This is a genomic window from Mesorhizobium sp. B2-5-3 (assembly GCF_006441005.1).
In the GTDB taxonomy this organism is placed as follows: domain Bacteria; phylum Pseudomonadota; class Alphaproteobacteria; order Rhizobiales; family Rhizobiaceae; genus Mesorhizobium.
The window spans coordinates 1-111,083 of the sequence record NZ_VFUS01000017.1 but is presented as its reverse complement, the minus strand read 5'-3'; the positions used below and the strand labels follow the sequence as shown (position 1 = coordinate 111,083).

Here is a 111,083-nt window from a genome sequence, read left to right as displayed (position 1 = left end):
CTCGTGCCTTGTTGATGGGTTTCAGCAGGTAGGTCAGGATCGTCTTGCGGCCGGTCTTGATGTCGACGGAGCAGATCATGCCCGGGATGATCGAATAGGTCTTGCCATCCCGCGTCAGCGTCGACCTGTCGGTCGCGACGCGCACCTGATAATAGGGCTCGCCTGTCTTCTGGTCGACGAGACTGTCGGCGGTGATGTTCGAGACCTTGCCCTCGATGCCGCCGAAGATCGAGAAATCATAGGCGGTGACCTTGATCAGCGCCTCCTGATCCGGCCGGATGAAGGCAACGTCGCGGGGCGAAACCCGCGCTTCGACCAGCAAGGTCTCCGAAGTCGGAACGATGCCGGCCACGACCGCGCCGGGCTGCACGAAGGCGCCAACCGTATTGATGTCAAGCGTGTTGACGATACCGTCGACTGGAGAACGGATGTCGGTGCGGGCCACCTTGTCGGTCGCGCCGCGTATGGTTTCATCGACCACCGAGAGATCGGCCAGCGCCTGCGTCAGGTCGCTCAGCGCTTCCTGTTGCAGCTGCAGACCGAGCTCATCGACCTGAAGCTGGGCCTCGGTGATGGCCGATTTGGCTTTCTTGGTGGTTTCTCCAGCAAGCGTCAGCTGCCCGTTGAGCTCTGTCTGCTCGCGTTCAACCCGGAGTTGCTCGGTTCGCGCCATCAGGCCTTTCTTGACCATGGCTTCGACCAGCTTTGCCTCCTGGTCGCTGACGACCAGATTCTTCGTGAGGCGATCGGAATTGGCCGTCGCCTCGTCCAATTCCTTCTCGCGCTGATCGAGGCGCGACTTGAGAACCGACAGCTTGACTTCGAAGTTGTCGCGGCGGGCGACGAGCAGCTTCTGCTCGTTGTCGCAGATTTCCGGGGCGACCTTCTGGATTTCGGCCGGACATGGAAATTCGCCTTGCAGATCGCCGCTCTGCTCGAACTTCAGCCGTGCAATGCGGGTCTGTAATGCCCGTGCCTTGGCCTGTTGCTCGCCAAGGCTGGAGGTGTTGAACGTATTGTCGAGGCGGATGATGAGGTCGTTCTTCTTCACGACCTGCCCGATCTTGACGGCAATTTCCTGGACGACGCCCGGCTCGCTGGCCTGGATGATCTGCGTTTTGGAAGCAGGTATGACCTTGCCGTCGCCGCGTGCGATTTCATCCACCTCGGCAAAGGACGCCCAAGCAACGGAAGACACGAAGAGTGCACCTATGATAAATATGGACGCCGACGCAAAGAGCGGCGGCCGGTCTTCCCTTGCAAGCATTTCCCACGGCCCCAACGCATTGAATACTTTGATAGTTTTCGTTCTTCAGGTGCTTTTTTTCTGCAGCGCCTGTATCACTTGGTCCTTTGGTCCATCGGCAACGATCCTGCCTTGCTCGATGACGATAAGCCGGTCGGCAAGTTCGAGCATGCTGAAGCGGTGTGTCGAGACGATCAGCGTGGTGTTTCGATCGAAAGCCACTTTGAGCTGCTTGATCAGTTGACGCTCGGAAGCCAGATCCATCGAGCCGGACGGCTCGTCCAGGAAGACGACTTTCGGTTTCGTCAGCAACAGCCGGGCGATCGCCATCGTCTGTCTCTGGCCGCCCGAGAGATTGGTGCCGCGCTCGCCGACATTCATGTCATAGCCGCGCGGGTGACGGGAGACGAAATCGTCGACGCCGGCGGCCTTGGCCGCTTCGACGATCTGCTCATCGGTCGCCTCCGGGCAGGCCATCAAAAGATTTTCCTTGATGGTGCCTGAGAACAGATCGTTCGCCTGCGCGACGATGCCGACGGCGGCGCGAACCTCGGAGGGGTGGTATTGGCGGATGTCGATGCCGTCCAGCAGCAGTTCGCCGGAACTCGGCAAGAAAAGCCTGCCGATCAGCCGCCCCATCGTCGTCTTTCCCGATCCTATGCGGCCGATGATGCCGATCCGCTCCCCCGGCTTCACGGAGAAATTCAGGCCGGTCAGGACTTCATTCTCGGAGCCGGGATAGGTAAAGCCGACGTTCCGGAACACCATGGCGCCGTTGCGGATGGGCCGGTTGACGAAGCCCACAGTGTCCGGACGATCCTCCGGCTGAGCCATGATCGAATTGACCATCCGCAAAGAGAGCATGGCCTGGCGCAATCTGGACAAGGTGATGGCGATCTGCCCGAGCGGGGCCACAGCCCGGCTGGCCAGCATGACGGTGCCGATGATGGCTCCGGTGGAGACATGTCCTTCGGAGAAGGCGTAGGCGCCGGCCACCACCAGCGCGACGGTGACCAGCTGCTGGATGGCCTGCGTTATATTGCCGGCGGCGGCCGAAAGCTGCTTGATCTTCTCGGAGGTGTTGGAGGCGTTTTTGGAATGCTCTCCCCATTTTCGCAACAGGTAGGCTTCGGCGCGCAGCGACTTGATCGTCTCCAGCGTGGAAATGGATTCGACCAGCAGCGCCTGGCGCTGCGAGGCCTCGTTCATGGAGGCCGCCACACGCTTGCCGATGCGCCGCTGCGTGACCAGTCCGACGATCACCGACGCGACGAAGGCCAGCGCGGGTATCATGACCAGCCAGCCGCCTATCGCATAGATGACGAGGAGAAAAACAAACACGAAAGCCGTGTCGATGAACACGCTGATGGTGTTGGACGTGAAGAATTCGCGCACGAATTCATATTGGGTCACGCGATTTGCGTATTCGCCCGTCGAGCCCGGCCGTGCCGCCAGAGACGAGTTCAGCACCTTCTCGAACAGCATGTATGAAATGCGCAGATCCGCCTTGCGCCCGGCATAGTCGATGAGCGATGCCCGGGAGGTCTTTAGCAGCAGGTCGAACAGGATGACCGCGCCGATGCCGATGGCCAGCACCCAGAGCGTCGATATCGCTTTGTTCGGCAGGATCCTGTCGTACACGTTCATGGTGAAGATCGGCGAGGCGATGGCGAGCAGATTGATGAACACCGCCGACAGGACAACCTTCGAATAGGTGCGCCAGAACGGCCCCATCGTTCCCGTCAGCCAATGTCGCCGCTCGATTTTCGGCGCCGAGCCGACGCTCATGGCCTCCGTCGCGTTGGCGTAGGTGATCGAGAAGGACGCACCGCCGCTGATATAGCTGTTGGCCAGCTCCGACCGGCTGATCCTGGTGCGCCCGTCCTCCTGGGGAGCTGTAAAATATTCCCCGGCTTCACCATCGGCCAGCAGCGCGACAGGCAGCTGGCTGACGCGAAAGACGATCGCGGGGAGGTCGATGCGCCCCCGAACAAAGTCGCGCTGGCTGAATTCGGTGATTTCAAGGCCGACGCGCTCGGCAAGATGCCGGATTGCGTCGATGTCGATGCGCGTTTCCGCCAGCGGCACGCCGGCAAAGAGCACGGTTTCGGCGCTGGGGCGGCCGAGATATGCGGCGACGGCCGAAAAGCAGGCCTTGAAAGCCTCTTTCGGTGACAGGATGTTGGGTTGCTGGTTCACGATCCGCCCGCGGGGACTCTCGATCGATCCTTAGGCCCGCCTATTTTTTCCTGACCGGTGCCAGAATATCGAACGGCACGTCATTTTTCTGTTCCGAAGGCGTGCGCGCATAGGTCTCGGTGTCGGCTATTTCCGGTGCGGCGAACTCGGTTCGCGCGTAAGCCGTGGCCTGTTTTGGCGGGTGGATATCCATCGTTTTCAACAACTGCCCGGTCGCCGCCAGAAGCCGATATTGCGCGAAAAGGGATGCGTAGGACGCGGTGTCGGCCAGTGTCGCGGTGTTGAACCGCGTGTTCTGCGCATCGAGCACGTCGAGCAACGAGCGCTGACCGACCTTGAACTGTTCGCGATAGGACGCGACCAGCTTTTCGTTGGAGGCTGCTTGAAGCTTCAGGGTCTTGGCCAGATCGGCCTGCCGGAAGCGACGATCCCATGACGTGCGAACGGCTTCCTCGATCTCTCGCAGAACCTGGTGCATCGCGAGCCGCTGCTCGCTGGTGCGGCGGATCTGCTCCTGCTCATTGGCCTTGTCGATGCCGCCCCGATAGAGATTCCAGCGCAACACCAGACGTGCCTGCAGATCGGATGCGTCTCCATTGTCGCCGTCAATGTCGTAGCCGGCCCGGGCAGAGCCTTCGGCAATGATCGAGGGACCATATTTCGCCCGCGCCGCGTCCACCAGCGAGGCCGCCGCGGCAATATCGCTGTTGGCCATGTGGACGCGCGGGTTACTCTCGCGCGCAAGGCCCAGTGCATCATCCAGCGACCTTGGCAGCGTGCCGGACACGTCGGCCGGCCTCGCTGCATTGGTCAGCGGCTTGCCGACAGTCTTGAAAAACCGTATCCGCGCGGCCTCCAGTTCCTCCGACGCTTCCTGCATGCGGGCCTTGGCCGCGAACAGCCGCTCCTCGGCCTGTTGCCGGTCGGCTTCGTTCAACCCGCCGCCGGCAATGCCTTCCTGGATGTCGTGGAGGATTGCTTGATGGAAGCCCAGGTTTTTCTTTGCCTCGGCAACAATCGAAGCCTGGAGCATGTATTCGAGGTAGTCCTGGACAACAGAGAGACCGATGAATTCCGACCGTTCCAGCACCCGAAACGACGCGCCATCGACGCGGGAGGCCTGGCGGTTCAATTCTGCGCGCCTTGCGCCGCTGTCATAGAGCGTCTGCGAAACGGTCAGGTCGGTTTCTGCCGGATAAAGCGCGTCGTCCTCTATCGAGAGTGCGCGCCGTGACGAATTGTCGAGACGGCGAGCGCCAGCCGACGCCTGCAGGTCGACGCTGGGCAAATAGAGGCCCTTTGCCTGACGCAATTCGAACTCGATCGCTTCGCGATTTTCTATGGCCTGGCCGATCTCCGGATTGGATTCGACCGCTACCGCCACCGCCTCCTTGAGCGTGAGGGCGTTCGCCCCCCCGCAAGTCAGCATCGTAGCCGCCATCAAAAGACCAAGGCGCTTGCCTATGGCCGACATGCCAGTTCTGTTCATTTAGCCCACCCGTTTCCCCAACGCCTTCCTCAAGGCGCTTAAGCGGGCCAACCCCAGGCCCACCATTGCCGAATTACCCGATATATTCAGAAAATACGTGAGCGAATATTAATTTAGGCGACTCTAAATGGGTTTTCCCAGTCATGAGCAGTGACATGTAGCAAAAATAACACATAACAGCGGGGCCGATGGGGATGGGAAAATGCCGATCGGCTGCAACGAAAAAATGCCTTGGTTGGAGCGGTGAGGGCACTTTTTGAAAAAACCGCGCAATGGTTCCCAATAGTTGGACACGCTTGCCCGGGCCGAGACGGTGGCGCTGTTGCCGAACGGGGATGCCGGACGCGGACTATAAAACGGATGAAGCCTCCGATAAGTGCCGATAACGCGTCAATGGAGTGCTGCCCATCCAGTCACAAGGATAAGGGCAAGCGTAACCAGCGCTCCCGAAACGTACAGAACCGTCCTGACACTGCCTCCCTTTGCGGCGTTTCCGCCACGTAGGTAGATTCCCAGATGAATCACGCGTATCGCCAGGTGCAGCCCCACAAGCGTCGCCAAAGTGGTCGGTCCAACACCAACCATCATCGCCAGCACCGCGGGCACGACAAAGGGCGCCAGTGCCTCAACCGAGTTCATGTGGACGCGGTCGATCCTGTAGAGCGGGTTGTGGTCGTCCGCGGGGACTACCGGTCCTGAAAGTACCCCTGCAAATCCCTTGGACGAACCGGAATAGACTGCCAACACCACAGACAGCAAACAAAGCGTAAGCACGCCGAGGATGCTTAACCAATAGACTTCCATATTGTCTCTGCTCCTGGAATCTCAGTGGGCGATACGGTGCTTGCGAGTCATACCCCATGAACTGCAACGCGGTTGTCAGGCTGTCCGATGGTTGAACAAGTCGTGGAACCGTTGCAGGTAGAGCGGCCAGCCCTGATCGCTATCAACTGCACCCCTCACGCCTACCCAGCCTTCCCCATGGCGCTCGAAATGCCGGTGCTCGATCTCAACTCGGGTTCTGTTCTCGGTCTCGGCCGTGAACCGGACCTCCCATTCGCTCGTCTTGTTCGGGTCGGTCTCGATCTGCCACCGAGGGCTGATGTCCCAGCTCAGAACCAGCCGGCTGGGCGGATCGTAGGCCAACACACGAGCCCAGCGGCACTCGCTGCCATCCACACCTCGGTCGTAAATGTGCCCTCCGACCCGGGGTTCGAAGATCGTTTCTGCGATCGGAACGGCAAGAAGATTGTGCTCTCGAGGTTTGAATCTCCCGAAATCCTCGGTGAAAACCTTGAAGGCACGCGCAATGGATGCCTCGACAACGACGAAATGCCTTACGGGCGCGAGTGCAGGGTCCTTACTCATGCTTGGTCCTTTTTTGGATACTCGACGGCTAATTTGTAGCCCGCCAGGGTCTTGCTCCAGAACTGGTCGATTTCCGCGCGCAGGCCTGCCAGCCCATCCTGATCGATACGGTATATGCGTTCTTTGCCCGAGCGCGTGTCGGCCACAAGCCCGGCAGCCTTGAGTATCTTCAAGTGCTGAGAGACGGCCGGCCGGGTTACAGGCAGGGCACGAGCAAGTCCGCTGACCGAACAGGGCTGTTCGACCAGCAGTTCGAAGATCGTGCGCCTTGTCGGATCTCCGAGCGCTGTCCAGTAGTTCGCGTTAGTGGCCACTAACGCGAACTTAAATCGATGGCCGCGACCTGTCAATATCGGGAGGTCAACGATGCGTCGTCCAAGCCTCCGTCCGGCTCCGCGGGATTAAAGGAAACCATTCAGCGACCTGCGCTGTCTCGTGGCGTGAATCATGCGGCCGTCGCAGGGAGTGCCAGTTGCGCTTTGACGGTATCGGCATACCGAATTGCATTTTTTGAATTGGTCTTTGCCGACCTGCCTTGGCATTTATCGAGCAGTCAGTTGATGCTGGGATCGAGGATGGCCAAAGTGGCGCAAGTCTATTGCAATCGGCGTTACATGCCCGAAGACGAGGCGCGCATCGGTCTCTTCGATCGGGGGTTCCTCTTTGCAGACGCGGTCTACGAGGTGACCGCCGTGATGGGCGGCAGGCTGATAGACAATGATTTCCATCTCAATCGTCTCCAGCGGTCGCTTGCCGAGATATGTATTCCCATGCCCGTGACGCTGCCTGAGATAGAAGCCATTCAATTGGAACTGATCTCGCTCAACGGATTGGATGAAGGAACGGTCTATCTCCAGATTTCGCGCGGCGAAGCCAAGCGCAATTTCCTGTTTCCCGATGATCTTGAGCCGACCATGGTCGCCTTCACAAGCGCCCGCAAACTCGTAGGAACCAAGGCTCAGGCCGAAGGCGTCGCCGTCGACCTGGCGCCTGATCCGCGCTGGGCACGGCGCGACATAAAGACCGTCATGCTGCTGGGGCAGGTTCTGGCAAAGCATGCTGCAAGCGAGAAAGGCTTCGATGATGTCTGGTTTGTCGAGGGTGGACAGGTGACCGAGGGCGCATCGGCGACGGCTTTCATCGTTACGCACGACGGCCGTGTCATTACTCGCGCCAATTCTCAAGCCATCCTGCCCGGCTGTACGCGGCGAGCAGTGGCGCGTCTATGTGAAGACCAGGGCATTTTGTTTGAAGAGCGTGCGTTCTCGCCAGAGGAGGCGTTTTCGGCGGCGGAAGCGTTCCTGACCTCCGCCTCGAGCCTGGTCACCCCCGTCATCCGTATTGCCGGCCACAGGATCGGAAACGGCCAACCTGGTCCATTGACACGCCGCCTGCAGGAAATTTACGTCCAGACAGCTTTTGCAGAGATGAACGGGCATGCGGCCGGAAGAGCGGCCCTTGCTTGATGAGTGGGATGTGAAAATGGGCGCGGCACGGCGTTTAGGCCTTGGCATGGGGCGGCTGCCGCCCGGCCCGAACAATGCGATCACGGACGTGCCGGGTGTCCTGGTCGGCCACAAGACGATCATCGCCGACGGGCTGGCGACAGGCGTCACCGCCGTCCTGCCCCATGGCGGCGACCTGTTCAGATCCAAGGTCAGGGCGGCGGTCGATATCATCAACGGTTTCGGCAAGTCCGTCGGGCTCATGCAATTGTCCGAACTGTGCACGATCGAAACGCCGATCCTTCTGACCAACACGTTCTCGGTCGCACCATGTGCGGAGGCGCTGATCAAGCGTGCCATTGCCGCCAACCCGGAGATCGGGCGCAAGACCAGCACGGTCAACCCCGTCGTTTGCGAATGCAACGACGGCGGCATCAATGATATTCAGGCAATGGCGGTCACCCGGCATGACGCCGAAGCGGCGCTGGATGCCGCGAGCGCCGGTCCGGTCGAACAGGGCAGCATCGGCGCCGGCACCGGAATGACGTCGTTTGGCTTCAAGGCGGGTATCGGCAGCGCGTCCAGGTCTGTCGAGATCGGGTCTCGCGCCTTCACGCTTGGCGCTCTGGTGTTGTCCAACTTCGGCAGGGCAGGGGATCTTGTCCTCCCGGATGGCCGCAGAGCCGATCCCAGAGGGCTCGGCGAGCCTGAAAGCGGGTCGATCATCATCATTCTCGGCACGGATATTCCTCTTGACGACCGGCAATTGAACCGTGCCGCCAGCCGGGCCGGCGCCGGCATTGCCCGCCTCGGTTCGTATTGGGGACACGGCAGTGGCGATATCGCCATCGCCTTCACGACCGCCGATCCTCTGCCGCACGTCTCGCCTTCACCGTTCATTTCGATTTCGCGTGTCGATGACAGATACATCGACCTCGTTTTCGAAGCGGTTGTGGAAACCACGGTCGAGGCCGTTCTGAACGCCCTGTGCGCCGCGCAAGGCGTGGTTGGACGAAATAGACGCAGGATTCCGGCGTTGACCGACTGGCTGAAGGAGCCCCTTTGAGCATGAAGATTTTCATTTCGGCCGATATCGAAGGCACCGCGGGCATTCAATCCTGGGACGAGGCGGAAAGAACGCATGCCGACCACAGGGAATTCCGCGAACTGATGACCGGGGAGGTCCTGGCCGCCTGCGAAGGAGCGCGAGCCGCTGGCGCCACCGAAATCATGATCAAGGATGCGCATGACAGCGGGCGCAACCTTATTCTCGAACGCATGCCGCCTTTTGCGCGCATCGTGAGGGGCTGGTCGGGACATCCGGACGCAATGATGTTCGGGATCGATGAAAGCTTCGATGCCGCGCTCTATACCGGCTACCATTCCAAGGCCGGCGTCGAGGACAACCCGCTTGCACACACATCGACATTGCGAATATCGCGGCTGATCCTGAATGGCGAAACAGCGTCCGAATTCACATTGAATGCGTTGTGCGCCGCGCGCTATGGCGTGCGCTCGGTATTTCTTTCCGGCGACGAAGGCATTTGCGCCGACGCCAGAGCCCTCGTCCCGGGGATAGCCACTGTCGAAACCCTCAAAGGCATCGGCGCGGCCACCATCTCCCTGGCGCCTGCGGCGGCGCGCGGCGCAATATGCGAGGGCGTTGAAAGGGCGTTGCGCGACAGGGCGCGGCAAGCTTTGCCGTCAATGCCGGAAAGGGTCGAGATCATCATCGAATTCAGCAACCCCGTCGATGCCTATCGCGCCTCCTGGTATCCCGGAGTGCGCCGGCACGGGCCACGTGCCGTCGCCTTTGCATCGAACGACTATTTCGAGGTGCTGCGCGCCTTCCGCTTCATGAAGAGCTGAAGGTCGCCGTGCCCGCGGCTGGCGCGGCGGGCTTCAACGTTTGCGCCAGCGCCTTGGATGATTGCCAAAGAGCCTCTACCATGGTGCTTCGCGTCTTCTCCGAGCTGCGATACAATCGTATCTCGAGATCGAGCGTCCATGTGCTGTCATTCGAACAGATGACAAGGGCTCCATTGGAGATGTCGTTCTCGACGAGGCTTTCTGGCAGCCAGCAGATGCCCGCGCCGGTCAGCGCAAGTTCCTTGAGTCCGGCGCTTATTGTGCTTTCATGCACTGTCTGACGCCGGAACGGCGAGTGCTTCGAGAACAGTTTTCCGAGGGCGACACCAAAGAAAGAGCTGTAACCATAGCCCAGATAGGGCAAAGCTCGCTTTGCCGTTTCCGGACTGTCCAGAATGCCCGCCGCGGGCACGGTCGACTTGTCGAAGCGCAGTTCCGGCGCCGCGACCGGGATGAGCCGATCCGATCCGATAGCCAGATGAGAAAACTTGTCGCGATCCAGGTGAAACGGCACTTCACGGTGCGCATAGGTCAGGAAGAAGTCGGTTTCGCCATCGGTCAGTGCAGCCAGGTTCGCCTCGATGCCACCCCTGTCAGCCATGAAGGATGTGCCGAAGGTGCGAGTGTTCCGCTGTACCTCCCGCAGCCAAACCGGAAAGAACGTGATGGTCAATGTGTGAAGGGCCGCAAAGCGTACAAGCCCCTGTTCCGCAGGCGGGCGCAGAGACTCGCGCACCGAATAGAACATCCTGATGGCGTCTTGCGCCATCGGAAGAAAATTGCGTCCGGCCGATGTCAGTTCGGCCGGCATGGTGGCACGACTGATGAGCGGTGCTCCGAGCCACGTCTCAAGCTGCTTGATGCGCCGACTGAAGGCCGACTGGGTGACATTGCGGATTTCGGCTGCCCGCGAAAAGCTCGAGGTTTCTGCAAGCGTCACGAAATCTTCGAGCCATTTGATTTCCACGCGGCCTCTCCTCCACTGCGTTCGAGCATTGATCCAGCCGCAATGGGAGCATATTTCATTATAATTGCAATGTTATGCAAATTTTGCATGCTTGATTGCGAAAACCGAATTGGCCTTGTGATCGCCGACGCCCCAACGTCTGCAAAACGAAAAAGCTGGCAACTGGAGCCGGTGGCAGGGGAACGTGACGTCGAGCGCGGGAGAAGAATCTGACCGCACACGAAACGGAATGCCACTCAAAGTCAAATCTATGTCGGCGACGTCCGTGAACGCCGGGGGAGAAGAAAAGGCAGCATGAATTCGCAGAACCAAGCCGATCTCGTTTTGCATGGCGGCAAGATTTGGACCGGTTACGGAAATCCGATCGCGGAGGCGATTGCGGTCTTGGGCAACCAGGTCGTGGCCAGTGGCTCCAACGCCGATATCAAGCCCCTGATCGGAAAGGGCACGAGGGTCGTGGATCTGGCCGGGCGCTTCGCAATGCCCGGTCTGAACGATGCGCACCTGCATCTGATCTCGACGGGGCTCCTGCGTGGCAAGGTCGATGCGACGCCGGATGCCGCGCCGACCCGCGACGCGCTGATGGCTGCGCTGCGGGCACGGGCCGCCGAAACGCCTAAAGGCGCATGGGTGACCGCGCGCGGTTTTGACCAGACCCGCTATCCCGACGCACTGATGCCCACCGTGAAGGAGCTGGACGCCGCCCTACCCGATCATCCCGTTTCGGTCACGCGCGCCTGCGGCCATGTCACTGTCGTGAATTCGCTGGCGCTGGCGCTGGCGGGAATCGATGTCGACACGCCAGATCCGGATGGTGGCCTCATCGGGCGCGAGGCCGGGCAACTGACCGGAATGCTGGCTGAGAACGCCCAGACCCTCGTCTACGACGTCCAGCCGACACCCTCTTTCGCCGAGATACTCGATGCTATCGAAGCGGGGGGCCGTGACCTTCTGCGGTTCGGCATAACGTCCTGCATGGACGCGGCCACTGGCCAGATCGACGGTATGACCGAGATCGAGGCTTATCATGAGGCCGAGCGCAGCGGCCGGCTCCCGGTACGGGTCTGGGCAACACTTCTGGGCGACCCCGGTTCGTCCATCGTCGAGCCTTGCCATGCCGCGGGTCTCGTTACCGGGGTCGGCAGCGACATGTTCCGCATAGGCGGCGTAAAGATATTCACGGACGGCTCGGCCGGCGGACGCACGGCCTGGATGCGCCAGCCATATATTGACCAGCCTGACAATTTCGGTGTCCGGATGCTGCCAGACGCTCAATTGTTCGAACTGGTCGACCGCTACACCGCAATGGGCTACACCATGGTCTGCCATGGCATTGGCGATGCCGCCATCGACCAGCTCGTGCGCGCTTATGAACGTGTGCGCGCCGCCAGGCCGGATCACAAGCACCGGCACCGGATCGAGCATTGCGGCTATGCCGATGATGCCATCAATCAGCGGATGTTGAAGGCAGGCATCCTGCCTGCGCCGCAGCAGGCCTTCATCTATGATTTCGGCGACGCCTACGTCTCTGTTCTCGGGCCGGAGCGCGGGTTGCGCTCCTATCCGATCGGAACCTGGGATCGCCTCGGCATGAAGCCGTCCACCGGCAGCGACTCGCCGGTCTGTTCGCCCAATCCCTTCCCGGACCTCTACGCCATGCTGACGCGCAAGACGCACAAGGGCACGGTAATGGACGCTTCCGAGATACTGACGCCCGAACAGGCGTTGCGCGCCTATACCGAACATGGTGCCTACTCCCAGGGCGCGGAAATGGTGAAGGGCCGGCTGGAGCCTGGAATGCTCGCGGACATCGCCGTGTTCTCCAACGACCTCCTGACGGCCACACCGGAGACAATCCTGCGTGAAACGCGCTGTGAGATGACAATTCTGGATGGGCGCATCGTCCATGAAGGAAGTTGAGGCGGAATGCCGGCTGGGCCCGTCTCTGACAGGAAATCAACAACGAACCACAGGGAGGAATTGAGGGATGTTGAACAGACTTGGCTTGATCGCGGCGCTTGCGCTTGGGACGGCGACCGCCGCGCTGGCGCAGGACGCCACACCGAAGGATGGGGGGAAATTGGTGTTCACCGCGCCCTATGGCAACTCCATCACATCGCTGGACATCACGGCGACACCGCATACGCAAGACGAGATCGTGGCCAAAGCGATCAACCGCTCCCTCTACAAATGGAACCCGGAAAGCGGCAAGCCTGAGCTCGACCTCGCCGAAACGGTAGAGAAGTCGGCGGATGGCAAGACCTATACCTACAAGCTCCGGGAAGCGACCTTTCACAATGGCGACAAGCTCGACGCCGATGACGTGATCTGGTCCTACAACCGTCTGGCCGATCCCAAGAAGGCCCTGCCGGGCGCCGAGCAGATGTTGCAGATCGCCGGCGTCGCCGAATTTCAGGCAGGCAAGGCCGATCATATTTCCGGGTTGAAGAAGATCGACGACAGGACCATCGAAATCACCTTCATCAACCTGGCCGATCCGGGCTGGAACCTGATGTCCAACTATGCGCCGATCTACTCCAAGGACTATCCGGAGGATCAGCTCGCCTCCAAGCCGAACGGCCTTGGCCCGTTCAAGCTCGCCAATTACGTTGCGGGCTCGAAGGTCGAACTGGAGAAGTTCGACGGCTACTATGAGAAGGGCAAGCCGCATCTCGACAAGCTCGACATCATGCTGATGGGCGAAGCTTCGGCTCGCGACGTCGCCTTCCGCAACGCGGAGATCGATACCAACGTTCTCGGCCCTGTGCAGTATGAGGCCTACAGCCAGGATCCGGCGCTGAAGGATCACATCCTTGAGGTGGCCGAAGTCTACACCCGCAATATCGGCTTCAATCCGAAGGTCGAGGCATTCAAGGACAAGCGCGTCCGGCAGGCGATCAATTATGCGATCAACAAGGACCTGATTGTCGAGAAGCTCTTGAAGAACAAGGCTTATCCCGCGGTCTCCTGGCTGCCGATTTCATCGCCGGCCTTCGACAAGGACGCCAAGCCCTATGCCTATGATCCGGAAAAGGCCAAGGAACTGCTGAAGGAGGCAGGGTTCGAGACCGGTCTGAAGTTCTCGGTCACCGCGACCTCGAACGAAAGCTGGGGCCTGCCGATCGTCGAGGCGATCATCCCGATGCTGGCCAAGGTGGGCGTCACCGTGACGACCGACCCGGTGGAAAGCTCGGTCCTGTCCGACAAGATCCTGTCCGACAATTTTGATGCCTTTATCTGGTCGAACTCGTCGGGCCCGGATCCGCTGAAATATCTGAACTGCTTCTATTCGAAGACATCGCAAACCGCCTGCAACTACGTCAAGTTCAACAATGCCGACTTCGACAAGCTGATCGAGCAGGCAGGCAACGAAACCGATCCGGCCAAACAGAACGATCTTCTGAGGCAAGCCAACAACCTGCTGCAGGACGAGGCTCCGGTCTGGTTCTTCAATTACAACAAGGCCGTCATGGCCTACCAGCCATGGGTCCACGGGCTGAAGCCGAACGGCGCGGAACTGGCTATCCAGGATTACGAGGACATCTGGATCGACGACAGCGCACCCGCATCACGCAAGTAGCGCGATGGCATGGCTGGCGGGCGGGACCGGTTTGTACGGCCCCGCCCACCGCATGGCGCCCACTCCTCGCCCGCCGCATGGCGCCCAGTTGTTGAAAGGCAGGATTCGCGGATGTCGCGCTTCATCTTTCGTCGCACGCTGCAGATGATCCCGACCCTGCTGGCGGTCGTGCTGATCATTTTCGTGATATTCAGCGTCGTCCCCGGCAGCTTCATATCGAGCCTGATGTCGGAGGGGCGCAACGCCACGAATGCCGATGTGATGGCGCATCTGAACGAGCAGTTCGGGCTGGACAAGCCTCTGCCGGTCCGCCTGTGGGACTATCTGTGGGGGCTGGCGCATTTCGACCTTGGAATTTCCTACCGCACCCGCGAACCGGTGTGGAACGTGATCGAGCCGCGGCTCTGGCCTTCGATCAAACTGGCGCTGGCGGCGATGGGCTTTGCCGCGGCAGTCGGTATTCCTCTGGGATTTCTGGCCGCGCTGAAGCCCGGCAGTGTGTTGGACACCGGCACGATGATGCTGGCGGTTTCCGGCCTGTCGGTTCCCGAATTCTGGCTAGGCTTGCTGCTAATGTACGTCTTTGCGCTGCAGCTCGGTCTGCTGCCGAGCTTCGGCTACCAGCCCGGCGGCATCCGCTATATCATATTGCCTGCCATCGCGCTCGGCGTATCGCCGATGGCGCTCTTGGCGCGAACCACCCGCGCTGGCGTTCTGGACGTGATGAACGCGGATTTCGTGCGAACGGCGCGAGCCAAAGGGTTGACCGAACCGCGTCTGGTGCGCAGTCACGTCACCCGCAACGTGCTGGTGTTGATCTTGACCACGCTTGGCCTTCAGATCGGTTCGCTCATGGGGCAGGCGATCGTGATCGAGAAACTGTTTTCCTGGCCAGGGATCGGTTCGCTTCTGGTCGACAGCGTGTCGGCACGCGACATCCCCGTGGTTCAGGGTACGGTCATCGTGATCGTGTTGTGGTTCCTTGTCATCAACATGCTGGTCGATATCGCCTATGCCATGATCGACCCGCGCATCAAGGTGGCCTGATCCATGCGGTTGCGTTTCAATTTCGCCCTTGGCCTGGCGCTGGCGTTGCTCGTGGTCGCCGCAGCCGTCAGCGCCGGCTGGATTGCCCCGTACAACCCGATATTCGACGCCGACCTGATGAATTCTGAAATGCCGCCGAGCTGGGACCATCTTTTGGGCACGGACGGGCAGGGTCGCGACGTCTTTTCCCGTATCCTCTACGGCGCCAGGGTGTCGCTGACCGTCGGCCTCGTTTCGCAGTTGATCAACTCGTGCATCGGTATGGCGCTTGGGGTTTCGGCCGGTTATTTCGGAGGCTGGTGGGACGACCTGGTGAACGGGCTGACTAACGTCATGCTGGCGATCCCATCCCTGGTCTTCGCGCTCGCCATCATGGCGGTGTTGGGACCCGGCTTGCCAAGCCTCCTGATCGCATTGGGCCTGACCAACTGGTCCTGGACCTGCCGCATCGCCCGCAGCTCCACCTTGTCGCTCAAGAATCAAGGGTTCGTGCAGGCCGCCAGGGCGGCCGGCTTCAGCGACGCCAATATCATGCGCACGCAGATACTGCCGAATATCGTCGGTCCGGTGCTGGTCATCGCGACACTTGGCATCGGCGGCGCGGTTCTGGCGGAAGCTGCACTGTCTTTCCTCGGCGTCGGCATCCGGCCGCCGCAGCCGAGCTGGGGCAACATGCTGACCGATGCGCGCGAACTGATCCGCACCGCCCCCTGGGCCTCGCTGTTCCCCGGCCTCGCAATCTTCGCCACGGTCCTTGGCTTCAATCTGCTCGGTGACGGGCTGCGCGACATGCTGGATCCGCATATGAGGATCAGGCAGGCATGAGCGGCATTCTTCCCGACCCTGTTCTGTCCATCCGCGACCTGTGCATCGGCGTCGGCAAGCGGAACGAAATCCTTCACGGCGTGTCTTTCGATATCCTGCCTGGGGAAACTTACGGACTTGTCGGCGAATCCGGTTCGGGCAAAAGCATCACCGGCCTTTCGGTGATGGGGTTGCTGAAGCGCCCGCTGGAGGTGACCGGCGGCTCGATCTTCTTCGGGAGCCAGGACGTGTTGAAGCTTGGCAGCCGCGCCAGGCGCCGTCTGCGCGGCGACCGTATGGCTATGGTGTTTCAAGAGCCCATGACGGCGCTCAATCCGCTGATGGCAATTGGTCGTCAGATCGCGGAAATGTTCGTCGTTCACAGGGGCTTCGGGTGGTCGGATGCGCGCAGGAAAGCCGTCGAGGCGCTGGAAAGCGTTCGGGTGCCGGCGCCCGAGGAACGCGCCCTGTCCTACCCCCATCAACTGTCGGGAGGGATGCGCCAGCGCGTCATGGTTGCCATTGCGCTGGCCTGCCGTCCCGACCTGCTGATTGCGGACGAGCCGACCACCGCACTTGATGTGACGGTCCAGGCAGGCGTCCTGGAATTGCTTGCCGAACTTTGCACGGCTGAAGGAACGGCCGTGCTGCTGGTCAGTCACGATTTGGGCGTGATCGCCAATATGTGCCGGCGCGTCGGGGTCATGGACCGGGGGCGGCTCGTCGAGGAGCAGGACACCAAGGCTTTGTTCGAAAATCCGCTGCATCCCTATACCCGCGGCCTGCTCGCGGCACGCCCTCGCCTGGGGTCGCGAACGCTGGTTGGACGCGCACGCCTGACCGAACTGGACCAGGTCGTGGGCAGCGAGGAGCGTGGACGCGACGCACCGACGCTGACCACGCCGCGCGGCCTTGGTCTGGAGGCGACCGCATGAACCAGCCTCTTCTGGAAATCCGCGACCTCAACGTCCATTTCCCGCTGCCGCGTCGCTCACTGTTGGGGCCAAAGCGGACGCTTCGTGCCGTTCAGAGCGTGAACCTGACCCTGAACGAAGGAGAGTGCCTGTCCATCGTCGGTGAATCCGGCTGCGGAAAATCCACCACCGCGCTGACCGTGATGGGCCTGCAGGAGCCGACTTCGGGAAAGATACTGTTCCAGGGCAAGCCGTTGGCAGGCCCTGGCGCTCCCGCCCGCAAGGAGCGCGCGCGCATCGCTCAGATGGTGTTTCAGGACCCGTATGCGTCGCTGAATCCGCGCCAGACCATCGGTCGCATGCTGTTCTCGCAGCTTTCCCTGCATGGAATCGCCAGGGGAAGCGAGGCCAGCCACCGCGTCGCCGAGATGCTGACCCGCGTCGGCCTGACGCCCGATCACGCCGACCGTTATCCGCATGAATTCTCCGGCGGGCAGCGCCAGCGGATCGGCATCGCGCGGGCGTTGATGCTCGATCCGAAGATCCTGGTGCTGGACGAGCCGGTGTCGGCGTTGGACGTGTCCATCCAGGCGCAGATCATCAACCTGCTGATGGACCTGCAGGAAACGCTGGGCTTGAGCTACATCATGATCTCCCACGATCTGAGCGTGGTCGAGCATGTCAGCGACCGGGTTGCCGTGATGTATTTCGGCCGCGTGGTGGAAGAGGGTGACTGGCATTCGATTTTCAGCCGCCCGACGCATCCCTACACGCGTCGCCTGATCGGTTCGGTTCCCGATCCCGACGCGATCCTGACCGGGGCACGCGCCCTGCCGGATGCTGCCTTCGTCCCAGGCGCCGCCCGCTTTTCGCCCGACATTTCGCGCCGTCCGGACCCCGACGAAGAACCCGAGCCAAGCGAGCTTGTCGAGATCGGCCGCGGTCATCGCGTGCGTCTCGCGCAATAGGAATTGCCCATGACCTTCAGTGTCCTTACCTGCGAATTCATGCACGAGAGCAATACGTTCTCGCGCTTCCGTACCGACTTGCCGCAGTTTCAGGTGGACACGCTTCTCCTTGGCGACGACGCGATCCGCGCCCGGCGCAACGCCAACACCGAACTTGCCGGATTCATGGATGTGGCGGAACCGGCGGGCTGGAACGTGATCCACGCGATTTCGGCACATGCCGTGCCCGGGGGGCGGGTGACGAAAGCTGCCTATGACCACATCGCCGGTATTATCCTGGAGGCAGCGCGTTCGAACAAGGGCCGCCTCGACGGAGTGCTGCTTGGACTTCATGGCTCGATGGTGCCTGAGTTTTGCCCGGACGGGGAAGGGTATCTGCTAGGCCTTCTGCGGGCCGAACTTGGAACGGATATTCCTGTTGCGGTAACGCTCGATCTTCATGCGATGGTGTCCGAAGATATGGTTCGGGACGCGCAGATCCTTGTCTCCTACAAGACCTATCCGCATGTGGACATGCGCGAAATCGGCGCGCATGCCGCCCGTATCCTGGATCGCGCAATGAGGGGTGAAATCGCGCCCCGGACCGTTAGGGCGCATGTGCCGATGCTGGACGAAGCGAATTCAGGCCGCACCGACATTCCCGAGACGCTGGCCCTCTATGACCGCGCCCGCGAGGCCGAGGCCGAGGGCTTGCTCGCGGTTTCCGTCAATGCAGCCTTCACGGGCGCCGACGTGTCCTGCGTCGGTCCTACCGTGCTCGCAACCTATGACAGCCGTGATCCCGGCGCCAAGCCAGCCGCCATGCGTGTGACAGAGGAAATTGCGGACAAGATCTGGCAGGGCCGTACCAGGAAGCGCAATGTTTTCATCGAGGTCGACGAGGCTGCTGCCGAGGCGCATGCCTGGCGCGGCGACAAGCCACTTGTCATCGCCGATTACGCCGACAATCCCGGCGCCGGTTCCTACGGCGACGCGACCGCGCTGTTGAAGGGCCTGCTTGATGCGGGAGTAAAGGGTGCGGTACTCGCGCCGATGATCGATCCTCAAGCGGCAAATGAATTGCACCGTCACCGGCAAGGCGAGACTGTGACGGTGACGATTGGCGGCAGGGGCGACCCCAATTTCGGCGGTGGCCCGCTAACAGTGACGGGTGTGCTGACCAGGCTTTCGGAGGGCAGCTATGTCGGTGACGGACCGATTCAAGGCGGGCTCACCCATAATTTCGGACCCACCGCCGTAATCGATGTCGACGGGATCGAAGTCCTGGTCGTTTCAGAAGCGCAGCAGATGGTCGACCTTCAGCAATTGCGCGCTTTCGGGATAGAACCGACGGCTCGCCGCGTGTTGGTCCTGAAATCGATGCAGCATTTCCGGGCGGCATTCGAGCCGATATCGGGCAAGGTCATCGTCTGCGATGCGGGCGCGCTGGCAACGCCGCGGGCAGAGCGGCGCCCCTATATCCACGCGCCGCGCCCGCTCTGGCCGCTCGACAAGGATTTCGAGCGCTTCGTTCGTCCCTTGGTCGACACATTCTAAATTACCAAAGCGGGCCAGTGCAGACGGCCCCTTCCTGGATGCGAATGCTGACAGCGAGCGCACTCTTCGCAGGCCCTGCGTGGCGACTGCGGTGCGACCGATCATCGACCGTCAAGTCACAGACATCGCCGATACGCTTCAGCTCATCTATTCGCTCCGGCCTGCGGGCCTGCCCGGGCCGTTCTTCGAGGCTCGGAAAACGGCGGCGTCCGCGCTGCATCGTGACGCGCGCCGTCCCGGTGCCAGAAGTCGAGAACGGCTGCGGTAATAGCCTCTGGCGCGTCCTCCTGAACAAGATGCTTCGCATCCGGTACGACAATGAATGGAGCGTTTGGGATGCGCCGCGCGAGTTCTTCACCATCTTTCAACGGGATAAATTCATCCTCGGAGCCCCAAAGAATGCTCACGGGGCAGCGGATTTCACCGTAGCGGTCCTCGACCTCTTCGCTGTACTTGTCGTCCATCTGCGCCACCTGGCGCCAGAACGCCTTCTTGCCCTCCTCGCTAAGCCAAGGCTGGAGGTAAAGCCGCATCTCCTCTTCGCGCAATTTGTGCTTCGCTGCGGCACCGATATACGCGCGCAGGACGGCTTCATGGATATAGGCTGGTAGACCGGCAAAAACGTCTTGGTGCACCTTGGCCGCCTGCACCAGCGCGGATCCCTGCGGGCTGATTGCGACAGGATCGATCAGAATCAGGCTGCTGTAGTCGATGCCGTCCATGAGATGGGCGCGCAGCGCGGCAGACCCGCCAAAGTCATGCGCGACGACGTCCGGGCGCTCTATACCCCAGTGTTTTACCAGCGCCGCGAAAAGTCCATTCTGAAGACCATGCAGGACGTCGGCGTCCGGCTTGTCGGACTGCCCGAAACCCAGCAAATCATAATAGAAAACCCGACGGTGCCGCGCGAGCCACGGTGCAATTCGCCGCCACACCAGCGAGGAAAATGGCGAGCCGTGCAGGAGGATCGCAGCCGGTCCCTCGCCGAGCGTGCCCCAGGCGATCGCATGACCGCGGTAGATGAAGCGTTCAGGCAGAGTCCAGTTCGCAATCATCTCGTCCTCCGTATCCAGAGACTTGTCGAGGAATCCGACAGGAAGCGGGTCGGACCGAAACTCTCAGCCATGGTGCGATGGTGCGAATTCCGGCCCTGGACAATCTCTCGGCGACAGAAACCCAGGTGGTAGCGTCGTCAGGCCAGCCGTGCAGCAGCAAAGCCGCTGTGTCATGCTTCGCGCCTTCCTCCAGAAAGGCGATGTCGAGCATTTGTGGCCGCGGTTGACGGCATGATGAAGCGCGCGTGGGTCTGCATCCCTGCCCAACGAGGACGGCGCGATCGGGTTCCTTGGCATGCGACCATCAGGCCGCTCTTGTCGACCTCCGTCCGAGGCAGCGCGTTCACGGAAAGCCTTCCCCTATCCGAGCCGGACTTGCTTCATGATCCTGTTCCTCAGATGACCCCGCCATTCGCTCGGACGATCTGGCCGTTGATCCAGCCGCTGTCCGGTCCAACCAGCAGGGAGACGACGCGCGCGATGTCGTCGACCTCGCCCAGACGGCCGAGCGGGTTCATCTGTTTGATACGATCGAGCGTAGCCTGATCCTTGCCTTCGAGAAAAAGCTCGGTGGCCACCGGCCCCGGCGCAACCGCGTTGACCGTGATGGCGCGGGATCCCAACTCCTTCGCCAGAATGTGGGTGAGCGCTTCGACCGCGGCCTTGGTGGCCGCATAAACGCCATAGGTCGGCTGGTAGAGTCCGACGACGCTGGTCGAGAAGTTCACGATGCGGCCGCCGTCGCGCAGGCGCCTCGCCGCCTCGCGAAGGCCGTTGAACGTGCCCTTGAGATTGATCGCGATGGTCTGATCGAAGGTCGCATCATCAAATTGAGCGACCGGCGCGAGCTTCATGATGCCGGCATTGTTCACCAGCACGTCGACGCCGCCATGGGCCGCTTCGGCGGAATCGAACATCCGTCTCACAGCTTGCGGGTCGCTGACATCGGCCTGGAAGGAGGTGGCCCGACCGCCGGCCTTTTCGATCTCGTCCACCAGCTTGGCGGCCGCTTTGGTGCTACCTGCATAGTTGACGACGACCGTGAGGCCGTCGCTCGCCAGCCGGCGGGCGATGGCCGCTCCAATGCCACGAGACGCTCCCGTGACGATCGCAACTTTGTTCGTTGAGGTGGTCATTGTCGTTGTTCCTTTGCCGTGTTGTTGCCGATATCAATCCTTCGCTCGATATTCCTGCGGGATCACGAAGACCTCGTCGGCGCGGGCGTAACCGCCGTCCTTGACCTCCTCGATCAGGACCATGGTATGCGGCCGAGCGGCCTCGGAGAAATATTCCACGAGCATCGCCGTGGCCCGATGGACGATCTCTTCTTTCTGGGCCCGGTTCAGCGCCGCCTCGGGGACCTTGAAATTGACGAAGGGCATGATCTTCACTCCTGTCGATCTGATGACTTGAATGGTGTGAAGGTAGCCGTTTTTAAAACCAGCACTAGAAGGCCGATTTCAACATCACCATTTCAAAAACCATAACAATCAACTACGAGATGGTCATGGATCGCATCGACGTCATGCGGCTCTTCGTCAGGATCGTCGAGCGTGGGAGCTTTGCTCAGGCCGCGCGGGACCTGCAGGTTCCGCGGCCCACCGCCACCCATGCGATCCAGCGCCTGGAAGCGGATCTCGGCGTTCGGCTCCTCGAACGAACAACCCGAAATGTGAGGCCGACGCTCGATGGCGCACTCTACCATGAACGCTGCATCCGGCTTCTTGCGGACCTGGATGAGGTGGAGAGCGTCTTCAGGAATGCCGAACCCAAGGGTCCGCTTCGTGTGGATATGCAGGGGACCATCGCGCGGTTTTTCGTCATGCCCGCCTTGCCCGAGTTCATCACGCGCTATCCCGGCATCTCGCTCAGCCTCAGCGAAGGCGACCGGATGGTCGACCTCATCACTGAAGGCGTCGATTGCGTCGTGCGAGCCGGCGAACTGTCCGACTCGTCTCTGATCGGTCGCCGCATAACCGCATTCGAGCAACTCACCCTGGCGAACCCAGCCTATCTTGAACGTCACGGCGTCCCTTCAACACCGGATGATCTCGGCGGCCATCGCATGGTTGCCTATACCGCCTCCGCGACAGGGCAGCCGTACCCGCTGGAATTCTATAAGGACGGCGCGGCAAGGGAGGTTCCACTGCCCTACGATATCGTCGTCCGGGGCGCCGAAATCTACACGGCCTCCGGCGTCGCCGGGCTCGGGTTGATACAGGTCCCGCGTTATCGCGTAGAGCATCAGATCGCCACCGGGCAATTGGTTCCGATACTGGAAGCCTTCCCACCACCGCCGATACCCGTATCCGTGCTCTATCCCCAGAGCCGCCATCTGTCTTCGCGGATCAGGGTGTTCATTGATTGGCTGGCGGAGGTTTTTCGGGCCCCTCGCGGCGTTGCCGGGAGTTCCTCTCAGAAGGGCTCGGTCGAGATATCAAGCTGAGGCAGTTCATCGTTGCACGGAAAGGCGGAACAGGTCCGCCACGCTTCGGCACACCGTCTCATGGCCTGCCCCTTGACACGAATGTGAGATGCCTCTGGTGCCTTCTCAGGCGAAGGCGTCTGGCGAGCAGAAGCGCCAGACCAAGCACAAATACGATGCCGCCCCCCACCAGCCCCTGGGCCGCCAGAACCAGCACCGTCTGCTCTGTCGTCGAGCCTGCCCGCATCTGGCGCACATCGGCTGCCGTGACGCTGACTTGCGGGTTTCCGAAGCGCGCTGTCACATAGTTTGCAAGGGCCGCCACCTGGCCGTCGTCCAGCCAGCCGTCAAAGGCCGCCATCGATTTGCGGCCCGCGACGCCGCCTGCCTTGACGCCTTCAAGGATGGTCATGACGACATTCTCAGGCGAGGTTACGCCGAGAGTGCTGTTGTTGGTCAGTGATGGATAGGTGCCATCCGCCGATCCGCCTCCATTCAGGCCATGACATCCCGAGCAGAGCGACCGGTAGAGATCGTCGCCCACCGCGACCCCGCTGCCCTCCACGCTGGTCTTCGTCCCGGCATCGCGGGCGGCTGCGGGCGGATTGGTCCACGCGAAGCGCGGCCGCTTCTCGTCTCCCGATTGGGCGGGCACGGTCCTGAGATAGGCGACGATGGCATGAATGTCGTCGTCCGAAAGATATTGCAGACTGTTCATGACCGTTTCCGCCATCGGACCGCCCGCATATGCCTTTCCAGGCATGGCGCCGGTCTTGAGAAACCGAAACAGCTCCTCATCGCTCCAGCCGCCTATGCCCGCGATCTTGTCGCTGCTGATGTTGAACGCCTGCCAGATACCGGCGCTGCCGCCGGCAAGCTTGCGATCTTCATCCATGCCGAACGTTGTATTCCTTGGAGTGTGGCAGGCGCCGCAGTGGCCAAGCACCTCCACCAGGTAGGCGCCCCTGTTCCATGCGCCGGTTCGGCTTGGATTTGGTCCGAAGCCGCCGGCGTGGAGGTTGGCAAGTTTCCACAACCAGAGCGTCCAGCGCTGGTTAAATGGAAAGGGCAGTATGTTTGGCGGCGGCGGCTGAGAAATCGGCGCGGTCGTGAGCAGGTAGGCTCGGATCGCGAGCACATCCTCGCGGTTCATCCCGACGAAGCTGTCATATGGCATGGCGGGATAGAGATCGGCCCCGTCGCGTCTGACGCCTTTCTGCACGGCTCGCACGAATTCGTCGGCGGAATAGCGCCCGATGCCTGTGTCGAGGTCCGGTGTGATGTTGGTGGAATAGACATCGCCGAACGGCGTCGGCACCCGATAGCCTCCGGCGAAAGGCCGGCTCGGATTGGACGTGTGGCAGCCGACGCAATCGGCGGCTCGGGCAAGATATTCGCCTTTCTGGATCTCGTTCGCCCGCAGCGGCGTGCCAGGCGCCAGCGACGCCATGACGGCCGCGACTACACGTAGGAGAACGGCGAGGAACGGAACGCTCGCAGCAGGCCACCGCAAACGCTGCCCATGGCGGATGACCGCTCGTCGGCTCCGCTGCACAGTCACAGTTCGCATCCGCTGAAGATCAATCCGGCCGCCATTTGCGCCAGCATGACGAGCGTGAACAGGGCCCCGATGCCTACCGAAGTCCTGGCCAGAAACGCGCGCGTGCGCGCCTTCAGGGGCGGGCTCGTGCCGTGCCCTGGATCATGAACGGCGCGCCATGACGACAGGACGCCCAGCGCCGCGACGGCGGCGCCTGTCAGCGAGAACAGAACAGTGGGCCGAAACCCGGCGTCGCATTGCCAATATGCGATTGAATAGTCGAGCTGCAGCGATATCGCCCACGCCGTTGGTCCGGTGGCCATGCCTGCCCAGGAAACGCCCGTGCGGATCGCCTGCATGTTACATCCTCGGAACCCAGTAAATTACGAGATAGAGCACGACCCATGAGACGACCACGAAGTCCCAGTAGAAGGCATTGTCCGACACGTCGCTGAAGTGGCGTCCGGTGTTGCCTTTCTTGGTGAACATGAGAACCGCGAGCACGATCGTGTCCCCGACATCGGTGAGGAGGTGTGTCGTGTGCAGGCCGAGCAGGAGCCAGACGATCGACCCGTAGGCGTTCTGGTCCCAGGAGATCCGGAGCGCGGGAAATTCCCAGATGCGCACGATCAGGGGAAGAATTCCGGCGATCGACATGACGACGATGCCGATGCGCACCTTCACAAGGTCCTGCCGCCGCGCCCAAAGATCGATCAGACGGTTGGGGACGGCGCTGGCAAGCAGAATGATCAATATTGCCGTGCCCGGCAGGAGATCGGGTGCCGGCGCTCCGATCGGCCAATGCCGCGCCTGCACAGCCAGGTAGAAATAGGTACCGATCGCCAGGGCAAAACCGGTTGCTTCAAGGGCGATGAAGGCCACCGTTCCCCACCAGATCGGGCTTGCCGATCCAAAATCATAGGTGGGCAGGTGGCTGACGTCGACGGTTGGCCGGTGTCTCATTCTTCGTCCTCCGGCTCGCCTTTCGGCCAGAACCAGCAGATAAAGCCGATCGAGACCGGTATCGCGCCCCAGACCACCGCCCATGGCGTGTATATTGAGCCCAGAAACGCGCCACCCACGGCGATGGCCGAGAGCAGCGGCCAGATCGAATTGTCGGCCGATGGCACGCGCAGTTGCGGCACCGCATCGGCGACCGTGCCGGCAAGCACTTCGCGCGCATCGACGCGCAGGCCCTCGACCACCGGGAGTATGTCGGGTTCGGCCCAGAGCGGCTCGCGATGGGTCACCACTGGCAGGCGCGAAAAATCGTAGGAAGCCGGCGGTGACGTCGTTGCCCATTCCAGTGTGCTCGCCCCCCAGGGATTGTCTCCCGCGAGGCGACCGTTGCGAAGGCTGAGCAGCATGTTCAGGACGAGAAGCGCGAAGCCGGCGAACACCACCAGCGACGAGATGCTGATGAACAGGTTCGTGCCGCCCCAGCCGCTCGCCGGCGGATAGGTGTAGACGCGCCGCGGCATGCCTTGCAAGCCAAGGATGTGCATCGGGAAGAAGGTGAGATTGAAGCCGATGAAGACAAGCCAGAAATTCCAGCGGCCGAGCCTCTCGGACAGCATGCGGCCGGTGATCTTGGGAAACCAGTAGTAGACGGCGCCGAGCAGGGGGAAGACGGCGCCTCCGACCAGCACATAGTGGAAATGTGCGACGACGAAATAGGTATCGTGCACCTGCAGGTCGAGCGGCACCGAGGCGACCATGACCCCGGTCAGCCCGCCGATCACGAAGGTGAAGATGAAGCCGAGCACGAAAAGCAGCGGCGTGGCAAAAATCGGCCGGCCGCCCCAGATCGTCGCGATCCAGCAGAAGATCTGGATGCCGCTCGGAATGGCGATCATCATCGAGGAGGCGGTGAAGAAGCTTTCGCCGAGCTGCGGCAGGCCCGTGGCGAACATATGGTGCACCCATAGTCCAAAGGATAGGAAGCCGATCGCAACCAGCGACAGCACGATCCCGAGATAGCCAAAGACCGGACGGCGCACGAAGCTCGGCAGGATAGCCGAGACGAAGCCGGTCGCGGGAATGAAGATGATATAGACCTCCGGGTGGCCGAAGAACCAGAACAGGTGCTGCCAGAGCAGTGCGTCGCCCCCCGCCGCCGGGTCGAAGAACCTGGTGCCGACCAGCCGGTCGAGGATCAGCATGGTGCTCGACACCATCACCGCGGGCATGGCGAACAATATGATGAAAGCCATGACGAGGACTGACCAGACATAGAGCGGGATGCGATCGAGCGACATGCCAGGGGCGCGCTGCTTGAACACAGTCGCGATGATCTCGACGGCGACCGCGAGTGCGGACACTTCGGTGTAGGTCACCATCTGCGCCCAGAAATCGGGGCGCTTGCCGATCCCATATTCAGGTCCGGCGAGCGGCACGTAGGAAAACCAGCCGGCATCCGCGCCGGTGTCGAAAGCGAAGGCGATCCAGATCATCAACCCACCGGAGAGATAGACCCAGTAGCTGAAGGCGTTGAGCCGCGGGAAGGCGACGTTTCGGGTGCCGATCATCAGCGGCACCAGGTAGATGGCGAACGCTTCCATGACCGGTACGGCGAACAGGAACATCATCGTCGTGCCATGCATGGTGAAGAGCTGGTTGTAGAGATCGGGGCCGATATGGCGTGCCTCCGGCGTGGCAAGCTGGAACCGCATGGCAAGTGCCGACAGGCCTGCAAGGGCGAGGAACAGGAAGGCCGTCACCATATAGCGCCGGGCGATCAGCTTGTGGTCGACCGTGACCAGCCAACCATAGAGGCCGTTCGGCGTCCGCCAGGCATGCGCCAGATAGTCGTGCAGTCTTGCCTCGTCGAGCCCGGTGTCGCGGATGCCTTTCAGGGCCGCTTCCTGTTTTCGCCTAGCCGTCTTCCTGGCAACGCCACTCATTCAAGACTTCCAAGATAGGCGACGACCGCACGAAGATCGTCGGCGCTGAGAGCAATGCGCGGCATCTTCGCGCCGGGTTTTATGGATTGCGGATCGGCGATCCACGCGGCGAGCGCGCCGGGTGTCATGGCCAGCGTGTCGGCGGCCAATGCACGCCGGTGTGCGAGATGGGTAAGGTCGGGCCCGACCGCTCCCTTGGCCGGCGTCCCCCTTATCGTGTGGCAGAGCGCGCAACCGGTGGAAAGAAAAGCCCGCTGGCCGCGGCGTTCCTCCTCGCTGGCAGGCGCGATGGCGGCGGCGTCTTGTCTGGACCGCCATGCCTCGAACGCTTCGCGGCTTTCCGCGATGATGGTGACGGCCATGTGAGCATGCTGGTAGCCGCAGAACTCGGCGCACTGGCCGCGATAGATACCAGGCCTGTCGGCAATGAGGGTGATCTCGCTCGGCCGGCCCGGAATGAGGTCCCTTTTACCGGCGAGGCTTGGCACCCAGAAGCTGTGAATGACATCGGTCGAATCGAGTTCCACCTTTACCCGTTCGCCGACGGGAAGATGGATCTCGTTCGCCGTGACAATCATGCGCGACCGATCATCGTTGGGATAGCGTATTTCCCACCACCATTGATGCCCTGTGATGCGGATGGTGAGCGTCTCCTTTCCGCCCAGCGAGGCAATGGATTTGCCGGCGAAGAAGCTCGTTATCGTCAGCGCGGCGAGAACCAGCACGGTCGCCGCGACGGCGCTTCCGACCGCGCGGCTAAACCTGTGCTCCTGATGGCTGTCGATGACCAGCGGCGGGGGTCCTGCTTGTGCCCGGCGCTGATGGAAGAGCGCCATTGCCAGGGCCAGCATGACGAGCAGCCAGGTGATGGTCGCCACCGCGCCAAAAGACCAGATGAGATCGAGAATCGCACGGGCATTCGCACCATGTGCGTGGAGTGCGGATTGCCAGCCGCTGCACCCGCTCAGGACCGGTGCCGAGACCACTGTAGACGCGAGGCCGAGCCATTTCAGGACGCCTGGAAGACGGCTGCCGGACGTGCTTCGAGCTGGACGTGCAAAGGCGGACGCAATGGGCCATTGCCGCCGTTGCCGCAGGCGGATGGACGGGCCCGTGCATCTTGCCATGTGAAATCCCCATGGATGCCAAGGCGATAACGCGAATCGCTGTAAAAGGATGCCTGGCAACGATGGCCGGCTTTTCTCCGCCATGCGATTGGCGCCGGGCCGATGCTTGCGCGCCGGGAGCGCAACCAAATGGCGGATATGTCCGTTTCTCCAGGCAAAGGCGCGGGACGCGCATCGGACGGTTCCACGCCGCGAAAGCTTAGGAACTAGCCATGAGCAACACAGACAAAACGGCCGGCGGAAATCGAAGCGTCGCAGGCAAGGACGATCACAGCCAGGACGCGACGCGCAACGACCGCCGAGGCAGGGAAGAGACGCGGCAGGAACAGGCTGCGGACAGCCATCCGGAAGAGGATCCGGCGGAGGGCTCTCGCCAAACGGTCGAGCACGAGTTGGACAGGCTGGATCGGTCGGGGCGCAGCGCCTCGCAATCCGCGGGCGAGGGCCAGGTGGAACGCGCGCGTGAGGAGCTGCGGAAGCAGGTCAGCGAAGAGACGCAATTACCGGGACGAGGTTCCGCCTGACAGCGGCTGTGGATCGCCCCGCGGTTGGCTTTTTGTTTCGATTCTTCGGTGTCAGACGGCACGCAGGTCGTGTCGGGCCTGCCGCCTTCCGCTTTCCCGGATCCAGAGGGTCGCCATGAGCAGCGCCGCCCCGCCATAGATCAGGCCGGCTAGGGGAAGGTGCGGGTGAAGAGCCTCACCGCACTCTTTTCGACCGTCGGCCCCAGGCATATCCATGTCGATCTTCAAGGCGATGCGGCTCCAGCCGCATCAACGGCCAAGGCGGGCGCTGCGTTTCATTGGCGGTTGGCTTCCACAGGAACAAAAAGCTTGACCGGAGGTTCGAACCTCAATCTCGGCATCGGCACTTGGTCGGAACAATCGACATGATTTTTTCCCGTGTGGCCTCGTTGGACACGCATCTCCCATGAGTGGAGCAGCTGACGATGCCGGCCGAAGCGAGGGAAAGCGAAAAGACGGCGGCATCACACGCGCTCTCGGGCTCGGACTGATCACTGGGGCGGCTGACGACGATTGCTCGGCCATTGGCACCTATGCGAGTGCCGGAGCCCGGTTCGGGCCCGACCTTTTGTGGACGGCTCCTGTCACTCTCCCGATGATGTACATCGTCGTCTATCTCTCGTCCAAACTTGGCCAGGTGTCGGGCCGTGGTCTTTTCAAGGTCATTTCCGATTTCTATCCGCGTTGGCTGCTGTGGTCCGTGCTGGTGGGCGTGCTGATCGGCAACACGATCGAGGCAGCCGCCGACCTTGGCGCGATGTCGGCGGCTGTCGTGCTGTTCGTTCCGCTGCCTTCAAACTCGGTCGTCATCGGTGTCGCGATGATTATTTTTGCCTTGCAGATTTTCGGATCCTACAAGCTAATCCGCAACATATTCCGATGGTTGGCACTGGCCCTGCTCGCCTATGTGGTCTCCGCTGTGCTCGCCAAGCCGGATGTGGTCTCGGTGCTGCGCGGCACCTTGCTGCCGAAAATCGAGTTCAGCCGCGAATATCTGTCCATCATCGTCGCCATCATCGGCACGACGCTGTCCGCCTATCTCTACACCTGGCAGTCCAATCAGGAGGTGGAGGAGGAGATCGCCAAGGGCAGGACGAGCCTCGAAGAGCGCAAGGGAGCCACCGAGGGTGAACTCCGCCGGTCCCGGCGCGATATCCTGATCGGCATGATCTTTTCCAACCTGATCATGTATTTCATCATCCTTTCGACCGGATCGACGCTGTACGAGGCGGGGCATACCCAGATCGAAACGGCAGCGCAGGCGGCCGAAGCGCTGCGGCCGCTTGCGGGCGACGCGGCAGGAATTCTCTTTGCGGCCGGGGTGATCGGCGTCGGCTTCCTGGCGGTGCCGGTCATGACTGCCGGCGCCGCTTTCGATTTCGCGCAGGCCATGGGGTGGAAGAATGGCTTGAACGCCAAGCCCCGGCATGCGCCCAAATTCTACATCGCGACGGGAGTGATCACCCTGGTGGCGGTGGGTCTCAATTTCTTTGGCTTCAACCCGATGAAAGCCTTGGTCTGGTCCGGCATCGTGCAGGGTTTTTCGACGCCACCTCTGCTGCTTCTCATGCTCATCATGACCAACAATCGCAAGATCATGGGCGACAAGGTCAACAGCAGGGCCACCAACATTCTGGGCGGCGTGACGACCATAGCGGTCTTTGCGGCGTCCGCGGGACTGGTGGCGACCTGGTTCATGTAGTTCGCCGGCGCGGAAGGACGTTCAGGCGCAGTGGAACATCCACGGTCAACTCTCGTTGAAATGCGTGTGAGAGAAAGGGCTGTCCATGTCAAAGCTCCAAGCCGCCACTCAAGAGCATTTAGAGCAACTGAGACTCGAGGCTTCGGCTCGTTTCGCCCCGATGATGCTGCATGAGGCATTGTTGCGTCTTTCCCGGGCCTGCGGGGGTGATAGCCTTGCCCGGTTCGAGAAAGCCATGGTCGATCAGATCGAGGCGACCAAGGACGATCGAGCCGATTTCGAGGCAATCAAGGAATTCGCGATCGAACAGCTTTATGCCTGGATCAGGAACGCGAACGAATCGCCGGATAAGAAGCAACCGCTGGAAAAGATAGAGGACCGCAGAACCCCCGGCCGCTCGGAAGAGCCGCAAACGCTGGAGGATCAGCTGCAGGCCGGTCTGGAAGATTCCTTTCCCGCAAGCGACCCGCCAGCGGTGGTGTCCACCTCCATTCCAGGCGGAGCCAAGAAGCTGGTCGGAACCGACGAAGTGCTGAGAAAACAGCGGGAGGCCAAGGAGCAAGACCGCCCCTAGCCCGCACCGACTGGAATCCCGCTGGCCGAACCGCCGCTCACGGACGGGAATCCGTGCCGGTCGATAGCGTCACAGCTTGACGGCCGCTTCCCGGGCCCACAGCCGCAGCTTGCGGCAAGCCTGCACGAATGTGTTGGCGGAGGCTGCGGAGTCCAGCCGCATCAATCCCTCATCGGCATCGGCTGCGACGCCTGCCTTGGCCAGGAGAGGCGCGGCTCCCGGTGTGAAGCCGATGAATTTGCAATGCGCAAAGGCATCCGACACGAAGTCCTTCGCGGCTGCCTCCTTGACCAACAACTCGGCGCCCGGCTCGGACAGGAGCAGTACCACGGCGTCGAACAGGACCGACGGACCGCCGTCGATCATGTGTCTGGCTTCGATGTGGGTGCCGTCTGCGGCCTCGACGCCGCCCACCTTGGGCGCTATCACCTCCATGACCGCGCCTTCCGTTTCGATGGCCGAGCGAAGTTGTTCGAAAAGGGCCGTGTCGGCCCCGTCGCTCAGCAACACGCCGACCTTGCGGCCTTTGAAACTATCGGGACCGTTCTCGATGATACTGAGAGCCGGAGACGGCGGCAGGTCGTCGCGCGGCGGGATGGCGGTCTCGGCGGGGTCGGGCATGTTCCGAATGCCAAGCTTGTCGGCGACTTGAGTCGCCAGCGTTTCGTCTATGTTCAGCAGATGCGCCACCATGCGTTCGCGGATCGCCGGTGCCTGCACCTTGCTCAATTCGAATGTCAGCGCCATGGCGATATGGCGTTGCTCCGGCGCTGTCTGGCTGTTGAAGAATTGCCGCGCCTGGCTGTAGTGGTCGGCGAAGCTCTCCGCCCGCAGACGCACCTTCTGCCCCTCTTCGGCGTCGGCGAAAGAGCGGAAGCCGCGTTGCGGATCCTCGCGGGGACCCGAGCCCCACGAATTCGGCTCATAGTTGGCGCGGCCGACCGGGTTGTGCATGGCCATGTGCCCGTCCTGCTGAAAATGTGCGAAGGGGCATTTCGGAGCGTTGATCGGAATATGGGTGAAGTTCGGGCTGCCCAGCCGCTTCAACTGGGTGTCGAGATAGGAGAAGTTGCGGCCCTGCAGAAGCGGGTCGTTGGAGAAGTCGATCCCGGGCGGCACGTTCTGGGTCATGAATGCAACCTGCTCGGTCTCGGCGAAGAAATTCTCCGGCATGCGGTCGAGCACCAGCCGCCCGACCGGGATTGGCTCGATGATCTCTTCAGGTATGATCTTCGTGGCGTCCAAGATGTCGAAGTCGAAGCTGTCGGCAAAATCCTGGTCGAACAATTGCACCGTCAGCTCCCATTCCGGGAAGTTTCCTGACTGGATCGCTTCCCACAGGTCGCGGCGGTGGAAGTCGGGATCGGCGCCATTGATCTTGACCGCTTCGTTCCAGATCACCGACTGCATGCCGAGTTTCGGCTTCCAGATGAATTTGACGAATGTGGATTCGTCGTCGGCATTGACGAGGCGGAACGTATGGACGCCAAAGCCTTGCATGAAACGGAAGGAGCGCGGTATCGCTCGATCCGACATGATCCACATGACCATGTGCATCGATTCCGGCATCAGGCTGATGAAATCCCAGAAATTGTCATGTGCGGTCTGGGCCTGCGGGAAAGCCCGGTCTGGCTCCTGCTTGGCAGCATGGATGAGGTCCGGAAATTTGATGGCGTCCTGGATGAAGAACACGGGAATATTGTTGCCGACGAGGTCCCAATTGCCTTCTTTGGTGTAGAGCTTGACGGCAAAGCCGCGCACGTCTCGGGCGAGGTCGAACGAGCCCTTGTTGCCGGCGACCGTCGAGAACCGCACGAAGGCAGGCGTCTTTTCGCCGGCGCGCTGGAAAATGTCGGCACGCGTGTATTTGGCCAGCGATTCATAAGTCTCGAAATAGCCATGAGCGCCGTAACCACGGGCATGCACCACCCTTTCCGGGATGCGTTCGTGATCGAAGTGGAAGATCTTGTCGCGAAAGTGGGAGTCCTCGATCAGAGACGGTCCGCGCTCGCCAATCCGCAATGTGTTCTGGTCGTCGGAGACAGGCGTTCCCAGGGCAGTCGTGAGAACAGGCGTGTCGGCTTTCGCGATCTGGTGCAATTCGCCGCCATTTCCGCGCGCGGCATTCTGATCGTGCATAGGCGCCGATTTGGGAACTGAACGGTGTGCGGACTTGGCCATGATTTTTTCCTCGATTGACGCCCGTGGGCTGACTTGGCTCAAGGCGCCGAACTGCCGGTGCATGGCTTTGTTCCCGCACAACGGCGCGTCGCGCCTATCCTAAGCCAGCGCGAACACGCTGGTGGACGGCGCGCAAGGGGGGCGCGGCCGCAGCAGGATCGTTCGGCCGCATCAGAATTTTCTGGAGAGTTGTCTTCAACGCCCGGAACGATACAAACGTCCATGCATTTAGCTGGGGTCTGCATTCATACTTCTTTCTGGGAGCTGGACCATTGTCAGGCGAAGGCTATCTTTTGGCCGACCAGGAAACCCATGAAGTTTCCATCGTTGACCTGATACCCGCGCTACGGGCTTTCGCGCGCACCTTCTGCCGTATCCCCGACGATGCCGACGATCTGGTGCAGGAGACGTTGACGAAGGGCCTTGCCAACATCGACAAGTTCGAACCCGGCACGCGCATGAAGTCGTGGCTCTTCACCATCATGCGCAACACCTACTACACCCGGGTCAAGGTCGCGGCCAGGGAAGCGCCTGGCCTGCTCGACTGCGCGTCCTCGAGGCCGATTTCGGAAGCCACACAGGAATGGACCGTTCAGAGCAAGGAAGTTCACGGCGCCATCCAGAGGCTCCCTGAACACCAGCGCGAGGTGCTGATGCTGATCGGCGTCCTAGGTGTCAGCTATGAGGAGACGGCCGAGATATGTGGCTGTGCGGTGGGAACGGTCAAAAGCCGGCTCAACCGTGCCCGCGCCGCCGTTCTTGAGTTCCTGGGGGAGAGTTCGCTGCAGACGCTGATGGAAAGACGAAATCATCTGTCGGACGGGCAGATCGATATTGATGCCGACAGCCGCAGATAGTCAGTTCTTTATGTCGCGCCGGCGTTTCGCAAGGAGCGCGTTTTGCAGTTCGATCGCCAGTCTGGTCAAGCGATCAGGAACCTTTTCCTGCTCGATCGCGATCAGCAGAGAGGCAATCTCCTGATCCATCGCCATTCCTGCGCGCGGGTCCATTCTATCATCGCTCGAACGAGACATCGTATTCCCTGGCTGGATGGATGGCAGTCCGTCATCCTATTGTGATGACAAGCAACCGCCATTACAAGGAGATGCCCGGTGCCGAAACCGTTGCCGGCAGCCCTTGCACAGGTTTTTCTTCCACTCTCGATTGCCGAGGTCACAGATCCACTGCGGCGCTTTCAGTCCTTCGGCAATCGATTTGCGGCATGATCCTGATATTGATCGGACTTGATCTGATTGCCGTCCAGGCCGCGTTCCTCGCTGTGCTGCTTCTTGTCCCTGTTGGATAAAACGGCATTCTCTTCGATCTTGTCCTTGGCCAGTTCGGTCATTGCTCCGGCGCCGGCCCCTTTGCCGTGGCTGCCACGGCCGATATGTTTCTTGCTGCCGGATGCCATGCTGTCCTCCTTCGAATTGGCGCCGCTCTTCAGCGTCGCTGTGTTCGACGCCCGAACTGGCATTGGCTGGTAATGTTCCGTCACGCCGGCAAGCAGGAAGGCGTCGCCGTCCCACAGCCGAAACGCTTTTTCGCCATCGATGACGACCTGCAATCCGTGACGTTGCGCCAGGTGACGGATATCGGAGCGGTCCAAAAACAGTGATTCGCGATATGAGTAGTTCAGCAAGGCCAGCCTGCCCGGCCTTTTGAGGACGCGCGCAATTTCGCCGAAATGCCGCTCCGCCACGCCGGCTAGCACCAGATAGGGGAAACTGTCGACCGCCAGAACGCAGTCGAAACTCGCGTCGCCGAACTCCGCCAGATCCAGGCCTGAGGTCCGCCGCAACTCTACATTGCCAAGCGCTGCGCATTGCTCACGGGCGATCGATATCATCCTCGACGATATGTCGACACCGACGACCCGCTCACAGGATGCCGACAGCGCGCGTTCGAAACGCCCGATGCCGCAACCGATGTCCAGAATGCTGCGTCCAGCACCGGTGAAGTCTTGCGCTGTCAGCCATGCAACGATTTCGTCGGTCGTGGCTGCCAGCCTTTCCTCATCGCCAAGGGAAGCCAACTGGACACTCGCCACCCGGGAAATCGCTGCCGCGGCATCAAAGCCCGAGGCCAGCCGCGTCACGACATCTGCATCCGTCTCGTCGTCGTCGCGTTCGTGACGAACGGCAGAACCCGTTTTCTGCAACGTGGCAAAAACCTCCGATCCGCGGCGAAGCAGCCCGGCTATCTGCTGGAGCCTTTCCCTGTCTCGAGTATCGACCGGATCGATCTCCGCCACGATCTCCGCCAATTCGACTGCCCCGATGCCTGGGTGGAGATGCAGCGCCAGCCTGGCGATGACGGCCTCGGCACTGACAGCGTCCGCCATACAGTCCTCGACCGCCAGCCTGACCGCTATCCGGCGGCGCACGGATGTTGGTTCCATCGAAACCATGGTCTCATTTCCGCGTCCAAGTCCTTCGCATCGTCCACCTGTCGCCAGCGCCCCAGCCATATTTGTACGGCTCCTGGCCGCGCAGGAAGTCGAACTCGCGCGCACCTTCGCGGATCGATTCGGCGATTGCGTGGCCGACCAGGATCGCGCCTGGACTTTCCTCGGCATAGGCAGGATCGAAACCGCCAAGATAGGCATAGGCACGGCCGCGATGGTGAAATCCGTAGTAGACGCCGATTGGCTTGCCGTCGATGGCGAGCACCCAGCATCGGGTCAGATCTCGAGCGTCGAGCAGGGGAAGCGAGCACCTGTGGAATTGCTCGACGGCGGGGTCGGCCAGCACGCCGCCTCCGTTTCCGGCCCAGCGCGCGCCGTGCAGGCCTATCAGGTGGTCGAGGAACAGTTGAGGATCGCCTCGTGCCGGCGACAACTCGACCCGGCCGCGTCTGGATGCGGCGCGGCGCGCCCGGCGCAACTGGCGTCTGCGCCGGGCAGGGACGCAGCCCGCCAGCGTTTCATCGCCGTCGGTGGCAAGCACCGGACAAACGGCGTGGCCGACCAGTCCATCGGCTTTCAATTCGGGATGTTCGATCGCCAGACCGGCACTGCCTTGCGGCAGATCCGGCAGGATCCACTGCGACCACTCGATCGAGAGTATCTTCTCTGCAAGGGTAGCGGCGACCTGGGCCTCGCTGCCGGGCACACACAGCACGTCCAGATAGTCGCTGAGGGAAATGCCGATCGGAAGCAGTTTCGAGCCTTCCGTGCCATGTTCGAGATAGAGCGGCGCCAGGCCCACCAGATCGTTGCCGCGCCAGATGGCGACCGTCGCCAGCTCCCCCGGAGCGAATGTGCGCCACCACGGCAGCAGCCAGGCGGGACATTGAAAGGGCGTCGCCGACGAACTCTGCTCCCACAGGTTCCACCAGTGCGGCGCCAGTGCATGCAATTGCTCTGGATCGCCGATGATCTCGCTGCGCAGCATCTGCTCTTTCACCGCACCGCGGCGAGACGCCTGCGGTCGGCGCCGAGCCGGGCCAGCGCCAGATAGGCGCTCATGTAGGACGAGACCATGCGCTCGAGCGAAAACCGCCGGCGCGCCTCGCTTCGGCACGTCTCGGCATCAAGGCTGGGTGCCGCGACAATTGCTTGCGCCATCTCGTCGACATTGTTGACGATAAAGCCGGTCTTGCCGTGCTCGACCACTTCGGGAAGCGCACCATTTGGAAAGGCGATCACCGGTGTGCCGCAGGCGAGTGCTTCCATCGCGACCAGCGAACTGGTCTCGGCGGCGAGGCTCGGAACGACCAGGCAGCGTGCTGCATTGAGCAAGCGCCGCTTGGCGATGAAGCCGAGCGGACCGAGGAAGCGGCGCCGACGATCGAGGCGAGGTTCGACCTCATCGCGAAAGTACTGGGTATGCGTCTCGTAAGGATAGACCCGCCCGCCGATGACCAGCGGCACATCAGCCTGCCTGGCGGCATCCAATGCCAGGTGTATGCCCTTTTCCGGGCAGATGCGGCTGAGCACGACGGCGAAGTCGCCCCTGGGCCGCGGCTGGTTCAGCGCGTCGATATCGACACCATTCGGGATCGGGGCAACCAAGCTTGCGTCCGGCGGTGCGGTTCTTTGCTGGGCTGACGAGACGGCGTGAAGCCAGAGATCGTCGCGCCCTGGGCGCAGCGCCCCGGCCGGGTACCAGTCGAGCGGCAGGTGAAGCGTCACCAGGGTCGGACCGTCGGCAGGCAGGTAGGCGTCGAAGTCGATGCCATGCAGGTGAACCACGTCGATCGGCCATTGGGCGCGGGCAGCGGCGATCGCGGCGCGATGGGACTCCTGTGCCCGGTTTTTTGCTGACTGGTCGAGCACGCCGGCTTCGGCGGGCGTTTCCACCAGAATGCCGCTTGCACTGGAACCCTGGCAGCCGATGACGATGGATCGGTGACCGGCGCGGGTCAGGGCCTGATCGAGCATTGACAGCACCTGCTCGGCGCCGCCAACGGCGTTCGGTCCCACCGGCGCGAGAGGATAGGCAACATTGAGCACTGTGAGCGTCATGGCCGGTCGAGCCGGAGCGCCTCGTGAGCACGGGCGCTTGCATGCAGCCAGGTGCCGGGCTCGAAGCCCAGCGGCAGCGATTCATAGTAGAGCCTGCCATCGTTGGGCAGCTTCAGGAAATCATAGGTCGGCGCCAGCCGGAAACGCTCGGTGCGGGTCGAGAACGGCGCCAGCGTCCGCTGCTGCGTCAGGTGGCTGGCCAGCATGCGCTGCTTTTGCTGAAAGGCCGCTTCGGTCAGGCAGACCTCTATGCAATCACTGCCGGTGCCGCTGGCGAAATCCTGAAATACCGGGCCGTCCGGGCCAGCCGAATAAAAGGCCATTTCGATGACGGTGGGCACGGGCCGGCGGTCACGGCGCAGAAGATGGCAGGCCGCGTGAACGGCGAAAGCGGTCGCGTCGTGGTCGGGATGGCCTCCCTCGAAAGGATGTGTGCAGACGAAGCGGATGTCGGGTTCGCAAACAAGGCAGGCGAGTTCCTGCGCGAGCGCCACGAGATTCGCCGCAGCCTCCTTGTCGGGATAGCCAAGAGCGGTCAGGCCCGATGGCGATATGCCGGCCGCGGCCAAGGCTTCCGTCAGTTCCGCACGGCGGGCATCGGCATAGTCCTGCCATGTCTCGAAACCATGCGCTTGCGCGTCGGCAAGATCGCGTGGTGCTCCGTCCGTGACATGGACGATGCGGCATGACCGCAGTCCGGCAAGATGCCCGCCGATGCCGATCGTCTCGTCGTCCGGATGCGCGACGACGACCATGATCGCGGAGCCATGTGCTGCGTCACTGCCCGTCAACAGGGCCGCGAATTCGCCCAGGGTTGCCGACGGTTGATGCATGGGAGCCTCACGCTGCCGAGGCTCGCCGCTTCGACGTGGAAGCCACGCCGGGCGCGTAGCGGCGGATCATGGTTGCACAGAATTCGGCGAATTCCTCCGGCACCAGCGGCGGACTGGTGTGGTGAGGCATCATCCCGCGATGCTCTGGCGTGAAGCAGAAGGTGACGGTCACGTCGAAATCGGCGAGCGCTTCCATCTGTCGGTCGAACCAGTTCAATGCATTCGGCCTGAAACTGTCGGCCCAGGAAAGTCCGGTCCGCATATTGGTGACCCCGAGCCGCTTCATCCAGGCGACGGCGTCGTCCAGCCGCGGGTCCTCGAAATGAAACCACTGCACCAGCCCCATCTCGGGCGTATGGCGCAGGAATTCCTCCAGTGCCGGTTTTGGCGTGCCGTCCTGGCGCAGCAGCCCCATATGGAAGTGACGATAGTAGGAGGAGCCTTCCGCTTCGCGATGGCGCGTTGTTGCTTCCCATTCGCGCGGGAGATCATAAAGGCTGTACCACTGGATGCGCGGAGCGTTGCCGAGCAGCAATTCAGCGGTGCGCCTGAGGCCCCAGACCTGGATCTCGTCGGCGCCGAAGGTCGATACGCCAACTTCGCTGACCCAGATCGGGAGATCGGTGACGGCCGCGATCTCACCGATCTTCTGTGGCCATTCCTGGATCTGCCACAGGTTCCAGTCGAGCGGAAAGCCATGCACCGCGACGGCATCGACGTGGTCCAGCAATCTGAGTTCCTTCATGCGCGTGACGAAGCCGGGGTCGATCGGAGAGATGCCGCCGAGCACCTTGGTCAGGGCCGGGTTCTCGGACGCTATCGCATCCGCCGACAACATTGCCATGGCGGCGAAGCGGCTCCAATCGGGGTCGAGCTCGGGATCCCAATGCGATTTGTTGTTGGGCTCGTTCCAGATCATCGCGGCTTCAATCATGGATCTGTCCTTTCGACGGGTAGACGGCGCCGCCGCCGGCCGGATCGCCGGCGGAACGGCAAAAATAAACCTCCTGCTCGGGGTGCAAAAAAATCTCGAAGCCGGCGCTGCGCAACATCGCTTCGGTGCAGGCGCGGTTGGGAATCCACCAATTGGTCGGATCGTCGGCATATCGATGTTCGATGAAATGCAGTTTCGGAAATTCCGGCCGCTCGAACAGGTCGTGCGTCCAGAAATGATAATTCTGCTCAAGCGCAGGCAGATCGGCGCTGCCGCGTTGCATGGACTGGAAGATCATCAGGTCGCCGGCGACATGCCCGCGGATCAGGTCGAGCGCGAGCAGGGGATGGCGCAGGTGGTAAAGAACCCCCATGAACAGCACGATGTCGAATGTCTCGCGCAGGGCGCCGACGTCATAAACCGAAAGCTTCTGGAACTCGATGTCGCAGTCCGCGATCTCGGCGGCAAAGCGCGCCTGTGCCAGATAGGCCTCGTCGAAATCGATGCCGAGGACGCGACCGGCGCCGCGCCGTTTCATTTCGATGGAATAGAAACCGGCATTGCAGCCGATATCGAGCACGGACTTGCCAGACAGGTCGGCTGGAATGGCATCGGCGAACTTGCGCCATTTGACCAGCGGGTAGTTACCGAGAAAATGATCCGGAGCAGTTTCGACGCCGGCCAAGTCCATGTTGTGGAACCATGGGCCGAGGGCATCGATACGGCGTTGGATTTCAGCATGGGAATGCAGCATGGCTAAGCTCCTTCGCCCGGAACGGCATGCGAATGTGCCGTAGGCGCGATCATCGTGGGCCGGTGCTGTTTGGACGCAGCATCGTCGTCGAGCAGCCGAAGGGCCGCGCGATAACCGTTGAAAGTGCCGACATCGACGTAGGCGGCCCCTGCCTTCACCCCATACGCCTGACCGCCCGCCGTCAGGTAGGCGTTGATCAACGTGCCGATATATTCGTCATAGCAATCCCGCTCGCGCCAGAGTGCCGCGAGCTGGTGCAGGACATGGCCCGGCATCTTGAACGCGCCCCATATCCAGTTCGTCGCCGCGTCCTGCCGCTTGACCTGGATTTCCCGCACCCGGCCCTCCTCGTCGAGAACCACGGCATCGAAGAATTCCGGCCGATCCACCGGGAAGAGCAGGAATGACAGCCGGTCGTCCGGCAGACGGCAGAAGCCGTCTTCGGGAAACCAGATCGTATCGGGAAGCCCGATCAACACCGTCTCGTCCGGTGCGACGAGGGGTGCTGCCCGGAAGATGGCGTCGCAAAGGCCAACGGGGTTGGGTTGTACCACGAACAGAGCGGTCGCCGCTCCGTAGCCCGCGGCATAGTATTCGAGAATGTCGGATTTACCCGATCCGATGATGAAACAGACCTTGTCGACGCCGGCGCGCACCATCCGCCGCACTAGGTACTCGCTTACGGCACATGGGCGCTCTGTCTGTCCATCGATCCGGCTCCCGACCGGCAGCAGCTCTTTCGAGAAGCCGAGCGGTTGAATGCGGCTGCCGCGTCCGGCAGCGGGCACGATGCCCAACATCAGACTGCTTCCTTCATCGGTTCGCCGGCCGACCTCTGCAAGGCTTCGTTCAGGATGCGATCCAGTTCCGCCGCGCGCCGCGTGGATGTGTGTTCGTCCAGAACCCGTTCACGCGCACGGCTTCGAATTGCATCGAGCTCTTGCGATGGCAGTTTGAGCGCCGCGATCACGTCGTCTGTGTCGCACGCCAGCAGGATCTCGCTACCGGGTTCGAAGAAACTGCTGAGGCCCGGCCAGGTGTCGGTGACGATCGGTACGCCGCATGCCGCTGCTTCGAACAGCCGGCCCGAAGGGCACCACCCCTTTTGCGCCATCGCCTCGCGCGTCACATTCAGCGTCAGGCGGGACGACGAAAAGAAGGCTGGATGATCTGCCGGCGGAAGATGCCTGACGAAGAAGATGTTGTCGCTCCACGGGAATTCCTGTGGATATTGTGCACCGCCGATGATGAAGCGGTGGTCAGGCAGGAGTGCGGCCGGACGGACCAGCAGTTTCTCGACGCCGGCCTGGCGATCTGCCGCATAGGTCCCGAGATAGGACAGATCGCCCGCAAATTCCGGCCTAGGTACTGCCGGCCGGTGTTGGTCGGGATCGACATGGCCATAGAGCGGCACCACGTGGCGTGCACCGAGGACCGACTTGAGTGCATCGATTGCCGAGCCGCCCGTGTAACTCAGGACGAGATCGAAATCGGCAAGGCCCTCGGGCCCGAAATAGGGTGGGCGTTCACCTTGATCGAGGCGCGCCAGAGTGACCGGAGTGTCCAAGTCGTAAAAGACGCGCAGCCCGCGGCATGCCTGCTGCGCCAGGCGCGAAGCGTCCACGGCGTCGGGACAGTAGGAGGTAATGATGACGACGTCGGATTGCTTGATCGTCTGCTCCGCGACCCTCCGGATGTCCTCCCAGTCGGGGTAGAGCACGATATTGCCGCCATCCAGTTGATCGAGGTCCCGCGCACCGGCATAGTAGGGGGTGTTGCGCTCGAAAAAGGTGATGGACCAGCCGTGCCGGGCCAGCGCGCGGATCAGGCCACGCCACAGGGTGGCGTGGCCGTTTCCCCATGAAGACGTGACGGTGAGACCGAAAATGACCATCTGCATCCGGCAAGTCCTCGTCAGGCAAGTTCGTTCAGACGGATGAGCTTTGCTCCCCAGTCTCCGAACACGATCGTCGTGATTGAGGCGGGGTCGATATCGAAGCGAAAACTGTCGCCGACGGGCAGACCAAGCACATGGCAGATGGCTGCCTTGATCACGTCGGCATGGCTGATCAGCGCGACGCATTGATTCTGATGCCGCTCGCGAGCCTGATCCATCAGCGAGACGATACGCTGTTGGACATCCAGCATGGTTTCGCCGCTTGGGGTGCTTGCTTCCTGCCGCCGGCTGTTCCACGCCTGCCAGCCGGCATCGCCGTTCAGCTCCTCGAACGTCTTTCCCGACCAGATGCCGAAGTCGATCTCGTCGAGTTCGGCGCAGATCGCGATTTCGCCGACATTACAGGCAGTCGCGATCGGCTTGGCGGTTTCCTGCGTGCGCTCGCGTGGGCTGCACCAGATAGCGGCAATCGGCTCGCGGGCCATGCGGCGGCCAAGATGCGCCGCCTGAGCCCTGCCGGATTCGCCAAGGCGAACTCCGCCCATCCGTCCGGCCAGATAGGAGCCGACATTGTCGTGTGCCGCGTGCCGGATCAGGAAGAAGGTCGTCGTCATTCCGCGGCATCGAGCATAGGCTCGTCCCTGCCTGTGATGAATGCGAGCGTGCGCTGCCGAGCTTCGGCATCGGTGAACTGCTCAGGCGGAGACTTCATGAAATAGCTGCACGGACCGGTCAGCGCGCCGGCGATGCCGCGGTCAAGCGCCAGCTTGGCGCAGCGCACGGCGTCGATGACCACGCCGGCCGAATTGGGCGAATCCCAGACTTCCAGCTTGAGTTCGGCGTTGAGCGGCACTCCACCGAAGGTCGTGCCTTCAACCCGGATGTAGGCCCATTTGCGATCGGTGAGCCATGGCACATGGTCACTGGGGCCGACATGAATGTTGCCCGGCTCCAGGGGAACATCGAACTGGCTGGTCACGGACTGCGTCTTCGAGATCTTCTTCGATTCCAGCCGCTCGCGTTCCAGCATGTTGAGGAAATCGGTGTTGCCGCCGAAGTTCAACTGATAAGTGCGGTCGATGCGGACGCCGCGCTCGCGGAAGAGATTGGCCAGCAACCGATGCACGATTGTCGCGCCGACCTGGCTCTTGATATCGTCGCCGACCAGCGGCAGCCCGCGTTCCTCGAAACGCAGGCGCCATTCGGGCCGTGACGCGATGAAAACCGGTATGCAGTTGACGAAGGCGCAGCCGGCCTCGAGGGCGCATTCGGCATAAAAGCGCGTCGCTTCCTCCGACCCCACCGGCAGGTACGAGACGAGCACATCGGCACCGCTGTTCCGCAGGATTTCGCTGACATTGGCAACCGGCTCCGGCGCTTCCTCGATTTCCGTGCGCAGATATTTGCCGATGCCGTCCAACGTGGGGCCACGCTCCACGCGAACCCCGGTTGCAACCGCATCGGCAAAACGGAACGTGTTGTTCGGGGCGCTGTAGATCGCTTCGGCCACGTCGCACCCGACCTTGCCCTTGGCGACGTCGAACGCACAGACGACCTCGATGTCATCGACGTGGTACCCGCCGAGATCGGCGTGCATCAGCCCGGGGATCGGCTCGTTGCCTTTTGCGTCTCGGTAATAGGAAAGGCCTTGCACCAGGGAGGATGCGCAATTGCCTACACCGACGATACCGACACGAACTTTCTTCGATCCCACGAAACTGCCGTCCTGTGCTGTCCAAGGTAAGTTCCTGGGCCCGAACCGTCAGCTTGCCGGAATGTTCCTTGGCATGTGGAAAAATTGCGCGCGGCAGGATGGATCAAAGCCGCGCATGCCGCGTTGGCGCACGGCGAGCTTGGAATCGGTGGATGATCGTCTACGGCGACCACAAACGAACGGAAGACGCGCGACAGCTTCGCGAGGCTGCAAGCGAAATGGCTGAAAGCCTCGATTGCAGGCCCTGCGGCATTCAACGCCACGCTGCGCTGGTAGGGTTGTTCGTCAAGGTCTCGGAACTGGTCCAGGCACTGGCCGATGTCGAGTTCGAGGCCCGCGGCGGGGACACCCCTTCGCCGAGGCAGCGGCAAGGTGCCAAGCTGCTGGTCGGCCTTGCGGCGGAAGTGGCGAGGTCCTGGCGAAGCGGCTTCACAGTGACCGGCGCCGTCGATCCCATGCTGAGGCATATGCTGGCCGCGCTCGACTGCCGGGGCGAGGTTCTTACCGGCGCGGCCGAGGGATACGCCCATTATGCGCTCTATCCTGAAAGCTATCTCGGCGCGGGGCGGGCATCAGGCCTCGACTCGAATACATGCGTCATCGGCATCCGCAGCATTGGCCTCGGGCTTGCCGCCTTGGTCGCCGCGGCGATCGACGCGCCGGCACCCATCAGCGTGCGCCCGATCGGCCATCCTTTCCGCAGGTATGTCAACGCCGATCCGGAATTGATCGGCGCCTGGAGGGGCAAGCCGTCGGCTTGCTTCGCTGTCGTCGACGAGGGCCCCGGCCTGTCGGGCAGTTCAATGCACGCCGTCGTCGCATGGCTGCGGCGGCTGGGCATCGATAGGGATCGCATTCACCTGTTCCCGAGCCATTCCGGCGGCCCGGGTGCCGAAGCCTCTAAGGAGGTTCGTGAGACATGGTCGGGTTGCCGAAAACATGTGGCGCGGGCCTTCGAACGCACCTTCCCGGGCGGCGCGCAAATGCCGACGCTACGCGATTGGGTGGCGGAGGCTGCCGGCAGCCCGCAATTGGCCCTGACCGAAATATCCGCTGGAGAGTGGCGAAACCTCCACTACGCCGAGGAGAGGCTCTGGCCGCCGAGTCAACGCGGCATCGAGCGGCGAAAATTCCTGGCGTCCGCGGGACGCGATCGGTGGCTCGTCAAATTTGCCGGCCTCGGTCAAACCGGGCAGCGCAAGATGCAAACCGCGGAGATGCTGCACGAAGCCGGCTTCGGACCGCAGATCGTCGGGCTTTGCCACGGTTTTCTGGTTGAACGGTGGATCGAGGGAAAGACAATGGATCAGGCAAGCCTGTCCAGAGACAGGCTTGTCGCGGAGCTCGCACGCTATCTCGCTTGGCGTGCGGCCAATCTCAGAACTCCGGAACTGGGTGCTGGATTGCCGGAACTCGCTGAGATGGCCGTCCACAATGGCGCCGAAGCCCTGGGTGAGCGGCGCGCGGCGGAGCTGCGGAACTGGTTCTCGAAGCGTGCCCCTGCGCAAGCGCTGCCACGGGTCGAGATCGACGGAAGGCTTCACCCGTGGGAGTTTCTCGTTTCTGCCGACGGGATGTTGATCAAGACGGATGCCGTCGATCACTGCCGCGGGCATGATTTGATCGGCTGCCAGCCCATAGAATGGGACATTGCCGGCGCTCGCGTCGAACATGGATTTTCCGACAGCGAGCTAGCGACGTTGGTCCACCGCATGGAAGCCGGGGAGCGGCTCAATATCGATACCGGCCTCATTGACTATCTCGAACCTTGCTACCTGGCGTTTCAATTGGGACTCTGGAACGTTGCTGCCCGATCCGAGCATGGCCCGGAGAAGCCGAGGCTGGTAGCTGCGGCAACGCGGTACAAGAAAGGGCTGCTACGGTTCCTGGAGAGGTCCGGGCCGTGACGATCAGTCCAGTCTTCGCAGCATGTCCGCTTCGCGTTCGAGAATGGTGGCCACTTCCTCGCGCTGCAGATGCGTCATCATCAGGCTGACGCAGCACTCGAGATAGGTGATGGAGGCCCGTCGCAGAAAGGCAGCCGTCTCTCTTTCCGCAATCTGCTCGATATCCTTTGCGGATCGTTTGGGTTGCACAGGTCCGTTCTCCATAGCGGGGTCTCATCGTCAAACCCCGAGCTTGCCAGGATGTTCCGCGCAATCCGCAAAAGTGCGGCAGGAGGCATAAGCGTGCTTGCGCGGTCATGCCGGAGCACGTGGCTGCGGCGGCCTGGCTTCAGGCCGGAAGGTCCTGCAACCTGCCCGATCTTGCGTTTGTCGCAATAGCTGTCATCCGGCCGTCGATCTCGCTGGTTTCGAGATTGGAGAAGTATCCGATCGTCTGCATCAGCCCTTGCCTGAGGGGCACTTTCGGCGTCCAGCCGAGCAGCGCCTTTGCACGCGAGATGTCGGGCTGCCTGCGGCGGGGATCGTCTTGCGGCAAGGGCAGGAATTTCAGATCCGACTTGGTTCCGGTCATGTCTCTCACCATGGATGCCAGTCGCATGATGGTGAATTCTCCGGGATTGCCCAGGTTGACGGGTTTTCCGGGATTGGGATCGAGATCCATCAGGCGTATCATACCGTCGATCAGATCGGAGACGTAGCAGAAGGACCTTGTCTGCAACCCATCGCCGAATATCGTCATCGAGCGCTTCTCAAGCGCCTGCATGATCAGGTTCGAGACGATGCGGCCGTCGGCGGGGTCCATCCTGGGACCGTAGGTATTGAAGATGCGAGCCACGCGAATATCGGCTTTTGCCGCTCTCAAATAATCGAAGCAAAGCGTTTCGGCGGTGCGCTTGCCTTCGTCGTAGCAGGCACGCGGGCCGGTGAAGTTTACATGGCCAACATAGTCTTCCCGTTGCGGATGTTGTTCCGGGTCGCCATAAACTTCGCTTGTCGACGCCTGCAGGAATCGCGCATTGTTGCGAGCGGCGAGTTCGAGCAGGTTGAGCGTTCCGATGACGCAGGTGCGTGTCGTGTGTATCGGATCGGCCTGGTAGCGCGGCGGCGAAGCAGCGCATGCCAGGTTGAAAACGCGATCGACCGGCTCGCCGAGGTTCAGCGGCCGGCAGATATCCTGCTCGATCAGCCGGAAGCGCGGCTGGTCCATGATCGAGACGATGTTGTCCATGCGGCCGGTAAGGAAATTGTCGACGCAGATCACACGCCAGCCGTTGCGGAACAACGTTTCGCAAAGATGCGAGCCGAGGAAACCCGCGCCGCCGGCGACAAGCACTGTCTTCGCCCTTCGCGCTTTTCTTGTTTGCCGCATCGCTGTTTTCTCCTGTCTTTCAGTCATGCTGCGGTTCCGATATCGAGATCGATCATCGCCGCTCTCGGTCGTGTCAGCAGCGACACGAATTCGCGGGCCCTGGCCGCACCGGTATGTGCTGCCAGCACGAGTTCGCGCGCCCGGCCGGCCATGGCGAGCCGGGCGCGCTCGGATTCCCTGAGCAGGATATCGACGATGTCATCCGCCTTGTCGGCCGTGCGGATCGCCGAAGCAGGAAAGAAGCTGTCGAGACCCGGCCAGCGATCGCTGATAATCGGCGTGCCGCAAGCGGCAGCCTCGAAAAGCCGTACGCTGGGCGACCATCCGGCGGCGATCATCGATCTGCGCGTGACGTTCAGCGTGTAGCGCTGGCGGCTATAGAATGCGGCATGGTCGGCCGGCGGCAAATGTTCGATGCGTTCGACATTCTCAGGCCAGACGATGTCGGACGGATATTGCGAGCCGGCGACGACGAAACGGCGCTCCGGCATGCGCCGTGCGGGCTCGAGCAACAGCGCGTTGAGCGTTGCCTGCCGGTCGGTGCTGTAGGTGCCGAGATAACCGAGGTCCCAGCCGACTGGGTCGGCGGTTCGGTGATGCCGTTGCGGATCGACCGAACAGTAGAGCGGTTCGGCACGGCGCGCACCGAAATCCTGCGCCAGTCGGCCAAGCGTCGGCCCGCCGGTGAAGGAGAAATAGACATCGAAATACGGAATCTGCCGCCGACTAAGATAGTCGCATTCATCCGTCGAAAGCTTTGCCAGGGTCACCGGCGTGTCGATGTCATAAAAGCAGAGCGCCCCTTTGCAGAGCGCCACGGCAATGTCGATGACCGCGCGCCCCTCCGGAACGAAGGACCCGACGACCACGACATCGGCCTGTTGCAGGCATCGTGCCCAGTCCTGTTGCAACTCCTGCGTCGTTTCGTAGTAGCGCAGAGTGCAGAAATCGGGATCGCGCAAGTCGCGGTGATTGGCATACCACGGCACGTTGCGCTCCAGGAAGGTCACGCGGTGACCGAGTTCATGCAGGCCTTTCAGCAGGCCTCGAAATGTCGTGGCGTGGCCGTTTCCCCAGGACGAGGAGAGGGACAGGCCGAGAAAGACGATGTTGAGCCGCTTGGTCATTACGCCGCCTCCACGGTCCCGCGCTCGAAGTGCTGCCTCAAGACCGTATCGGTCACGGCCGCTCTCATGGCGTAGGTATGTTCACCGCGGACGCGGCGCAGCGCGGACGCGCCGATCGCCTTTGCCCGATTGGGGGTCAAGGTGCGCATGATTTCGGCGACATCGCCGCCGTCGCGCGCGACCAGGATCTCCTCGCCGGGTTTCAGGAACAGTTCGACGCCCAGCCACGCATCCGTGATGAGGCAGGCACCGGCGCCCGCCGCCTCGAAAACCCGGGTGGCGGGCGAAAAGCCGTTTGCGGCCATGCTGTCGCGGCTGATGTTCAACACGGCCTTCGGGGTGACGTTGAAGGCGTTGTGGTCGCGGGTGCCGACGTGGCCGAGCCAACTGACATTGGCGGGAAGCGGCTTGTCGCCCCAGCCCGATCCGCCAAGCAGGAAACGCTGCTCCTGCAAACGGCTGGCCGGATCGAGAAAAAACGCCTCGACGCGCGCCTCACGGTCCGGCAGCCGGTTTCCGAGGAAAGCGAGGTCGCAAGCAAAACGCGCCTGACTGGCGACTGGATGATGCGTTTCAGGATCGAGCGCATTGTAGATCGGCACGCATTCCTTCGCTCCCATGGCGCGATAGGCCCAGACCACGGGGTCGCCGCCGCCATAGGTCAACACAAGATCGATTTGCCGCAGCGCGGCATGCAGCGGATGGTCCGGTTCATCGCGCAATTGGCCGAGCGTCGCCGGAGCGTCCACGTCCCAGAACACCACGAGCGCGTCACGACGCGCGTGATCGAGCACGGCGCGCAGCAGCGCCTCATCCTCGAAACCGACGCCGCTCGCCTTGACGACGATATCCGCCTCGGCGGCGTGCGCCGCCACCTGCATCAGCGCGTGCCGGGTCGCCTCGTACACGACGACGGCGCACCACTCCGGCGCCTCGATGTCGCGGTTGTTCCGGCGGTCATAGACGTCAGGTTCATAGAAGGTGATTTCGTAGCCGAGTTGGGAAAGCGCCTTGAGCAACCCACGGTAATAGGTAGCGGCGCCGTTCCAGTAGGACGACAACAGGCTCGATCCATAAAAAGCGATCTTCATTCAGCAGCTTCCTTTGCGGCGGTCGGATTGGTGATGTGTTGAGGTCCGCATTCGGCGAGCACGCCGAACAACTCGTCCACGCGGTGCCGGCATGTGTGCCGCAGGCGGATGGTCTCGAGACCAGACGCCGCCAGGGAGGCAGCGAAATCCGCGTCGCCGAGTACGGCCCGGAGGTGTCGCCGCATCTGGGAGCCATTGTCCGCGAACAGGAAATCGACGCCTGGCCTGAACAGTTGCTCGGTGTCGGACCACGGGGCCGAAATCAGCGGAATGCCGCAGGCGAGCGCCTCGAACACGCGGATGGTCGGAATGCCGGGCAGGCCTTCCCGATAGGGGCGGCGCGGAACATGCACCGTGACACGATGCGCTGCGAACGCCTTCGGCACGTCGGCATTGGCGATCCAGCCTTCATGGCGCACGCCGGCGGCTGCGAGATCGGCGAGCGCCTGCCTGGGGTAGCGCACGCCATGAACGGTGGCATCGAGGCCGAGTTCGTGCACCGGCTCGATCAGAAATTCCTTGAGCTCCGCGGTACGCTCGTCGTCGCCCCAGTTTCCAATCCAGATCAGATCGGAGGTCGGGCGGATCTCAGGATGCGGTCTGAACAGGCGGTCGTCAGCCGCCTCGTGCCAGGTGAAGACGCGTTTGCCCCACCCGGCGCGCAGGTAGCTCTCGCGCAACGCTTCGCCAAAGGCGAGAACGCCGTCGTAATGCTCCAGCTGGAGCGCCGAGATCGCCTCGGTCGCCGACACGGCGCGGTGGTGGGTGTCGTGAAACAGGAGGATGAAATTGCCGCCGCTGGCCCTGGCGCGACCAATGCGCGCGACGAGGTCCGGCTCGGTCCATTCATGGACGACCACCACGTCCGCATCGGCGATCCAGGCCTCGTGGTCAAAGCCGGCATCGTAGGTCACCGGCATCAGCTCGGGGAAATCATTCCTGAAGCGCTCGATGGCGAAGGAGCCCTTCTCGGCCAGCAGATTCGAGCGGCTCCAGCCGTCCGCCGGCTCCAGCGCGATCGCCTGATGCTGGCGCGCGACCAGCTCCCGCATGACGCCGCGCAGGAAATGTGCGTTGCCGTGGTTCCAGTCGGAAACGACCGAATGGGTATAAAACAGAAAGCGCATGATCAGCGCTCCGCCATCGCTAGGGCCGCTTTGTCGTAGACGTCGCGCATGGCCGCTGCCTGCCTCGCCAACGAAAACCTGCGGCTCCGGCGCAGGGCTGCCCGTCCGAGCTCCCGCCTGTGCTGCGCATCCGCGGAGAGACGGTTGATGCAGGTGGCGAGATCATGCGGATCGCGCGCGTCGTAGAATAGCGCGGCCCCGTCCCATAACTCGCGGTAGGTGGCGATGTCGGATAGAACCAGCGGCGTCGCCGACATGGCCGCTTCCAGCGTCGCCAGGCCGAACGGCTCGTAGAGCGATGGCGACACGAAGATTCCGGCGCGTGCCATCAGGGAGCGCATCTCGTCATGCGGTAGCGCTCCGAGAGCGACGGCATGGCTGAAGCCGGCGTGCTGGCCGTCCGGACCTAGCGTGGAACCGGCTGCAAAGACGGGCCATTGCGTTATCGACGCGGCCTGGTCGATCACCGTGGCGTTCTTGGCTTCGTCCCACCAGCGGGCGGCGGCGAAGACGAGCGGTTGACGTTTTTCGGCTTTCGCAACCGGGCGGGCGCCGTTGGCGACGACATTGAGACGCGCGATTTGTCCATAGCAGGTTTCGAGCATGCCGGCGTGGCTGTGGCTCGGCGCGATGACGGCGTCGGCCCTGTCGAAGCCGCGCCTGTTGCGCTGCTTCTGCCAGTCCCATGCACTGTCCACCGCCTGTCCCTTGACGGCATGGAACCATGTGACCACGCAGGAATGCGAGACCACCACGACAGGGCAGGGCGCATCGAGCCCCACTGCCTGCGTCGGCGCATTGAGATGAACGAGGTCGATGGCGTGGTCACGAATGGGCGCATGCAGCTCCCCCGGCAACGCATCGAGGTCGCTGGCATTGCGGGTCATCCAATCCGGCGGCGTGTTCAGCCAGGTCAGTGTCGCCAAGGACCGTGCTTCTTCGGCCTGTCGCGTGGATGGTTCCGGACCGAGACCGGCGAGCAAAACGCTGTCCCCGCCGTCCACGAATTCCCGCGCCAGATCAAGCGCGTACCGCCACACGCCGCCCACGGCATCGACCGTCATCAGGATGCGCCGCGAACGCGGGGTCAGTGTCCGCAACATGTCGCCTCCAGTTCCGCCAGCGGACGCGGGCGCTTCTCCTGGATGTCACTGAATTTTTGGAACGAGGCGAGATAGTGTTCATGCGCGCGCTCCCACGCGATGTCATCGGGCTCGCCCCAAAGCTCGCGATAGCTGGGCGAACTCGGGTAGGGATAGAGCGGTACCGGCTCATTGGCCCATACCCCGTTGTCGATCAGGTGGTTTCGCCAGTAGTCGACCAGGGCAGGGTCATCTTCGACCACGCCGATCAGATTGGCCTGGACGAACGGAACATGGCGTCTTGCATCGACGAGCAGCGCGGCGAGTTCCTCCGTGCCCAGGCGGCAGCGCTTGGCCAGCATGGCCCGGCCCTCCACTGTCAGGCTTTCGAGGCCCGCTTCGATTGACACGCAACCGGCCGCGCCAAGCAATTCCAGCAGTTCGGGCTTCCACAGGTCGATGCGGGTCTGTACGCCGAATTTCACGTCACGGTCGACCAGTGCCTCCAGCAAGGCTTTCTGCGGCAGGAAAATCTCGTCGATGAAGTAGATATAGCCGACACCTTGGGCGATCAGCCGGTCTATTTCCGTCACGACCGCCTCGTGATTTCGGCGGCGATAGGCATCGCGGAAATCCATCTTGGCGCAGAAGCTGCAATTGTAAGGGCAGCCGCGCGACGCCTCGACTTCCGCGCCGAACCCCACCTGGTGGTCGTCGAACCTGTGATGGTGGTGCGCGTGCGCGGCGATCCAGTCCGATGGCCATTCGAGCGGCGGATGGTCGATGAACGAACTGGCGTGGACGCCGCCGTTCGAGATCAGCCTTGCTTCGCTAAAGTAGGCGGTTGACGACACCGCACTCCAATCATCGCGCCGTGCAAGGTCGGCCACGACCTCCTCGCATTCGCCGCGCACGATGATGTCGACGCCGAGCTTGCGCAGCGTTGGCGCCGGTGTCGCCGAGCCATGCGGCCCGACCGCGACGGTGCGCCCGCCCCGCCCGGCAAGGCGGTTGAGAAAATCGGCCGGCACGCGCAATTCCGGCGGCGCGCAGCGCCAGAACAGATAGGTCGGCGCGGTGGTGACGACCGTCATTGCCGGCGCGAACTCGGCCACCCGTTCGGAAAGGCTGGAATTGTCAAGCTTCTGAAGCTGTCCGTCCAGCATCAGCACCTCATGGCCAGCCCGTTCGAGCAAGGCTTTCGAGTAGCCGAGTTCCAGGGGTAGATGCGGTTGGCGGCAGCCGAAATAGATGCTGTCGTCGTAGGTCCAGAATGGGTTGACCAACGCGATTTTCATGCGACGTACCTCTCGGCTTCGGCGTGGAGTTCGAGCCGGTGACGCTGCAACCATTCGGCGAGGTCGCGGATGCCTTCTCGCCACGAAACATGCGCCGTCCAGCCAAGCGTGGTTTGCATCTTTCTCGTATCGGCGACGAAGAAGGGCTGGTCGCCCGTCCGCTCTGCCTCATAGCGGATCGACAGTGCTCGATCCGTCAGGCTGCCGATCTCGCTCAACAGCATGCGCAGGCTGAGCGCATTTTTCGGTCCGCCGCCGAGATTGAACGCCTGGCCCGTGATCGTCTCGATCCGGTCGAGCACGGCCCTGTAGGCTGCAACTGCATCGGAGACGTGCAGGATGTCGCGCACCTGCCTGCCGTCGCCGTAAATGGTTATCGGCCGCCCCGAAAGCGCGCAAAGCAGGAAGTGCGCAACCCAGCCCTGGTCCTCCGTTCCGAACTGGCGCGGGCCGTAGATGCAGCTCATCCGCAGGACCGCCGTCGGCAAGCCATAGGACTTGGCGTAGTCGAGCACGTACTGGTCGGCCGCGCCTTTGGAGCAGCCATAGGGCGTGCAAAAGTCCAGGCTGCGGCCCTCGCCGATGCCCTCGGTGCGGATCGCAGGGTCGCAGGGCACATAGCGCTCGCCCTCCGGCCGAACCGCAATGTCGGGGAGGCTGCCGTACACCTTGTTGGTGCTGGCGAAGATCACCGGGGTCCGTTCGCCGCTCTGTCGCGCCGCCTCCAGGACGTTGAAAGTTCCTCTAAGGTTAATGTCGAAATCCTCGCCCGGCCGAACCAGGCTGGTGGTAACGGCGGTCTGCGCGGCCAGGTGGAATATGGCTTTCGACCCAGTGAGGGCCGAAGCCAAGGCGTTGGCGTCGCGCACATCGACGGTTTCCACGGTGAGGCGGCTTCCATGCTTGTGCGACAACCATTCAAGGTTCTGTTCGACACCAGCGCGACTGAGATTGTCGATCACCAGCACCGGCTCGCCGTCCGACAACAGGCTGTCGGCAAGATTGGACCCGATGAAGCCGCTGCCGCCGACGATGGCGACAGGTGCTTCGCGACGGTTGCGCCTACCCGGCTTCATGACACCAGCCCGCGTTCTTCGAGCTCGCGTTTCATGTCGGCGCCCCGATCGATGGCAATCGTGTTGCGCACCCAGGAAACAAAGTCGCCGAGCGAATTCTCCAATTGCCGCCCCGGCTCGAAACCGAGCAATTCACGCGCCTTGGAAATATCGGCGAAGCAGTTGCGAATGTCGCCGGAACGCGCTTTGCCGAGCAGCTCGGGTGAGCGGTCCGGCGTTCCCATGGCCTCGGCCAGCAGGCGCGCGACATCGCGGATCGCATAAGCCCGGCCGCTTCCGATGTTGATGACGTGGCCTTTTGCCTGGCGTTGCTCCAGTGCCAGGCGAAAGGCGCGGGCGACGTCACGTACATGAACGAAATCGCGCTTCTGCTGGCCATCTTCGAAGATCATCGGCCGCTTGCCGTTGGCCAGACGCGAGGCGAAGTTGGCCAGCACGCCGGTATAGGGGTTTGAAAGCGCCTGTCCGGCGCCGAAAACGTTGAACAGGCGCAGCGCCACCGCATCGACGCCATAGGCTTCGCCGAAGATCAGCACGGCGCGTTCCTGGGCATATTTCGTCAATGCATAGATGGAGGCGAGATCGATCGGCTTTTCTTCGTCTGTCGGCAACGGCGAGAGAGGTTCGCCGTCCGCAGACAAGGGATTCCACTGTCCGCCTTTGAGATCGTTGGCCTTGCGCCGGGCGTTGCCGATGCGCCGGCCGTCGGGCGTGGCGTACAGACCTTCGCCGTAGACGCTCATCGAGGACGCGACGACGATCCGCTCGACCGGGTGCTTGATCAACACCTCGAGCAGTGTTGCAGTGCCGAGATCGTTGGCGCCGACGTAGCGGGCGATCTCGTACATGGATTGGCCGACGCCGACTTCCGCAGCCAGGTGAACCACCCCGTCGACGCCGTTCAGCGCCTTGGTGACGGCTTCGCGATCGCGCACGTCGCCCTTGATCAGTTCGGCTCCAGCGGGAAGGTTGACCGCTTCGCCTGCATGCACCTGATCCAGCAATGCATCTAGGATGCAAACCGAATAACCGTGATCGGCGAATTCTTGTGCGACGTGGCGACCAATGAAACCACAGCCCCCTGTGACCAGTATACGTTTCACGACAACTCCTCGGACTGGTGACCTCGGCGTCCCCAACTTCTCGGCAAAAGCTTTGTTCCCTGGGCATCAACAAAGTTCTCCTGGCGGTTTCATTCGACAGCAGGCGCATCGCACCGCGCGACGGGTGCTGGAACATTGCCTGCCGTGTGCTGTTAGGACGCTCAACAGTTGCCGCGGTGCGTGCGCGGCGAGAGAGCAGGTCCAAAGGAGATTTCGATGTCGCAATCGCAGACGACCACCAATCACGAAGAGATTCGCAAATGGGCCGAGGAGCGGAACGGCCGGCCGGCAGTGGTGCGAACCAAGGGCGAGGGCGGCATCCTGCGGATCGATTTCGGCGAGCCCGAGGAGGCATTCGAACCAGTCGAATGGGATGAGTTCTTTCGGATATTCGATGAGAACCGTCTGGCTTTTCTTTACCAGGCCAACACCGGCGGCGGGCAGACCAGCCGTTTCAACAAGTTCGTCGAGCGTGACCAAAAGGGCTGACCGAGGCCCGGCCGGCGATCAATCGGAAACCTGGTTCGGCTCAGTTCAGAAGCCTTGCGCCGCTGGACTTTGCCAAATCGCGCATGATGGCGTTAAGCCAGTCTTCGGTGGACTGGCCGATCCGCCTTTGGTCGATGTCACGGATCGCTCGCTCAAGCGTCCTTTCGACAAGCCGGTCGGAGGCTTCCACATCCCCCAGCAACAGACGTGCCGCAAGCCTGAGTTTGGGCAGGAGCGAAAACACGTCGTCCGGCGAACTTGGCACAAAGCCGCTCGCCGCAGCCGGGCTTTGCGGCGGGAAAAGAGCATTGAATACAGCCCCGCTGCCCGAGGATTTTCGCAGGTTGCTGGCATGCCGGAGATGTTCGGGAATGGCGATATCGCTGTCACCGCTGAAAAACACGAACGGCACGCCGCGGCGCATCAGTTCGTCCGCGATCGGAAAGACGCGTCGCCCGTTGAGGTTGACGTCGAGGATGGCAGCCTCGGCCGATTCAGTGTGCAATGATGCTTGTTCGACCGTCGCTGCCGGTCCCAGAATGATCGCACCCATATTGCTGAAATAACGGGCGAGATCTCCGGCTACCATCCATTCGTCTTCGACGATCAGAAGATGCACCCCTTGCAGATCGCGCACCTCGTCATCCTTTCTCGACCAGTATCTCGTGGAAACAATCTCCCTGGCCGAGCCTGCTGGCGTTTCGGCACGAGCCCGGCCGAAATCGTCGAGCAATTCCACGCCGCTGACTCCATGTGCGTCGGGAGCTTTGTTTCAGAATGGACGTTTGGTCATTGAACACGTGAACTCCAAATTCAACGCCATCCGTCGCGACTTGTTCCGTATCTCCGCCGCGCCTATGCTTACCTGCTGTCTGCCTGCTTCATAAGTGATTTCGCACACAGGTGCCGAAAGGGGAACTTCCAGTGACAGCCCAGTCGAAAAGATTTCCCATCGTTGGCGTCGGCGCGTCCGCCGGCGGGATTCCGGCGATGGAAGGGCTGTTCAAGGGTATGGCCGATCAGCCCGGCATGGCGTTCGTCGTCATCACTCATCTCAGCCCCAAGCGAGAGAGCCTGTTGCACGAGGTCGTCGGCCGCTACACCGAAATGGCGGTCGAAATCGCGGCGGACGGCATGATCGTTCAACCAAACCACGTCTATGTCATGCCGCAGAACGTGACCATGACCATCGACAAGGGAATGCTGCGCCTGCGCCGGCCCAATGGGTTCAGCCAGGAGCGCAAACCCATAGACATCTTCTTCAGCGCACTTGCCGAAGACCAGGGCGAACATGCCGTCGGCGTCATCCTGTCGGGCGGAGATTCCGATGGAACCTTGGGCGCCAAGGCGATCAAGGAGCATGGCGGGCTCACCGTCGCGCAGATCTCCGACGGCTACGGCCCGCGCAACCCCGATATGCCGCAGAGCGCCATCACCAGCGGACTTATCGATATAGCCGCGCCCGCCGAGGAGATCGGCACGAAACTGGAAGCCTTCACGCGCGGCTTCGACGCGTTGAATGGGTTGGCGGAGGAGGATAGCGTCCGCACGGCGGGTATGGAAAAGGTCCTGTCCCAGATCTACGGCATCCTGCGCAGCCACTCAGGCCATGATTTCTCGGGCTACAAGACCAAGACGTTCCTGCGACGCATCAAGCGGCGCATGCAGATCGCGCAGATGCAATCCATTGGCGCATACGTGGAATGGCTGCAGAAGGACCCTCGCGAGGTGATGAACCTTTTTCGCGACCTGCTGATCAACGTCACCAACTTCTTTCGCGATCCCGAGGCCTTCGAACTGCTCGAGCGAAAGATCGTACCGCAACTCTTCGAAGGCAAGACCGCCAACGACATCATCAGGGTGTGGATTCCCGGCTGCGCCACAGGCGAAGAGGTGTTCTCCATCGGCATCCTGCTGCGCGAACATGTGGAAAAGCTCCCGGTCGTTCCGCGAATCCAGATATTCGCGACCGATATCGACGAACCGGCGCTGGCGGTGGCGCGGGCAGGGCGCTATCCTGAAGCCCTGCTGCAGGGACTTTCCCCCGAACGCCGCCAGCGGTTTTTCAATGGCGACGGGGACACCTATGTCATCAGCAACGAGATACGGGAGTTGTGCATCTTTTCGCCGCACAGCGTCGTTCGCGACCCGCCTTTCTCACGCATGGACCTGGTGTCGTGCCGTAACCTGCTGATCTATTTCGGCCCCGCCATTCAGAACCGGGTCATTCCTATTTTCCATTACGCCCTGAAGCCCGGCGGTTATCTTTTCCTCGGCACCTCGGAGAGCGTCGGACAGAACGACGATCTGTTCGCTACCGTCGACAAGAAACATCGCATCTTCCAGGCGCGGGAGCATGCCTCGCCGCATGTCAGGCTGCCGGCCCTGATCGGCGATGGCCGTTCAGGCGCATTCCCGTCCGAGAGCACTGGCTTGAGGAAGGGAGCCGCCGGTTATCCCCTACGCCAGGCGGTCGAGGCGCAGGTGCTGGAGCGCTTCGCCCCCCCGCATGTGCTGGTCAACGCCGAGGGCGATGTCGTCTACTACTCAGCTCGCACCGGCAAATATCTCGAAGCGCCGCAAGGCATTCCCAGCCGGCAACTGTTGACAATGGCGCGCCGTGGGCTGCGACTCGACCTGCGCGCCGCGCTGCGGGAAGCGACGTCGACGCGCCGGACCGTCATACGGGAAAATCTCACGGTCGAGGAGGATGATGAGCGGATCCAGCCGATCAAGCTCACCATTGAGCCGCTGGCGGAACGCGACAATGGCGAGCCGCTCTATCTCGTCCTGTTCGAACCGTCGGGACCTACGCAGATCCGCACAGACGAAGGCGGCAGCCATGACACCGACAGCACCGCCGATCTGGAGCGAGAACTGCGCGATGCGAGGGAGCGCCTGCAATCGACGATCGAGGAATATGAGACCGCACTGGAAGAGGTGAAATCGTCCAACGAGGAACTCGTCTCTGTCAACGAGGAGGCCCAGTCGACCAATGAGGAACTTGAGGCCTCGAAGGAGGAAATGCAGTCGCTCAATGAGGAACTGAACACTATCAATGCCGAGTTGACGAACAAGATCGAGGAACTCGATCACGCCAACAGCGATCTGCGCAACCTGTTCGAAAGCACGGAGATCGCGACCATTTTCCTCGATCGCAATCTAGTGGTGCGGACCTTCACGCCCGCGGCTTCGTCGTTCTTCAGTCTGCGACCCTCCGACGTCGGCCGGCCGCTGACGGATCTGTCGAGCCAGTTGGAGTATCCCGAGTTGAAGCAGCATATCGCCGAGGTGTTCGAGACAGGCGAGACCCTGAACCACCACCTTGCGCGCGACAGCGCCGGGCGGTTTCACATGGTCCATATCAATCCCTATCGGGACAAGAGCAACCGCGTTCAGGGTGTGGTCGTGACACTGGTCGACGTCACCACTCTGGCTCAGGCGGAAGAACATCAGCAGGTTCTCATCTCTGAGCTCAACCACCGGGTCAAGAACATGTTGGCGGTGATCGTCAGCATTGCGAGCCGCACGCGGGAGAAATCCGTGTCGAAGGATGAATTCGCGGAAGCCTTGATCGGACGCTTGCATGCGATGTCGCGGGCCTATGGATTGTTGAGCCGGAAAAGCTGGAAGGAAGCTTCGGTCAGCGAACTGCTTCACCAGGAACTCGAACCGTTTGGCATTGAACGGTTCGAACTGAACGGCCAGGAGATAGAACTTGGACCGCAACAGGGCCTTTCCCTTAGCATGGCCGTCCACGAACTGGCCACCAACGCGGCCAAATATGGCGCTCTTTCCAAACCTCGTGGCAAGGTGGTGGTGATGTGGTCGATCGCTGACGACATGTTTACGCTTACCTGGCGCGAGAAGGACGGTCCCCCTGTCAATGAACCCGTCGGCAGCGGCTTTGGCCTCACGCTGCTGCAGGGAGAGATCGGCTACAGGCTTGGCGGCCATGTCGAAACCGTTTTTCGCAAGGAAGGCCTCAACGTTCAGATCGCATTTCCCGTTAACCGGAAGGAGGGGTCGTGAACGACGGACCGCGCGTCCTGGTTGTCGAGGATGAATGGCTGATCGCGGAAGACACCGCGTTGGTCCTGCGTAGCGCCGGTTACCAGGTGGTCGGTCCCGCGCCTTCGGTAGCCGCGGCGCTTCGTCTCGTCGGCTCGGACAAGATCGACATGGCGTTGCTGGACATTCAGTTGAACGGTGAAACGAGCCTGCCCCTCGCGGAGACATTGCAGGCGCAGGGTGTTCCCTTCGCCCTCATGACGGGATTTGGCGCGCGCGACCTACCGGCATCCTTTCGCGACTGCAAATTCGTGCCCAAGCCGGCGACTGAAGCAGCTATCCTGGCTGCGTTGGCCGACCTGGGGTCGCTGCGCGACGTTTCGCGTTGACGGGCACTCGAAGGGCGCCACAGGATCAGTCCAAGGGCTTGTCCGTCGGTCGCGGAGTCGTGCTGGACTGACGGGGACGATCGGCATTTCGATTGGCTGTGGGATTGTCCAGGGGAGGGGCTGAAGGGTGAGATCCTCCGGCAGTCTTCGGCGTCGGCGATTTCGCCCCTGCGTCCGTATCACCGGCGTCTCGCCTCGGGTGTGGCAAACCATCGGTGTTCGGAGACCGAATAATGGGTTTCGAGCGAGAATTCTCGTTGGCCATGGCGGCCCCCTTCTTCCGAACCGAACTCAGCGGGTCAATCGCCGACACAACAGAAAGTTCCGAACTGCCAATGCCGATCGGGCGGCGTCCAACGGATGCCGGGAATGAGACAGCTCTTGCCTCTGGAACCGCGACATCTCAGCCATGCGGCCGCATAACCACCTTGATGCAACCATCCTGCTTGTCTCGGAAGGTCTTGTAGAGGTCCGGCCCGGCTTCGAGCTCGGCTCTGTGGGTGATGACGAAAGACGGGTCGATCTCGCCATTCTGGACCTTGGCCAGAAGTGGTTCGAGATAGCGCTGGGTATGGGTTTGGCCCATTCGGAAGGTCAGCCCCTTGTTCATCGCGGCGCCGAACGGGATGTGATCGACCAGGCCGATATAGACGCCGGGAACCGAGATGGTGCCGCCCTTGCGGCAGCAATAGATCGCCTCTCGCAGCACATGCGGCCGATCGGTGCCGAGATAGACGGCGGCCTTCACCTTGTCGAGCATGGCGTCGGCGCTGGCGCCGGGGTCGGATTCAGTGCCGACGCAGTCGATGCAGCGATCCGGGCCGCGGCCGTCGGTCATCGCCATCAGTGCGTCGTAGATATTGGAATTGCTGAAGTCGAGCGTCTCGGCTTTGCCGTGTTCACGCGCCATGGCCAGCCGCTCCGGCACCTTGTCGATGGCGATGACGCGGCCGGCGCCGAGCATCCACGCGCTCTGGATGGCGAATTGGCCAACCGGGCCGCAACCCCATATCGCGACCGTATCGCCCGGCTCGATGCCGGCGTTCTCTGCCGCCATGTAGCCGGTCGGGAAGATGTCGGAGAGAAACAGCACCTGTTCATCTTCCATTCCCTCCGGCACCTTGATCGGACCGACATCGGCGAACGGAACCCGCAGATATTCCGCTTGTCCGCCCCAATAGCCGCCGACAAGATGCGAATATCCGAAAAGGCCGGCCGGCGATTGACCCATCGCTTCGGCGGCCTGTTTTGCGTTGGGATTCGAGCGGTCGCAAAGCGAAAACAGCCCGTTCTGGCAAAACCAGCACTCGCCGCAGGAAATGTTGAACGGCACCACCACCCGGTCACCCTTCTTGAATTTCGAATGGCCCTGACCAACCTCCACCACTTCGCCCATCGTCTCGTGGCCAAGCACGTCGCCCGATTTCATCGTCGGCATGTAACCGTTCATCAGGTGGAGGTCGGAGCCGCATATGGCGCAGCAGGTAACCTTGATGATCACGTCGCGGTCATCCTCGATGACGGGATCGGCCACTTGGTCGCAGCGTATGTCGCCTTTGCCGTGCCATGTAAGGGCTTTCACGATGTTGCTCCTGAGTTTCGAGGGCGCGTTTCAACGCGCGTTTCTCGTGCGTGGCGCCGAAGATGCCGCCGGTCAGTCCTGGGACGCCGAGCCCGGCGCAGCCATCTCGCGGTGCTGTTCGGCCAGCGTACCCGCTGGCGTGACATGCGCAGCGGCGACCTGCAGCTTGTTCTTCCAGCCGCTGACCACCTGTTCTTCGCCAGTCATCATCGCTTCGTAGCCGGCCTTGGCAACGTCGGCCGGATTGTCCTTCTCGTCGGTGCCGACCTTGGTGTCCATCATCTCGGCGCGTTCGAAGAAGCGTGTCTGCGTGGCGCCGGGCATCAACACGGTCACCGTGACGCCGGTGTCCTGCAATTCGTGACGCAAGGCGATCGCGAAGGAATCGATGAATGCCTTGGTGCCGTTGTAGACGGCTTGGAAAGTCCCGGGCATGAAACCGGCGATCGACCCGGTGAAAAGAATGCGCCCGCGCCCGCGGCGAGCCATCTTGGCGCCGAGTTCATGCGCGAGATACACCGTTCCGGTGATATTGGTGTCGATGATGCGCCGGATCTTCCCCCAGTCCTGGTCGACGAAGCCATTGCCGAGCCCGCGTCCAGCGTTGAGAAACAGCAGGTCGATGTCACGCTCGCCAATTCGGGAGATCAGCCGATCCACGCCTTCGACGGTCGCGAGATCGGCCTCGACGGCTTCGACTGCGATATTATGTGAGCCGAGTGCCTCGGCGGCCTGCTGGATTGCCGGTTCATCAGCCGCAACGACAAGATTGTAGCCATCCTTCGCGCAGAGTTTCGCAAGTTCCTTGCCTATGCCGCTCGAGGCGCCGGTGACCACTGCGAGTTTTGCATCCGTCATGATTTCCTCCGTCGTGCCGGCCGAACCAGCAGAGGAGATGATTGTTCCGTGGATCGGTATCGTCCGGTCGGCGCCTGTCGGGAGTCTGACTTCTGCTCTTGGCCGGGCGATGGATTTTCGGAATTCGGGCGGGAACAACCGGATGGTCCCGCAGTTCGGCGCGTGCAGGAGGAACATGATGCAACATGCCGATAAGATCGCGCTCCGGCGTGTGAAAATGCTGGTCGAGCAATATGTGCTGACCAGGAGCAGGCGATATGATTTCGTGTCGACGGAGTTGGCTTGCAGGGCCATTCGTGAGGTGATGCGCAGCCCGATCGAAGATGCCGAACTGGATCGCATGTTGGCCAGAAGCGCGGCCAGGCAGGGGCTTTCGGTGCGATTCGATCGGATGGAAGCTTGGCAGGCTGCTTCGCCATCTCCCACCGAAGGAGTATCGATATGAGAGCCGTGTTGCTGATGCTGGCACTGGTCTGTCTGGCCGGGTGCAACAATCCCGATCCCGACAAATCCAAAGCGGATACGAACAGTCAGCCGGTCGACAAAAACCCCACAACCGACACGAACCCCACCCCACAAACCACCACCGGCGGAGATCAGCAAGGCACCCAACCGGCCCAGCCGGCATCCCCTAAGCCGGCTGGCGGCTAGCTACCGGCCTGGCCCACCAGACTGGGACCGCCATAGAGCAGTTCATCGTCTGCGGAAACGGCTAACCACTCTGTGTTGTTGTTTTTGCGCAATTCCTAAGGGAAAGCGCACCGCGCTTTTCCCGGAAAGCCGTACACACTTTTCCTGGATTGCTTTAGTGGCGCGCCGAGCTTCTCGTTCTGGGTTCCCTGGCAACAATTCTGACGGGTACCGATTTGACGGCGGGGACGTGAGCCTTCTTGGCCCGGTGCCACAGAGGAACCAGGGGATTGAGTTCCGGATAATAACCGGCGCAGTTGCCTTCGGGCACGGAGTAGGGGGTGATGCGCAAACCTCGAACCCGCCGCTCCACGCCATCATCAGCATGGGTTTCCAGATCGATTTCCTGCCCGGCGCTCAATCCGAACCGCTGAATGTCGGCCTCGTTCATCAACAGGACCATGCGTGTGCCGTGTATGCCGCGCAGTCTGTCATTGTACCCATAGACGGTGGTATTGAACTGGTCATTGGAGCGCACCGTTATCAGCGTCAGCACATTGTGACCCGAAACAGCGATGTCCGGGTCTGTTTCAAGCGTCGTCGGCAGCTTGAAATTGGCTTTCTTGTTCGGCGTCTCCCAGACCCGTTTCGAGGCCTTGATATCGCGGTGAAAGCCTCCCGGCGTCAGGAACCGCTTGTTGAACTCACGAAAATGCTGCGGGTAACAACGCTCGATCTCATCGCGGATAAGGGAATAGTCGGCGACCCATTTATCCCACGGGATCGAACTCACCCCCGATACGGTGGCCTTGGCCAGTTCCGCCACGATCTTCGGTTCGGAAAGCAGATGCGGTGAAGCCGGCGGACGCGAACCGAAGGAGCCGTGGATACAGGCGGTGGAGTCCTCCATTGAAACGGTCTGGTCACCGCTCGCCTGATGGTCCCTTTCCAGCCGCGACAGGCAGGGCAGCAGATAGGTCACCGCCCCTGGCAGGAGATGGCTGCGGTTGAGCTTGGTGGCGACTTCGACATGCAGCCCAAGCCGACGCCATGCTTTCTCGATCAGGCCGGTTTCGGGAACGGCGCGAACGAAATTGCCGCCGAGCCCGATGAAGCCGTTCACCGAGCCGGCGATGACGCCCTCGCAGGCCTCGACCGTGTCGAGACCCTTCTCGCGTGGCGGCTCGAAATCATAGAACCGGGCGAACTTGTCGAGCGGGACGAGCTCGGGCTTTTCGGATATGCCGACAGTGCGCTGGCCCTGGACATTGGAATGGCCACGCAGCGGTGAAATGCCGGCGCCGGGCTTTCCCATGTTGCCGCGCATGAGCAGCAGGTTGCATAGCATCTGGACGTTCTCGGTACCGTGCCGGTGCTGTGTCAAACCCATGCCGTAATTGCCGATCACCGCATTGGAGCGGCTGTAGACCTCGGCAACATGTTCGAGATCCGCCTGCGCTATTCCCGAGCGCCTGACGACTTCGTCCCACCTGGCTGCCCGCAAGTAAGCCTCGAATTCGGCAAAACCATCCGTGTGCTCGGCAATGAAATCGACGTCGAGGACGCGCGGATTCCCGTGTTCCCGTGCCGCGTCGTCGAGCGCCAGCACCGCCTTGGCGATGCCCGTCATGGCGGCGATATCGCCGCCGCTGCGGACCTGGAAGAAGTCGCTGGACATCTTCGTGCCGAGCCCCGGCGACAGCATCTCAAGGGGATCTTGCGGATTCTTGAAGCGCTTCAGCCCCCTTTCCGGCAAGGGATTGAAGGTGAACACCGGCACCCCGCGTTGACGAGCCTCTTGCAGCGGATGCAGCAGCCGCGGCGCCGTCACCCCGGTGTTGTGGCCAAAAAAGAACATCATGTCGCACTGGGAGAAGTCCTCGAGCTGCACGGTTCCAACCGGCGAGCCGATCGATTCGGGCAGCCCGACCGAGGTCGATTCGTGGCACATGTTGGAAGAATCGGGCAGGTTCGATGAGCCATAGATACGCGCAAAGAGCTGATACATGAACGAAGCCTCCAACGAGGCCCGGCCGGATGTGTAGAAGACGACCGATTTCGGATCGAGCCGCCGAAGCTCCATCCCGATCTCGAGGAACGCGTCATCCCAGGAAACCGGTTCATAGCGGTCGGTTACGGCATTGTAGCGCAGGGGATCCGTAAGCCTGCCCTGTTTTTCGAGGTCACGATCCGGCCAGTCGAGCAGTTCGGTGACCGTATGTCGTGCGAAGAAATCGGGGCCGCAACGCAGCTTCGTCTGATCCCACATGGTCGCCTTCGCGCCATTTTCGCAGAACTCGAAGGGCCGCGGATCGGCCGGCTTGGCCCATGAACAGGAAACGCACATGTAGCCATCGGCCTTGTTCTGCTTGAGCAGCGTGCTCCATATGCCCGACATCAGCAGGCCTTCGCCGTATGCCTTGCGGACCAATGACCTCAGGGATCCCCATCCGCCCGTGGGATGGTTGTATTTTTTTGTTTCGATACGGTCGGTTACGGCAGGTTTCATCGAGATCGTCCTTGAAGAACCAATACCGAACCTCGCCCGTCACCGATTGTTCCCGCGGCTCCGTGCAGGGTTGGCGTCGAATCTTGCGTGTCGAAGCCGACGCGACCGAGGAGCGATCGCGGCTGGTTGTGGAACTATTTTCGTGATCGGCTGTTCGGCTTGGGAAGGGAGCCTGGCAATGGTGCGACGCAATGCAGTGCTTTCGCTCGTGATAGCCGCCATCATCATCATCGGCTTCCTCATAGGATTTCTCTATGCCGACATGGGCTGGCATACCTCGCCACTGAAGCGGGCGCCTGAACAGAACCGGGGCGGTAACGCGCCGACGGATACTTCGCCAGCCGCGGGTGTCCGGAAAAATCCCCAGGAAAACACCGAAATGCCGGGGCAGCAGTAGCGACCTCGAACGGAATCCCGCGCGAAAGGATGTCATGCTGTCAGATCCTACCGTGCTGATCTTGATGTATTTCCTGCTGCCGGTCTGGTTGGCCGCCGGATTTGCCGACTGGATCTGCCATCGCGCCTCTCACATCGAATCGACGACAGGCGCCAAGGAGTCGTTGATCCACCTTCTGATGTTCGCCGAGGTCGGAATACCTTTGCTGGCCGCCATGTTTCTTGACGTGAATGCTCTCATCATTCTCATCATGATCGTCACCTTCTTCGTCCACGAGGCGACAGCGATGTGGGACGTCAGCTACGCCACCACCGCCCGCACCGTCACGCCGATCGAGCAGCACGTTCACAGCTTCCTGGAGATGATCCCGCTGATGGGGCTGGTCAGCGTCATTTCCCTCCACTGGGGACAGTTCCTCGCCTTGTTCGGGGCGGGGACGGAAACCGCGCGCTTCGAACTTGTCTGGAAATCGGAGCAGCTGCCGGTGACCTACATTGCCTGCGTGATGGCCGTGATCCTGATTTTCGAACTGCTTCCCTATCTGGAAGAGCTCGTCAGGGGATTGCGGGCCAATGCCGGGAAACTGATCCCGTCGAAGGCCAGGCGAGGGGATCCGGGCCAGACGACATTGCGTTGACGTGATCGCGCAGCGACACTCCTCCGGCCACTGGCATCGGAATCCAGCCGGTCTGCAATGCCAGGATCGTTGTGCGGAACATTTCTGTCGGGCGAGCCATTGAGAGAGCGGGCATGGCAGCGATGGGGAGTGCGACGATGGGATTTCTATCCGACCTCGACAAGAAATTGACGGACAATGTCTACGAACATGGCAGCCAGCTCACCGATTCCGCCGCGGATCTCCCGCAGACGGTCGGCGAAATTGTCGAACGGCTGATGCCTTTCGTCCAACCTGAGGCGCGCGAGACGGTCAAGGCTCAGATTCTGGGCCTGATCCACGAGTACAAAGCCGAGCGCACCCGGAGCGCCGCCGAGCAGGATCATCCAGACTGAACTACCCGTTCTGGTCTATCGCGTGAGGCGCCGGCTGGCTGCCGCCCCCGCTGCCCGATGTATCGCGACCGAACCATATCCAAGCCGCGACAAGCACAAACACCACGATGGCTATCCAGGCAATGAGACGGGGCATTGAGGGATCCTTCCCTGCCAGTCGATCATTTGGGGGCGCGACGATCAGGATGGAAATCGAACCGCCCCGCCGCCTCCTCGTTAATCCGGCTACCGATCCTTTGTTCCGCTCGCGCTGGTCCCTGCCTCGGTTGACGGGGAGGGCGGGCGCGCTAGATCAAAACTTGCGCCGAACATGGTTCTCGTTGGTGGGGGAGGTCATTCGTGTGGCGGATCCAACGCCGGATCTAATTCTTAGCGGTCGTCGCCTTGGCCGCAACAGCGCATGCCTGCTGTTGCTCATGGCCATGTCGACCGCGTGCTCGTCCTCGGACCAGATCGAACAGCAATCCCGAACTGCCGCCTCGACGGCGCAGACCGTATCAATGACGCTTGATGCCTGGGCGGCGGGAGCTGCCCCTTCCAAATATGCTTCGGGCACGCTGCAATCGGCCGGCACGACACTGGCCGATATCGACGCGAAGATCCGATCGGCCACTACGGCTGAACCTGCCGAGCAGGCTGCGTTGGCGGAGGCGGTCAAGGACCTGTCGATCGCGGTGAACCGCGCCCAGGCGGGAGTGCAAGCGGACCGCCGCCCGCAAGTGCAGGAGGCTCAGGAAGATATTCGGACGGCCACGCGCTCCCTGGCCGCCGCTTACTTCAGATATTTCGCGCCGAAGCCATGAAGAAGCTCCTGGAAATATCGCTGGGCATCGTCACCAGTGTTGGCGGCTTCCTGGAAGTCGGATCGATGGCGACGGCAGCCCAGGCAGGTGCGACCTTCGGGTTTCAGCTGATCTGGGCGGTGGTTCTCGGCACCATCTGCATCATTTTTCTGGTCGAGATGGCCGGCCGGTTTGCCGCCGTGAGCCATCACACGATCTCTGACGGGATCCGGGAACGATTTGGCTTCAACGTTTCGCTATGGCCATTGCTTGCCGCCCTGCTGGTCAATTTCATGGTGCTGTCCGCCGAGATCGGTGGTGTTGCCATCGCGCTCGAACTTGCCACCGGCATTGGCTTCCAATGGTGGGCTTTACCCGTGGCTTTGATGGCATGGCTGTTGCTGTGGAAAGGCACGTTCGGGCTGATCGAGAAAGGCGTGTCGATACTCGGCCTCGTGACGCTGTGCTTCGTGGTCGCAGCGGTGATGCTGAAGCCCGATTGGACAGCTGTCGCGTCCGGCGCGGTGCCTACACTGCCGACCCATGATGCGGCGAGTTACTGGTTCATGGCGGTCAGCATCCTTGGCGCTTCGATATCGCCTTACCTGTTCATGTTCTATTCCTCGGGGGCGATCGAGGACCAGTGGGACAGAAGCTATCTCGGAACCAATCGGGCCATCGCCGGACTGGGCATGGCCTTTGGCGGCACCATTTCGATCGGCGTCTTGATGGTGGCCGCGCTCGTGCTTGCAACGCACGGCATCGATCAGGTCGACGACTATCATCAATTACCGTTGATGCTGATCCCGATATTCGGCTTCTGGGGGTTCGTCCTGTTCGTTGCCTCGCTCGCCATCGCTTGCTTCGGCGCCGCACTCGAGGTTGGGCTGCAACAGGCTTATCTGGTGGCGCAAGGGTTTGGATGGAACTGGGGCGAAAACCTCAAGCCACGCGACGATCCTGGCTTCAGTGCCGTCTACACGGTATCATTGTTTCTGGCCGCCATCCCCATCATGCTTGGGCTCGATCCGCTGAAGCTCACCATTTTTTCCATGGCGCTGACCGCCGCCAGCCTGCCGCTGACGGTAATTCCTTTCCTTTTCCTGCTGAACGACAAGCGCTATGTCGGCGAGCACCGCAACGGCATTGTCTCGAATGCCGCGGTGATCTTCATCATCGGGCTTGGTTTCGTGCTCGCCGTGGTGACCATTCCCCTGCAGATATTCGGAGGCACGTGATGGATTTGCTGCGCGACATCCTCGACAAGCAGATCGTCGACCGCGAGCAGGTCAAGATCGGCAAGATCGACGGGCTGGTGGCGGAGTTGCGGCCGGGCAAGCCGCCGAGGATCATCGCGGTCGAGCTCGGCTCCGTCACCTTGGCGCGTCGCCTGGGCGTACGGCCAGGGCGTTGGATGACGCAACTCGCGGCAGCGTGGGGCGGCAAACGCCATCGCAAGCCGCACCGGATCGCCTGGAAGAAGGTCCAGGACATAGGCGTCGACATCCAGTTCGATATCGATGTGCGCGAAACCTCGATCTTCGCCTGGCAGGACTGGCTGCGCGACCATGTCATCGGACGCATTCCGGGAGCTTGATGATGTCCACCGTCAACCTCGAGCATCTGGCCGGACGACGCGTTCTCTCGCGGCAAGACGAAAGCATCGGCTATATCGAGGAGATACGAGCCGAACCGGCCGGCGACGACTTCGTCGTTACCGAATTCCATGTCGGTATCTACGCCGCTTTCGAGCGTCTCTCGGCCTCGACCATCGGTACGGCGGTGCTGGATTTCTTCCGGCTGCGCCGTCGCGACGGCCTGTACCGTATTCCCTGGGACAAGCTCGACATCTCCGATCCTGCACGGCCGCGGCTGCTGTGTTCGACAACGGAACTTTCCGGCATGAAGGGCGCCCCCGAATTTCATCCACGAGCGAGGCAGGATCGATGACGACCCAGGCGGACGGCCGCGCGAAAGTGCTCGAACTCAGCCAAGGGTTGTCTGCTGCTGTCTGCACTCAGGATGATGCGCCTTACCGCAGCAGGCTGGCTGCCAGGAACACCGCGGCCGCTATCAGCACGACGGCCGCAATCACCATTAGCGGCCAGTTGCTGCGGGGCTGCAGTTCGGGCTCGTTCTTCACCGGCCGCATCGCGTTGGCGAAGCTGGCATCGTTTTCGAATTTTGGCCGGAGAGAACGCTGCGGACCTGCTTCAGTGACCGGGTTCTGCGTGTCCGCCGCCTCGGCGTCGGTCTCGAACGGGGCAACTGCAGGATCGAATCCGGGCGTTTTGTCCCGTGTGGCTCCGGCCTGAACTTCTCCCCTGGCTGCGGCAGGTGTGGAATTTGAAATCTTGGCCATGAACTCTCCTCGGAACCCAATTCGGCAAGTTCGCTCGGTCGACAGATTGACGCTCATGGGTCGCATTTAAAATCAAATCTCGCAGCCGCCGATTTGTTCCGCGCCGCGGTCCCGATGTTGAAGGTCTCCTGGCCGGCTGTGGGGTCTGTCCGAAGGCGCTTGCAGCGCATCGCACGGCGCCGGAACAAAGCCCATCCTGGCTTGTTAGGGCGCATCGTAAGTTCGCGCATCGACAAGGACAAAGCCAATGAAAACGCGACACCTTCTTGCCTCGCTCGCCGCTGCTTCCATGCTTATCGCAATGCCTGCTTTGGCTGCTGCCGACAGCGCCCAGGATTTCGTCGACAAGGCCGCCGTCGGCGGCAAGTTCGAAGTCGACTCAAGCAAGATTGCCCAGGACAAGGCCCAGGATCAAAGCATCAAGAATTTCGCGCAGACGATGATCCGGGACCACGGCGCGGCCAACGCCAAGCTGGAAACAATTGCCGGCGAACAGAAGTTGAAGATGCCGACGGCGCTCGATGCGCAGCATCAGGCCGATCTGGATAAGCTCCAGAACGCACAGCCGCCAATCGATCCGGCCTATGTGGACATGCAGCGCAAGGCGCACGCCGATGCCGTCAATCTGTTTGAAAGCTACGCCCGCGACGGCGACAACGCGGCCCTCAAGACGTTCGCCCAGCAGACGGTCGATACGTTGAAGATGCATCGGCAGATGATCGAAAAGATCGCCGCCGGCCAGGACTCCATCACGGGAGCGACAACGCCCGCTGTGAAAACCACGAACACGCCCAATGCCGCGGCCCTGGTGCCCGGCGCAAACAGTTTCACCGAGACCCAGGCAAAGAGCCGCATCGAGGATGCCGGCTATTCCAATGTGTCGAAGCTTGCCAAGGACGATCAAGGCATCTGGCGCGGCCAGGCGACCAAGTCAGGCCAAAGTGTCGCCGTCGGGCTCGACTATCAGGGCAACGTCGTCGCCGACAGCAAATGAGCCCGATCAGGAGATATCAAAATGAAAACCGTAACTGCACTGTTCGACAACTATGACGACGCAGCCGACGCGGTCGGCGAACTGGAAGCGTCCGGAGTGCCACATTCCGATATCAGCATCATCGCCAACAACTCGGATGGCTGGTACGAGAGAGATCGTTCCGAAGCCGCTGAAGATGCCGCGAGCGGTGCAGGGATAGGGGCCGTGGTCGGTGGCGCCGGCGGTTTGCTGACAGGGTTGGGCGTCATGGCCGTTCCGGGCGTCGGACCTGTGGTTGCGGCCGGATGGCTTGCCGCTACCGCCACCGGGGCGGTTGCCGGCGCGGTGGCTGGTGGTGCGGCGGGCGGTATCATTGGCGCTCTGACGGATTCGGGCGTTTCCGAAAACGATGCAAATGTCTATGCAGAGGGCGTACGTCGTGGCGGTACGCTGGTGACGGCCAAGGTGGACGATGGGCTTGTTCCGGAAGCCGAGGACATTCTGGGTCAGTCCAGCTCGGTTGACGTGATGGAACGCCGTAGGGCTTACGAGGCGGATGGCTGGACCGGCTTTGACGTCAACGCGGGCGACTATGTCCCTGAGCGCGACGGCGGCAGGGCAATAAACCGGCCCTGAAGAACAAGCCTGCCAGGGCGGCGGGGCACTTTGCAGCCAGGCCGGCGTGGGTGCCTCGCCCGAAATTTGATCTTCGGGACATGTGCGAGGGATGTTTGGACCGCTGATCGAGTTTGCTGTGGGCCACAGTAGCTACAATCAATCCTTGTCCTGATGATAGAGCCGATCGGTGGCTCGATCGCTTTCTCTGCGTTCTGCGGGACCGCGGCGACGTCGGGTGACAATGACGTAGGCCAGCAACACGAGCAGCAACAATGGCCCGCCGGCGACGACGATCAACCACATGACGCTTTCAAACATGGGACGTCTCCTTTCCCTCACAACCGGCAAGGAGAAGAACCGTTCCGCGCGTGGACGACGGCGCCCGGATCAATCTGCCTTCAATTACCGGCCACGTTCGTAGGTTCCGACGAGTTCTGCCTGCTCCAGCAAATGTTTTTGCGCCTCCTGCCAGATACGCTCCACGCCCGTGCTTGCGGGGATAGCAAGGTTCGGCGTGTCGAGCGCCGCCAGCCGGAAGTGGTAGTGATGGACACCGTGGCCCGCAGGCGGTTCAGGGCCGTCGTAATAGGCGTTGCCGAAATCGTTCCGCGCTTGCCTGAGGGCCTGTGGACCCGGTCTGCCGCTTTCCGCTTCGGGCAACTCCTGCACCTCCGGCGAAATGTTGAACACCCCCCAATGGCCGAACATTCCGCTCGGCGCGTCGGGATCCTGGACGACAAGGACGAGGCTCTTTGTGCCGTCCGGTACCCCGGCCCACTTCAGAGGCGGAGATACGTTCTTGCCGTCACGAGTATAGGCTTCGGGGATCTCTCCGCCGTCGGCAAAGGCGGGGCTGCTGAGCGTCAGGGGCATGGTTCGCACTCCTTTGGGGGAACATTCGATCGCATCACCGCCGCCTCGCAAAGCGTGCTGGAATTGTTTGCGGCCATCGAATTGCTTGCGAGCACGTTCCGGCGCGGCTAAGCGCGCTGCGGCTCGAAAGGATTCTAAGATCCCGTCATAAGCGGCTTGAGGACGAATATGGCCAAGAGGCCAATAAAAAACACGGCGGCGATCACGACACCCCAGGTGATGAGCTTTCCGGTACCGCGTTGCTCTTCCTCGCGAGACAGGTCTTCCGGCATTGCGCGGATCCTCCTGTAAGGTTCGGTGATTTTAACAACCTGTTTTGTCGAGGTCCCGGCAGCCAAATCCAGAGCAGGACCCGCAGTTCAACTCGAATGCACCCCGCTCTGGACAGGAAGGCTGCCGGGCGCTTAGCGCCGGGCTGCCCCGCGGCTAAGCGGCTTTCTCAAGAGCCCGCTCATTGACCCCGCCTTCGCCTAAGCCTGTAAGCGCTTCATCGGTTGCCACTTCCTCTTTGAGCGTCTCGTTGAGGAGCTTGACCGCGTCGCTCTTGCCAAGCTGTTCAGCCCACGCGATCAACGTGCCGTAGCGTGCGATTTCATAGTGCTCGACCGCCTGTGCCGCTCCGACCAGTCCTGCATCCAATGCTGGGTCGCCCTTATAGTCGTCGAGAATCTCCGAACCCTCTTCGAGAATGCCGTCGATTGCCGGACAGGTCTTGCCGCGGGCTGGCTTGTCCATCAGGTCGAACACCTGTTCGAGGCGGTCGACCTGGCCTTCGGTTTCCACGCGATGTTTCTCGAACGCCGCCGCGACCTCCTCGGACTCGGCACCCTTGGCCATCTTGGGCAGCGCCTTTAGTATTTTCTTTTCGGCGTAATAAATATCCTTCAGCCCGTCGAGGAACAGGGCTTCCAGCCCTTTCGTCGCCGCCTTCTTCGCAGTCGCCATGTTTTCGTCTCCCTAAGGTTGTCATGAAAGCTCCACCACCGGTGTAGCTTTCCATAACCTTGAACACGGGCCGTTGTTCCCGCCGGATCGAGACAAAGACAAGGACGGCCGTATCTCACACGATCGCACTGTCCCAGCTGACATAGTGCGCATCGCTTGACGCTGGCTGCGGTCCAGCTACCTCTCACCAGCCGGCTGGAGAGAGTGCGTAGCGGGTTTTCGACCTTCTAGTCTAGGTTCGGCCCGCACGCGTGCTGGCGGCCTTCTGCGCTGCTTTCTTTCTTCCGGCAGCACCCTTGGTGCGGACCGCCTTGCGTGCGGCGGCGGACCGGCCTGCAGTGCCCTTCGTCTCCGAGGCTTTCTTGGCTGCGGCCGAGCGCTCCTCGGCCGTCCGGCGCGACGCCGCCTGCTTGGTCTGTCTTGAAAGCGCCTCATGGGATGCCGTGTTCTTCGGCTCGTGCTCGAGAACCTCGGAAACGGCCTTCGAGACCTTGGGGCTGCGTTTTGGCTTACGTTCGCCCTGGCCAACTTCATAGGCGTATTCGGCGCTCTTGCGGGTGCTCTCCTTGACGCTTCGTTTCTTGGGCGGAGGCAGGTCGATGCCTGCGCGGCGCGCCTCCGAAAGACCGATGGCGATCGCCTGCTTGGTCGAGCGCGCGCCGTGCTTGCCGCGACGGACCTTCTCGATCTCGTCATGCACGAATTCGCCGGCCTGCGTGGTGGGCGATTTGCCTTCGCGCTTGTCTTTTTTCGCTTTCTCGATGGTTCTCTTATCCGGCATCGCTTTCTCCTTGTTGGATATAGCGCGACAGATGGCGGTGCGACGTCGCGACCTCCAGAAAACCCAACGCATCGATGGCGCGAATGATCCGGAGGAAAAGAGACTTTCTCCGGCGAGGATCTACGGGCCGGCCGGACGCCACGAGAGCGCCGACGTCGTCGTGAGGCAGAGCGCTGCGAATACAATCGCAGTATTTGCCGCATGGGAATATTCCCATTGCTGCCTGAGCGCTTCCCAGTTTGCAGGAACTATCGTCCAGTTCTGCGTCGCCTGGTTGGCAGGCAGCGTCCAGACAACGAAGATCGCGAGCATGATCGCGAAACACAGCGCCGCAAGCAGGGCGAGCCAAAAGGGCCAAGCCTGTGAGCGCACGGAGATCGCCAACAATGCGTTCACGATCAGCGCGGCAGGCCAGAGCAACCCGAGGATCGCCCATCCGTAATAGATACCTTGGACGGTGAAATATTCCGGCTGCGGCAGAGATATCTTGTTGGGAAGAGCGGCGAGATGGGCCCCTGCCGGGATGAGCGCGAGGGCCGAAATGACAATGGCGAGAAATTGCAGAACCCTGACTGTCATGGAAACTTCTCCGCGGAATGATTTTTAACGCGCCGACGACCCAATCGATCTGGCTCTCTGATGAGGCGATGGCGTTGGCGCCGGCGTCACGCGGGCAGTTGGCGCAGGAACCATTGAATCGCGAGGTCCGCGACTTTTTCCAGCGCGCCGGGCTCCTCGAACAGGTGCGTCGCCGCCGGAACGATGGCGAGCTCCTTTTCACACCGCAGCGCCGCGAACGCCGAACGGTTGAGCGCGATCACCTGCGTGTCTGCGCCGCCGACCACGAGCAGCGTTGGTGCCCGGACGCGGGGCAGGGCAGGTGCCGCAAGATCCGGACGCCCGCCGCGCGAGACGACGGCGGCCGCCCGATCCGGACGTTCGGCCGCAGCTATCAGCGCCGCGGCAGCCCCTGTGCTCGCGCCGAAATAACCGACGCGCAGCGCCGACGTTTCCTCGGACATGTGCAGCCAGTCGGTAACCTGAACCAGTCGATCGGCGAGCAAGCGGATGTCGAACCGCAACTCGGCGGTAATCTGGTCGATACGTTCCTCTTCGGTCGTCAACAGGTCGATGAGCAACGTGGCGAGTTCCGCCTCGTTCAACCGTCCGGCCACATAGCGGTTGCGCGGGCTGTGCCGGCTGCTGCCGCTGCCGTGAGCGAAGAGGACGAGCCCACGGGCTTCCTGCGGCAGCGACAGGTTGCCCGCGAGCATTGCGCCGCCGGCGGGAACCTGCACGGCCTTCTCGTTTGTCTTCAGGACTGAGACCATGGCGATCTCCATCTCAACTGGATCGGTCCCTAAACCCCGAACGGATAGGTCTCCGCGAGCTCGCCGGCGTCCCATTGCGAGCTGCGCTCCAGCGGCTCAACCGCCCGCGTCTCGTCGAAATGCAGCAGCATGTCGAATTGCGCGGCAAGGTCGGCATGGAAGTAGTGGCTGGCCCGTTCGGTCTCAGGCCGGTAGATGACGCCGATCGCGCGCTCCAGGAGCCGTCGCGGCAGGGCTTCGCCGTCGCCGCGCAGATCCAGCTGGAAGCGATCAGCCGGGACTGCATGCAGCAGCGCCTCATAGCTGCGCGCTAGGGCAGGCCGGACAACCTTGCGCTCCGCCGGGCCGTCCCAGTTCGATGCCGCCGTCACCGTTCCTTGATACGTCGTGAAGCCGACGAGAAAGGCGTCGCGCTGATGCTTTTCGCGGATAAGCTGTCCGAGGTTGATCTCGCCATGCAGGCTCCTGTCTGTCGCCCTGGCGTCGCCGAGATGGGAGTTATGCGCCCAAACCACGATCTTCGGCGATCGCCCGAGCCGGCCGAGATGAGCGGTGAGAGCGTCGAACGTCTCGGCCATGTGCCGATCACGCAGGTTCCAGGTCGATTCGGGCGCCAGGAACATGGCGCGATAATAGGCCTCCGCATTCTTCACCAGGCGGGCGTTTTGCTGCGCCGCGAAGAGTTCGTCCGCGATGGCGCCTTCGCGTGGCTCGCCCTTCGCCGGGCGCCGCTTCAGCATCTCGACCAGCTGTGCGACCACAGCCTCCTGGCAAGATTTGTCGACCTCATTGCCGGCTATGAAGCCATAAGCCTGCGGGTCAGGGCCGAAATGATCGAAACAGGCATAGCGGCGACGCGCGATCTCCGCCGCGGCCGGGTCGGCCTTTTCGAGATAGCGCAGCACCGCCTTCATCGCGCCATGCAGGGCATAGAGGTCGAGCCCATAGAACCCGACTTTCGGATTGCCCTTGCCGGGCGCTTCATTGTGCCGGCGCAGCCATTCGACAAAATCGACGACGACCCTGTTCCGCCACATCCAGGTGGGGAAGCGTCGGAAATCGGCGAGCGCCTCTTCGGCGTCGATATCCCCGCCTGTTCCCTGAACATAGCGGTTGACCCGGTATGTGTCGGGCCAGTCGGCTTCGACAGCGACGGCGGCAAAACCCTGCTCCTCGATCAGCCGCCGCGTGATCCGCGCGCGCTCCTCATAGAATTCGTGTGTGCCGTGCGAAGCTTCACCGAGCAACACAAAGCGCGCCTCGCCGATCGCCGCCAAGAGCTCGTCGTAGTCTCGCGCGTCTCCGGAGAGCCGAACGACGTGCTTGTGCAATCGGTTTGCCGTATTCTGCGGCGCATCGCGGCCGGACGGTGCGGTTGGTCGCCCCGCCTTGGCGAGAAGGGCGCGGACCTCGTCGTCGCTGGTTTGGGAGAAGTCTTCATACCAGCGCCCGACGCCGATGAGCGGCTGCGGCGTCGTCGCACAGACGACCTCGTCTGCCTCGCTCTCCATCGCCTCGCACGTGTCGGGACTGCCGACCGGAACGGCCGCAACTATACGGGCAGGCCGCTTTTCGCGCAGCGCCCTGACCGCCGCGCGCATGGTCGACCCAGTGGCGAGCCCATCGTCCACGAGAATGACGATTCGTTCCTCCACAAGGAGCGGTACCCGCTCGCCGCGATAGAGGTGCTCGCGGCGTAAAAGCTCCCTCTCCTCGCTGGCAGTGACCGCATCGATGACGTGGGCCGGCACAGCGAGGCCTTCCACGATCTCGTCGTTCAGGACGCGTACGCCGGAGGTCGCGATTGCGCCCATGGCCAACTCTTCGTAACCGGGAACGCCGAGCTTGCGCACGACGAAAACGTCGAGCGGTGCCTTCAATGCCTGTGCGACTTCGTAGGCGACAGGCACGCCGCCGCGCGGCAGCGCCAGCACGGTGACATCATCGCGCGCTGCGAAGTGGCCGAGCTTATCAGCGAGAACGCGTCCTGCCTCGCTACGATCCGAAAAGACAATAGTCATGATCTCAAGCCCAATATTTGCGCCGCGCCCACCCTTTGGGGTCCCGCTGCAAGGCTTTGATTGGCCGAGGCCACACGGGGCGGCAAGGCGTGGCGCAGGCACATCATTGGCGTGTTCGTCGCCAAGAGTTCGAGCGGCGGGCATTCCCAAGTCATCCACCACTGCGCCGATGCTCGGAAACGGCCTAATCCCCCAAGGGTTCCGTGTCGCTCCGGTGCGGCTAGTCCGGATCGCTCCAAAAGCGTTGCCTTTGTTTCCGGAGGGAACAAAGCGGCCTGCCGGAGATTGGGGCACGCAGGAGGAGTTTCCAATGGACAAGGAAGAACTCATAAAGCGACGAGCCTACGAGATCTGGGAGCGCGAAGGCCGCCCGCCGGGCCGAGAGCAGGAGCATTGGGACCAGGCCGTGCAGGAAATAGAGGCGGAAGGATCGGAAGCCGAGCGCGGTCCGGTGGTGCCCAATCCGACCATCGGCAGCGGGTCGGAGCCTCGAAGCTCCTGAAGCGACGTCACTTGCCGCCAAGGAGGAAAAATGCGTCGACCGACTGTTCATTCCGTCGACGCATTCGAGATGGCGTCTCGGTCAACGTCCGAGCAGCGCCCTGAGCCTGGCGAAGATATTGAAACCTTCGCCCATGGCGGCGCGCACGCGAACGGCGACCCACCCGGCTTTCATGGTCGCACCGACGTGGCAATCGCAGACGATGTTGTGCAACTGCCAGTTGGACAGTTCGAAAAAGCGCTTTGCCTCGCCATAGGTGTCGCCTTCCAGACCCTGCGCCCGCAGTATCGGATCTTCGAACGCGACGCTGATGGGGGATTGCACGCAGTAGGCGTTTTCGCGCATGTCGGGGCTCATATATTCGGTGCCCGGAAGCGCTCCGAGGCGCCGTTCAGGATGACGCTCAAGAAGACTTGCCCAGCGCTCCAGGCGTTGGTTCCGCGTCATTGTCGGGCACACCGTATCAACTTCCGCGATTGCGTGTAGTTGTTCGAGTGTATGGGACTTCATGGTCAGCTCCTGTTGATCCAGGTTCCTCCCGCTTCAAGGTGAGTCGCGAGATCACGACAGCGCGCTCGCCGTCGCCGCGCTCCGAACTCTTTGTTGTCGCTGAAGTTCCATCATTTTGAGAATTTGAAGGCCGGTGCGGCGGCAACTCGGCAAACCCCGGGGCCGTTGCGCCACCTCGGTCGGTGCTGGGTCAGCCCCTTCCAACTCCACGCTCCTGGCCCCGACCGCCTTTCGGCGCAGGAGTGTCGGTGTTCAATGCTGGAGATCGTCGGGCGGGTCCTCCAGGCTCCTGCTGGGGTGAATTTCGTTCGAGAGGGGGATATCCATCGTGCAGATCACCTCGGCATCGGTGAAGCGCAGCGAGCCAGCTCCGCCGATCTCGTAGGGCACCACCTTTTCGATCAGCTCGGATCCGAAGCCGCGTCGCGCAGGTATTGCTGCCGGACCATGCAGGTCCTCGATCCAGCGGATCTTCAGCTCCTGTCTGGCGGGCGTGCCATCCACTTTCCAGCTTACGCTGATTGATTTGTCGGCTGCCGACAGCGCGCCATATTTCATCGAGTTGGTGGCGAGTTCGTGGAAAGCCAGGCCCAAGGTCTCCGCCGCCTTTCCGGACAAGGAAATATCCGGGCCATCTATGGTGAACTGATCTTCGGTCCGGCCGCCTTGGGACGCAAGCTCGTCAAGGACAAGCATGTCAAGCTGCACGGTGGCCGAGGCCGATCGCATCAGCACATTGAGCGTGCGTGCGAGCGCATTGATGCGGCCCTCGAGGTGAAAGGCATAGTCCTCGACATTGTCGCTGTTTTCAACCGAGCGGCGAGCGATCGAACGGACAATGCTCAACGTGTTGCGAACGCGGTGCTGCAATTCGGCGGCAAATGCCTTCGTCACCTGGAGGCGGTCGCGTGTGACCTGGAGTTCGGCTTCGAGCCGGGCGATATGATCGTCACGTTCGTCCATCTGTTCATCGACATGGCTGAGCCGCATCGACGCGGAAGCATCGCGTTCTTCGGCGGACAGACCTTGCGGACGGGAGGGTGTACCCGCGACGTCCTTCTTGCGAGGTCTTTTTCCAGCCACCTGTCAGTCTTTCAACCGTTCCTCGATGATGCGCGGTGCCAGGCGCATCGTCTCGTCAACCTTTGGCTCGCGTTCACGCAAGCAGGATTGGCTTTCGTGCCGCCGCGCGCGGTTTTCAGCCGGCGGCGATGACACCGTCGAGCCGGCAGGAGCATTAATGCCGCCCCTGTCGGCGGAAATATGGAAGGCGATCGCAGCGGCCAACTCCCCAGCGATGTCATTGAGGTAGACCCCAGCAGATCGATCGTACCTGCCGAACCGCCGATCAAATCGCGCTTGGCCATCGCTCGCTACCGCTTCCGGTCACGCCGAACCGGCAGAAGCCGGCCAGGTTCCCTATGATGTTTCATTTTTGCGCTCCACTCGATGAGGCCGTGCCTGATCATGCAAAAGGCTCCCTGACGTCCAACAGATGAAGGTAATCAGGATTGAAAAAGGCCGCCGCCTCCAGTTTCGCCAGGTTCTTGATCGTTACAGTGCCGTTGTTGAACGAAATGAGGCCGTCGCGCCTGAGATCCTGAAGCGTACGGTTGATGTGCACGTTCGAAAGACCGAGCGTATCGCCCAGGGTCGCCTGGGTTACCGGTAGGGGATAGCTCTTGCCGGCCGTTTCACCAATTGCGTGAAGCCTGTGGAACAGCTCGCAAAAAAGGTGAGCCATCCGCTCATAAGCAGTCCGCTGGCCGATGTTGACGACCCATTCGCGGGTGATCGCCTCGTCGAGCAGCGTGGTCCACCAGAGCGCACGCGTAAGATTGGGATAGCTGTTGGTGAAGCCGAGGATGGCGCTCTGCGGGATCGCCGCAACCTTGGAGCGGCTGAGAGCACCGATCGAGTGGTCCATGCGCCGCAGCAGGAACACGTGAAGATCGCAAAGGTCGCCCGGCACCAAATAGGCAAGGATCTGTCGCCGACCGTCTTCGAGAATCTTGTAGCGGCAGGCAAATCCTTCGAGCAGCAGGTTGACCCCGCCTGTCCGGTCGCCCCTTTGGATGACGTCATCGCCGGCGGCGAATTCGGCGACCTTTGTTGTCGCGCTCTCGATGGCGTCGCATTCTTCCACGGACAGGACCGTGAAATTGGACAGCTTGCGGATAAGCGGGTGCCGCGCGGTCTTCGCTCTCAGGCCAACCGCCGGCTCGCTTCTCTCGTTCATCGCGTATCGTGTGCCGTCGCGGCAACGAACTCGACAATGCTGCCGAATTCCAGAGGCTTTTCAAATCGCCTGATCCCGCCGAGCTCTGCTGGAATGGCCGTCTGATCATAGCCGGTGGCGAAGGCGATCGGAACGCCTTTCGCCAACGACTCGCGGGCAATCTCGAATGTCTGCTCGCCGCGCAAGTTGATATCGAGAATCGCAAAATCGCATTGACCGCTGTTCAGCAATTCGATTGCGGGCTCGACCGTGGCGACCGGGCCGAGCACTGTCGCCCCTTGTGTGACCAGAGCCTTACGCAGGTCATCGGCGAGAAAATATTCGTCTTCCACGATCAAAACGCGAATCCCGCCCAGAAAGGCTGATTTCGCCGCTTCCCCGTCCATGGTGCAAGCACTCTCCCTTTGCGGCGGCCATCACTTGGGACACTACACCGCAACCCGCTGCACTCCCAGTTATATTTCCACCGATGCAGCGGAGGTGAACTCCAAAGCCACCGCCAGCCCCTATTCCTGAATCGACATCTTTTTCGTCTGCCGTTTTAACAATTGTGATGGCAGGTTTCGGTGTCCGTCAACACAGTGAGAAAAACGGGGAAATAAGGAGGAGGAACCGATGCCTGTGATCGATATGACCTCGAAGGAACTGATCCGGGCCATCGATCACTACATCAATTCCCGCAGAAATCTCGAATGGCCAATTTCCACGGCGCAGGCGGTGTCAGCCATCCGTTACGAACTGCCAGAATGCACTCTCTCCGACAAAGAACTGGCGGACATTGTTGCCAGCTCAGCAATTCAAAAGCATCGCAACATCGCATTTGACCTGCAGTCGTAGCCATGCTCATGCATGTCGCCCAAAACGCCTCGGTTTGGAACAAAGACATGCATGAAAACAGAAACCTGACACACGTCGCCCGCCTCGACGCGTGCCGGGGCGGGCGCTTTGGAACATGCGGTCATTGAAGGACCTGGACGATTTTCCGGGTTTCCGGGTCGACCAGAACTGTTCGATTGTCGACCACGACGTAGCGGTATTTCACATCGGGAACTTCATGAAGTTCGACCGTATCAGGCACGGTGGATCCGACATTGAGTTCCACACCGGGCAGCTGGACCGAGGCCAGCGGCTGCTTCTTCACATACTCCTTGATAACGGTTTCTTGCTCCGGCTGGATGACCACATCTTGCGCCGCGGCCGCTCCGGCCCCCGCAAGAAACAGGATGCCCACTGCCGTTCCCAGTAGATATTTTTCCACTTCTGTCTCCATCAGATGTTGCGCAGGGCGCCGAGCCGACGACGCCACCGGCATTTCGGCAGGTGCGCCCCATGCGCCGAACTTCGCAAAATGCCGGCAGTTCCATCCGCTCCGGAATATATTAGTCTGCGGTGGAACAATCGCGGGGCGGCAAAGTTTTGCCGCGAAGGGACTGCCATCCTAGGAGACCTCCCATGAGAACCACTCTGATAACCAGCATGCTAGCGCTTACCCTCGGATGTGGGGCGGCAATCGCGCAGACCCAGCAGCAGTCGGGCGAAGCGGCCCAATCGGGTGGGGCAGACACTTGCGCAGCCGGCTCGGCCGATTGCCAGAAGGGCGGCAGCACCGAGCAGCAGACGCAAGGCAAGGCCGGGATGAAGACCGACGAGCAGGCGCAAGGCAAAGCCGGAGCGAAGACCGATGAGCAGGCGCAAGGCAAGGCGGGCGTAAAGACCGACGAGCAGGCGCAAGGTAAGGCCGGCATGAAGACCGATGAGCAGGCGCAAGGCAAGGCCGGCATGAAGACCGACGAGCAGGCGCAAGGCAAGGCCGGCATGAAGACCGACGAGCAGGCGCAAGGCAAAGCCGGAGCGAAGACCGACGAGCAGGCGCAAGGCAAGGCGGGCGTGAAGACCGATCAGCAGGCGCAAGGCAAGCCCCGCATGAAGACCGACGAGCAGGCGCAGGGCAAGGCCGGTACGACTACCGGTCAGCAAGCGCAGGGCAAGGCCGGTACGACGACCGACCAGCAGGCGCAGGGCAAGGCCGGTACGACTACCGATCAGCAAGCGCAGGGCAAGGCCGGTACGACTACCGACCAGAGTTCAACCGCTTCAATCAACAATATATCCGTCGAGCAGAAGACCGAAATCACCAACGTCATCCGCGAGACGAAGGTGGAACCGGTCTCGAACCTCGACGTGGACATTTCGGTCGGCGTGAAAGTGCCGAAGCAGAAGGTGCGGCTGCATCGACTTCCGCACCGGATCGTCGAAATCGTTCCTGCCTATGAGAGCTATGAATATTTCCTCCTGGCCGATGGCAGGATTGTTATTGTCGATCCGAACTCATATGAGATCGTCGCTATCCTGAGTTAGGAACCGAGCCGACTAACAAAAGCCCGCTCTCCATCGAAAGCGGGCTTTTGCGGCGCCTTCGGGCTCGAAAAATGTCAGTCGTGCGTCCCCTATTCACTCCGCTGCCATGTCGGGTGCCCGGCTTCGTACCGGGCCTAGCGCGTCGGCGTTCTGCACCAGTGCGCGCATGTAGCCCAATGCGAAGGCCTTGCCGGCGTGCCATGGCGCGTCGCAGGCCATCTCAGGCGTGTGATCGGGTATCATGACGCCTTGATAATTCTCGTCGCGCAGAATGCGCACGATCTCGGCCATGTCGATGTCGCCGTCGTCGACGAAGGTTTCGTGATATTTCGGCACTTTGCCCCGCACATTGCGGAAATGGATATAGCCGATGCGGCCACGCCGCGCGAAACGGCGCACATGGCTATAGATCTCCTCGGTCTGCGGCATCTCCTGCAGCGAGCCGAGGCAGAGCTCCAGCCCGTTGGCGGGCGAGTCGACGATATCCATCAGCCGATCATACTTCTGCGGCCGGTTGACGAGGCGCGCCGTGCCGCGCAGCGCCTCGGCGGGTGGATCGTCCGGATGCGCAGCCATCACGACGCCGGCCTCTTCGGCCACCGGTACGATTTCGCGCAGAAAGACGCCAAGCCGTTCCCACAGTTCTTCTTGCGAGACCCTGACAGGCGCGGCGCCGGCTCGGCCCGGCCGGTAGCGCATATTCCAGACCACTCCGTCGGGCAGCGGCAGGTCGGGATCGATATTGGACAAATCGAGCCCCACGGACATGGCGTCGCCGCGCGCGAATGGCCCGCGCTGCCAGCCCCACACGCCCGCGATCGAGAAGTTGTAGCCTATGCAGGGAATGCCGGCCCGGCCGGCGTCACGCACCAGGCGCTTGAGGCCGTCGAGCTGCCTCGACCGATCGGGGCCGCCGAGCAGCACGTCGGACCAGAAGCGCGGCGACAGGTTTTCGATGCCGGCGATCTCCAGGCCGTTGTCGCGTACGGTTTTCACCAGTCCGGTGAAATCCTCGTAGCTCCACAATCCATCCGTTGAACAATCGCCCCAGCCATCCGTTTCGGTGCCGGCCGACAGCGAGGGATCGCGGCCGCGAAAATAGTTGGTCAGATGCGCAACGACATGCGTTGCGCCGGCCTGCCGGGCAAAGCGGAAATTCTCCGGCGTCAGCGAATCGCGATAGAGGCCAAGTCCGATCTTCATCCGCGTTACCCTACTTGACGCCGATGCCGGCGGTGAGGCCGCCATCGATCTTGTAGTCAGCGCCGGTGCAGAAGCCGGCTTTCGATGAACACAGGAAAGCGATGAGCTCCGCCACTTCCTCCGGCTCGCCGATGCGGCCGAGCGGATGGGCGGCGCCGAAGCGTCTGTAGGCTTCTTCGACATCGGCGTCGCTTCCATTGTCGCCACGCGCTGCCTTCTCGAGGATTGGCGTGCGGATCGAGCCCGGGCTGACCGAATTGACCCGGATGCCGGCCGCGGCATAGTCGAGCGCCAGCGAACGCGTCAGCGTGTGGATGGCGCCCTTGGTCGTGGCATAGGCGGCGACGTTCTGCTGGCAGGCGAACCCCTGCACCGAGGCGACATTGACGATGGCACCGCCGCCTCGGCGGATCATTTCGGGAATGCCGAAATGCGCGGTCAGGTAGATCGACCCGACATTGACCGTCATCGCCCGGTTCCAGGTTTCCCAGTCGGTGGTGGTCGCCGTGCCGTAGGGGTGGACCGCCGCCGAATTGACGATGATGTCGATGCCGCCGAACCTCGCGACGCCCGCTGCGACCGCGTCGCGCACCTGGTCGGAAACGGAGACATCCACCGTTTGCACCAGCGCATTCGCTCCGGCCTTGGCGAGGCTCTCCTGCATGGCGGCATTGGCCGCCCGGTCGATGCCGCAGGCGATGATCGCAGCGCCGCCTTGCGCCAGGCGACTCGCAGTGGCGAGCGCGATGCCGGTCGTGCCGGTGATCAGCGCCACCTTGTTCTCAAAATCAGACATGATGCAAATCCTTGGAAGATGCCGGACCCGGATGCACCGGGTTTGCCGCCGACATACGGGCGTTTTCGAGGTCGTCGGGAACGAAGCGCAAGCCAAAATCGAGATGCCGGCTCATCAGGTAGCAGTAGGCAATGCGGTCGCGCGCGCGCAGCGCCGCGATGATCTCGCCATGCGCGTGGCGTGTTTCGCTCAGCACCGGCCGGATGGATTTGCCGACGGTCATGATGTGCAGGATGACCGGCGACAGGAACTGATAAGTCTGCACCAGCATGCGGTTGCCGGCGAGCTTCATCAGCGCCAGATGGAAATCGAAATCGCGTTGCGCGGCTTCCTGGACATCCTTGCTGGTCTCGATCAGGCCATTGACCTCGTCCAGGGCTTCAAGTTCGGCGGCGCTGGCATTGAGGATGATGTGGTCGCCGACGCTCACTTCGATGATGCGGCGAAATCCTTGTATGTCGTGAAAGGACGTTTTCGATATGTCCATTTGCGCGGCGAAAAAATTCTGGATCGCGACATTCTGGCGATCGGCGAGCACCGCGCCGACGCGCGGCTTGGGATCGATCAGCCCATAGGTTCGGATGGTGCGCAGCGCCTCGCGTATCGTGTTGCGGCTGGCGCCGAACAGTTCGCCAAGCTCCCGTTCGGTGGGCAGCACATCGCCGATGGACATGGCGCGATTGCGGATGAGGTCGAGGATCTGCCGCACGGTCTGGTCGACGGCGGAACTGCTGATCCCGGCTTCGTCTGCCGCCTCCATCGAATCGTGGCTCGCCTGTTCCACCGCAGAACTCCTTGCTATTTGTTGGACCACCCTAGGGCTCGATCCACAGGAAATCAACTGTATGGCGAAGGAAAGGTTCTGTTGACAGGCTTGTGGTCCGACAATATGGTCGCCGCCAACCCTGAGGAGGCTTCATGGAACAGTGCTGGCGCTGGTATGGTCCCGATGATCCGGTGACGCTTGAACATGTCAGGCAGGCCGGCGCCACCGGCGTTGTCTCCGCGTTGCACCAGATCTATGACGGCCGCGCCTGGCCTGAGGCCGATGTGCTCGAGCGCAAGCGGATCATCGAGGCGGCTGGCCTGAAATGGTCGGTCGTCGAGAGTATTCCGGTGCACAATTCCTTCAAGATCGGCGCGCCCGAGCGCGAGCGCTATGCCGGCTACTACCGCGACAGCATCCGGGCGCTCGCCAAGGCCGGCATCGAGACTATCTGCTACAATTTCATGCCGGTGGTGGACTGGACCCGCACCGACCTAATGTATCGCCTGCCGACAACCGGCTATGCGCTGCGCTTCGATGCGATCGATTTCGCGGCCTACGATCTTTTCGTGCTGCAGCGCAAGAACGGTGCGGCAAGCTATACGCCGGCGCGTATCGCCGAGGCCGAGAAGCGGCTGAAGATGCTGACGCCAGAGCAGATCGACCGGATCGAGCGCAACCTCATTGCCGGCCTGCCGGCGACCGAACGCAGCTATAACAGGGACAGTTTTCGCGAAGCCCTGGCTGAGTACGATTCGATCGGGCCGAAGGAGTTGCGCGACAACCTCGCCTGGTTCCTGCGCGAGATCATTCCGGCGGCCGAAGAGGAGGGGGTGCGCATGTGCATCCATCCCGACGACCCGCCATTCTCGCTCTACGGCCTGCCGCGCGTGGTTTCGACGGCACAGGACGCGCGTTTCATCCTCAACGCCGTCGACAGTCCCGCCAATGGACTGACCTTCTGCACCGGCTCCTATGGCACGCGCGCCGACAACGACATCGTCGCCATGGTCAAGGAATTCGCCGACCGCATCCATTTCGTCCACCTGCGCAACATCACCATCGAAGAGGACGGCTCGTTCTATGAAGCCGAGCATCTCGAAGGCGGCACCGACATGGCGCACGTCATCCTGGCTCTGATGCAGGAAGAAAAGCGTCGTCGCGAGCAAGGCCGGGCCGACTGGCAAATCCCGATGCGGCCGGACCATGGGCATCTGCTTGCCGACGACATCGGCAAGAAAAAGATCAACCCCGGCTATTCGCTTATCGGACGGCTCAAGGGGTTGGCTGAACTGCGCGGCATCATGCGCGCCGTGGAGCGTTTCGATCTGGCTTGAACCCTGCATCGGCCAGTCGGGAGGATGTGTGTGCTTTTTGCGCAAATGAAAACAAGTTGCGCATATGAAAAATGGTGCTAGTGTCGATGGCGAGCCGGCTATTGCCGGTGCCGGGAGGATTTGAGTGGCATGACGAAGCTGCGCGGACTGGCGTGGGATCATAGACGATGCTGGGGTCCGCTGGACGCCAGCATCGAGTCCTATTGCGCCGCGCATCCCGGCCTGGAGATCCAATGGGACCGCCGCAGCCTCTATGAATTCGGTGAGGGCGCCCTCGGTCCGGTGCTCGGCACTTACGATCTGGTCGTGTTCGACCATCCCTTCATCGGCGATATCGCCCAGGATGAACTGATGGTCCCGTTCGACGCTTATCTGTCGGCCGAACAGATCCATTTCTTCGAACGTGACTCAGTCGGGGCGTCCTGGCGCTCCTACCAGAAGAACAGCCGTCAGTGGGCGCTGCCGATCGATGCCGCCTGCCAGGTCGCCTCCTATCGGCCGGATTTGCTGGAGCGCTACGGGCCGGTGCCCAGCACGCACCAGGACGTGCTGGAGCTTGGCCGGCGCGCGCGCAGCGACGGCAAGTGGCTCGGCCTGCCCTTCGTGCCGACCGACGCCATGTGTCTGCTTCTGACGCTTGGCCGTCCCCAGGAAGATGGCGAGCAATTCATCGCGAAGGAAATGGTCGAGCAGGCGATTGCGCAATTGCGCGAGCTTGTCGCGCTTTCGCACCCGGACTCGTCGAAATGGAATCCGATCCGCTGCTACGACCACATGATCGCGCATGACGACGTTGTCTACGTGCCGTTCGCCTTCGGCTATGTGAATTACGCCTCGAAACCCGACAGGCCCCATCTGCGCTTCGCCGACGTGCCCACCCCGCAAGCCGCCGGCGCCTTGCTCGGCGGTGCCGGCATCGGCGTCAGCGCCCAATCGAAGCACAAGCAGGCCGCGATCGACTACGCACTGTTCCTGTGCTCGCCCGAATACCAGCGCGGCGACTATGTGAAATCTGGCGGACAACCGGGTTCGCTGGCTGCCTGGAAGGATGCCGGGGTCAATGGTCTTTCCGGCGATTTCTTCGGCTCGACGCTGCGGACGATCGCATCGTCCTATCTGCGTCCGACCCATCCGGGCTTCATCGCCTTCTTCCGCGAATGCGCGCCGCATGCCGCCGCAGCCATAGCCGGTGACATGTCGGCGACCGAACTCGCAGGCCACGTCAACAGCCTCTACCGCGAAACCAGGCAAGTCCAGCCGGAACGGAGCGTCGCCTGATGGCCGCCAGCGTTGCCGAGACGCTCGACGAGGGCGAAAGCGGCCGCAACGGCTATCGCGTGCCGGCGGTGGAGAAGGCGCTCGACGTTCTGGAATTCATGGCCTCCAGCGCCGAAACGCTGACCCAGACCGAGATCGCGACCGGCCTCGGCCGCTCCATTCACGAGATCTACCGTATCCTGCTTCTGCTGGAGAAACGGGGCTATATCTTTCGCACGCAATCGGACCGTTTCCGGCTGTCGCTGAAGCTGTTCGAACTGGCGCACATGCATCCGCCGGTAAACCGGCTGGTGGAATGCGCTCTGCCGGTGATGCGCGAATTGACCGCCAATGCCGACCAGAGCTGCCATCTCGTGGTGCGCGAGGGCCAGAACGCACTGGTGGTTTTGCAGATCGATTCGCCGCTGCCGATGCGCTACTCGGTAGCACTCGGGTCGCATTTCCCGATCCTCGAAACAAGTTCGGGTGCCGTGCTGCTCGCCCATTCGAACCGGGCCGAGCGCGACCGCATCGTCGAGCGCATCGTGGCCGCCGGTGAGGGCCAGGGCACGCGGGCCGAAATCGAGGCGCGGCTGAACGAGGTCGCCAGGCTCGGCTACGAGATGCGCGCTTCCTTGGCCGTTGCGGCCTGCACCAACATCTCCATGCCTGTGCACGATCACACCGGTGCCGTCATCGCCGCGCTAACCGTGCCGCTGCTGCCGCAGAAGGCGGCGCGGTTCGACAGCGAAATCGTCTTCGAACGCACCCGCGCCGCCGCCGAGAAGATATCGGCGGCACTCGGCTGGGGCGAAGCCACCAACTCCTTACGTGCCGACCCGGAACGGCGGGACTATCCGTTCAGCGACTAACAAAAGCGATAAATCTGGGAGAAGAAAATGCTCTGGTCCAAGTCAATCCTGTTTGCGTCCGCCGCCGTGCTGGCGCTCGGCGCCGCCGCCGCGCATGCCGAGAACATGCCCAAGCGCATCGGCTACGTCACCAACTACGCCACCCATGAGTGGTATCAGAACGTCATCAAGGGCATGAAGGCTCACGGTAAGGAACTCGGCATCGAGGTCGAGGTGCAGGATGCCAATCTCGACATAGCCAAGCAGGTCGCCGCGGCCGAAGACTTCATCGCCAAGGGCGTCGACGTGCTGATCATCACCCCGGTGAACGAAGAAGGCGTGGTGCCGCTGCTGCGCCAGGCCAAGGCCGCCAACGTGCCGGTCGTGCTGGAAGGCAATCCGGTCAAGGGCATGACCACCATGGTCGCCATCTGCGACTACGACACCGGCTATTTCTCCGGCGTCGAGGCCGGCAAATACGCGAAGGAAAAGCTCGGCGGCGTTGCCAAGGTGATGAATGTCGGCCTGCCGCTGCTTTCCGCCACCGTGCTGCGCTCGCACGGCTTCATGGACGGGCTGAAGACCATCATCCCCGATGCGGTCATGGTCCACGATCTCGACGGCGGCGGCAATCCGGACCGCGCTCTCGAAGTGTCCTCCGCGGCACTGGCCAAGAACGCCGATATCAACATCATCTACGGCATCAATGATTCGTCTTCGTTGGGTGGCCTGCAGGCCTGGAAAGCGGCGGGCAAGTCGCAGGATGGCCTGTTGACGGTCGGCACGGGCGGCGAAGGGCTTGCCTTCATCAACGCGATGCAGAACGAGCCTTCCTACCGCATCGAAGCCGCGATGTTCCCCGAGAAGGAAGGCTTTACCGCCATCGATGCCGCGGTGAAGCTTTTCAACAATGAGGAAGTGCCGGAGCACATCGTCAGCCCGACCGCGCCGATGAACGGCGACGATTGGAAGAAGTTCTATGACTATGACGGCACCACCCGCACCATCAAATGGGATGCCGTCAACGCGCTGCAGCCGCCGGCAAAGTGCATGAAGACCTCCGCCGACCTGAAGAAATAAGGCCGGCCGATATCGCCCTTCCCGTGTTGCGGGAAGGGCAGGCGGCCAGGACCTTTCGGTGGCCAAGACAAATGCCTGGTTCGACACGACAGGTTCCAGAGGGACCAGGCAAACGGCCGGGAATGGACTGAAATGAGCGAGCTTACACAGGCCTCCGCGTCGAAGCGTTTCATCGGCGGCAACCTTCTGGGCAGCAGCCAGCTCGTGCTGGGCGCAATCCTGGCCGTGCTGTGCATCGCCATCTCGATCGCGGCGCCGCAATTCTATTCGGAGGCCAACATCATCGCCATCCTGCGCCAATGCGCTCTGGTGCTGATCGTCGCCTCGGGCATGACCATGCTCATCATCACCGCCGAGGTCGACTTGTCGGTCGGCGCGTCGCTCGCCTTCGTCGGCTGCATCGGCATGGCGGTGCTCAATTCCACCCATAGTCTTACGCTCGGCATGCTGGCGGCGCTCGCCTTTGCCGGCGGGGTCGGCCTGTTCAACGGGCTGGTCGTCACCAGGCTCAGGGTGAATTCGCTGATCGCCACCATCGGCACGATGATGATGCTGCAGGGCGGCGTCTATCTCTTCACGCGCGAGGCGGTGCAGAACCACAACCAATTGGCAAACTTCACCGATCTCGGCGCCGGTTATGTCGGCCCCGTGCCGGTTCCCGTCATCCTGGCGGCGCTGATCTTCGTGGTTGCCTATGTGACGCTGCGCTTCACCACGCTCGGCCGCTACCTCTACGCGGTCGGCGCCAATGAAAAGGCGGTGCGCCTGTCAGGCATTCGCTCGGAACGGCTCAAGCTGTTGGCCTTCGTCGTCACCGGCCTGTGCGTCGGTGTTGCCGGCATGATCCTGTCGTCGCTGATGAATGCCGGCCAGCCGACCGCCGGCCGTGGCTTCGAGCTGACGGTGATTGCCGCCGTCATCCTCGGCGGCACCAGCCTGCTTGGTGGCCGCGGTTCGCTGTTCGGTACCTTGCTTGGCGTTCTGGTGCTGAAGGTGATCGACAACGGCATCATCATCCTCGGCTGGAACCAGGATTTGCAGATGGTGGTGCCGGGCATCGTCATCATCCTGGCAACCTATCTCGACATCATCCGGAACAGAGCCAATGTCCGTTGATTTCCTGCATCCTGGCGAAGGCGCGGCCATCGATACCGATGTGCCGGCGCTGGAATTGCGCGGCATCGGCAAGCGCTTTCCCGGCGTCGTGGCGCTCGACAATGTCGACTTCACCCTGGAGCCCGGCAAGATCCATGCGCTGATGGGCGAGAACGGCGCCGGCAAGTCGACGCTGATCAAGATCATGGCCGGCGTCTACGGCAAGGACGCCGGCTCCATTCGCATGCGCGGACGCGAGGTCGACATCAAGTCGCCGCGCGACAGCTTGAAGCAAGGCATCAAGGTCGTGTTCCAGGAGATCGCGCTGATCTCCGAATTCACCGTTGCCGAGAATATCTTCCTGGAAGGCTATCCGACCGGCAGGACGGGCTCCATCGACTGGAAGAAGATCCGCGCCGATTCAGCCGCGCTCTTCGACCGCATCGGCTTCAACGTCGATCCGGCGGCGCGCACCGGCTCGCTGCCGGTCAGTCAGCAGCAGATGGTCGAGATCGCCCGCGCGCTCGCTCATGAAGCCCGAGTGGTGGTGATGGACGAGCCGACATCCTCGCTGACGCCGAACGAGGTTTCGCTGCTGTTCACCGTCATCCGCCGGCTTGCCGGCCTTGGCATCGCGGTGGTCTATGTCAGCCACAAGCTCGACGAAGTGTTCGAGATCGCCGACACGGTGACGGTGCTGCGCGACGGGCGCCACATCTCGACCAAGCCGATCGGCGAGCACACCAACGACACGCTGATCCAGGACATGATCGGCCGGCGCATCGAAAATCTGTTTCCCCGCAAGCGTGGCGCACCGGCTAGCAAGGTAGCCCTGTCAGTGGACAAGCTCAGCACGGCGAAGAAGCTCAACGGCGTGTCCTTCGAGGCGCGCGCCGGCGAGGTGCTCGGCTTCTTCGGGCTGATGGGCGCCGGTCGCACCGAACTCGCCAAGGCGATCGTCGGTTACGATCCGATCACTTCGGGCACGATCACCGTCGACGGCCAGCGCCTCTCGCCGCACGATACGCGCACCGGCGTCAGGTTAGGTATCGGTCTGCTCACCGAGGATCGCAAGAGCGAAGGGCTGATGGGCGAGCTGCCTGTCTACCAGAATGCCAGCCTCGCCTCGCTTGGCGCCTTCGCCCGCATGGGCTTCGTCGATAGGGCCAGGGAACACAAAGCGGTGCAGGATTACGTCGACCGCTTCCGCATCAAGACGCCCAGCCTGTTCCAAGAGGTGAAAAACCTCTCAGGCGGTAACCAGCAGAAGGTGCTGATCTCGCGCTGGCTGATGCGTGGCCTCAAGGTCATCGTCGTCGACGAGCCGACCCGCGGCATCGATGTCGGCGCCAAGTCGGAGATATTCGCCTTGATCGACCGGCTCGCCGGCGAAGGCCTGGCGGTCATCATGATGACGTCGGAAATGCCGGAGCTACTCGGTCTTGCCGACAGGGTCGCGGTGATGTGCGAAGGCCGCCTGACCGCGATCATGCCGCGCGACGAAGCCACGCAGGAGAAGATCCTCAATGCGGCGATCGGATAAGACATGAGCGTTGTGAATACAGTCTCCGCGAAAGCCCGGCCGTCCATGCTGGCGCGGCTCTTTGCCCGGCAGGAACTGGCGCTGCTGGTCTGCCTCGTGCTGGTGCTGGCTTTCTTCTCCGTTACCGTCGAGAATTTCTTCTCCGTGCGCAACATGACCAATGTGCTCGGCCAGGCCTCGCTCGCGCTCACCGCCGGCATTGGCTGCGCCATCGTCTTCATTTCCGGCGAGGTCGATATTTCGATCGGATCGCTGCTGGCGACCATTGCACTGCCGCTGATCATCATCATGAACGACACCAATTCGCTGCTGCTCGGCGTCGGTGGCGCGCTGTTGTTCGGGCTGATCATCGGTGTCGTCAACGGCTATCTCACCGCCTATGCCGGCATCAACTCGCTGATCGTGACGCTGGGCACGATGTTCATCATGCGCGGCGGCGTCTATCTCTACACTGGTCAGCGCGCGATCCCTGACGATGCCAGCCTCGACAGCTTCATCGCGCTGTCGGATGGCCGCCTGTTCAACGTCATCCCCTATTCGGCCGTCATCGCCATCGTCCTGCTCGCCGCCTTCGCCTACATGATGCAGCACCGGCCGTTCGGACGGCAAATCTATGCCGTCGGCGGCAATCAGGAAGTGGCCCGTCTTGCAGGCTACGACGTGCGGCGGGTCAAGTTCATCTGCTTCATCATCAGCGCGCTGCTGGCGACGGTCGCCGGCATCATCCTGGCCGCGCGGGTCGGCTCGGCACAGCATACGGCGGGGCTCAATTTCGAATTCCAGGTGGTTGCCGCCACCGTGCTCGGCGGGGTCAGCCTTGCGGGGGGCATCGGCAGCCTGACCGGCATGGCGCTGGGCGTGCTGATCCTGCAATTCCTGTCCAACGGCCTGCGCGGGCTTGGCCTGCCGACCGAGTGGCAGTTGGTCATCACCGGCATGATCATCATTGCCGCGGTCGCCCTTGATGAAGCGAAACGCCGGCGTGCGAATGGAGGCTGAAGATGGCTCGTCTTGAAGCAAAAATCGCCGTCATCACTGGTGCGGCCGACGGGATCGGCCACGCGATCACGCAAGCGATGGCGCGCGAAGGGGCGCATGTCTTCCTGGGCGACATCGCCGACAGCGCTGGTGAGGATTTCGCGGCCGCACTTCGCGCCGCCGGCCACCGCGCCGACTATCTGCATTGCGACGTTTCGCAGGAGGCCGACATTTCAGGCCTCATCGACAGTGCCGTCAAAAAGACGGGACGCCTCGACATCCTCGTCAACAACGCGGCCATTGCCATTGGCGGCATGCCGGTGCACGAGATGACCGACGAGCAGTGGCACCGGCTGATAGCAGTCAACCTGACCAGCGTGTTTCGCGGCTGTAAATACGCGCTGCCGCACATGATCGCGCAGAAATCGGGCTCGATCATCAACATGGCCTCCGCGCAAGGCCACATCGGGCTTGATGGCTGGACCGCCTATGCCGGTGCCAAGGGCGCGGTCATGGCGATGACACGCCAGATGGCGGTTGAATTCGGGCCGCTGAACATCCGCGTCAATTCGATCTCGCCGGGCACCATCAACACGCCGATGAACGACAAACTCATCAAGGAGATCGGCGGCAATCTTGCCAAGGCCTGGGTCAAGATGCATCCGCTCGGCCGTATCGGCGAGCCTTCGGAAGTGGCCGAGGCCGCCGTCTATCTTGCCTCCGATGCCGCCGGCTTCACCACCGGCACCGACCTGCGCGTCGATGGCGGGCTGACGGCGGCGCCGCGCTACGTTCCCGAACTGCTTTGAAAATTTTGAAACGAGACATGACATGAACAAGGCCCTCGAAGGCGTCCGCATCCTCGATTTCAGCCATCTGCTGCAGGGGCCGTTCGCTACCCAGCTGCTCGGCGACATGGGCGCCGATGTCATCAAGATCGAGCGCGCCGGCGCCGGCGACATGTTCCGTGGCATGACCTTCTTCGCCAAATGGGTCGGCGGCTCGGAGAGCCCGAACTTCCTCGCCTGGAACCGCAACAAGCGTTCGATCGCGCTCAACCTGAAGAGCCGCAAGGTGCATGCCATCATCATGGAAATGGCGAAAAGCGCCGACGTGGTGGTGCAGAACTTCCGCCCAGGCGTGCTGGCCAAGCTCGGCTATGGTTATGAGGATTTCAAGACCGTCAATCCGCGCATCATCTATTGCTCGGGCTCGGGCTATGGCGAGGAAGGGCCTTATGTCGAGCGCCCCGGCCAGGACATGCTGATCCAGGGGCTCGCAGGGCTGATCGCCAACACCGGCCGCGGCGATCAAGCCCCGGTTCCCGCCGGCGCCGGCCTCGCCGACCAGATCGGCGCCATGAACATGGTCTACGGCATCCTGTCGGCGCTCTATTATCGCGAGAAGACCGGCAAGGGCCAGAAGATCGAGGTCAACCTGCTGGCCGGCCTTTTGGCGCACCTCAACCAGGAATATGTCGCGGTGCTCAACCTTGGTGAGGACTTCGTGCGGCCGAATTCCGGGATCGGCCATCCCGGCATGCAGGCGCCGTTTGGCATCTACGAGACCAGCGACGGCGGCTACGTGTCGATCGCCATGAGCCCGTTCAAGACGCTCTACGAGGTGCTGGAGGCGCCGCAGCTTGCCGTCTACGACGATCTCAAGACTTTGTTCGACAAGCGCGATGAAGTCTTCGAGAAGGTGAATGCCGAGACCAGGAAATTCGCCACGCAGGATTTGTTGGCGCGGCTGCTGGCAGCCGACATCTGGTGCGCCGAGGTGAAGGATATCCGCCGCGCCGCTGAGGACCCGCAGGTCAAGCACATGGGCATGATCACCAGCTACGACCATCCGCGCGGCGGCAAGGTGCAGGTGGTCGCCCCGGCGGTCAAGATGAGCGAGACGCCCGCGACCATAGAACGGCCGGCGCCGCTGGTCGGCCAGCACGGCCGCGAGATCCTGGCCGAGTTCGGCCTCTCCGAGGACGAGATCGCCGCATTGGAGGCGTCCGGTGACATGACCGTGGACGCCGCCTGACGATGCGCGCCTACCAGACACTCACGGTCGAAACCGCGGGCCGCGTCGCGATCGTCACCTTCCGCCGCGCCGATCAGCTCAACGCCATGAACCGGCTGATGCAAGGCGAGATCACTGAAACCTTCGAGTCGCTATCCGGCGATGCAAGCATCGGGGCGATCGTGGTGACAGGGGAAGGGCGCGGCTTCATGGCCGGCGCCGACATCAAGGAATACGCCGCCCAGACCGGACCGGAATTCGACATTTTCCAAGCTGCCGGCATGCGCATGTACGCGGCCATCGAGAACAACCGCAAACCGGTGATCGCGGCGGTCAACGGCTTCGCGCTGGGCGGCGGCATGGAGCTGGTGCTGTGCTGCGACCTCGTCATCGCCAACCAATTCGCCAAGCTCGGCCTGCCGGAAATCAAGCTCGGGCTGATCCCCGGCGGCGGCGGCACGCAACGCAGCGTGGCCAAGCTCGGCCGCAACCGCGCCAATTTCCTGCTGATGACCGGCGCCATCGTCCCGGCCTCGGAATTCGTCGCTGCCGGTCTGGTCAACGAGATCGTCGAGGTCGACCGGCTGATGCCGCGCGCGCTGGAACTGGCCGAAATGATCGCCGCCGAGCCTGCTGCCGCAATCGAGGGACTGAAGGCGCTGACGGCGCATGCCGTGTCCGGCGATCTGGACGATGGGCTCACCATGGAGCGCGACATATTGGGTGAGCTCTATCGCAGCGAGATCGGCCAGCAGCGCGTCAAGGAGTTCGCCGAGCGGAGCACGACAAAGGCAAAGAAGGGCGGGCCGTGAACGCGGGCGACGATTATCGCGGATTGGGCTGGGCGCATGGCGCGCTGACTGTCCAGCGGCTTGGCGCGATGCTGGCGCCGGTTACGTTCATTCTGGAGGACGGTCGGCAGGTTTCGCCGATGCACATTGCGCCGTGGTCGAACGAGCCGCAGGCGCAAGCGCTGCCAGGCATCCTGCGCAGGTTGCGCGGCGAATGGCCCTGCGTGCCCTTCGGCTATTCGGTGCCGGCCGATGGATGGCCCGAGGACTGGGCTCGGGTGATGGGCTCGCCGGAGGAGGGCGAGGAAGCCCATGGCCATAGCTCCAACCATGACTGGCAATGGCGCGAGAGCGCCAAAGGATCGTTGTCACTGACACTCGCCTATCCAGCCGGAAGCCCGGTCGGGCGTGTCGAGCGGACGGTGACGCCCGACTCGTCGATGCCAGCCGTCGACGTTGAATTCAAGATCGTCGTTCGCCATGCCTGCCGATTGCCGATCGGCTTGCATCCGGTGTTCCGGCTGCCAGCGGAGATCGGCGCCGCCGCGCTGGAACTTGGTTCCTTCGATCACGGTCGCACCTATCCACACGATGTCGAAACTGGCGCTGAACTGTTCGTCCGGAACGCGTCCTTCACTGACTTGTCGAGCGTACCGGCCCGCGCGGGTGGCATGGCTGATGCTTCGCGACCGCCGCTGGTGCCCGACACGGAGGAATTGTTGCAGATCGAGGGCCTTGATGGCACGGTGGCGCTCGCCAATCATGCGGACGGGTACCGCGTGAAACTTTCCTGGCAGAAGGAGCATTTCCCGAGCCTTTTGCTCTGGTACTCCAATCGTGGCCGCAAAGCAGCACCCTGGAACGGGCGCCATGTCGCCATCGGCATCGAGCCGATCTGCTCGCCCTTCGGGCTCGGCCCGGCGACAGCGTTGGCCGACAATCCGATCGCGCAATCCGGCATTGCGACGGCGCAGGAATTCTCGCCTGAAAAACAGTTCGTGACCCGCTATCGCATCGAGGCATCCGCGCTATGACGAACCGTGCCGCAATGTCCCTGGTCAAGCCGAACCGGCCGCGCTTCACGGATGTCGAAGGACTGGCCGCGATGGTCGGCCATGGCGAATCGTTTGGTGTCGGCGGCCACCATTTCGCCCGGCTGCCGATCGCATTGCTGCGTGCGATAGCCCGGTCGGGCGTCAAGGATCTGCATTACATCTGCTGGGCCGGCGGCTTGCCCCTCGAACTGCTGCTCGAAGCGCATGCCGTGGCTGAGATCGACCTCTGTTTCTCCAGCCTCGACATTTTCGGCTTGCCGCCAAAATTCCGCGCAGCCGCCGAAAGCGGCGCGATACCGGTTCGCGATTGGACGGCGCTGGCCATGATCCAGGCGCTGCGGGCGGCGCAGCAGAACCTGCCCTCGATGCCGTTCCAGCTTCCGCTGGGATCGGGCATGCTGGCGCGCGTGCCGGGTGCGAGCGCCAGACCTGATCCGATTGCCGGTACCGAAAACGGATTCGTCCCGCCGCTGCGGCTCGACACATTCGTCGTCCATGCCCAGCGCGCCGATGAAAGCGGCAATGTGCAGATCATCGGGCCCCGCGCGCTGGACTTCGCCATGGCGGGTGCGGCGCGCAAGGTGCTGGTCACGGTCGAGGAAATCGTGCCGGGCGGGACGCTGCGCCAGGACGGCCGCCAGAGCGTGCTGACCCGCAACCAGGTTTCGGCGATTGCGCTGGCGCCGGCCGGCGCCTATCCGGCCTCGTGCCTGCCGTTTTACGTCACGGATTATCAGCGATTGTCGGAGGCGTTCGCCGACCGGCAAACGCCTTTGGCGGACAATCTGCGCCCGCCTTCCGAGGGCGTGCCGAAGCCGTTGCAAACAGCCGCGAAGGTTCGAGCTGACACAGTGCTTGCCATGCCGGCGCTTGCGCGCGCCGAAGAGAAAGCATCCGTTGACGAGATCATCGCCGCCCGCATCGCCGCCGAACTCACCAATGAGAGCTTCGCCAGCGCGGGTGCGGTCTCGCCGCTGGCCAACGTCGCCTACCGGCTGGCCAAGGCAACGCACGCGCCGGACATGATCATCGCGACGACGAGCTGCGGCCATCTCGACATCGCGCCAAGCCCGATGATCCTCTCGCTGATCGAAAGCCTCGATTGCGAAACGGCTGTCGCGCATGCCGGCGGCGACGACACCTACTCGACCTATTACCAGGCCGGCGCGGTGACGCACGAGATCGTCGGCGCGGCACAGGTCGACCGGCGCGGCCGCGTCAACACGATCGCACTGCGCAAACCAAGCGGCGGCCTCATCCGGTTGCCGGGGCAAGGCGGCATGGCCGATGTCGCCAACATGCACCGCGATTACCTGCTCTACATCCCCCGCCACTCGATCCAGTCGCTGGTGAATGAGGTCGAAATCGTCAGCTCGGCTCGCGGGCTGCTGACGGCGGCCGAACGCGAGCCGATGGGCTATCGCACCGGCAGGGCGCTGGTCTTCACCGATCTCTGCGTCTTCCGGCTCGACGAGACTTCGAGGGAATTGATCGTCATCGAAACCATGCCGGGCGTCACGCAGCAGCAGATCCGTGACGCCACCGGATTTGCGGTGTCGTTCGACGCCTGTTGCCGCGAGGTCTCGCTGCCTTCCGACAGCACGCTCGCCATCTTGCGAAACCGCATCGACCCGCTCGGTCTGCGCCGTCTGGAATTCGTCAGCGCCAAGGAGCGCGGCGCGCTGATCGCCGAGATTCTTGAAGCCGACCGCGCGATGGTCGGACGCTGCATCACCGCGCAGACGGCGCTTGTCGAAAGCTGAGATCCCATGGCCAAGCCGTTGCTCGACATGTCAGCCGCGCGCGTTTTCTTCGACGGCATCTTCACCAGCCCGCGCGTCGCGCATCCGGAGGGCGTGGCCGTTCACCGCGATGGCTCGATCTGGTGTGGCACCGAAACCGGCGACCTGCTGCGGCTGGCCGCCGATGGCGGCTCGGTCGGGCGCATGGGCGGCACCGACGGTTTTCTGCTCGGCATCGCTTTCGACAGCGCGGGAAACTGCTTTGCCTGCGACCTCAGGCATGCCGCGATTTTCCGCTGGGATGCCGCGACAGCGCGCATGGAGCGCTTCGCGTCGGCCGGCATTCGCGTGCCGAATTACCCGATCGTCGACGAGGCGAGGGGTTGGCTCTTCGTTTCGGACAGCGTTGGCCAGGACAATCGCTCGGGCATCTTCCGCTACGATCTCAAGACGGGCGAGGGCGGCCTGTGGTGCCGGGAGGCGATGTCGTTCGCCAACGGCATGGCGATGGCGCCGGACGGCAACGGCCTCTATGTCGTGGAAAGCGACGCACCCTGCATCAGCTATGTGCCGATCCTTGCTGACGGATCGGCGGGGGCTCGTGAGATCGTCGTCGAGGGCGTGCACAATGTTCCGGACGGAGTGGCCTTTGCGCCTGACGGCTCATTGTTCATCTCATGTTATGAGCCCAGCCGTATTTATCGCTGGCAAAAGGACAAAGGTCTCGAAGTGCTGATCGAGGATCCCGCCGCAACCACGCTGGCGCACCCCACCAACATCGCCTTCAAGGGCGACAAGCTCTATACCGCCAATCTGGGTCGCTGGCATATTACCGAGATCGACTTGAGCCTTCTCCAGCAAGGGAAGTAGCATTTCGCAGAAGGTCAACTCGTCGGGCGAAAGGGTTTTGCCAGCGAGGCCGGGAAGTGCAGGGCCAGCATCTGGCGGTTTCGTGAGATCAGCACCAGAACGATGATGGTGGCGAGATAAGGCAGGGCCGAGAGCAGTTCGGATGGCACGTCCAGCCCCAGCGCCTGACCTTGCAACTGAAGGATCGTCATCCCGCCGAACAGCCACGCGCCAAGCAGGATGCGCAGCGGCCGCCAGGTGGCGAAGACCACCAGCGCAAGCGCGATCCAACCCTTGCCGGCAGTCATGTTCTCGACCCAGAGCGGCGTGTAGGCGACCGACAAATAGGCGCCTGCCAGGCCTGCCATCAGCCCGCCGAACAGCACGGCCATGTAGCGGATCCTGATCACGGGATAGCCGATCGCATGCGACGTCTGCGGCGACTCGCCGATCGTGCGCAGCACCAGGCCAGCTTTCGTGCGGTAGAGAAACCAACTGATGGCGACGAACATCAGCAGGGCCAGATAGACCATCGGATCGAAGCGGAACAGTAGCGGACCGATCAGCGGCAGATCGGACAGAACGGGGATGTCGAGGCGGCGCAGTGCCTCGATCGGCTCGCTGCCGAAGCCGCGCCCGAGGAAGGCGGAGACGCCCGAACCGAAGATCGCCAGCGCCAGGCCGGCTGCATATTGGTTGGTCAGGAACGTCAGCGCCAGAACGCCGAACAGCAGCGAGGCGGCCGCACCCGCCAACGCGCCGGCCAGGATCGCCACAGGCATCGGATAGCCCGCGGTGACGGCCCAGAATGCCAATGCGGCGCCCATCAGCATCATGCCTTCGATGCCGAGATTGAGGACACCCGACTTCTCCACCACGAGCTCGCCGAGCGCGGCGAATATCAGCGGTGTGGCGGCAATGACGGTGCCGGTGAAGATGGCGATGAACAGATCCATCAGGCTGTCTCCCGCACGATCCGAAATCCGCTCATCGTGCCGTCTCCAGCGCATGCGTGTCCCGGACGGGTCGCACCAGTCGAACGCGATAGAAGATGAAGAAGTCGGCGGCGAGCAGGAAGAACAACAGGATGCCCTGGAAGATCCGCGTCAGGGCCGAAGGCAGTCCGAGCGTCATCTGCACACCTTCGCCGCCGAGGAAAAGCAGCGACATCAACAGCCCGCCAAGCACGATGCCGAACGCGTTCAGCCGTCCGACGAAGGCAACGATGATGGCCGCGAAGCCGTAGCCTGGCGAAATCTGAGGCGAGAGCTGCCCGAGCGGCCCGGCGGCTTCCGCCATGCCGGCAATGCCGGCCGCGGCACCTCCCGCCAGCAGTCCGATCCAGACCGCAGCCGATTCGCGAAAGCCGGCATAGCGGGCGGCAAGCGGTGCAGCCCCGCTCACCGACATCTTGTAGCCGAGAAAGCTGCGGTCGGTGAACAGCCACATCAGGAGCACGGCGACGACCGTGATGAAGATCGACGGGTTGAGCCGATAGGCGGGGTCAAAGGATTCGAACAGGGCCGCCGTCGGCAGAAGTGCCGTCTGCGGATAGTTGAAGCCGGCCGGATCGCGCCACGGTCCGTGCACGAGATAGGACAGGAACAGCGTCGCGATATAGGTCATCATCAGCGTGACCAGGATCTCGTTGGTGTTCATGCGGGCGCGCAGAAAGGCGGGGATTGCCGCCCAGGCCATGCCGGCGCCCATGCCTGCGATGAACATCAGCGGCAACAGCAGCACGCTTTCGGGGTTCGGCCAGAAAAGCCCCACGCCGCTGGCCGCGATTGCCCCCATGGTGAACTGGCCCTCGGCGCCGATATTCCAGACATTGGCGCGGAAGCCGACCGCCAGCCCGCAAGCGATGAGGATCAGCGGCGAGGCCTTGAGCAGCCATTCGGACAGGCCGTTCATGGAAGAGAGCGGCTCGATGAAGAAGGCATGGAGGGTCGCCAGCGGATCATGTCCGAGGGAGGCGAAGAAAATCGATCCGACGATGACGGTCAACAGGGTCGCCAGTGCGGGCGCGGCGACGCGCATCAGCGAGGAGGGCTCCGGCCTTTGTTCAATCCTGAAGCGCATTGTTGCCACCCCCATTTGCCAATGCGCCGTCGCTCATGCCGCGGCCCGTCATCAGAAGTCCGATCTCCTCGCGATCGGTCGTCTTGCGCGCCAGCGGTGGGGAAACCTTCCCTTGGCAAATGACCAGCAGCCGGTCGCAGATCTCGAACAACTCGTCGAGTTCCTCGGAGACGACGAGCACCGCCGCGCCGGCGCGGCTGAGATCGACGATGGTCTGCCGGATGAAGGCGCTCGCGCCGACATCGACCCCCCAGGTCGGCTGAGACACCAGGAGGAGCTTCGGCTGGAGCGCGATCTCACGCCCGACGATGAATTTCTGCAGATTGCCGCCGGACAGGCTTTGCGCGGTCGCCTCCGGCCCGTTGGCCTTGACCTTGAACCTATCGATTATGCCGGCGGCGAACGCCTTGGCCCGGCGCCGGTCGACCAGCCCGTTGCGCACCGTGCCGAAGCGGTGCGCGGTCAGCACCGCATTCTCCCACAGCGTGTGCGAGGGCACGGCGCCGCGCCCGAGCCGCTCTTCGGGAACGAAGGCGACGCCGAGCTTGCGGCGCTCGTGCGGGCGAAGGCGGGCTGCGCCGGTTCCGCAAATCCGGATGGCGTCGCTGCGCTCATGCGTGCGCTCGCCGCTGAGCAAGGCGATCAGCTCGGCCTGGCCATTGCCGGAAACCCCGGCCAGGCCGACAATCTCGCCGCCATGCACCTTGAAAGAAATGTCCTTCAGGTCGACGCCGAAATGATCCCGGGACTTCACCGTAAGTCTGTTGACCTCGAGCACCGGTCTGTCGCTTGGCGTCGGCGGGCCGACATGCATTTCAGGCAGCTTCGAACCCACCATCATGCGGGCAAGCTCCAGCGACGTCGTCTCCTTCGGACGCGCGGTACCGGTGACCTTGCCGTTGCGCAGCACGGTGGCGGTGTCGCAGAGCTCCTGGACCTCGTCGAGCTTGTGGCTGATATAGACGATGCTGCAGCCCTCGGCGGCAAGTTGGCGGAGCGTCTCGAACAGCTTCACCACCGCCTGCGGCGTCAGTACCGAGGTCGGCTCGTCGAGGATCAGCAGTTTCGGCCCCTGCAGCAGGCAGCGCACGATCTCGACGCGCTGGCGCTCGCCGACCGACAGGTCGTGCACCTGGCGATGCGGGTCGATGGGCATGCCGTAGCGGCGCGACAGATCGCGGATCTTGTCGGCGAGCGAAGGCAGGTCGTATGCGCTGCTTGCCGAGAGCGCTATGTTCTCGACCACCGAAACGGATTCGAACAGCGCGAAATGCTGATAGACCATTTCGATGCCGAGTGCGCGCGACATCGCCGGGGTGTGCGTGGCGATCGGATTGCCGTCGCAAAAGATCTCGCCGGAATCGGCTTGCGTCGCCCCATAGATGATTTTCATCAGGGTGGATTTGCCGGCGCCGTTTTCGCCCAGCACGGCATGGATCTCGCCGGGTTGAATCGACAGCGACACATCGTCATTGGCGACGACGCCGGGATAGCGCTTGCAGATGTTGCGCAGTTCTAGTCGCGGATGCATGGCGGGTCCTGCCGTGGCGTGAAGCGAGGTTGGACGGGAACCAGGCAAGGAGACGCCGAAGGTATGGACTTGGGCGTCTCCCGGCACTTTTACGGTGATCAGCTCAGCCTGCCGATCATCCCCTTCACGAACCAGTTCATGCCGCGAATGTCGTCATCGGCCAGAACCGAACCGGCGGCAACCTTGACGTTGCCGTCCTGATCCTTCAGCTCCCCGGCGTAGGGATGAAGCTTGCCGCTGCCGATGTCGGCCTCGAGCTGCTTGAGCTTGGCGCGCGCATCGGCGGGGATACCCTCATTGTAGGGGGCCATTTTCACCACCCCGGCCGCCAATCCGTCCCAGCGGACTTCCGGCTTCCAGGTACCGGCGGCCACGGCCTTGGCTGCGCCGACATAGTCGCTGGTCCAATCGAGAACGAAAGAGGTCAGCTGCTTGCCCGAGGCGAATTTCGACATGTCGCTGGCATAGCCGATCGACCAGGCGCCACCTTCGCCGGCGACCTGTACGCCGGTCGCGGTGTCCGTCATCGAGCAGACCACGTCGCAGCCTTGAGAGATCAGCGTCTTGGCCGCCTCCTTCTCCTTGCCCGGGTCGAACCAGGAATTCAGGAAGATGGTGTTGCAGGTCGCGTTTGGATTGACGCTCTGCGCGCCAAGCAGCAGCGCATTTGCCGGACCGACGATGTCGGGGATCGGAAAGCCGCCGATGAAACCGATCTTGCCCGATTTGGACATGTAGCCGCCCGCCGCGCCGGCGACGAAGGTGCCTTCGTAATATTTCGCTTCGAAGGTTCCCAGATTGGCTAGGTGGACGATGCCTGAGCAGTGTTCGAACGCCACCTTGGGAAAGCGCGGCGCCACCTTCTGCATCGGCGTTCCATGCGAAAAGCTTGTGCCGAAGATCAGCCTGTTGCCGGCGCTGGCCAGTTCGCGGAAGACACGCTCGGCGTCCTGCGGCATGAAGATGTTGTCGACGACGGTGAGCTCGACCTTGTCGCCGAATTCGGCCTTGATGGCCTCGACGCCGAGGCTGTGCTGCTTGGTCCAGCCGATCTCGGCGACCGGCGAGACGTAGACGGCACCGATCTTCAGCACCTCCTGCGCCTGTGCGATGGTGCTCAGCGCTCCCGCGCCAAGAGCCGCGCCGGCCGCGCCGCTGTGTTTCAGGAATTCACGTCTCGTCAGTTTCTTCATGATGGTAGCCCTCTGTTGGTCTTTTTTGTTGATGCCCGGCTTGTCGGTGCTCGGTCTGTTCTGGGGATATGGAGGTGGAGATGCGTTGCCGCGTCGCCGCCGCCGGATGCATTCGACAATCTTCGCAGCGGCACAGTCGCGCCGTCGGCCTTGCCGTCGAGATAGGGCGCTAGCGCTTCGGCAGGCGTCATCTCTGGAAACACTGCGCGATCCATGATGTAGCCGCGCACCACCGCGCGGTGGTGGGTGTCGATCAGGTCCATGGCCGGTTTCAGCCGGCCCTTCTCCAGCAGGTCGACGACCCGCGAGTGGTCGTCCAGCAGATTGCAATAGTCGAAATCGGCTGAAATGAGGGAGCGCAGCAGCGTCGTGCGGCGCACCAGCTGCGCGTGGATTTCCTGCATGACCTTGTTGCGGCTGAGGCGTACGAACACGGTATGGAACTCTTGGCCCAGCACGTCGGCCAGCGCATCGTTGCCGGCGGCAACAGCTTGGCGCTGGCGCTCGACATGCTGGCGCAGTTCGGCCCAGCCGGCCGGCCCAAGGCGATCGCTGAGCTGTGCTGCGACGCCCTGTTCGACGAGCGTCAACGCGTCGTAGATCTCCATCGCCTCCTGCATGCTCGGCTTGGCGACGAAGGCACCGCGGTTGCGTTCGATCTGGGCCAGCCCGTCATCGGCGAGCCGGATCAGGGCCTGGCGCACCACGATGCGGCTCACGTTGAATATTTCGGAGAGTTCGCGTTCGCCGAGCTTGCAGCCGGGCACGAGGCGATGGTCGATGATGGCGCGGGTCAGCGTATCCGCGATGGTCTGGGAACGGCTGCTCAAGGCATGGTTCTCCGCCATTTCGACGACATGATCAGCGGGCTTTCGTGATGGCGACATGCCTCGTCAGGACATGACATATCCCAGGTTCAGCTTTCTCATATCGGAATTCAATCATCATAATCTGTCAACACAAAAAAGGATTTTGGACGACAAAAAAATGTTGATTGGTATCCAATCTTGTGGTTTCGTCGTCCCGAAACGTCGGGCTAGGTTCATGGTGAAGGGCTAGCCGAGTTGGGAGGGAAGCCGATGGCAACCCGTTGCGTTGACCGCGAGCTTTTGAACGACTGGCACATCGTCGCGGATCAGGAATCGCTAAGCCAGGATACGCGGTTTGCCACATGCCTGCTTGGGGTCGCTCTCTCCGTTCACAAGTGTTCAAACAAGATTGAAGTCGTTCGCAGCGATACGGGCGCCACGCTGAAAAGCGCCCAGCGTTATGGCTTCATCTGGACCTGCCTGGACAAGCCCTGGCGCGACATCATCTATATCCCTGAGGCCAATGAGGCAGACCGGCATCTGGTCAGCGGCGGTTCGATCGCGGTCAAGGTGTCGGGCCTCCGCGCGGTCGAGAATTTTCTCGATATGGGGCATTTCCCCTTCATTCATACCGGCTGGCTCGGCGAGGAGCCGCATACCGAGGTCGCGCCCTACAAGGTTGAGATCACAGCGCAGGACGAGGTGCTGGCGACCGAATGCAAATTCTATCAGCCGGTGGCTTCGCCGACCGCCAAGGAAGGCTTTGTCGTCGACTACATCTACAGGGTGATTCGGCCCTACACGGTGGCTCTCTACAAGAGCAACCCGATCCAGAAGGACCGGCTCGACGTCATTACCCTGTTCGTGCAGCCGGTGGACGAGGAAAACTGCATCGCGCATCCTTACCTCTGCTATCTTAAGGAAGGCATGGAGGCGGCAACGGTGCGCAGCTTCATGCAATTGATCTTCGCCCAGGACAAACCGATCCTGGAGAACCAGGTACCCAAGCGCCTGCCGCTCGATCCGCGTGCCGAGACCCCGATCCGTGCCGATGCCGTGTCGGTTTCCTACCGGCGCTGGTTGCGTGATCGGGCCGTCACCTATGGCGCGATACCGGCACAAGCCTGATGACGTCTGGGGGCATCCAAAGGATAAAACGATGACAAAATGCTCGGATCCCGTGATCCTCAATCTCTGGCATCCCGTAGGGGCGATCGCCGAGACCGTTCCCGGCGGTGTCCAGGACACCATTCTGCTCGAGGAGCGGCTCAGCTTCGCGGTCGACGTGGATGGTGAGCCCGTCGTCTGGCGCTCACGTCCCGATGTACAAGGAGTTGATCGTATTCCAGCCGCCGACAGGCTGCCGGCAAGAAGCGCCTACGGCTATGTCTGGACTTCGCTCGGCTCGCCACCGGCCGAGCTGTTTCCGATCCCGGAATATGAAGAGCCGGACCGCCGCAAGCTCAACGCGGCCACGTTTGGCGTCAACGTCTCGGCACCGCGCGCCATCGAGAACTTTCTCGACATGGGTCACTTTCCCTATGTGCATACCGACATATTGGGCGTCGAGCCGCACACTGAGGTCAAGGAATACGACGTCGAGATCTCGGTAGATCGTGACGAGATCCTGGCCACGCGCTGCCGCTTCTTCCAGCCGATGGCTTCGACCGCTTCCGGTGGCGGCGCCGACGTGGACTATGTCTATCGCGTGCCGCATCCCTATTGCTCCGTGCTCTACAAATCGAGCCCGGTCGACGAGGCACGGCGCGACGTCATCGCCATCTTCCTGCAGCCGGTCGACCAGGAGCACGTGCGCGCCCACATGCTGCTTTGCGTGCTCGACGAAGACAACGAAGACAAGGTGATCAAGCGCTTTCAGCAGACGATCTTCGGCCAGGACAAGCCGATCCTGGAAAACCAGGTGCCCAAACGCCTGCCGCTCGATCCGCGCGCCGAAACGCCCATCCGGGCCGACAAGTCGGCCATCGCCTACCGGCGCTGGCTCAGTCAGAAGGGCGTGACCTACGGTGTCATTCCGGTTGCGGCCTGACGAGATTCTTGGAGACGATTGATGTTGGAAGAAGCCAGAAGCCAGTGGCATCCGATCGCCGCTTCCCATGATTTGCCGTACCGCCACGTTTTCCATGGTCAATTGCTCGGCCGGGAATTCGCCGTCTGGCGTGCCGATGACGGCTACGTCAACATCTGGGAAAACCGCTGCCTGCATCGCGGCGTCAGGCTGTCGATAGGCATCAATGACGGGCGCGAGCTGAAGTGCCAATATCACGGCTGGCGTTATTCGAACCGCACCGCCGGCTGCACCTACATTCCCGCGCATCCTGCCGACGCACCGGCCCGCACCATCACCAACCGCACCTTCCCCGGGGTCGAGCGCTACGGCTTGGTCTGGTCCTCCGAGGAGCCTCGCGGCGAGGTGCCGGATGTTGCCGCGCTGACCGAAGGCAAGCTGCTCGCCTTGCGCGGCATCGCGGTCAACGCGCCGGCCGACAAGGTCGTCGAAAGGCTGAAGGCCTATCGCTTTCAGCCCAACGCAGCGATCGAAGGCGAGGGCGCGGAAACCATCATCGAGGCCGCGCGGGATTTTGCCGTGGCGCTGCACTCGCGCGATGGTGGTGCCGAGACGCGCGGCGTGTTCTTCGTGCAGCCGGTTGATTCAAACCGTTCGGTGATCCGTGGCGTGCTCGATCAGGAGGCCGAAGGGGCCACCCGCATCGCCATCCTGCGCCACCACAATGAGCGGCTTTCCAAGCTGCGCGACGAGGTCGAGCGCGACGTCGCGAACGCACCGGCGCCCGCGCCGATCGAGCCGATCTACGAAAGGGTGTCGGCCGAACTCGCCGAAATGCCCGAGGTGACCGCGCATGGCCGCAAGGCGGCGCTGCGCGTCAGCGTGGCCAGGAAATGGCAGGCGGCCGACGGCGTTGCCGGTTTCGAGCTCCGCCCGATCAAGGGCATCCTGCCGACGTTCCAGCCTGGGGCCCATATCGACGTCCATATGCCCAATGGCGAGATCAGGCAGTATTCGATCACCAACGGCCCTGGTGAAACCGACAGCTTCATCATCGGCGTCAAGCTGGAGCGGGATTCGAAGGGCGGCTCCAAATGCATGCATGAGACAGTCCGCGAGGGCGACGTGCTGGCGATCTCCGAGCCGCGCAACAATTTCCCGCTGCGCCGTGACGCGATCAAGACGCTGTTCGTCGCCGGCGGCATCGGCATCACGCCGCTGCTCGCAATGGCGCAGGCGCTGAAGAACCAGGAGCTGGCGCACGAGCTGCACTATTTTGCGCAAGGGCAGGAACACCTCGCTTTCGCCGATCGGCTGAAGCATCTCGGCGATGCGCTGAAGCCGCATCTCGGGCTGTCGCCGGACGCGACCGGCGCCGAGCTTCGAGGGATTCTCGCCGGTTACCGGGACGGCATGCATCTCTATATCTGCGGTCCCGGACCGATGCTGGAAGCCGCGCGCAAGATCGCCGCCGAGCAAGGCTGGCCGGATACCGCCATCCATTTCGAATATTTCAAGAACACCAACAAGATCGACGACAGTTCGAGCTTCGAAGTAGCGCTGGCGCGCTCCTGCGTAACGCTGCAAGTGCCGGGCGGCAAGACGATCATGCAGGTCATGCGCGAGAATGGCATCGATGTTCCGTCGTCCTGCGAGCAGGGCGCATGCGGCACCTGCGTCGCCACCGTGATCGAAGGCGAGCCGGACCATCAGGACGTCTACCTCAACGATGCCGAGCGCAAGGCCGGAACCAGGATCATGACCTGCGTCTCGCGCGCCAAATCGGCACGCCTCGTGCTCGACGTTTAGGAACTCCCGATGATCACGCTTTACGATTACGAACTTTCGGGCAATTGTTACAAGCTGCGGCTGCTGATGAGTTTTCTCGGCATCGACTACAAGACAGTGCCGGTCGACTTCTACCCCGGCCGCGAACACAAGTCGGAATGGTTCCTGAAGCTCAATCCGCTCGGCCAACTGCCGGTTATCGAGGATGAAGGGCTGATCCTGCGCGACGCCCAGGCGATCCTGGTCTACCTCGCGTCGAAATACGATCCGTCGAGCACATGGTATCCCCGGAACAGACCGGCCCTGCTCGGCGAGATCAGCCAGTGGCTGGCCTTCGCCGACGGCATCACTTCGACGGCGTCGGCCGCCCGCCTGCACGACGCGCTGTTCTACGATTTCGACATCGATGCCGCACGCGCCGGCGCGCACCGGCTGTTCCGTATCCTCGACGAGCATCTGTGGTTCGGCGAGCAGCAGGGCCGCGGCTGGATCTGCTCGGCCGATCATCCGACCATCGCCGATATTGCCTGCTTTCCCTACATCATGCTGTCGGAGGAGGGCGGCATTACGCGCCAGGACTATCCCGCCATCCGGCGTTGGTGCGATCGTGTCAAACGCATCAAAGGCTTTACCGTGATGTCGGGCGTGTTCCCGGCGGGGCCGGCCAAGGCCGCATGATTTCTATCGCAACGCCGGGCGATCGATCGTCCCGGCAAGCAAGTTTGGGAGAAAGAAATGAAAACCCGCGCCGCTGTTGCCGTTGCTGCCGGAAAGCCGCTTGAGATCATGGAGGTCGACCTTGACGGCCCGCGCGAGGGCGAGGTGCTGGTCGAGATCAAGGCGACCGGCATCTGCCACACCGACGAGTTCACGCTGTC

113 protein-coding genes and 2 pseudogenes (1 of these 115 running past the window's edge) are annotated in these 111,083 nt (G+C 62.2%); 50 read left to right on the top strand and 65 right to left on the bottom strand.

The window, feature by feature from the left end; translation table 11 throughout:
• From FJ867_RS27165 to FJ867_RS27140, 6 genes are all read right to left on the bottom strand, one after another.
• Positions 1-1,267, bottom strand: partial view of an HlyD family type I secretion periplasmic adaptor subunit gene (locus FJ867_RS27165; protein ID WP_140497322.1) — the 5' portion only. 23 nt of this gene lie to the left of the window's left edge; 1,267 of the gene's 1,290 nt are visible here — the first part of the coding sequence; it begins with the start codon at positions 1,265-1,267; the stop codon falls past the left edge of the window.
• Between the two features lie 45 nt (positions 1,268-1,312).
• Complete coding sequence (locus tag FJ867_RS27160) at positions 1,313-3,445, bottom strand: type I secretion system permease/ATPase (protein WP_140525159.1); 2,133 nt, start codon at positions 3,443-3,445, stop codon at positions 1,313-1,315.
• A 40-nt stretch (positions 3,446-3,485) separates the two neighbouring features.
• Positions 3,486-4,934 (bottom strand): TolC family protein, encoded by a 1,449-nt coding sequence (locus tag FJ867_RS27155; RefSeq protein WP_140819053.1) that lies wholly within the window; start codon positions 4,932-4,934, stop codon positions 3,486-3,488.
• Between the two features lie 390 nt (positions 4,935-5,324).
• Positions 5,325-5,738, bottom strand: coding sequence for an MAPEG family protein (locus tag FJ867_RS27150; protein ID WP_140583996.1), 414 nt, complete (start codon positions 5,736-5,738; stop codon positions 5,325-5,327).
• A 75-nt stretch (positions 5,739-5,813) separates the two neighbouring features.
• Positions 5,814-6,302: an SRPBCC family protein gene (locus tag FJ867_RS27145; RefSeq protein ID WP_140515178.1), complete on the bottom strand. Its 489-nt coding sequence runs from the start codon at positions 6,300-6,302 to the stop codon at positions 5,814-5,816.
• Positions 6,299-6,616, bottom strand: a complete 318-nt coding sequence (locus FJ867_RS27140) for a metalloregulator ArsR/SmtB family transcription factor (RefSeq protein WP_210239498.1) — start codon at positions 6,614-6,616, stop codon at positions 6,299-6,301. Before FJ867_RS27140 ends, FJ867_RS27145 begins: the two co-directional genes overlap by 4 nt.
• Positions 6,617-6,877: 261 nt before the next feature.
• On the opposite strand from FJ867_RS27140, the gene FJ867_RS27135 reads away from it, so the two are divergent.
• Genes FJ867_RS27135 through FJ867_RS27125 form a run of 3 tightly spaced genes read left to right on the top strand, consistent with a single transcriptional unit; the run spans position 6,878 to position 9,616 of the window.
• Positions 6,878-7,768, top strand: a complete 891-nt coding sequence (locus FJ867_RS27135) for a D-amino-acid transaminase (RefSeq protein WP_140498074.1) — start codon at positions 6,878-6,880, stop codon at positions 7,766-7,768.
• A gap of 16 nt (positions 7,769-7,784) precedes the next feature.
• A complete protein-coding gene (locus FJ867_RS27130) occupies positions 7,785-8,813 on the top strand; it encodes a P1 family peptidase (RefSeq protein ID WP_140819051.1) in 1,029 nt (342 codons plus the stop codon).
• Positions 8,814-8,815: 2 nt separating this feature from the next.
• Complete coding sequence (locus FJ867_RS27125; protein ID WP_140525154.1) at positions 8,816-9,616, top strand: M55 family metallopeptidase; 801 nt, start codon at positions 8,816-8,818, stop codon at positions 9,614-9,616.
• On the opposite strand, the gene FJ867_RS27120 is transcribed toward FJ867_RS27125, so the two are convergent.
• A complete protein-coding gene (locus FJ867_RS27120; protein ID WP_140497338.1) occupies positions 9,603-10,583 on the bottom strand; it encodes a LysR family transcriptional regulator in 981 nt (326 codons plus the stop codon). The two genes, FJ867_RS27125 and FJ867_RS27120, sit on opposite strands and share 14 nt — an antisense overlap.
• Before the next feature lie 72 nt (positions 10,584-10,655).
• Positions 10,656-11,093 (bottom strand): hypothetical protein, encoded by a 438-nt coding sequence (locus FJ867_RS29205; RefSeq protein ID WP_224519091.1) that lies wholly within the window; start codon positions 11,091-11,093, stop codon positions 10,656-10,658.
• Here FJ867_RS29205 and FJ867_RS27115 point away from each other — a divergent pair.
• The 7 genes from FJ867_RS27115 to FJ867_RS27085 all read left to right on the top strand — a co-directional run bounded on the left by FJ867_RS27115 (position 11,064) and on the right by FJ867_RS27085 (position 19,432).
• Positions 11,064-12,503 (top strand): amidohydrolase, encoded by a 1,440-nt coding sequence (locus tag FJ867_RS27115; protein ID WP_246675114.1) that lies wholly within the window; start codon positions 11,064-11,066, stop codon positions 12,501-12,503. The genes FJ867_RS29205 and FJ867_RS27115 overlap by 30 nt on opposite strands.
• 67 nt (positions 12,504-12,570) lie before the next feature.
• Complete coding sequence (locus FJ867_RS27110) at positions 12,571-14,163, top strand: ABC transporter substrate-binding protein (protein ID WP_140515182.1); 1,593 nt, start codon at positions 12,571-12,573, stop codon at positions 14,161-14,163.
• A gap of 111 nt (positions 14,164-14,274) precedes the next feature.
• Positions 14,275-15,210, top strand: coding sequence for an ABC transporter permease (locus FJ867_RS27105; protein ID WP_140497345.1), 936 nt, complete (start codon positions 14,275-14,277; stop codon positions 15,208-15,210).
• Positions 15,211-15,213: 3 nt separating this feature from the next.
• Positions 15,214-16,035: an ABC transporter permease gene (locus tag FJ867_RS27100; RefSeq protein WP_140497347.1), complete on the top strand. Its 822-nt coding sequence runs from the start codon at positions 15,214-15,216 to the stop codon at positions 16,033-16,035.
• Positions 16,032-16,949, top strand: coding sequence for an ABC transporter ATP-binding protein (locus FJ867_RS27095; RefSeq protein ID WP_140819049.1), 918 nt, complete (start codon positions 16,032-16,034; stop codon positions 16,947-16,949). Before FJ867_RS27100 ends, FJ867_RS27095 begins: the two co-directional genes overlap by 4 nt.
• Positions 16,946-17,896, top strand: a complete 951-nt coding sequence (locus FJ867_RS27090) for an ATP-binding cassette domain-containing protein (RefSeq protein WP_140564435.1) — start codon at positions 16,946-16,948, stop codon at positions 17,894-17,896. The genes FJ867_RS27095 and FJ867_RS27090 overlap by 4 nt, the downstream gene beginning before the upstream one ends.
• 9 nt (positions 17,897-17,905) lie before the next feature.
• Positions 17,906-19,432 (top strand): M81 family metallopeptidase, encoded by a 1,527-nt coding sequence (locus FJ867_RS27085; protein WP_140819047.1) that lies wholly within the window; start codon positions 17,906-17,908, stop codon positions 19,430-19,432.
• A 143-nt stretch (positions 19,433-19,575) separates the two neighbouring features.
• Here the strand turns inward: FJ867_RS27085 and FJ867_RS27080 are convergent, their stop codons facing one another.
• The 3 genes from FJ867_RS27080 to FJ867_RS27070 all read right to left on the bottom strand — a co-directional run bounded on the left by FJ867_RS27080 (position 19,576) and on the right by FJ867_RS27070 (position 21,869).
• On the bottom strand, positions 19,576-20,487 hold the full coding sequence (locus FJ867_RS27080; protein WP_140819045.1) for an alpha/beta hydrolase: 912 nt from the start codon (positions 20,485-20,487) through the stop codon (positions 19,576-19,578).
• A gap of 395 nt (positions 20,488-20,882) precedes the next feature.
• On the bottom strand, positions 20,883-21,623 hold the full coding sequence (locus tag FJ867_RS27075; RefSeq protein ID WP_140671963.1) for an SDR family oxidoreductase: 741 nt from the start codon (positions 21,621-21,623) through the stop codon (positions 20,883-20,885).
• 33 nt (positions 21,624-21,656) lie between these two features.
• Positions 21,657-21,869: a 4-oxalocrotonate tautomerase family protein gene (locus tag FJ867_RS27070; protein ID WP_140497359.1), complete on the bottom strand. Its 213-nt coding sequence runs from the start codon at positions 21,867-21,869 to the stop codon at positions 21,657-21,659.
• A gap of 125 nt (positions 21,870-21,994) precedes the next feature.
• Between FJ867_RS27070 and FJ867_RS27065 the strand changes: the two genes are divergently transcribed.
• Entirely contained in the window at positions 21,995-22,933 is a 939-nt protein-coding gene (locus tag FJ867_RS27065; protein ID WP_140555691.1) for a LysR family transcriptional regulator, read from the top strand.
• A 58-nt stretch (positions 22,934-22,991) separates the two neighbouring features.
• Here FJ867_RS27065 and FJ867_RS27060 read toward each other — a convergent pair whose 3' ends face one another.
• The 5 genes from FJ867_RS27060 to coxB all read right to left on the bottom strand — a co-directional run bounded on the left by FJ867_RS27060 (position 22,992) and on the right by coxB (position 28,482).
• Complete coding sequence (locus FJ867_RS27060) at positions 22,992-24,362, bottom strand: cytochrome c (RefSeq protein ID WP_140555689.1); 1,371 nt, start codon at positions 24,360-24,362, stop codon at positions 22,992-22,994.
• A gap of 107 nt (positions 24,363-24,469) precedes the next feature.
• Entirely contained in the window at positions 24,470-24,811 is a 342-nt protein-coding gene (locus tag FJ867_RS27055) for a hypothetical protein (protein WP_140497365.1), read from the bottom strand.
• Position 24,812: 1 nt separating this feature from the next.
• Positions 24,813-25,415: a cytochrome c oxidase subunit 3 gene (locus FJ867_RS27050; protein ID WP_140497367.1), complete on the bottom strand. Its 603-nt coding sequence runs from the start codon at positions 25,413-25,415 to the stop codon at positions 24,813-24,815.
• On the bottom strand, positions 25,412-27,355 hold the full coding sequence (ctaD, locus tag FJ867_RS27045) for a cytochrome c oxidase subunit I (RefSeq protein WP_140555688.1): 1,944 nt from the start codon (positions 27,353-27,355) through the stop codon (positions 25,412-25,414). The genes FJ867_RS27050 and ctaD overlap by 4 nt, the downstream gene beginning before the upstream one ends.
• Positions 27,352-28,482: a cytochrome c oxidase subunit II gene (coxB, locus tag FJ867_RS27040; RefSeq protein ID WP_140555724.1), complete on the bottom strand. Its 1,131-nt coding sequence runs from the start codon at positions 28,480-28,482 to the stop codon at positions 27,352-27,354. The genes ctaD and coxB overlap by 4 nt, the downstream gene beginning before the upstream one ends.
• A gap of 212 nt (positions 28,483-28,694) precedes the next feature.
• Between coxB and FJ867_RS27035 the strand changes: the two genes are divergently transcribed.
• From FJ867_RS27035 to FJ867_RS27020, 4 genes are all read left to right on the top strand, one after another.
• Positions 28,695-29,006, top strand: a complete 312-nt coding sequence (locus FJ867_RS27035) for a hypothetical protein (protein WP_140555686.1) — start codon at positions 28,695-28,697, stop codon at positions 29,004-29,006.
• 165 nt (positions 29,007-29,171) lie between these two features.
• Positions 29,172-29,375, top strand: coding sequence for a hypothetical protein (locus tag FJ867_RS28850; RefSeq protein ID WP_181167659.1), 204 nt, complete (start codon positions 29,172-29,174; stop codon positions 29,373-29,375).
• A gap of 37 nt (positions 29,376-29,412) precedes the next feature.
• Complete coding sequence (locus FJ867_RS27025; RefSeq protein ID WP_140819043.1) at positions 29,413-30,708, top strand: Nramp family divalent metal transporter; 1,296 nt, start codon at positions 29,413-29,415, stop codon at positions 30,706-30,708.
• A gap of 85 nt (positions 30,709-30,793) precedes the next feature.
• Complete coding sequence (locus FJ867_RS27020; RefSeq protein WP_140497376.1) at positions 30,794-31,282, top strand: hypothetical protein; 489 nt, start codon at positions 30,794-30,796, stop codon at positions 31,280-31,282.
• A 69-nt stretch (positions 31,283-31,351) separates the two neighbouring features.
• Here FJ867_RS27020 and FJ867_RS27015 read toward each other — a convergent pair whose 3' ends face one another.
• Complete coding sequence (locus tag FJ867_RS27015; RefSeq protein WP_140685181.1) at positions 31,352-33,463, bottom strand: catalase; 2,112 nt, start codon at positions 33,461-33,463, stop codon at positions 31,352-31,354.
• A 293-nt stretch (positions 33,464-33,756) separates the two neighbouring features.
• Here FJ867_RS27015 and FJ867_RS27010 point away from each other — a divergent pair, with 293 nt between their 5' ends.
• On the top strand, positions 33,757-34,320 hold the full coding sequence (locus FJ867_RS27010) for a sigma-70 family RNA polymerase sigma factor (RefSeq protein ID WP_140498076.1): 564 nt from the start codon (positions 33,757-33,759) through the stop codon (positions 34,318-34,320).
• Here FJ867_RS27010 and FJ867_RS27005 read toward each other — a convergent pair whose 3' ends face one another.
• The 12 genes and pseudogenes from FJ867_RS27005 to FJ867_RS26955 form a co-directional block, all read right to left on the bottom strand.
• Positions 34,321-34,473, bottom strand: coding sequence for a hypothetical protein (locus FJ867_RS27005; RefSeq protein ID WP_181165412.1), 153 nt, complete (start codon positions 34,471-34,473; stop codon positions 34,321-34,323).
• 185 nt (positions 34,474-34,658) lie between these two features.
• Positions 34,659-34,877 carry a hypothetical protein gene (locus tag FJ867_RS29200; protein WP_224519089.1) on the bottom strand — a complete coding sequence of 73 codons (219 nt, stop codon included), beginning with the start codon at positions 34,875-34,877 and terminating at the stop codon, positions 34,659-34,661.
• Between the two features lie 213 nt (positions 34,878-35,090).
• A pseudogene (locus FJ867_RS29195) lies at positions 35,091-35,807 on the bottom strand (class I SAM-dependent methyltransferase); the annotation flags it as partial.
• 70 nt (positions 35,808-35,877) lie between these two features.
• Positions 35,878-36,858 carry a GNAT family N-acetyltransferase gene (locus FJ867_RS26995; protein ID WP_181168457.1) on the bottom strand — a complete coding sequence of 327 codons (981 nt, stop codon included), beginning with the start codon at positions 36,856-36,858 and terminating at the stop codon, positions 35,878-35,880.
• Positions 36,859-36,866: 8 nt separating this feature from the next.
• A complete protein-coding gene (locus FJ867_RS26990; protein WP_140623804.1) occupies positions 36,867-37,931 on the bottom strand; it encodes a glycosyltransferase family 4 protein in 1,065 nt (354 codons plus the stop codon).
• Positions 37,928-38,764, bottom strand: coding sequence for a PIG-L family deacetylase (locus FJ867_RS26985; protein WP_140655441.1), 837 nt, complete (start codon positions 38,762-38,764; stop codon positions 37,928-37,930). The genes FJ867_RS26990 and FJ867_RS26985 overlap by 4 nt, the downstream gene beginning before the upstream one ends.
• Before the next feature lie 7 nt (positions 38,765-38,771).
• Entirely contained in the window at positions 38,772-39,698 is a 927-nt protein-coding gene (locus FJ867_RS26980; protein WP_140497390.1) for a beta-xylosidase, read from the bottom strand.
• The gene (locus FJ867_RS26975) at positions 39,691-40,452 is read right to left on the bottom strand and encodes a TIGR04290 family methyltransferase (RefSeq protein ID WP_140819041.1); all 762 of its coding nucleotides are present in this window, start codon (positions 40,450-40,452) and stop codon (positions 39,691-39,693) included. Before FJ867_RS26975 ends, FJ867_RS26980 begins: the two co-directional genes overlap by 8 nt.
• A 2-nt stretch (positions 40,453-40,454) precedes the next feature.
• Positions 40,455-41,252: a sugar phosphate nucleotidyltransferase gene (locus FJ867_RS26970; protein WP_140497394.1), complete on the bottom strand. Its 798-nt coding sequence runs from the start codon at positions 41,250-41,252 to the stop codon at positions 40,455-40,457.
• Entirely contained in the window at positions 41,252-42,352 is a 1,101-nt protein-coding gene (locus FJ867_RS26965) for a glycosyltransferase (RefSeq protein WP_140819039.1), read from the bottom strand. Before FJ867_RS26965 ends, FJ867_RS26970 begins: the two co-directional genes overlap by 1 nt.
• A gap of 14 nt (positions 42,353-42,366) precedes the next feature.
• Positions 42,367-42,963 (bottom strand): histidine phosphatase family protein, encoded by a 597-nt coding sequence (locus FJ867_RS26960; protein ID WP_140819037.1) that lies wholly within the window; start codon positions 42,961-42,963, stop codon positions 42,367-42,369.
• Complete coding sequence (locus FJ867_RS26955; RefSeq protein ID WP_140515202.1) at positions 42,960-44,063, bottom strand: inositol-3-phosphate synthase; 1,104 nt, start codon at positions 44,061-44,063, stop codon at positions 42,960-42,962. Before FJ867_RS26955 ends, FJ867_RS26960 begins: the two co-directional genes overlap by 4 nt.
• A gap of 152 nt (positions 44,064-44,215) precedes the next feature.
• Here FJ867_RS26955 and FJ867_RS26950 point away from each other — a divergent pair, with 152 nt between their 5' ends.
• A complete protein-coding gene (locus tag FJ867_RS26950; protein WP_140819035.1) occupies positions 44,216-45,970 on the top strand; it encodes a hypothetical protein in 1,755 nt (584 codons plus the stop codon).
• Between the two features lie 3 nt (positions 45,971-45,973).
• Here FJ867_RS26950 and FJ867_RS26945 read toward each other — a convergent pair whose 3' ends face one another.
• From FJ867_RS26945 to FJ867_RS26905, 9 genes are all read right to left on the bottom strand, one after another.
• Positions 45,974-46,159, bottom strand: coding sequence for a hypothetical protein (locus tag FJ867_RS26945; RefSeq protein ID WP_140497402.1), 186 nt, complete (start codon positions 46,157-46,159; stop codon positions 45,974-45,976).
• Positions 46,160-46,298: 139 nt separating this feature from the next.
• A complete protein-coding gene (locus FJ867_RS26940; RefSeq protein WP_140515204.1) occupies positions 46,299-47,339 on the bottom strand; it encodes a UDP-glucuronic acid decarboxylase family protein in 1,041 nt (346 codons plus the stop codon).
• 23 nt (positions 47,340-47,362) lie between these two features.
• The gene (locus tag FJ867_RS26935; protein WP_140497406.1) at positions 47,363-48,466 is read right to left on the bottom strand and encodes a glycosyltransferase; all 1,104 of its coding nucleotides are present in this window, start codon (positions 48,464-48,466) and stop codon (positions 47,363-47,365) included.
• A complete protein-coding gene (locus FJ867_RS26930; RefSeq protein WP_140819033.1) occupies positions 48,466-49,557 on the bottom strand; it encodes a glycosyltransferase in 1,092 nt (363 codons plus the stop codon). The genes FJ867_RS26935 and FJ867_RS26930 overlap by 1 nt, the downstream gene beginning before the upstream one ends.
• Positions 49,554-50,684: a glycosyltransferase gene (locus FJ867_RS26925; RefSeq protein ID WP_140819031.1), complete on the bottom strand. Its 1,131-nt coding sequence runs from the start codon at positions 50,682-50,684 to the stop codon at positions 49,554-49,556. Before FJ867_RS26925 ends, FJ867_RS26930 begins: the two co-directional genes overlap by 4 nt.
• 2 nt (positions 50,685-50,686) lie before the next feature.
• Positions 50,687-51,787: a glycosyltransferase family 4 protein gene (locus tag FJ867_RS26920; protein WP_140673593.1), complete on the bottom strand. Its 1,101-nt coding sequence runs from the start codon at positions 51,785-51,787 to the stop codon at positions 50,687-50,689.
• Entirely contained in the window at positions 51,772-53,064 is a 1,293-nt protein-coding gene (locus tag FJ867_RS26915) for a TIGR04295 family B12-binding domain-containing radical SAM protein (RefSeq protein ID WP_140497414.1), read from the bottom strand. The genes FJ867_RS26920 and FJ867_RS26915 overlap by 16 nt, the downstream gene beginning before the upstream one ends.
• Positions 53,061-54,140, bottom strand: a complete 1,080-nt coding sequence (locus FJ867_RS26910) for an NAD-dependent epimerase/dehydratase family protein (RefSeq protein WP_140819029.1) — start codon at positions 54,138-54,140, stop codon at positions 53,061-53,063. Before FJ867_RS26910 ends, FJ867_RS26915 begins: the two co-directional genes overlap by 4 nt.
• Positions 54,137-55,243 (bottom strand): SDR family NAD(P)-dependent oxidoreductase, encoded by a 1,107-nt coding sequence (locus FJ867_RS26905; RefSeq protein WP_140763656.1) that lies wholly within the window; start codon positions 55,241-55,243, stop codon positions 54,137-54,139. Before FJ867_RS26905 ends, FJ867_RS26910 begins: the two co-directional genes overlap by 4 nt.
• A gap of 216 nt (positions 55,244-55,459) precedes the next feature.
• Between FJ867_RS26905 and FJ867_RS26900 the strand changes: the two genes are divergently transcribed.
• On the top strand, positions 55,460-55,732 hold the full coding sequence (locus tag FJ867_RS26900) for a hypothetical protein (protein WP_140497420.1): 273 nt from the start codon (positions 55,460-55,462) through the stop codon (positions 55,730-55,732).
• A gap of 40 nt (positions 55,733-55,772) precedes the next feature.
• On the opposite strand, the gene FJ867_RS26895 is transcribed toward FJ867_RS26900, so the two are convergent.
• Entirely contained in the window at positions 55,773-56,471 is a 699-nt protein-coding gene (locus FJ867_RS26895; protein WP_224681846.1) for a response regulator, read from the bottom strand.
• A 185-nt stretch (positions 56,472-56,656) separates the two neighbouring features.
• On the opposite strand from FJ867_RS26895, the gene FJ867_RS26890 reads away from it, so the two are divergent.
• On the top strand, positions 56,657-59,764 hold the full coding sequence (locus tag FJ867_RS26890; protein ID WP_140650290.1) for a CheR family methyltransferase: 3,108 nt from the start codon (positions 56,657-56,659) through the stop codon (positions 59,762-59,764).
• Positions 59,761-60,132 carry a response regulator gene (locus tag FJ867_RS26885; protein ID WP_140515210.1) on the top strand — a complete coding sequence of 124 codons (372 nt, stop codon included), beginning with the start codon at positions 59,761-59,763 and terminating at the stop codon, positions 60,130-60,132. The genes FJ867_RS26890 and FJ867_RS26885 overlap by 4 nt, the downstream gene beginning before the upstream one ends.
• A 403-nt stretch (positions 60,133-60,535) precedes the next feature.
• On the opposite strand, the gene FJ867_RS26880 is transcribed toward FJ867_RS26885, so the two are convergent.
• From FJ867_RS26880 to FJ867_RS26860, 3 genes are all read right to left on the bottom strand, one after another.
• Entirely contained in the window at positions 60,536-61,714 is a 1,179-nt protein-coding gene (locus FJ867_RS26880; protein WP_140497428.1) for a zinc-dependent alcohol dehydrogenase, read from the bottom strand.
• A 72-nt stretch (positions 61,715-61,786) separates the two neighbouring features.
• Positions 61,787-62,572: an SDR family NAD(P)-dependent oxidoreductase gene (locus FJ867_RS26875; protein WP_140497430.1), complete on the bottom strand. Its 786-nt coding sequence runs from the start codon at positions 62,570-62,572 to the stop codon at positions 61,787-61,789.
• Between the two features lie 805 nt (positions 62,573-63,377).
• Positions 63,378-65,711, bottom strand: coding sequence for an FdhF/YdeP family oxidoreductase (locus FJ867_RS26860; RefSeq protein WP_140819027.1), 2,334 nt, complete (start codon positions 65,709-65,711; stop codon positions 63,378-63,380).
• Between the two features lie 178 nt (positions 65,712-65,889).
• On the opposite strand from FJ867_RS26860, the gene FJ867_RS26855 reads away from it, so the two are divergent.
• The 7 genes from FJ867_RS26855 to FJ867_RS26825 all read left to right on the top strand — a co-directional run bounded on the left by FJ867_RS26855 (position 65,890) and on the right by FJ867_RS26825 (position 69,851).
• Entirely contained in the window at positions 65,890-66,108 is a 219-nt protein-coding gene (locus FJ867_RS26855) for a hypothetical protein (RefSeq protein ID WP_140497436.1), read from the top strand.
• Positions 66,109-66,142: 34 nt separating this feature from the next.
• The gene (locus FJ867_RS26850) at positions 66,143-66,745 is read left to right on the top strand and encodes a diguanylate cyclase (RefSeq protein WP_140525123.1); all 603 of its coding nucleotides are present in this window, start codon (positions 66,143-66,145) and stop codon (positions 66,743-66,745) included.
• Between the two features lie 137 nt (positions 66,746-66,882).
• On the top strand, positions 66,883-67,119 hold the full coding sequence (locus tag FJ867_RS26845; RefSeq protein WP_140497440.1) for a hypothetical protein: 237 nt from the start codon (positions 66,883-66,885) through the stop codon (positions 67,117-67,119).
• 341 nt (positions 67,120-67,460) lie between these two features.
• On the top strand, positions 67,461-67,922 hold the full coding sequence (locus FJ867_RS26840; protein ID WP_140819025.1) for a hypothetical protein: 462 nt from the start codon (positions 67,461-67,463) through the stop codon (positions 67,920-67,922).
• Positions 67,919-69,139: an Nramp family divalent metal transporter gene (locus FJ867_RS26835; protein ID WP_140515217.1), complete on the top strand. Its 1,221-nt coding sequence runs from the start codon at positions 67,919-67,921 to the stop codon at positions 69,137-69,139. Before FJ867_RS26840 ends, FJ867_RS26835 begins: the two co-directional genes overlap by 4 nt.
• The gene (locus FJ867_RS26830; protein WP_140515218.1) at positions 69,139-69,498 is read left to right on the top strand and encodes a hypothetical protein; all 360 of its coding nucleotides are present in this window, start codon (positions 69,139-69,141) and stop codon (positions 69,496-69,498) included. The genes FJ867_RS26835 and FJ867_RS26830 overlap by 1 nt, the downstream gene beginning before the upstream one ends.
• A 2-nt stretch (positions 69,499-69,500) precedes the next feature.
• On the top strand, positions 69,501-69,851 hold the full coding sequence (locus tag FJ867_RS26825; RefSeq protein ID WP_140819024.1) for a hypothetical protein: 351 nt from the start codon (positions 69,501-69,503) through the stop codon (positions 69,849-69,851).
• Positions 69,852-69,933: 82 nt separating this feature from the next.
• Here the strand turns inward: FJ867_RS26825 and FJ867_RS26820 are convergent, their stop codons facing one another.
• A complete protein-coding gene (locus FJ867_RS26820) occupies positions 69,934-70,263 on the bottom strand; it encodes a hypothetical protein (RefSeq protein WP_140819023.1) in 330 nt (109 codons plus the stop codon).
• Between the two features lie 247 nt (positions 70,264-70,510).
• Between FJ867_RS26820 and FJ867_RS26815 the strand changes: the two genes are divergently transcribed.
• The gene (locus FJ867_RS26815; RefSeq protein WP_140525119.1) at positions 70,511-71,257 is read left to right on the top strand and encodes a DUF4142 domain-containing protein; all 747 of its coding nucleotides are present in this window, start codon (positions 70,511-70,513) and stop codon (positions 71,255-71,257) included.
• Between the two features lie 21 nt (positions 71,258-71,278).
• Positions 71,279-71,872 carry a general stress protein gene (locus FJ867_RS26810; RefSeq protein ID WP_140497452.1) on the top strand — a complete coding sequence of 198 codons (594 nt, stop codon included), beginning with the start codon at positions 71,279-71,281 and terminating at the stop codon, positions 71,870-71,872.
• 138 nt (positions 71,873-72,010) lie between these two features.
• Here the strand turns inward: FJ867_RS26810 and FJ867_RS26805 are convergent, their stop codons facing one another.
• From FJ867_RS26805 to FJ867_RS26775, 8 genes are all read right to left on the bottom strand, one after another.
• Entirely contained in the window at positions 72,011-72,172 is a 162-nt protein-coding gene (locus tag FJ867_RS26805) for a hypothetical protein (protein WP_140497454.1), read from the bottom strand.
• 84 nt (positions 72,173-72,256) lie between these two features.
• Positions 72,257-72,727: a YbhB/YbcL family Raf kinase inhibitor-like protein gene (locus FJ867_RS26800; protein ID WP_140497456.1), complete on the bottom strand. Its 471-nt coding sequence runs from the start codon at positions 72,725-72,727 to the stop codon at positions 72,257-72,259.
• A gap of 134 nt (positions 72,728-72,861) precedes the next feature.
• Positions 72,862-72,999, bottom strand: a complete 138-nt coding sequence (locus tag FJ867_RS28845; RefSeq protein WP_181167175.1) for a hypothetical protein — start codon at positions 72,997-72,999, stop codon at positions 72,862-72,864.
• A gap of 154 nt (positions 73,000-73,153) precedes the next feature.
• Complete coding sequence (locus FJ867_RS26795; protein ID WP_140497458.1) at positions 73,154-73,672, bottom strand: ferritin-like domain-containing protein; 519 nt, start codon at positions 73,670-73,672, stop codon at positions 73,154-73,156.
• A gap of 232 nt (positions 73,673-73,904) precedes the next feature.
• The gene (locus FJ867_RS26790) at positions 73,905-74,453 is read right to left on the bottom strand and encodes a DUF6496 domain-containing protein (RefSeq protein ID WP_140763653.1); all 549 of its coding nucleotides are present in this window, start codon (positions 74,451-74,453) and stop codon (positions 73,905-73,907) included.
• A gap of 120 nt (positions 74,454-74,573) precedes the next feature.
• A complete protein-coding gene (locus FJ867_RS26785; protein ID WP_140561658.1) occupies positions 74,574-75,032 on the bottom strand; it encodes a DUF1772 domain-containing protein in 459 nt (152 codons plus the stop codon).
• Between the two features lie 86 nt (positions 75,033-75,118).
• Positions 75,119-75,784: a dienelactone hydrolase family protein gene (locus FJ867_RS26780; protein ID WP_140561656.1), complete on the bottom strand. Its 666-nt coding sequence runs from the start codon at positions 75,782-75,784 to the stop codon at positions 75,119-75,121.
• Positions 75,785-75,813: 29 nt separating this feature from the next.
• Positions 75,814-77,805: an erythromycin esterase family protein gene (locus FJ867_RS26775; RefSeq protein WP_246675113.1), complete on the bottom strand. Its 1,992-nt coding sequence runs from the start codon at positions 77,803-77,805 to the stop codon at positions 75,814-75,816.
• Positions 77,806-78,115: 310 nt separating this feature from the next.
• Here FJ867_RS26775 and FJ867_RS26770 point away from each other — a divergent pair, with 310 nt between their 5' ends.
• Complete coding sequence (locus FJ867_RS26770; protein WP_140819021.1) at positions 78,116-78,307, top strand: DUF2934 domain-containing protein; 192 nt, start codon at positions 78,116-78,118, stop codon at positions 78,305-78,307.
• An 81-nt stretch (positions 78,308-78,388) separates the two neighbouring features.
• On the opposite strand, the gene FJ867_RS26765 is transcribed toward FJ867_RS26770, so the two are convergent.
• The 5 genes from FJ867_RS26765 to FJ867_RS26745 form a co-directional block, all read right to left on the bottom strand.
• Positions 78,389-78,817, bottom strand: coding sequence for a hypothetical protein (locus FJ867_RS26765; RefSeq protein ID WP_140515225.1), 429 nt, complete (start codon positions 78,815-78,817; stop codon positions 78,389-78,391).
• Between the two features lie 252 nt (positions 78,818-79,069).
• Complete coding sequence (locus tag FJ867_RS26760; protein ID WP_140819019.1) at positions 79,070-79,900, bottom strand: sensor histidine kinase; 831 nt, start codon at positions 79,898-79,900, stop codon at positions 79,070-79,072.
• A 3-nt stretch (positions 79,901-79,903) separates the two neighbouring features.
• Complete coding sequence (locus FJ867_RS26755; RefSeq protein WP_140819017.1) at positions 79,904-80,104, bottom strand: hypothetical protein; 201 nt, start codon at positions 80,102-80,104, stop codon at positions 79,904-79,906.
• A 178-nt stretch (positions 80,105-80,282) separates the two neighbouring features.
• Entirely contained in the window at positions 80,283-81,056 is a 774-nt protein-coding gene (locus FJ867_RS26750) for a Crp/Fnr family transcriptional regulator (protein ID WP_140497473.1), read from the bottom strand.
• Complete coding sequence (locus FJ867_RS26745; protein ID WP_140655479.1) at positions 81,053-81,442, bottom strand: response regulator; 390 nt, start codon at positions 81,440-81,442, stop codon at positions 81,053-81,055. The genes FJ867_RS26750 and FJ867_RS26745 overlap by 4 nt, the downstream gene beginning before the upstream one ends.
• 229 nt (positions 81,443-81,671) lie before the next feature.
• Between FJ867_RS26745 and FJ867_RS26740 the strand changes: the two genes are divergently transcribed.
• Complete coding sequence (locus tag FJ867_RS26740) at positions 81,672-81,893, top strand: hypothetical protein (RefSeq protein WP_140497477.1); 222 nt, start codon at positions 81,672-81,674, stop codon at positions 81,891-81,893.
• Positions 81,894-82,014: 121 nt separating this feature from the next.
• Here the strand turns inward: FJ867_RS26740 and FJ867_RS26735 are convergent, their stop codons facing one another.
• Positions 82,015-82,314: a DUF1236 domain-containing protein gene (locus FJ867_RS26735; RefSeq protein ID WP_224519082.1), complete on the bottom strand. Its 300-nt coding sequence runs from the start codon at positions 82,312-82,314 to the stop codon at positions 82,015-82,017.
• 194 nt (positions 82,315-82,508) lie between these two features.
• Between FJ867_RS26735 and FJ867_RS26730 the strand changes: the two genes are divergently transcribed.
• The gene (locus FJ867_RS26730; protein WP_140819015.1) at positions 82,509-83,414 is read left to right on the top strand and encodes a DUF1236 domain-containing protein; all 906 of its coding nucleotides are present in this window, start codon (positions 82,509-82,511) and stop codon (positions 83,412-83,414) included.
• A 93-nt stretch (positions 83,415-83,507) separates the two neighbouring features.
• On the opposite strand, the gene FJ867_RS26725 is transcribed toward FJ867_RS26730, so the two are convergent.
• The 3 genes from FJ867_RS26725 to FJ867_RS26715 are packed head-to-tail and all read right to left on the bottom strand — an operon-like array spanning position 83,508 to position 86,197.
• Positions 83,508-84,617, bottom strand: a complete 1,110-nt coding sequence (locus tag FJ867_RS26725; RefSeq protein ID WP_140515229.1) for a mannonate dehydratase — start codon at positions 84,615-84,617, stop codon at positions 83,508-83,510.
• Between the two features lie 10 nt (positions 84,618-84,627).
• Positions 84,628-85,413 (bottom strand): SDR family oxidoreductase, encoded by a 786-nt coding sequence (locus FJ867_RS26720; protein WP_140564405.1) that lies wholly within the window; start codon positions 85,411-85,413, stop codon positions 84,628-84,630.
• The gene (locus tag FJ867_RS26715) at positions 85,406-86,197 is read right to left on the bottom strand and encodes a FadR/GntR family transcriptional regulator (RefSeq protein ID WP_224671760.1); all 792 of its coding nucleotides are present in this window, start codon (positions 86,195-86,197) and stop codon (positions 85,406-85,408) included. The genes FJ867_RS26720 and FJ867_RS26715 overlap by 8 nt, the downstream gene beginning before the upstream one ends.
• A gap of 134 nt (positions 86,198-86,331) precedes the next feature.
• Between FJ867_RS26715 and uxuA the strand changes: the two genes are divergently transcribed.
• The 13 genes from uxuA (at position 86,332) to FJ867_RS26650 (ending at position 100,794) form a co-directional block, all read left to right on the top strand.
• Positions 86,332-87,516: a mannonate dehydratase gene (gene uxuA / locus FJ867_RS26710; protein WP_140525113.1), complete on the top strand. Its 1,185-nt coding sequence runs from the start codon at positions 86,332-86,334 to the stop codon at positions 87,514-87,516.
• 129 nt (positions 87,517-87,645) lie between these two features.
• Positions 87,646-88,794, top strand: a complete 1,149-nt coding sequence (locus FJ867_RS26705; protein WP_140564404.1) for an extracellular solute-binding protein — start codon at positions 87,646-87,648, stop codon at positions 88,792-88,794.
• Complete coding sequence (locus FJ867_RS26700) at positions 88,794-89,645, top strand: IclR family transcriptional regulator (RefSeq protein WP_140564403.1); 852 nt, start codon at positions 88,794-88,796, stop codon at positions 89,643-89,645. The genes FJ867_RS26705 and FJ867_RS26700 overlap by 1 nt, the downstream gene beginning before the upstream one ends.
• Before the next feature lie 27 nt (positions 89,646-89,672).
• Positions 89,673-90,704, top strand: coding sequence for a sugar ABC transporter substrate-binding protein (locus FJ867_RS26695; protein ID WP_027027652.1), 1,032 nt, complete (start codon positions 89,673-89,675; stop codon positions 90,702-90,704).
• Positions 90,705-90,836: 132 nt separating this feature from the next.
• Complete coding sequence (locus FJ867_RS26690; protein ID WP_140515234.1) at positions 90,837-91,820, top strand: ABC transporter permease; 984 nt, start codon at positions 90,837-90,839, stop codon at positions 91,818-91,820.
• Positions 91,810-93,342, top strand: coding sequence for a sugar ABC transporter ATP-binding protein (locus FJ867_RS26685; protein WP_140564402.1), 1,533 nt, complete (start codon positions 91,810-91,812; stop codon positions 93,340-93,342). Before FJ867_RS26690 ends, FJ867_RS26685 begins: the two co-directional genes overlap by 11 nt.
• 3 nt (positions 93,343-93,345) lie before the next feature.
• Positions 93,346-94,341, top strand: coding sequence for an ABC transporter permease (locus FJ867_RS26680; protein WP_140515236.1), 996 nt, complete (start codon positions 93,346-93,348; stop codon positions 94,339-94,341).
• Between the two features lie 2 nt (positions 94,342-94,343).
• Positions 94,344-95,129, top strand: coding sequence for an SDR family oxidoreductase (locus FJ867_RS26675; RefSeq protein ID WP_140497497.1), 786 nt, complete (start codon positions 94,344-94,346; stop codon positions 95,127-95,129).
• A 22-nt stretch (positions 95,130-95,151) separates the two neighbouring features.
• Positions 95,152-96,357: a CaiB/BaiF CoA-transferase family protein gene (locus FJ867_RS26670; protein ID WP_140564401.1), complete on the top strand. Its 1,206-nt coding sequence runs from the start codon at positions 95,152-95,154 to the stop codon at positions 96,355-96,357.
• Between the two features lie 2 nt (positions 96,358-96,359).
• Positions 96,360-97,148, top strand: coding sequence for an enoyl-CoA hydratase/isomerase family protein (locus FJ867_RS26665; protein ID WP_140497502.1), 789 nt, complete (start codon positions 96,360-96,362; stop codon positions 97,146-97,148).
• Entirely contained in the window at positions 97,145-98,161 is a 1,017-nt protein-coding gene (locus FJ867_RS26660; RefSeq protein ID WP_140525107.1) for a hypothetical protein, read from the top strand. The genes FJ867_RS26665 and FJ867_RS26660 overlap by 4 nt, the downstream gene beginning before the upstream one ends.
• Positions 98,158-99,945, top strand: a complete 1,788-nt coding sequence (locus FJ867_RS26655) for a CoA-transferase (protein ID WP_140819013.1) — start codon at positions 98,158-98,160, stop codon at positions 99,943-99,945. The genes FJ867_RS26660 and FJ867_RS26655 overlap by 4 nt, the downstream gene beginning before the upstream one ends.
• A gap of 6 nt (positions 99,946-99,951) precedes the next feature.
• Positions 99,952-100,794, top strand: a complete 843-nt coding sequence (locus FJ867_RS26650; protein ID WP_140497508.1) for an SMP-30/gluconolactonase/LRE family protein — start codon at positions 99,952-99,954, stop codon at positions 100,792-100,794.
• A gap of 14 nt (positions 100,795-100,808) precedes the next feature.
• Here FJ867_RS26650 and FJ867_RS26645 read toward each other — a convergent pair whose 3' ends face one another.
• The 5 genes from FJ867_RS26645 to FJ867_RS26625 form a co-directional block, all read right to left on the bottom strand.
• A complete protein-coding gene (locus FJ867_RS26645; protein WP_140515241.1) occupies positions 100,809-101,729 on the bottom strand; it encodes an ABC transporter permease in 921 nt (306 codons plus the stop codon).
• Between the two features lie 31 nt (positions 101,730-101,760).
• Positions 101,761-102,855, bottom strand: a complete 1,095-nt coding sequence (locus FJ867_RS26640) for an ABC transporter permease (RefSeq protein ID WP_140497512.1) — start codon at positions 102,853-102,855, stop codon at positions 101,761-101,763.
• A complete protein-coding gene (locus tag FJ867_RS26635; RefSeq protein ID WP_140685206.1) occupies positions 102,839-104,386 on the bottom strand; it encodes an ABC transporter ATP-binding protein in 1,548 nt (515 codons plus the stop codon). Before FJ867_RS26635 ends, FJ867_RS26640 begins: the two co-directional genes overlap by 17 nt.
• Positions 104,387-104,484: 98 nt before the next feature.
• Positions 104,485-105,579 carry a BMP family ABC transporter substrate-binding protein gene (locus FJ867_RS26630; RefSeq protein ID WP_140819012.1) on the bottom strand — a complete coding sequence of 365 codons (1,095 nt, stop codon included), beginning with the start codon at positions 105,577-105,579 and terminating at the stop codon, positions 104,485-104,487.
• A complete protein-coding gene (locus FJ867_RS26625) occupies positions 105,576-106,409 on the bottom strand; it encodes a GntR family transcriptional regulator (protein WP_140497518.1) in 834 nt (277 codons plus the stop codon). The genes FJ867_RS26630 and FJ867_RS26625 overlap by 4 nt, the downstream gene beginning before the upstream one ends.
• A gap of 249 nt (positions 106,410-106,658) precedes the next feature.
• On the opposite strand from FJ867_RS26625, the gene FJ867_RS26620 reads away from it, so the two are divergent.
• From FJ867_RS26620 to FJ867_RS26600, 5 genes and pseudogenes are all read left to right on the top strand, one after another.
• Positions 106,659-107,516, top strand: coding sequence for an aromatic ring-hydroxylating dioxygenase subunit alpha (locus FJ867_RS26620; RefSeq protein WP_140628962.1), 858 nt, complete (start codon positions 106,659-106,661; stop codon positions 107,514-107,516).
• A 31-nt stretch (positions 107,517-107,547) separates the two neighbouring features.
• Positions 107,548-108,438 carry an aromatic ring-hydroxylating dioxygenase subunit alpha gene (locus tag FJ867_RS26615; protein WP_140561634.1) on the top strand — a complete coding sequence of 297 codons (891 nt, stop codon included), beginning with the start codon at positions 107,548-107,550 and terminating at the stop codon, positions 108,436-108,438.
• 21 nt (positions 108,439-108,459) lie between these two features.
• On the top strand, positions 108,460-110,226 hold the full coding sequence (locus tag FJ867_RS26610; protein WP_140819010.1) for a Rieske 2Fe-2S domain-containing protein: 1,767 nt from the start codon (positions 108,460-108,462) through the stop codon (positions 110,224-110,226).
• A 9-nt stretch (positions 110,227-110,235) separates the two neighbouring features.
• Positions 110,236-110,883, top strand: a complete 648-nt coding sequence (locus FJ867_RS26605) for a glutathione S-transferase (RefSeq protein WP_140564393.1) — start codon at positions 110,236-110,238, stop codon at positions 110,881-110,883.
• A gap of 57 nt (positions 110,884-110,940) precedes the next feature.
• Positions 110,941-111,083: pseudogene (locus FJ867_RS26600) on the top strand (S-(hydroxymethyl)glutathione dehydrogenase); the annotation flags it as partial.

What these genes read in the sequence shown, in the direction of transcription:
- FJ867_RS27155 (WP_140819053.1), bottom strand. Translation starts at nt 4,934, where the DNA reads ATGAACAGAACTGGCATGTCGGCCATAGGCAAGCGCCTTGGTCTTTTG.
- FJ867_RS27150 (WP_140583996.1), bottom strand. Translation starts at nt 5,738, where the DNA reads ATGGAAGTCTATTGGTTAAGCATCCTCGGCGTGCTTACGCTTTGTTTG.
- FJ867_RS27145 (WP_140515178.1), bottom strand. Translation starts at nt 6,302, where the DNA reads ATGAGTAAGGACCCTGCACTCGCGCCCGTAAGGCATTTCGTCGTTGTC.
- FJ867_RS27135 (WP_140498074.1), top strand. Translation starts at nt 6,878, where the DNA reads ATGGCCAAAGTGGCGCAAGTCTATTGCAATCGGCGTTACATGCCCGAA.
- FJ867_RS27130 (WP_140819051.1), top strand. Translation starts at nt 7,785, where the DNA reads ATGGGCGCGGCACGGCGTTTAGGCCTTGGCATGGGGCGGCTGCCGCCC.
- FJ867_RS27125 (WP_140525154.1), top strand. Translation starts at nt 8,816, where the DNA reads ATGAAGATTTTCATTTCGGCCGATATCGAAGGCACCGCGGGCATTCAA.
- FJ867_RS27115 (WP_246675114.1), top strand. Translation starts at nt 11,064, where the DNA reads ATGCCCGGTCTGAACGATGCGCACCTGCATCTGATCTCGACGGGGCTC.
- FJ867_RS29205 (WP_224519091.1), bottom strand. Translation starts at nt 11,093, where the DNA reads ATGCAGGTGCGCATCGTTCAGACCGGGCATTGCGAAGCGCCCGGCCAG.
- FJ867_RS27110 (WP_140515182.1), top strand. Translation starts at nt 12,571, where the DNA reads ATGTTGAACAGACTTGGCTTGATCGCGGCGCTTGCGCTTGGGACGGCG.
- FJ867_RS27105 (WP_140497345.1), top strand. Translation starts at nt 14,275, where the DNA reads ATGTCGCGCTTCATCTTTCGTCGCACGCTGCAGATGATCCCGACCCTG.
- FJ867_RS27100 (WP_140497347.1), top strand. Translation starts at nt 15,214, where the DNA reads ATGCGGTTGCGTTTCAATTTCGCCCTTGGCCTGGCGCTGGCGTTGCTC.
- FJ867_RS27095 (WP_140819049.1), top strand. Translation starts at nt 16,032, where the DNA reads ATGAGCGGCATTCTTCCCGACCCTGTTCTGTCCATCCGCGACCTGTGC.
- FJ867_RS27090 (WP_140564435.1), top strand. Translation starts at nt 16,946, where the DNA reads ATGAACCAGCCTCTTCTGGAAATCCGCGACCTCAACGTCCATTTCCCG.
- FJ867_RS27085 (WP_140819047.1), top strand. Translation starts at nt 17,906, where the DNA reads ATGACCTTCAGTGTCCTTACCTGCGAATTCATGCACGAGAGCAATACG.
- FJ867_RS27080 (WP_140819045.1), bottom strand. Translation starts at nt 20,487, where the DNA reads ATGATTGCGAACTGGACTCTGCCTGAACGCTTCATCTACCGCGGTCAT.
- FJ867_RS27075 (WP_140671963.1), bottom strand. Translation starts at nt 21,623, where the DNA reads ATGACCACCTCAACGAACAAAGTTGCGATCGTCACGGGAGCGTCTCGT.
- FJ867_RS27070 (WP_140497359.1), bottom strand. Translation starts at nt 21,869, where the DNA reads ATGCCCTTCGTCAATTTCAAGGTCCCCGAGGCGGCGCTGAACCGGGCC.
- FJ867_RS27065 (WP_140555691.1), top strand. Translation starts at nt 21,995, where the DNA reads ATGGATCGCATCGACGTCATGCGGCTCTTCGTCAGGATCGTCGAGCGT.
- FJ867_RS27060 (WP_140555689.1), bottom strand. Translation starts at nt 24,362, where the DNA reads ATGGCGTCGCTGGCGCCTGGCACGCCGCTGCGGGCGAACGAGATCCAG.
- FJ867_RS27055 (WP_140497365.1), bottom strand. Translation starts at nt 24,811, where the DNA reads ATGCAGGCGATCCGCACGGGCGTTTCCTGGGCAGGCATGGCCACCGGA.
- FJ867_RS27050 (WP_140497367.1), bottom strand. Translation starts at nt 25,415, where the DNA reads ATGAGACACCGGCCAACCGTCGACGTCAGCCACCTGCCCACCTATGAT.
- ctaD (WP_140555688.1), bottom strand. Translation starts at nt 27,355, where the DNA reads ATGAGTGGCGTTGCCAGGAAGACGGCTAGGCGAAAACAGGAAGCGGCC.
- coxB (WP_140555724.1), bottom strand. Translation starts at nt 28,482, where the DNA reads ATGGCAAGATGCACGGGCCCGTCCATCCGCCTGCGGCAACGGCGGCAA.
- FJ867_RS27035 (WP_140555686.1), top strand. Translation starts at nt 28,695, where the DNA reads ATGAGCAACACAGACAAAACGGCCGGCGGAAATCGAAGCGTCGCAGGC.
- FJ867_RS27025 (WP_140819043.1), top strand. Translation starts at nt 29,413, where the DNA reads ATGAGTGGAGCAGCTGACGATGCCGGCCGAAGCGAGGGAAAGCGAAAA.
- FJ867_RS27020 (WP_140497376.1), top strand. Translation starts at nt 30,794, where the DNA reads ATGTCAAAGCTCCAAGCCGCCACTCAAGAGCATTTAGAGCAACTGAGA.
- FJ867_RS27015 (WP_140685181.1), bottom strand. Translation starts at nt 33,463, where the DNA reads ATGGCCAAGTCCGCACACCGTTCAGTTCCCAAATCGGCGCCTATGCAC.
- FJ867_RS27005 (WP_181165412.1), bottom strand. Translation starts at nt 34,473, where the DNA reads ATGGACCCGCGCGCAGGAATGGCGATGGATCAGGAGATTGCCTCTCTG.
- FJ867_RS29200 (WP_224519089.1), bottom strand. Translation starts at nt 34,877, where the DNA reads ATGGCATCCGGCAGCAAGAAACATATCGGCCGTGGCAGCCACGGCAAA.
- FJ867_RS26995 (WP_181168457.1), bottom strand. Translation starts at nt 36,858, where the DNA reads ATGCTGCGCAGCGAGATCATCGGCGATCCAGAGCAATTGCATGCACTG.
- FJ867_RS26990 (WP_140623804.1), bottom strand. Translation starts at nt 37,931, where the DNA reads ATGACGCTCACAGTGCTCAATGTTGCCTATCCTCTCGCGCCGGTGGGA.
- FJ867_RS26985 (WP_140655441.1), bottom strand. Translation starts at nt 38,764, where the DNA reads ATGCATCAACCGTCGGCAACCCTGGGCGAATTCGCGGCCCTGTTGACG.
- FJ867_RS26980 (WP_140497390.1), bottom strand. Translation starts at nt 39,698, where the DNA reads ATGATTGAAGCCGCGATGATCTGGAACGAGCCCAACAACAAATCGCAT.
- FJ867_RS26975 (WP_140819041.1), bottom strand. Translation starts at nt 40,452, where the DNA reads ATGCTGCATTCCCATGCTGAAATCCAACGCCGTATCGATGCCCTCGGC.
- FJ867_RS26970 (WP_140497394.1), bottom strand. Translation starts at nt 41,252, where the DNA reads ATGTTGGGCATCGTGCCCGCTGCCGGACGCGGCAGCCGCATTCAACCG.
- FJ867_RS26965 (WP_140819039.1), bottom strand. Translation starts at nt 42,352, where the DNA reads ATGCAGATGGTCATTTTCGGTCTCACCGTCACGTCTTCATGGGGAAAC.
- FJ867_RS26960 (WP_140819037.1), bottom strand. Translation starts at nt 42,963, where the DNA reads ATGACGACGACCTTCTTCCTGATCCGGCACGCGGCACACGACAATGTC.
- FJ867_RS26950 (WP_140819035.1), top strand. Translation starts at nt 44,216, where the DNA reads ATGATCGTCTACGGCGACCACAAACGAACGGAAGACGCGCGACAGCTT.
- FJ867_RS26940 (WP_140515204.1), bottom strand. Translation starts at nt 47,339, where the DNA reads ATGCGGCAAACAAGAAAAGCGCGAAGGGCGAAGACAGTGCTTGTCGCC.
- FJ867_RS26935 (WP_140497406.1), bottom strand. Translation starts at nt 48,466, where the DNA reads ATGACCAAGCGGCTCAACATCGTCTTTCTCGGCCTGTCCCTCTCCTCG.
- FJ867_RS26930 (WP_140819033.1), bottom strand. Translation starts at nt 49,557, where the DNA reads ATGAAGATCGCTTTTTATGGATCGAGCCTGTTGTCGTCCTACTGGAAC.
- FJ867_RS26925 (WP_140819031.1), bottom strand. Translation starts at nt 50,684, where the DNA reads ATGCGCTTTCTGTTTTATACCCATTCGGTCGTTTCCGACTGGAACCAC.
- FJ867_RS26920 (WP_140673593.1), bottom strand. Translation starts at nt 51,787, where the DNA reads ATGTTGCGGACACTGACCCCGCGTTCGCGGCGCATCCTGATGACGGTC.
- FJ867_RS26915 (WP_140497414.1), bottom strand. Translation starts at nt 53,064, where the DNA reads ATGAAAATCGCGTTGGTCAACCCATTCTGGACCTACGACGACAGCATC.
- FJ867_RS26910 (WP_140819029.1), bottom strand. Translation starts at nt 54,140, where the DNA reads ATGAAGCCGGGTAGGCGCAACCGTCGCGAAGCACCTGTCGCCATCGTC.
- FJ867_RS26900 (WP_140497420.1), top strand. Translation starts at nt 55,460, where the DNA reads ATGTCGCAATCGCAGACGACCACCAATCACGAAGAGATTCGCAAATGG.
- FJ867_RS26875 (WP_140497430.1), bottom strand. Translation starts at nt 62,572, where the DNA reads ATGACGGATGCAAAACTCGCAGTGGTCACCGGCGCCTCGAGCGGCATA.
- FJ867_RS26860 (WP_140819027.1), bottom strand. Translation starts at nt 65,711, where the DNA reads ATGAAACCTGCCGTAACCGACCGTATCGAAACAAAAAAATACAACCAT.
- FJ867_RS26855 (WP_140497436.1), top strand. Translation starts at nt 65,890, where the DNA reads ATGGTGCGACGCAATGCAGTGCTTTCGCTCGTGATAGCCGCCATCATC.
- FJ867_RS26850 (WP_140525123.1), top strand. Translation starts at nt 66,143, where the DNA reads ATGCTGTCAGATCCTACCGTGCTGATCTTGATGTATTTCCTGCTGCCG.
- FJ867_RS26845 (WP_140497440.1), top strand. Translation starts at nt 66,883, where the DNA reads ATGGGATTTCTATCCGACCTCGACAAGAAATTGACGGACAATGTCTAC.
- FJ867_RS26835 (WP_140515217.1), top strand. Translation starts at nt 67,919, where the DNA reads ATGAAGAAGCTCCTGGAAATATCGCTGGGCATCGTCACCAGTGTTGGC.
- FJ867_RS26830 (WP_140515218.1), top strand. Translation starts at nt 69,139, where the DNA reads ATGGATTTGCTGCGCGACATCCTCGACAAGCAGATCGTCGACCGCGAG.
- FJ867_RS26825 (WP_140819024.1), top strand. Translation starts at nt 69,501, where the DNA reads ATGTCCACCGTCAACCTCGAGCATCTGGCCGGACGACGCGTTCTCTCG.
- FJ867_RS26820 (WP_140819023.1), bottom strand. Translation starts at nt 70,263, where the DNA reads ATGGCCAAGATTTCAAATTCCACACCTGCCGCAGCCAGGGGAGAAGTT.
- FJ867_RS26815 (WP_140525119.1), top strand. Translation starts at nt 70,511, where the DNA reads ATGAAAACGCGACACCTTCTTGCCTCGCTCGCCGCTGCTTCCATGCTT.
- FJ867_RS26810 (WP_140497452.1), top strand. Translation starts at nt 71,279, where the DNA reads ATGAAAACCGTAACTGCACTGTTCGACAACTATGACGACGCAGCCGAC.
- FJ867_RS26805 (WP_140497454.1), bottom strand. Translation starts at nt 72,172, where the DNA reads ATGTTTGAAAGCGTCATGTGGTTGATCGTCGTCGCCGGCGGGCCATTG.
- FJ867_RS26800 (WP_140497456.1), bottom strand. Translation starts at nt 72,727, where the DNA reads ATGCCCCTGACGCTCAGCAGCCCCGCCTTTGCCGACGGCGGAGAGATC.
- FJ867_RS28845 (WP_181167175.1), bottom strand. Translation starts at nt 72,999, where the DNA reads ATGCCGGAAGACCTGTCTCGCGAGGAAGAGCAACGCGGTACCGGAAAG.
- FJ867_RS26795 (WP_140497458.1), bottom strand. Translation starts at nt 73,672, where the DNA reads ATGGCGACTGCGAAGAAGGCGGCGACGAAAGGGCTGGAAGCCCTGTTC.
- FJ867_RS26790 (WP_140763653.1), bottom strand. Translation starts at nt 74,453, where the DNA reads ATGCCGGATAAGAGAACCATCGAGAAAGCGAAAAAAGACAAGCGCGAA.
- FJ867_RS26785 (WP_140561658.1), bottom strand. Translation starts at nt 75,032, where the DNA reads ATGACAGTCAGGGTTCTGCAATTTCTCGCCATTGTCATTTCGGCCCTC.
- FJ867_RS26780 (WP_140561656.1), bottom strand. Translation starts at nt 75,784, where the DNA reads ATGGTCTCAGTCCTGAAGACAAACGAGAAGGCCGTGCAGGTTCCCGCC.
- FJ867_RS26775 (WP_246675113.1), bottom strand. Translation starts at nt 77,805, where the DNA reads ATGACTATTGTCTTTTCGGATCGTAGCGAGGCAGGACGCGTTCTCGCT.
- FJ867_RS26770 (WP_140819021.1), top strand. Translation starts at nt 78,116, where the DNA reads ATGGACAAGGAAGAACTCATAAAGCGACGAGCCTACGAGATCTGGGAG.
- FJ867_RS26765 (WP_140515225.1), bottom strand. Translation starts at nt 78,817, where the DNA reads ATGAAGTCCCATACACTCGAACAACTACACGCAATCGCGGAAGTTGAT.
- FJ867_RS26750 (WP_140497473.1), bottom strand. Translation starts at nt 81,056, where the DNA reads ATGAACGAGAGAAGCGAGCCGGCGGTTGGCCTGAGAGCGAAGACCGCG.
- FJ867_RS26745 (WP_140655479.1), bottom strand. Translation starts at nt 81,442, where the DNA reads ATGGACGGGGAAGCGGCGAAATCAGCCTTTCTGGGCGGGATTCGCGTT.
- FJ867_RS26740 (WP_140497477.1), top strand. Translation starts at nt 81,672, where the DNA reads ATGCCTGTGATCGATATGACCTCGAAGGAACTGATCCGGGCCATCGAT.
- FJ867_RS26730 (WP_140819015.1), top strand. Translation starts at nt 82,509, where the DNA reads ATGAGAACCACTCTGATAACCAGCATGCTAGCGCTTACCCTCGGATGT.
- FJ867_RS26725 (WP_140515229.1), bottom strand. Translation starts at nt 84,617, where the DNA reads ATGAAGATCGGACTTGGCCTCTATCGCGATTCGCTGACGCCGGAGAAT.
- FJ867_RS26720 (WP_140564405.1), bottom strand. Translation starts at nt 85,413, where the DNA reads ATGTCTGATTTTGAGAACAAGGTGGCGCTGATCACCGGCACGACCGGC.
- uxuA (WP_140525113.1), top strand. Translation starts at nt 86,332, where the DNA reads ATGGAACAGTGCTGGCGCTGGTATGGTCCCGATGATCCGGTGACGCTT.
- FJ867_RS26705 (WP_140564404.1), top strand. Translation starts at nt 87,646, where the DNA reads ATGACGAAGCTGCGCGGACTGGCGTGGGATCATAGACGATGCTGGGGT.
- FJ867_RS26700 (WP_140564403.1), top strand. Translation starts at nt 88,794, where the DNA reads ATGGCCGCCAGCGTTGCCGAGACGCTCGACGAGGGCGAAAGCGGCCGC.
- FJ867_RS26695 (WP_027027652.1), top strand. Translation starts at nt 89,673, where the DNA reads ATGCTCTGGTCCAAGTCAATCCTGTTTGCGTCCGCCGCCGTGCTGGCG.
- FJ867_RS26690 (WP_140515234.1), top strand. Translation starts at nt 90,837, where the DNA reads ATGAGCGAGCTTACACAGGCCTCCGCGTCGAAGCGTTTCATCGGCGGC.
- FJ867_RS26685 (WP_140564402.1), top strand. Translation starts at nt 91,810, where the DNA reads ATGTCCGTTGATTTCCTGCATCCTGGCGAAGGCGCGGCCATCGATACC.
- FJ867_RS26680 (WP_140515236.1), top strand. Translation starts at nt 93,346, where the DNA reads ATGAGCGTTGTGAATACAGTCTCCGCGAAAGCCCGGCCGTCCATGCTG.
- FJ867_RS26675 (WP_140497497.1), top strand. Translation starts at nt 94,344, where the DNA reads ATGGCTCGTCTTGAAGCAAAAATCGCCGTCATCACTGGTGCGGCCGAC.
- FJ867_RS26670 (WP_140564401.1), top strand. Translation starts at nt 95,152, where the DNA reads ATGAACAAGGCCCTCGAAGGCGTCCGCATCCTCGATTTCAGCCATCTG.
- FJ867_RS26665 (WP_140497502.1), top strand. Translation starts at nt 96,360, where the DNA reads ATGCGCGCCTACCAGACACTCACGGTCGAAACCGCGGGCCGCGTCGCG.
- FJ867_RS26655 (WP_140819013.1), top strand. Translation starts at nt 98,158, where the DNA reads ATGACGAACCGTGCCGCAATGTCCCTGGTCAAGCCGAACCGGCCGCGC.
- FJ867_RS26650 (WP_140497508.1), top strand. Translation starts at nt 99,952, where the DNA reads ATGGCCAAGCCGTTGCTCGACATGTCAGCCGCGCGCGTTTTCTTCGAC.
- FJ867_RS26645 (WP_140515241.1), bottom strand. Translation starts at nt 101,729, where the DNA reads ATGGATCTGTTCATCGCCATCTTCACCGGCACCGTCATTGCCGCCACA.
- FJ867_RS26640 (WP_140497512.1), bottom strand. Translation starts at nt 102,855, where the DNA reads ATGCGCTTCAGGATTGAACAAAGGCCGGAGCCCTCCTCGCTGATGCGC.
- FJ867_RS26635 (WP_140685206.1), bottom strand. Translation starts at nt 104,386, where the DNA reads ATGCATCCGCGACTAGAACTGCGCAACATCTGCAAGCGCTATCCCGGC.
- FJ867_RS26630 (WP_140819012.1), bottom strand. Translation starts at nt 105,579, where the DNA reads ATGAAGAAACTGACGAGACGTGAATTCCTGAAACACAGCGGCGCGGCC.
- FJ867_RS26620 (WP_140628962.1), top strand. Translation starts at nt 106,659, where the DNA reads ATGGCAACCCGTTGCGTTGACCGCGAGCTTTTGAACGACTGGCACATC.
- FJ867_RS26615 (WP_140561634.1), top strand. Translation starts at nt 107,548, where the DNA reads ATGACAAAATGCTCGGATCCCGTGATCCTCAATCTCTGGCATCCCGTA.
- FJ867_RS26610 (WP_140819010.1), top strand. Translation starts at nt 108,460, where the DNA reads ATGTTGGAAGAAGCCAGAAGCCAGTGGCATCCGATCGCCGCTTCCCAT.
- FJ867_RS26605 (WP_140564393.1), top strand. Translation starts at nt 110,236, where the DNA reads ATGATCACGCTTTACGATTACGAACTTTCGGGCAATTGTTACAAGCTG.